Annotated in this window: 89 protein-coding genes and 3 pseudogenes (1 of these 92 running past the window's edge); 34 read left to right on the top strand and 58 right to left on the bottom strand. The window is 62.6% G+C overall.

Annotated features, from left to right (window positions below; translation table 11 throughout):
• Window positions 1–228 precede the first annotated feature (228 nt).
• The 8 genes from FQ668_RS10910 to FQ668_RS10875 form a co-directional block, all read right to left on the bottom strand.
• Complete coding sequence (locus tag FQ668_RS10910; protein ID WP_014591720.1) at window positions 229–1,002, bottom strand: enoyl-CoA hydratase; 774 nt, start codon at window positions 1,000–1,002, stop codon at window positions 229–231.
• Between the two features lie 13 nt (window positions 1,003–1,015).
• The gene (locus tag FQ668_RS10905; protein ID WP_110159746.1) at window positions 1,016–2,143 is read right to left on the bottom strand and encodes an acyl-CoA dehydrogenase; all 1,128 of its coding nucleotides are present in this window, start codon (window positions 2,141–2,143) and stop codon (window positions 1,016–1,018) included.
• 8 nt (window positions 2,144–2,151) lie between these two features.
• Complete coding sequence (locus FQ668_RS10900; RefSeq protein ID WP_019437598.1) at window positions 2,152–3,345, bottom strand: acetyl-CoA C-acyltransferase; 1,194 nt, start codon at window positions 3,343–3,345, stop codon at window positions 2,152–2,154.
• An 11-nt stretch (window positions 3,346–3,356) separates the two neighbouring features.
• Window positions 3,357–4,124: an SDR family NAD(P)-dependent oxidoreductase gene (locus tag FQ668_RS10895; protein ID WP_144180102.1), complete on the bottom strand. Its 768-nt coding sequence runs from the start codon at window positions 4,122–4,124 to the stop codon at window positions 3,357–3,359.
• 13 nt (window positions 4,125–4,137) lie between these two features.
• Window positions 4,138–5,784, bottom strand: a complete 1,647-nt coding sequence (locus FQ668_RS10890) for an acyl-CoA synthetase (protein ID WP_144180099.1) — start codon at window positions 5,782–5,784, stop codon at window positions 4,138–4,140.
• Window positions 5,785–5,906: 122 nt separating this feature from the next.
• Complete coding sequence (locus FQ668_RS10885) at window positions 5,907–10,352, bottom strand: NEL-type E3 ubiquitin ligase domain-containing protein (RefSeq protein ID WP_144180096.1); 4,446 nt, start codon at window positions 10,350–10,352, stop codon at window positions 5,907–5,909.
• A 145-nt stretch (window positions 10,353–10,497) separates the two neighbouring features.
• The gene (locus FQ668_RS10880) at window positions 10,498–11,520 is read right to left on the bottom strand and encodes an AraC family transcriptional regulator (protein ID WP_076403381.1); all 1,023 of its coding nucleotides are present in this window, start codon (window positions 11,518–11,520) and stop codon (window positions 10,498–10,500) included.
• A 57-nt stretch (window positions 11,521–11,577) separates the two neighbouring features.
• Window positions 11,578–12,441 carry a LysR substrate-binding domain-containing protein gene (locus tag FQ668_RS10875; protein WP_110159742.1) on the bottom strand — a complete coding sequence of 288 codons (864 nt, stop codon included), beginning with the start codon at window positions 12,439–12,441 and terminating at the stop codon, window positions 11,578–11,580.
• A gap of 112 nt (window positions 12,442–12,553) precedes the next feature.
• On the opposite strand from FQ668_RS10875, the gene FQ668_RS10870 reads away from it, so the two are divergent.
• A complete protein-coding gene (locus tag FQ668_RS10870) occupies window positions 12,554–13,660 on the top strand; it encodes a 2-aminoethylphosphonate--pyruvate transaminase (protein ID WP_014591727.1) in 1,107 nt (368 codons plus the stop codon).
• Window positions 13,661–13,694: 34 nt separating this feature from the next.
• Window positions 13,695–14,522, top strand: a complete 828-nt coding sequence (phnX, locus tag FQ668_RS10865; RefSeq protein ID WP_003250077.1) for a phosphonoacetaldehyde hydrolase — start codon at window positions 13,695–13,697, stop codon at window positions 14,520–14,522.
• Between the two features lie 805 nt (window positions 14,523–15,327).
• Here phnX and FQ668_RS10850 read toward each other — a convergent pair.
• Window positions 15,328–15,911: pseudogene (locus tag FQ668_RS10850) on the bottom strand (AI-2E family transporter).
• Window positions 15,912–16,044: 133 nt separating this feature from the next.
• Here FQ668_RS10850 and yegQ point away from each other — a divergent pair.
• From yegQ to FQ668_RS10820, 6 genes are all read left to right on the top strand, one after another.
• The gene (yegQ, locus tag FQ668_RS10845) at window positions 16,045–17,379 is read left to right on the top strand and encodes a tRNA 5-hydroxyuridine modification protein YegQ (RefSeq protein ID WP_144180090.1); all 1,335 of its coding nucleotides are present in this window, start codon (window positions 16,045–16,047) and stop codon (window positions 17,377–17,379) included.
• 78 nt (window positions 17,380–17,457) lie between these two features.
• Window positions 17,458–19,182, top strand: a complete 1,725-nt coding sequence (locus FQ668_RS10840) for a copper resistance system multicopper oxidase (protein WP_144180087.1) — start codon at window positions 17,458–17,460, stop codon at window positions 19,180–19,182.
• Window positions 19,175–20,059, top strand: a complete 885-nt coding sequence (locus FQ668_RS10835) for a copper resistance protein B (RefSeq protein WP_134697965.1) — start codon at window positions 19,175–19,177, stop codon at window positions 20,057–20,059. The genes FQ668_RS10840 and FQ668_RS10835 overlap by 8 nt, the downstream gene beginning before the upstream one ends.
• A gap of 14 nt (window positions 20,060–20,073) precedes the next feature.
• On the top strand, window positions 20,074–20,502 hold the full coding sequence (locus FQ668_RS10830; protein WP_014591733.1) for a DUF411 domain-containing protein: 429 nt from the start codon (window positions 20,074–20,076) through the stop codon (window positions 20,500–20,502).
• The gene (locus FQ668_RS10825; protein WP_010953185.1) at window positions 20,502–20,939 is read left to right on the top strand and encodes a YqaA family protein; all 438 of its coding nucleotides are present in this window, start codon (window positions 20,502–20,504) and stop codon (window positions 20,937–20,939) included. Before FQ668_RS10830 ends, FQ668_RS10825 begins: the two co-directional genes overlap by 1 nt.
• Before the next feature lie 75 nt (window positions 20,940–21,014).
• Window positions 21,015–22,013, top strand: coding sequence for an alpha/beta fold hydrolase (locus FQ668_RS10820; protein ID WP_014591734.1), 999 nt, complete (start codon window positions 21,015–21,017; stop codon window positions 22,011–22,013).
• A 74-nt stretch (window positions 22,014–22,087) separates the two neighbouring features.
• On the opposite strand, the gene FQ668_RS10815 is transcribed toward FQ668_RS10820, so the two are convergent.
• From FQ668_RS10815 to FQ668_RS10790, 6 genes are all read right to left on the bottom strand, one after another.
• On the bottom strand, window positions 22,088–22,669 hold the full coding sequence (locus tag FQ668_RS10815) for a DinB family protein (RefSeq protein WP_014591735.1): 582 nt from the start codon (window positions 22,667–22,669) through the stop codon (window positions 22,088–22,090).
• Window positions 22,670–22,682: 13 nt separating this feature from the next.
• Complete coding sequence (zapE, locus tag FQ668_RS10810) at window positions 22,683–23,789, bottom strand: cell division protein ZapE (protein ID WP_144180084.1); 1,107 nt, start codon at window positions 23,787–23,789, stop codon at window positions 22,683–22,685.
• Window positions 23,790–23,830: 41 nt separating this feature from the next.
• On the bottom strand, window positions 23,831–24,976 hold the full coding sequence (locus tag FQ668_RS10805; protein ID WP_076403404.1) for a PQQ-dependent sugar dehydrogenase: 1,146 nt from the start codon (window positions 24,974–24,976) through the stop codon (window positions 23,831–23,833).
• Between the two features lie 22 nt (window positions 24,977–24,998).
• Complete coding sequence (locus FQ668_RS10800) at window positions 24,999–25,316, bottom strand: hypothetical protein (RefSeq protein WP_010953180.1); 318 nt, start codon at window positions 25,314–25,316, stop codon at window positions 24,999–25,001.
• 155 nt (window positions 25,317–25,471) lie between these two features.
• Complete coding sequence (gene speB / locus FQ668_RS10795; protein WP_004576768.1) at window positions 25,472–26,437, bottom strand: agmatinase; 966 nt, start codon at window positions 26,435–26,437, stop codon at window positions 25,472–25,474.
• 25 nt (window positions 26,438–26,462) lie between these two features.
• The gene (locus FQ668_RS10790) at window positions 26,463–27,542 is read right to left on the bottom strand and encodes an extracellular solute-binding protein (protein WP_014591738.1); all 1,080 of its coding nucleotides are present in this window, start codon (window positions 27,540–27,542) and stop codon (window positions 26,463–26,465) included.
• 102 nt (window positions 27,543–27,644) lie between these two features.
• Between FQ668_RS10790 and FQ668_RS10785 the strand changes: the two genes are divergently transcribed.
• Complete coding sequence (locus tag FQ668_RS10785) at window positions 27,645–28,535, top strand: LysR family transcriptional regulator (protein WP_014591739.1); 891 nt, start codon at window positions 27,645–27,647, stop codon at window positions 28,533–28,535.
• Between the two features lie 484 nt (window positions 28,536–29,019).
• Here FQ668_RS10785 and FQ668_RS10770 read toward each other — a convergent pair whose 3' ends face one another.
• Together FQ668_RS10770 and FQ668_RS10765 are read right to left on the bottom strand one after the other, a co-directional pair.
• Complete coding sequence (locus FQ668_RS10770; protein WP_144180105.1) at window positions 29,020–31,446, bottom strand: TonB-dependent receptor; 2,427 nt, start codon at window positions 31,444–31,446, stop codon at window positions 29,020–29,022.
• 228 nt (window positions 31,447–31,674) lie between these two features.
• Window positions 31,675–32,799 carry a sigma-70 family RNA polymerase sigma factor gene (locus tag FQ668_RS10765; protein ID WP_144180075.1) on the bottom strand — a complete coding sequence of 375 codons (1,125 nt, stop codon included), beginning with the start codon at window positions 32,797–32,799 and terminating at the stop codon, window positions 31,675–31,677.
• A gap of 130 nt (window positions 32,800–32,929) precedes the next feature.
• Here FQ668_RS10765 and FQ668_RS10760 point away from each other — a divergent pair, with 130 nt between their 5' ends.
• The gene (locus FQ668_RS10760; protein WP_019437206.1) at window positions 32,930–33,409 is read left to right on the top strand and encodes an LEA type 2 family protein; all 480 of its coding nucleotides are present in this window, start codon (window positions 32,930–32,932) and stop codon (window positions 33,407–33,409) included.
• 20 nt (window positions 33,410–33,429) lie between these two features.
• Here the strand turns inward: FQ668_RS10760 and FQ668_RS10755 are convergent, their stop codons facing one another.
• The gene (locus FQ668_RS10755) at window positions 33,430–33,693 is read right to left on the bottom strand and encodes a hypothetical protein (RefSeq protein ID WP_003248880.1); all 264 of its coding nucleotides are present in this window, start codon (window positions 33,691–33,693) and stop codon (window positions 33,430–33,432) included.
• 22 nt (window positions 33,694–33,715) lie between these two features.
• Between FQ668_RS10755 and FQ668_RS10750 the strand changes: the two genes are divergently transcribed.
• On the top strand, window positions 33,716–34,141 hold the full coding sequence (locus FQ668_RS10750) for a YqjD family protein (RefSeq protein WP_230678068.1): 426 nt from the start codon (window positions 33,716–33,718) through the stop codon (window positions 34,139–34,141).
• Window positions 34,142–34,163: 22 nt separating this feature from the next.
• Here the strand turns inward: FQ668_RS10750 and FQ668_RS10745 are convergent, their stop codons facing one another.
• Entirely contained in the window at window positions 34,164–34,781 is a 618-nt protein-coding gene (locus FQ668_RS10745) for a tRNA-(ms[2]io[6]A)-hydroxylase (protein WP_019437208.1), read from the bottom strand.
• Between the two features lie 154 nt (window positions 34,782–34,935).
• Between FQ668_RS10745 and FQ668_RS10740 the strand changes: the two genes are divergently transcribed.
• Window positions 34,936–35,799, top strand: coding sequence for a universal stress protein (locus FQ668_RS10740; protein WP_014591745.1), 864 nt, complete (start codon window positions 34,936–34,938; stop codon window positions 35,797–35,799).
• Between the two features lie 114 nt (window positions 35,800–35,913).
• On the opposite strand, the gene FQ668_RS10735 is transcribed toward FQ668_RS10740, so the two are convergent.
• The 10 genes from FQ668_RS10735 to FQ668_RS10690 form a co-directional block, all read right to left on the bottom strand.
• Window positions 35,914–36,117 (bottom strand): formate dehydrogenase subunit delta, encoded by a 204-nt coding sequence (locus tag FQ668_RS10735; RefSeq protein WP_014591746.1) that lies wholly within the window; start codon window positions 36,115–36,117, stop codon window positions 35,914–35,916.
• Complete coding sequence (gene fdhF, locus FQ668_RS10730; protein WP_019437209.1) at window positions 36,114–38,996, bottom strand: formate dehydrogenase subunit alpha; 2,883 nt, start codon at window positions 38,994–38,996, stop codon at window positions 36,114–36,116. The genes FQ668_RS10735 and fdhF overlap by 4 nt, the downstream gene beginning before the upstream one ends.
• Entirely contained in the window at window positions 38,993–40,552 is a 1,560-nt protein-coding gene (locus FQ668_RS10725) for an NADH-quinone oxidoreductase subunit NuoF (protein ID WP_019437210.1), read from the bottom strand. The genes fdhF and FQ668_RS10725 overlap by 4 nt, the downstream gene beginning before the upstream one ends.
• On the bottom strand, window positions 40,546–41,028 hold the full coding sequence (locus tag FQ668_RS10720) for a formate dehydrogenase subunit gamma (protein ID WP_010953168.1): 483 nt from the start codon (window positions 41,026–41,028) through the stop codon (window positions 40,546–40,548). The genes FQ668_RS10725 and FQ668_RS10720 overlap by 7 nt, the downstream gene beginning before the upstream one ends.
• A 399-nt stretch (window positions 41,029–41,427) precedes the next feature.
• Window positions 41,428–41,937 (bottom strand): ProQ/FinO family protein, encoded by a 510-nt coding sequence (locus FQ668_RS10715; RefSeq protein WP_019437212.1) that lies wholly within the window; start codon window positions 41,935–41,937, stop codon window positions 41,428–41,430.
• 123 nt (window positions 41,938–42,060) lie between these two features.
• On the bottom strand, window positions 42,061–42,615 hold the full coding sequence (locus FQ668_RS10710) for a helix-turn-helix domain-containing protein (RefSeq protein ID WP_010953167.1): 555 nt from the start codon (window positions 42,613–42,615) through the stop codon (window positions 42,061–42,063).
• A 183-nt stretch (window positions 42,616–42,798) separates the two neighbouring features.
• Window positions 42,799–44,157: an aspartate aminotransferase family protein gene (locus tag FQ668_RS10705; RefSeq protein ID WP_014591751.1), complete on the bottom strand. Its 1,359-nt coding sequence runs from the start codon at window positions 44,155–44,157 to the stop codon at window positions 42,799–42,801.
• 69 nt (window positions 44,158–44,226) lie between these two features.
• Window positions 44,227–45,000 (bottom strand): gamma-glutamyl-gamma-aminobutyrate hydrolase family protein, encoded by a 774-nt coding sequence (locus FQ668_RS10700; RefSeq protein ID WP_019437213.1) that lies wholly within the window; start codon window positions 44,998–45,000, stop codon window positions 44,227–44,229.
• 84 nt (window positions 45,001–45,084) lie between these two features.
• Window positions 45,085–46,431 carry a glutamine synthetase family protein gene (locus tag FQ668_RS10695; RefSeq protein WP_003248849.1) on the bottom strand — a complete coding sequence of 449 codons (1,347 nt, stop codon included), beginning with the start codon at window positions 46,429–46,431 and terminating at the stop codon, window positions 45,085–45,087.
• A 27-nt stretch (window positions 46,432–46,458) separates the two neighbouring features.
• On the bottom strand, window positions 46,459–47,013 hold the full coding sequence (locus FQ668_RS10690; protein WP_014591753.1) for a helix-turn-helix domain-containing protein: 555 nt from the start codon (window positions 47,011–47,013) through the stop codon (window positions 46,459–46,461).
• Window positions 47,014–47,226: 213 nt separating this feature from the next.
• Between FQ668_RS10690 and FQ668_RS10685 the strand changes: the two genes are divergently transcribed.
• Window positions 47,227–48,120, top strand: a complete 894-nt coding sequence (locus tag FQ668_RS10685; protein WP_050548024.1) for a LysR substrate-binding domain-containing protein — start codon at window positions 47,227–47,229, stop codon at window positions 48,118–48,120.
• Window positions 48,121–48,219: 99 nt separating this feature from the next.
• A complete protein-coding gene (locus FQ668_RS10680; RefSeq protein ID WP_014591755.1) occupies window positions 48,220–48,924 on the top strand; it encodes an SDR family oxidoreductase in 705 nt (234 codons plus the stop codon).
• 102 nt (window positions 48,925–49,026) lie between these two features.
• On the opposite strand, the gene FQ668_RS10675 is transcribed toward FQ668_RS10680, so the two are convergent.
• Window positions 49,027–49,635 (bottom strand): alpha/beta fold hydrolase, encoded by a 609-nt coding sequence (locus FQ668_RS10675; protein WP_014591756.1) that lies wholly within the window; start codon window positions 49,633–49,635, stop codon window positions 49,027–49,029.
• Between the two features lie 189 nt (window positions 49,636–49,824).
• Here FQ668_RS10675 and FQ668_RS10670 point away from each other — a divergent pair, with 189 nt between their 5' ends.
• Together FQ668_RS10670 and FQ668_RS10665 are read left to right on the top strand one after the other, a co-directional pair.
• A complete protein-coding gene (locus FQ668_RS10670) occupies window positions 49,825–50,217 on the top strand; it encodes a GFA family protein (protein WP_080590207.1) in 393 nt (130 codons plus the stop codon).
• A gap of 136 nt (window positions 50,218–50,353) precedes the next feature.
• Complete coding sequence (locus tag FQ668_RS10665; protein ID WP_014591757.1) at window positions 50,354–51,193, top strand: GyrI-like domain-containing protein; 840 nt, start codon at window positions 50,354–50,356, stop codon at window positions 51,191–51,193.
• 71 nt (window positions 51,194–51,264) lie between these two features.
• Here the strand turns inward: FQ668_RS10665 and FQ668_RS10660 are convergent, their stop codons facing one another.
• The 4 genes and pseudogenes from FQ668_RS10660 to FQ668_RS10640 all read right to left on the bottom strand — a co-directional run.
• A complete protein-coding gene (locus FQ668_RS10660; protein WP_019437216.1) occupies window positions 51,265–52,239 on the bottom strand; it encodes a DMT family transporter in 975 nt (324 codons plus the stop codon).
• Complete coding sequence (locus FQ668_RS10655) at window positions 52,236–52,799, bottom strand: TetR/AcrR family transcriptional regulator (protein ID WP_019437217.1); 564 nt, start codon at window positions 52,797–52,799, stop codon at window positions 52,236–52,238. Before FQ668_RS10655 ends, FQ668_RS10660 begins: the two co-directional genes overlap by 4 nt.
• A 437-nt stretch (window positions 52,800–53,236) precedes the next feature.
• Window positions 53,237–53,692 carry a hypothetical protein gene (locus tag FQ668_RS10645; RefSeq protein WP_140400476.1) on the bottom strand — a complete coding sequence of 152 codons (456 nt, stop codon included), beginning with the start codon at window positions 53,690–53,692 and terminating at the stop codon, window positions 53,237–53,239.
• A 184-nt stretch (window positions 53,693–53,876) separates the two neighbouring features.
• Window positions 53,877–53,993, bottom strand: a pseudogene (locus FQ668_RS10640) (IS5/IS1182 family transposase); the annotation flags it as partial.
• 165 nt (window positions 53,994–54,158) lie between these two features.
• Between FQ668_RS10640 and FQ668_RS10635 the strand changes: the two are divergent.
• Entirely contained in the window at window positions 54,159–54,785 is a 627-nt protein-coding gene (locus FQ668_RS10635; RefSeq protein WP_026031841.1) for a LysE family translocator, read from the top strand.
• A gap of 45 nt (window positions 54,786–54,830) precedes the next feature.
• Here the strand turns inward: FQ668_RS10635 and FQ668_RS10630 are convergent, their stop codons facing one another.
• Together FQ668_RS10630 and FQ668_RS28965 are read right to left on the bottom strand one after the other, a co-directional pair.
• Window positions 54,831–55,139 carry a chorismate mutase gene (locus tag FQ668_RS10630; protein WP_019437221.1) on the bottom strand — a complete coding sequence of 103 codons (309 nt, stop codon included), beginning with the start codon at window positions 55,137–55,139 and terminating at the stop codon, window positions 54,831–54,833.
• Window positions 55,140–55,357: 218 nt separating this feature from the next.
• Window positions 55,358–55,489, bottom strand: a pseudogene (locus FQ668_RS28965) (site-specific integrase); the annotation flags it as partial.
• Between the two features lie 97 nt (window positions 55,490–55,586).
• Here FQ668_RS28965 and dusA point away from each other — a divergent pair.
• From dusA to FQ668_RS10610, 3 genes are all read left to right on the top strand, one after another.
• Entirely contained in the window at window positions 55,587–56,597 is a 1,011-nt protein-coding gene (gene dusA, locus FQ668_RS10620; protein ID WP_019437222.1) for a tRNA dihydrouridine(20/20a) synthase DusA, read from the top strand.
• A 156-nt stretch (window positions 56,598–56,753) separates the two neighbouring features.
• On the top strand, window positions 56,754–57,680 hold the full coding sequence (tal, locus tag FQ668_RS10615; protein WP_014591763.1) for a transaldolase: 927 nt from the start codon (window positions 56,754–56,756) through the stop codon (window positions 57,678–57,680).
• A gap of 179 nt (window positions 57,681–57,859) precedes the next feature.
• Window positions 57,860–59,713, top strand: coding sequence for an alkaline phosphatase D family protein (locus FQ668_RS10610; protein ID WP_019437223.1), 1,854 nt, complete (start codon window positions 57,860–57,862; stop codon window positions 59,711–59,713).
• A 117-nt stretch (window positions 59,714–59,830) separates the two neighbouring features.
• On the opposite strand, the gene rssC is transcribed toward FQ668_RS10610, so the two are convergent.
• Window positions 59,831–60,313 carry an anti-sigma factor antagonist RssC gene (gene rssC / locus FQ668_RS10605; RefSeq protein ID WP_010953152.1) on the bottom strand — a complete coding sequence of 161 codons (483 nt, stop codon included), beginning with the start codon at window positions 60,311–60,313 and terminating at the stop codon, window positions 59,831–59,833.
• On the bottom strand, window positions 60,310–61,491 hold the full coding sequence (gene rssB, locus FQ668_RS10600) for a two-component system response regulator RssB (RefSeq protein ID WP_010953151.1): 1,182 nt from the start codon (window positions 61,489–61,491) through the stop codon (window positions 60,310–60,312). Before rssB ends, rssC begins: the two co-directional genes overlap by 4 nt.
• A gap of 270 nt (window positions 61,492–61,761) precedes the next feature.
• Here rssB and FQ668_RS10595 point away from each other — a divergent pair, with 270 nt between their 5' ends.
• Entirely contained in the window at window positions 61,762–62,061 is a 300-nt protein-coding gene (locus FQ668_RS10595) for a PilZ domain-containing protein (protein ID WP_003248821.1), read from the top strand.
• 34 nt (window positions 62,062–62,095) lie between these two features.
• Here the strand turns inward: FQ668_RS10595 and FQ668_RS10590 are convergent, their stop codons facing one another.
• Window positions 62,096–62,803, bottom strand: coding sequence for a VacJ family lipoprotein (locus tag FQ668_RS10590; RefSeq protein ID WP_014591765.1), 708 nt, complete (start codon window positions 62,801–62,803; stop codon window positions 62,096–62,098).
• A 201-nt stretch (window positions 62,804–63,004) separates the two neighbouring features.
• Between FQ668_RS10590 and FQ668_RS10585 the strand changes: the two genes are divergently transcribed.
• Window positions 63,005–63,568 carry a hypothetical protein gene (locus tag FQ668_RS10585; RefSeq protein WP_014591766.1) on the top strand — a complete coding sequence of 188 codons (564 nt, stop codon included), beginning with the start codon at window positions 63,005–63,007 and terminating at the stop codon, window positions 63,566–63,568.
• 122 nt (window positions 63,569–63,690) lie between these two features.
• Window positions 63,691–63,954, top strand: a complete 264-nt coding sequence (locus FQ668_RS10580; RefSeq protein ID WP_003248815.1) for a DUF4404 family protein — start codon at window positions 63,691–63,693, stop codon at window positions 63,952–63,954.
• A gap of 34 nt (window positions 63,955–63,988) precedes the next feature.
• On the opposite strand, the gene queF is transcribed toward FQ668_RS10580, so the two are convergent.
• Complete coding sequence (queF, locus tag FQ668_RS10575) at window positions 63,989–64,819, bottom strand: NADPH-dependent 7-cyano-7-deazaguanine reductase QueF (protein ID WP_014591767.1); 831 nt, start codon at window positions 64,817–64,819, stop codon at window positions 63,989–63,991.
• A gap of 68 nt (window positions 64,820–64,887) precedes the next feature.
• Window positions 64,888–65,415: a plastocyanin/azurin family copper-binding protein gene (locus tag FQ668_RS10570; protein WP_019436879.1), complete on the bottom strand. Its 528-nt coding sequence runs from the start codon at window positions 65,413–65,415 to the stop codon at window positions 64,888–64,890.
• 200 nt (window positions 65,416–65,615) lie between these two features.
• Between FQ668_RS10570 and cinR the strand changes: the two genes are divergently transcribed.
• Both cinR and cinS read left to right on the top strand, forming a co-directional pair.
• Window positions 65,616–66,296: a two-component system response regulator CinR gene (gene cinR, locus FQ668_RS10565; protein ID WP_014591769.1), complete on the top strand. Its 681-nt coding sequence runs from the start codon at window positions 65,616–65,618 to the stop codon at window positions 66,294–66,296.
• Window positions 66,293–67,645, top strand: a complete 1,353-nt coding sequence (gene cinS / locus FQ668_RS10560) for a two-component system sensor histidine kinase CinS (protein ID WP_019436880.1) — start codon at window positions 66,293–66,295, stop codon at window positions 67,643–67,645. The genes cinR and cinS overlap by 4 nt, the downstream gene beginning before the upstream one ends.
• Window positions 67,646–67,684: 39 nt before the next feature.
• On the opposite strand, the gene FQ668_RS10555 is transcribed toward cinS, so the two are convergent.
• From FQ668_RS10555 to FQ668_RS10545, 3 genes are read right to left on the bottom strand one after another with little or no spacing between them, the layout of a single operon-like run.
• Window positions 67,685–68,926 (bottom strand): lipoprotein-releasing ABC transporter permease subunit, encoded by a 1,242-nt coding sequence (locus FQ668_RS10555; protein WP_026031816.1) that lies wholly within the window; start codon window positions 68,924–68,926, stop codon window positions 67,685–67,687.
• Window positions 68,927–68,986: 60 nt separating this feature from the next.
• Window positions 68,987–69,670, bottom strand: a complete 684-nt coding sequence (gene lolD / locus FQ668_RS10550; protein WP_172830932.1) for a lipoprotein-releasing ABC transporter ATP-binding protein LolD — start codon at window positions 69,668–69,670, stop codon at window positions 68,987–68,989.
• A gap of 7 nt (window positions 69,671–69,677) precedes the next feature.
• Window positions 69,678–70,928 (bottom strand): lipoprotein-releasing ABC transporter permease subunit, encoded by a 1,251-nt coding sequence (locus FQ668_RS10545; protein ID WP_010953141.1) that lies wholly within the window; start codon window positions 70,926–70,928, stop codon window positions 69,678–69,680.
• Between the two features lie 93 nt (window positions 70,929–71,021).
• Here FQ668_RS10545 and FQ668_RS10540 point away from each other — a divergent pair, with 93 nt between their 5' ends.
• Window positions 71,022–71,606, top strand: a complete 585-nt coding sequence (locus tag FQ668_RS10540; RefSeq protein WP_019436882.1) for a PilZ domain-containing protein — start codon at window positions 71,022–71,024, stop codon at window positions 71,604–71,606.
• 31 nt (window positions 71,607–71,637) lie between these two features.
• Window positions 71,638–72,354, top strand: a complete 717-nt coding sequence (locus FQ668_RS10535; RefSeq protein WP_003248799.1) for a glycerophosphodiester phosphodiesterase family protein — start codon at window positions 71,638–71,640, stop codon at window positions 72,352–72,354.
• A gap of 48 nt (window positions 72,355–72,402) precedes the next feature.
• Here FQ668_RS10535 and sthA read toward each other — a convergent pair whose 3' ends face one another.
• From sthA to FQ668_RS10520, 3 genes are all read right to left on the bottom strand, one after another.
• Window positions 72,403–73,797 carry a Si-specific NAD(P)(+) transhydrogenase gene (gene sthA / locus FQ668_RS10530; RefSeq protein WP_003248797.1) on the bottom strand — a complete coding sequence of 465 codons (1,395 nt, stop codon included), beginning with the start codon at window positions 73,795–73,797 and terminating at the stop codon, window positions 72,403–72,405.
• Window positions 73,798–74,001: 204 nt separating this feature from the next.
• The gene (locus FQ668_RS10525) at window positions 74,002–75,000 is read right to left on the bottom strand and encodes an FAD:protein FMN transferase (RefSeq protein WP_023390382.1); all 999 of its coding nucleotides are present in this window, start codon (window positions 74,998–75,000) and stop codon (window positions 74,002–74,004) included.
• 179 nt (window positions 75,001–75,179) lie between these two features.
• Window positions 75,180–76,643 (bottom strand): glyceraldehyde-3-phosphate dehydrogenase, encoded by a 1,464-nt coding sequence (locus tag FQ668_RS10520; RefSeq protein ID WP_010953137.1) that lies wholly within the window; start codon window positions 76,641–76,643, stop codon window positions 75,180–75,182.
• A gap of 167 nt (window positions 76,644–76,810) precedes the next feature.
• Between FQ668_RS10520 and mfd the strand changes: the two genes are divergently transcribed.
• Genes mfd through FQ668_RS10505 form a run of 3 tightly spaced genes read left to right on the top strand, consistent with a single transcriptional unit; the run spans window position 76,811 to window position 84,179 of the window.
• Entirely contained in the window at window positions 76,811–80,260 is a 3,450-nt protein-coding gene (gene mfd, locus FQ668_RS10515) for a transcription-repair coupling factor (RefSeq protein WP_010953136.1), read from the top strand.
• Window positions 80,261–80,269: 9 nt separating this feature from the next.
• Window positions 80,270–80,842, top strand: a complete 573-nt coding sequence (locus FQ668_RS10510) for a CsiV family protein (protein WP_014591776.1) — start codon at window positions 80,270–80,272, stop codon at window positions 80,840–80,842.
• Between the two features lie 4 nt (window positions 80,843–80,846).
• Window positions 80,847–84,179 (top strand): DEAD/DEAH box helicase, encoded by a 3,333-nt coding sequence (locus tag FQ668_RS10505; RefSeq protein WP_019436900.1) that lies wholly within the window; start codon window positions 80,847–80,849, stop codon window positions 84,177–84,179.
• A gap of 126 nt (window positions 84,180–84,305) precedes the next feature.
• Here the strand turns inward: FQ668_RS10505 and nagZ are convergent, their stop codons facing one another.
• Together nagZ and FQ668_RS10495 are read right to left on the bottom strand one after the other, a co-directional pair.
• A complete protein-coding gene (gene nagZ / locus FQ668_RS10500) occupies window positions 84,306–85,304 on the bottom strand; it encodes a beta-N-acetylhexosaminidase (RefSeq protein WP_172830957.1) in 999 nt (332 codons plus the stop codon).
• Window positions 85,305–85,493: 189 nt separating this feature from the next.
• Window positions 85,494–86,201, bottom strand: coding sequence for a TetR/AcrR family transcriptional regulator (locus FQ668_RS10495; RefSeq protein WP_010953132.1), 708 nt, complete (start codon window positions 86,199–86,201; stop codon window positions 85,494–85,496).
• 215 nt (window positions 86,202–86,416) lie between these two features.
• Between FQ668_RS10495 and lexA the strand changes: the two genes are divergently transcribed.
• Together lexA and sulA are read left to right on the top strand one after the other, a co-directional pair.
• Entirely contained in the window at window positions 86,417–87,025 is a 609-nt protein-coding gene (lexA, locus tag FQ668_RS10490; protein ID WP_010953131.1) for a transcriptional repressor LexA, read from the top strand.
• Window positions 87,026–87,038: 13 nt separating this feature from the next.
• A complete protein-coding gene (gene sulA, locus FQ668_RS10485) occupies window positions 87,039–87,515 on the top strand; it encodes an SOS-induced cell division inhibitor SulA (RefSeq protein WP_014591779.1) in 477 nt (158 codons plus the stop codon).
• Between the two features lie 50 nt (window positions 87,516–87,565).
• On the opposite strand, the gene FQ668_RS10480 is transcribed toward sulA, so the two are convergent.
• The 7 genes from FQ668_RS10480 to FQ668_RS10445 form a co-directional block, all read right to left on the bottom strand.
• Entirely contained in the window at window positions 87,566–87,799 is a 234-nt protein-coding gene (locus tag FQ668_RS10480) for a hypothetical protein (protein ID WP_003248777.1), read from the bottom strand.
• Window positions 87,800–87,849: 50 nt separating this feature from the next.
• Window positions 87,850–88,365, bottom strand: a complete 516-nt coding sequence (locus FQ668_RS10475) for a DUF6586 family protein (RefSeq protein ID WP_003248773.1) — start codon at window positions 88,363–88,365, stop codon at window positions 87,850–87,852.
• Between the two features lie 90 nt (window positions 88,366–88,455).
• Window positions 88,456–91,065 carry a type I DNA topoisomerase gene (gene topA / locus FQ668_RS10470; RefSeq protein WP_014591780.1) on the bottom strand — a complete coding sequence of 870 codons (2,610 nt, stop codon included), beginning with the start codon at window positions 91,063–91,065 and terminating at the stop codon, window positions 88,456–88,458.
• A 100-nt stretch (window positions 91,066–91,165) separates the two neighbouring features.
• Complete coding sequence (locus FQ668_RS10465; protein WP_003248769.1) at window positions 91,166–91,417, bottom strand: DUF1653 domain-containing protein; 252 nt, start codon at window positions 91,415–91,417, stop codon at window positions 91,166–91,168.
• A 75-nt stretch (window positions 91,418–91,492) separates the two neighbouring features.
• Complete coding sequence (gene fadA, locus FQ668_RS10460; RefSeq protein WP_010953128.1) at window positions 91,493–92,668, bottom strand: acetyl-CoA C-acyltransferase FadA; 1,176 nt, start codon at window positions 92,666–92,668, stop codon at window positions 91,493–91,495.
• Between the two features lie 31 nt (window positions 92,669–92,699).
• Window positions 92,700–94,847, bottom strand: a complete 2,148-nt coding sequence (gene fadB / locus FQ668_RS10455; RefSeq protein WP_014591781.1) for a fatty acid oxidation complex subunit alpha FadB — start codon at window positions 94,845–94,847, stop codon at window positions 92,700–92,702.
• Window positions 94,848–95,461: 614 nt separating this feature from the next.
• A complete protein-coding gene (locus FQ668_RS10445; RefSeq protein ID WP_019436902.1) occupies window positions 95,462–95,899 on the bottom strand; it encodes a hypothetical protein in 438 nt (145 codons plus the stop codon).
• Window positions 95,900–96,009: 110 nt separating this feature from the next.
• Here FQ668_RS10445 and FQ668_RS10440 point away from each other — a divergent pair, with 110 nt between their 5' ends.
• A complete protein-coding gene (locus FQ668_RS10440) occupies window positions 96,010–96,450 on the top strand; it encodes a universal stress protein (RefSeq protein ID WP_019436903.1) in 441 nt (146 codons plus the stop codon).
• A gap of 107 nt (window positions 96,451–96,557) precedes the next feature.
• Here the strand turns inward: FQ668_RS10440 and FQ668_RS10435 are convergent, their stop codons facing one another.
• The gene (locus FQ668_RS10435) at window positions 96,558–98,486 is read right to left on the bottom strand and encodes an ATP-binding cassette domain-containing protein (RefSeq protein WP_014591783.1); all 1,929 of its coding nucleotides are present in this window, start codon (window positions 98,484–98,486) and stop codon (window positions 96,558–96,560) included.
• 220 nt (window positions 98,487–98,706) lie between these two features.
• Between FQ668_RS10435 and FQ668_RS10430 the strand changes: the two genes are divergently transcribed.
• Window positions 98,707–100,632, top strand: a complete 1,926-nt coding sequence (locus FQ668_RS10430; RefSeq protein ID WP_019436904.1) for a transglycosylase SLT domain-containing protein — start codon at window positions 98,707–98,709, stop codon at window positions 100,630–100,632.
• 111 nt (window positions 100,633–100,743) lie between these two features.
• Here the strand turns inward: FQ668_RS10430 and FQ668_RS10420 are convergent, their stop codons facing one another.
• Window positions 100,744–101,073: the 3' portion of an MOSC domain-containing protein gene (locus tag FQ668_RS10420; protein WP_014591785.1), read on the bottom strand. Its footprint extends 474 nt past the window's final position; the window shows 330 of its 804 coding nt (coding positions 475–804); the start codon falls outside the window, past its right edge — the gene reads right to left on this strand; its stop codon occupies window positions 100,744–100,746.

Raw genomic sequence — 101,073 nt, 5'->3', positions numbered from 1 at the left:
CCTCCCGGGAGTACGCGCTGCAGGCCCCATCCATGGGGCCTCAGCGCTTGACGGGCATCCATGCCCGTCACCTCCCTCCGCAAGCCCTGCGCTCGGCCTCCTGAAGTCGCAATCTGCGTCGCCTGAACTATCGCGCACTTAGAAGCAAAAGCCACGGCAACGGCAACGGCAACGGCAACGGCAACGGCAACGGCAACGGCAACGGCAACGGCAACGAACCGAGTCTGATCAACGGTCCTTGAACTGTGCCTCACGCTTGGCGATGAATGCGGCCATGCCTTCTTTCTGGTCTTCGGTGGCGAAAGCCGCATGGAAGACCCGACGCTCAAAGCGAACCCCCTCGCTGAGGGTGACTTCAAATGCTCGGTTGACGCTCTCCTTGACCATCATGCTCACCGGAATCGACTTGCTGGCAATGGCCGCGGCCACCTTCAGCGCCTCTTCCACCAGCTCTGCTTGCGGCACGATCCGCGCCACCAGGCCTGCACGCTCGGCTTCTTCCGCCCCCATCAGGCGGCCGGTCAGGCAAAGCTCCATGGCCTTGGCCTTGCCCACCGCACGCGTCAGGCGCTGGGTGCCGCCCATGCCCGGCAGAACGCCCAGGTTGATTTCCGGTTGACCAAATTTGGCATTGTCCGCAGCGAGGATAAAGTCGCACATCATCGCCAGCTCACAGCCGCCGCCCAGGGCAAATCCAGACACGGCAGCAATGATCGGCTTACGGCGATTGGCAATGCGGTCGGCGTCGCTGAACAAGTCGTCGACGTAAATCTGCGGGTATTGCAGCTCGGCCATTTCCTTGATGTCGGCGCCAGCGGCAAAGGCTTTGGCCGAGCCTGTCAGCACCACGCAGCCGATGTTCGGGTCGCGCTCGAGCTGGTCCAGAGCCTGGTTGATCTCGCCGACAATCTGCGCGTTCAGCGCATTGAGCGCCTGCGGCCGGTTGAGGGTGATCAGGCCGACCTTGCCGTGGATGTCCAACAGGATGGTTTCGAATGCCATGCAGTCTGCTCCTTCAAAGATTGCGCGCAATGACCATGCGCTGAATGTCGCTGGTGCCTTCGTAGATCTGGCAAACCCGAACGTCGCGGTAGATCCGCTCCAGCGGGAAGTCACTCAGATAGCCATAACCGCCCAGGGTCTGCAAGGCATCCGAACAGACCTTTTCGGCCATTTCCGAGGCAAACAGCTTGGCCATCGACGCTTCCACCAGCGCCGGGCGCCCCGCATCACGAAGGGCGGCGGCGTGCAATACCATCTGCCGGGCAACGGAAATTTTCGTTGCCATGTCGGCCAGGCGAAACGCCACGGCCTGGTGCTCGATCAGCGCTTTGCCAAAGCTCTGGCGCTCGTTGGCATAGTCCCGCGCCACTTCGAACGCCGCGCGGGCCATACCCACCGCTTGCGAGGCGATGCCGATACGGCCGCCTTCAAGGTTGGCCAGGGCGATCTTGTAGCCTTCACCCTCCGCGCCCAGCCGGTTGGCCACTGGCACGCGCACATTGTCGAAAACGATCTGGCAGGTGTCGGAGGCGTGCTGGCCGAGTTTGTCCTCCACCCTCGCTACCTGGTAGCCCGGCGAATCGGTCGGCACGATGAAGGCGCTGATGCCTCGCTTGCCAGCCTCCGGGTCGGTGACTGCAAACACGATCACGACGCCGGCGTTCTGCCCCGAGGTAATGAACTGCTTGCTGCCATTGAGCACGTAGTGGTCGCCTTCCAGGCGGGCGCGGGTCTTCAGGCTGCTTGCATCGGAGCCAGCCTGCGGCTCGGTCAGGGCGAAAGCTCCGAGCATCGCACCTGTGGCCAGCGGGGTGAGGAACTGCTCTTTCTGCTGCTCGTTGCCGAAGCGCAGGATCGGCACGCAACCCACCGAGTTGTGCACGCTCATGATGGTCGAGCAGGCGCCATCGCCCGCGGCGATTTCCTCCAAGGCCATGGCATAGGCCACATAACCGGTGTCGCTACCGCCCCACTGCTCCGGCACCAGCATGCCGAACAGGCCCAGTTCGGCCATTTCGTCGATGGCCACTTTCGGGAAGCGATGTTCCTTGTCCCATTGCTCGGCAAACGGCTTCAGGCGTTCCTGGGCGAAAGCACGTACCGCGTCGGCAATCTGTTGTTGCTCGTCATTTACCAGCATGGTTCACCTCAGTACAGGCATTCAACAGCCATGGCCGTGGCCTCGCCACCGCCGATGCAGATGGCCGCCACACCCCGACGCAGATTGTTCTGGCGCAAGGCCGACAACAGGGTGACCAGAATACGTGCGCCAGAAGCGCCGATCGGGTGGCCGAGGGCGCAAGCGCCGCCGTGGATATTGACCTTGTCGTGTGGCAGATCGAGGTGTTTCATGGCCGCCAGGGTGACCACGGCGAAGGCCTCGTTGATTTCGAACAGGTCGACTTCGGCCAGGTTCCAGCCGGTGCGCTTCATCAGTTTGTCGATCGCGCCGATCGGGGCGGTCGGGAACAACGCCGGGGTGTCGGCAAAGGCGGCGTGACCGTGGATGACGGCCAATGGCTTGAGGCCACGTTTGTCGGCCTCGGAGCGGCGCATCAGTACCAGCGCCGCAGCGCCGTCGGAAATCGAACTGGCGTTGGCCGCCGTCACGGTGCCGCCTTCACGAAACGCCGGTTTGAGCTGCGCAATCTTGTCCAGGCGCGCCTTGGGCGGCTGCTCGTCATCCTTGATGACGCGCTTTTCCTTGCCCTCGGTGACTTCCACCGGCACGATCTCGGCGGCAAAACGACCGCTGCTGATGGCATCCTGCGCTCGGGTCAGCGAGGCGATGGCGAACTGGTCCTGGGCTTCGCGGCTGAAGGCATTGGCCTGGGCACAGTCCTCGGCAAAGGTGCCCATCAGGCGGCCTTTGTCGTAGGCGTCTTCGAGGCCGTCCATGAACATGTGGTCGATGATCTTGCCGTGGCCCATGCGGTAGCCGCCACGGGCTTTGTCCAGCAGGTACGGCGCGTTGGTCATGCTTTCCATGCCACCCGCCACTACCACGTCTGCGGTGCCGGCCAGCAGCAGGTCATGGGCCATGATCGCGGCTTGCATACCCGAGCCGCACATCTTGTTCAAGGTGGTGCAGGTGGTGTGTTTGTCCAGCCCGGCGCCCAGCGCGGCCTGGCGTGCCGGCGCCTGGCCCTGGCCGGCCGGCAGCACGCAGCCGAACAGTACCTGCTCGACACAGGCGGCATCGATGCTGGCACGTTCCACGGCAGCACGAATGGCGGCGCTGCCCAGTTGCGGCGCAGTCAGGCTCTTGAGGTCGCCCTGCAACCCGCCCATGGGCGTGCGCACGGCGCTGACGATAACGATGGGGTCATTGGCGAGGGTCATGTTCGCTCTCCTTACTTGGCAGCCATGCGCAGCGCACCGTCGAAGCGGATGACCTCACCGTTGAGCATGCTGTTCTCGATGATATGGCGGGCCAGCGCGGCGTATTCCTGCGGGCGGCCCAAGCGGGGCGGGAACGGTACGCCGGCAGCCAGCGAAGCACGTACCTCTTCGCTCATGCCGGCCATCATAGGGGTTTCAAAGATACCCGGAGCGATGGTCATCACGCGGATGCCGAAGCGTGCCAGTTCGCGCGCGGCCGGCAAGGTCAGGCTGGCAATGGCCCCCTTGGAGGCAGCGTAGGCGGCCTGGCCAATCTGGCCGTCATAGGCGGCAATGGAGGCCGTGTTGATGATGACCCCACGCTCGCCGCTCTCATCGGCAGCCCCTTCGGCCATGGCCGCCGCAGCCAGACGCAACAGGTTGAAGCTGCCGATCAGGTTGACGTTGATGACCTTGGCGAAGCTGGCCAGGCCATGCGGGCCCTGCTTGCCCAGCACCTTCTCGGCACCGACGATGCCGGCACAATTGACCAACCCATGCAAGCTGCCAAAGGCGCTGACAGCTGCATCGACAGCCGACTGGGCCGCCTGCTCGTCACTGATATCAGCCACGGTGAAACGGGCATTGTCGCCCAGTTCGCGGGCCTTGGCTTCGACAGCCTGGGCATTGAGGTCGACCAGCATGACCTTGGCGCCAGCCTCGACCAGCATCTGTGCAGTCGCAGCACCCAGCCCGGAAGCGGCGCCGCTGACGATGAAATGTTTATTGGCTATGTGCATGAGTACTTTCCTTTCAGACGCTGGCAGGGGTGGCCTGTTGCGCTTGTTGTTTGGCGACTTCCTGGTTGCGCAGGATGAAGCGTTGCAGCTTGCCGCTCGGGGTCTTGGGCAGCTCGCTGACGAATTCGATTTCCCTGGGGTAGGCATGCGCGTAGAGGCGCTGGCGCACATGCTGGCGCAAGGTTTCTTCCAGCTCGACGCTGCCGGCGTAGCCGCTGGCCAATACCACGAACGCCTTGATCAGCTCGGTACGCTCCGGGTCGGGCTTGCCGATCACCGCTGCCTCGATCACCGCCGGGTGCTCGATCAACGCGCTTTCCACATCGAACGGCCCCACCCGGTAACCGGAGGTGGTGATCACGTCGTCGCTACGGCCAACGAAGCTGATGCTGCCATCCGGGTTCAGCTCGACAGTGTCGCCGCTGAGGTAGTACTTGCCGACGAAGGCTTTGGTCGGCAGGCCGTGGTAACCGCCGAACCAGCACAGCGGCGACTGCTCACGGTCAACGGCGAGGATGCCTGGCTGGCCGGCTGGCAGTTCGTTGCCCTGCTCGTCCACCACCACGATGCGGTGGCCGGGGATGGCATAGCCGGCAGAACCCAGGTGCACCGGATGCTGCAGGCCATGGTGGTTGCACAGCACCATGCCCAGTTCGGTCTGGCCGTAGTGATCGTGAATGGTCACGCCCAGCTCGTCGGCGAACCAGCGGATCACCTCGGGGTTAAGCGGTTCGCCGGCACTGCTGACCACCCGCAGGCGGCCCTTGATCGGTGCCGAGAAATCTTTGCCCGCCGCAATCAGCAAGCGATACGCGGTCGGCGAACCGGCCAGGTTGGTGATACCCAGCTTGTCGATCACCCGGGCGCAGCTCTCGACACTGAACGGGCCATCGTAGAACGTGGTGGCGTGCCCCAGCGACAACGGACCGGTAACGGCGTAATACAAGCCGTAAGCCCAACCCGGGTCGGCCAGGTTCCAGAAGTTGTCCTCGGGCAGCAGCTCGATGGCATCACGCATGTAGCCCTGAAACGCGACGATCGCACGCAGTGGCACTTCCAGGGGTTTTGCCGGGCCAGTGGTTCCGGAAGTGAACATCAGCAGGAATGGATCGTTGCCTGAGCGCATCACCGGCTCACATACGTCCGCTGCGCGTTCCAGGCATTGCTGGAAGTCCAGCTCACCACTGCGGGCCTTGACAGTGATGATGGTCGGGCAGGCATGCACGTCGTCCAGCTTGGCGCGGTTGTGGCTATCGGTGACCACCACTCGGGCATGGGATTGCTCAAGCCGGTGCTCGATGGCCTTGGGGCCGAACGCGGTGAACAAGGGCTGGTAAACCGCCCCGAGGCGCCAGGTAGCGAGGATGGTCACCAGCAGTTCAGGGGTACGCGGCATCAAGCCGGCAACCCGGTCTCCGGCGCCTACCCCCTGCGCCTTTAACACATTGGCGAACCGGGCAGCCTGCACCTGAAGCTGATCGAAGCTATAGCGCGCGCTGTTACCATCGCGGTCCTCATGAATCAGTGCCAGCCTGCCGTCACCGGCATGCCGGTCACAGCATTCGACACAGGCATTAAGGGCTTCAAGGTTGCCGTGCAATGCCGTCACAACGGCCTGGTCATGGTCGAACGTACGAGCGGCCTCGGCGTAATCGCGCATCATCGGACTCCTGGTTTCTTGTTTTTGGAGTTGAAGCATCGGTCCGACGATGTTCGCGCCGCTCATGCGCGGCGGCAATGGCCAAAGCTGTCAATCTGGATGACTGGTTTGGCCGCCGCTAATCACCCCTCTGCGCGCTCGGCTGCACGCAGGTAGGACTGGGTGAGCCCTGCGACCAGGCGCTCGATATCGAGGACCTGCTGTTCCTGCAGCCGGCGTAGTTGCTGCTCGAAGGCCGCGGGCGCCAAGACAGGACGTTGAGCCTGCAGCTCAAGCGTGCGCCGAGTGTAATCCGCACTGAGGGCATCGAACATTTGGTCATGTTGCTGGCGCAGGTAACGGCGCCAGAACGCGCGCTGGCTCAGGCTATCGGTCAGGCCCTCGATGGTCTGCGCGCGCGTAACCCGCAGGAACGCATCCTCTACCTGGGCCTGTGTCAGCGCGACAGACTCGGGATAGCGCATGGCATACGGCTGGTTGGGCAACCGCAAACGGCTACGAAGTTGCACCCTGTAAGCCAGCCCCAATGCCAACTGGTCAACATGTTCACTGGCAGCCAGACGCTGCCGGCCATCCTGGTAGGCAATCCCTTCCAGTTGATCCAGCCGGAACAGTTGCCTGCCCAGTTCAAGCAACTCGCCCCTGCGTTCAGGGTTGACTGCGGCGGCTTCGGCCTGCGCCTGCCTCACCAATACCTGCAATGCACTGAAATGGCTGGCAACGGCGTCCGAACATGACAGCGGCAGGCCGGCCCGCTCAAAAATCCGCCGGCACAGCACCGGGTCGCCGTCCAGCGTAGCCAGCAGTGTCCATACCCCGTCAACCAGCGCATCCCGCCCTTCACCCGCTTGGCTGTAGTCCGCAGTCATCTCCAGGCGAGCCAACAACCTGAACAACCCGCTGCTACCTGCTTGCGCCAGCAACCGCAGCCACACGGCCTCACGCTCGGCCTGAACCGTCGCATCCGTATGGCCTACCCAACGCGTACGGGCCCTGGCCAGGTCAACTGACCCCAACTGCTCAGGTGAGTGCCGGTGTTCTTCGATCACATCGAGGGCATACAACCTTCGTTGCTGCATGACCGACAAGGGGTTGTCCTCCATCAGAATGGCCTGTCGAAATGCATAAGGCATCAGCTGGATCTCGGTGGGCACTTCGCGGAGTTGGTTGTTGCGCAAGTCAGCACGTTCAAGTAGACCACAGAGCTCCAGGCGACGCGGCCAGCTGCCCAGCCGACAATGACGCAGGTTCAGGCTTGTCAGCCGAGAAAGTTGGTGGAAGCTCATGTCGAGCGCTTCCAGCCGGTTATGACTGAGATCAAGATGCACAAGGTTGGACAAACCATGCAGAACGCTGATCGCCTGGGCGTCGAGGCGTATCTCGTTATGCGCCAACCGAAGCGATTGAAGATTCGGTAAATGGGCAATGCCTGTTGGTAGACGCATCAACGCGTTGTTGTTGAGGTTCAGGTGCGTCAAGGCAGTAAACGGGCGAAGGAAGTCGGCCGGAATGTCAGTAATCAGGGTGTCGTTCACGCTCAGCAGGGTAATGCGATGGAAATCGATGTGCGGCGGTAGTGCCGGCAGTGTGCGCAAACTCAAACCGCTCATCGACAAGCGCTGCCCCTGTGTTTGCCCCTCGCCGGCCGAAACAGGCTCGCCCTGCAGTCGCCAGGCTCGCAGGATGCTGTCGGCCGTCAACCTGCGGTCGGCGCGTCGACCCTCCTGCAACTCGGCACCGACCCAGCGGTTGAGGTACAGCACTAGCTGGTCATGTGCTTCCTGCAGTTCTACCAGGCGCTCGAAGACTGGCTGCGGGCCTTGTTGCACACGCGCCAGCTCCACATCGAGCGCGGCCTCGTCCAGGCCAGGATAAAGCGATCGTAGCTGATCGCGAATGATCGCTCGCTCATCCCTGGGAGCAGCGCCAGGGCGACCACTGAGCGGGTATCCCACGCGCCCATCGTCCATGCGACGCCCTGGATTGAGCCAGGCCTGCTCCTCTGGCCAGCCGAGCATGCGCGCGATATCCCAATGGGTAGCGGGTAACCGCGCCAGAAGCTTCTCACGCAGTTGGCTCGCCGCCGCACTGCCCACCAGTTGCATCGCTGCCCGCTGCTCTGATGTCAGTGCGGCAAAAAGCGCCTCGAAGATACATCCCGGCTCGTCAGCGATAAGCACGTGTGGCACACCTGACCCGTTGTAGATCAGAAACCTGCCTTCATGCCGGACCACTATTCTTCTTGCCTCGGTTCGCCCGCCGCTACCGAGGCGCCTGATAGACCGCCCATCCAGCCCGCGGTCGCGCAAGTCGAGGTCAAGTTGCTCGAGTTCGAAGCTATCCAGCAACGCAAGGGCCAACTCGCCGGTGACATCACTGTACGCCGTGCTCAGATACAACCCCGCCAGCCCCCGGCTCAGGCGAGCCAGACGCAAGAGCGAACGGGCGTTCTTCGCGCACGGCAATGGCAGCCGCCGCTCGACCCGCGCCATTTGGTGCTCAAGCTCATGCGCCTGGCCGGTTACTTCATTTATGTAGGCCGAAGGCAAACCCGGGAAGTCGCGTTTTACCAACATGCTGAGCGGGTCTGCTGCCAGTGACTGTTCTGTCAGGTGAGCAAACAATTGCGGCCGCAACCCGGCCTCATGCACCTGCATCTGCTCCAGTCCGGCGCCCACGCCTGGCCTTGCTTCACACCAGGCCAGCAGCTCCCTGTCCGATGGCATCAACGCCTTCAGCCGAACACGCTGGAAAAACCTTTGAATGCGTGCATGCGCCTGGAAGGCGCGCAACGTTTGGCCAAGGCTCACCGGCGCCGGGCGATTCTCCACGAGAACGCCGCGCAACAAGTCTGCATCGATACCTGCCACCCGCATTATCTGCTCGGCCTGATGCGCGTCGACAGGGGAAAGCTGTGGCCATAATGCATCCGGCATGCGGGCAGGCGCCTGCCAGCTTAAGGGTTGTTCACGCATCAGCTGCCAGCCACGCTCACCGTTGTGCAACACGACCGGCCCGTAGCCCCCCTCACTCGCTGCATGGCGCAGGCGATAGGGGCCATCGGCGACGGGCTGGTGCACTTCGAGGGAACGTCCATCGATACGGACCCAGCGGCAGCCCGCCTCGCCACCGCGCTCCTCCTCGAGCAGATCGACAGGGCCCGGCAATGATCGATAATTCCTGGCGTTGAACTGCCACAGCCGACCGCGCCCATTCCCAACGCTTACCGGCTCCAGGCCCGCGACAAACGCACTGCGCACAAAACTGACACCCGCCACCGTCGCCGCGGTAGCCGCCAAGGTTTCGGCGACCCCCAGCAGATGCTGCAGCGCTTCGTGTTGGTGCCCCTTCGACCAATCCCTCATCCCTTCGAACACTTCGGCGCACGTCTGGGCAACCACCTGCCCCAGCAGCACGCCCCCCACAGCCGGGATGAAAAGGCCGGCGAGGTTTACCAGGTCCAGACCTGCCGCCTTCCACTCAGCGTGTCTGGCGCTAATCGCCCGGCTATCAGCGTCAGCGGTTGGTACCAGCAGCAACCGGGCATCTTCCTTGACCCGTTGCACTTGCCGAGTCGCCAGTTGCGTGAAAACCCCTCCTCCAGGTGTTTCACCCTCAAGCTCCAGGTCCGGCAGCTTGTCTTTCAGGCGCTTGCCGAGGGTACTGACAAAACCTGCACGGTGCTCAAGGCTGATGAGCTGTGTGAAGTACTGCCAGTAACCGGGATCTTGCAACAACCTCGCCACGGTACTGTTCATGGAGGCGGCATTGTCGAAGAACCGCAATGCCTGCCGGGGATCACCAGGCAGGTAAAGTACGATGCCCCGTTCATTTCCCGCCTTGTCATGCAGGTGAATCAGCAAGCCATCGACCACAGGTTTCCCTATTGCCCTCAACAGCATGGCTTTGCCTTCGAGCCCTTGTTGTCGCCGCTCCTGAGCGGGGTCCAGCACTTCACGCAAGGCAAGCTGCACATCGACGCTTATGCTTCCCTGCAAAGCCGCAAGCTCGGTCGCCAGCTTCAACCCCGAACGTTTGTCTTCAGCCAGCACCGCCTGGGTAGCTGGCGGGAAGATCCTTTGCAACGCGTCCTGATAACGCTGACCTACGTCCAGATTGCGACAGGCCGTAATCAATGCTTCCAGCGATGCATTCAATGGTTTGTCGCTGCCTGGCAAAACCAGCCCCGTGCCCTCGTAGTAGCGGGTATTCGCAGCAAAGTTGCGCATCAGCCGCAGTAACCCGTTCTCACGCGTCTGGCTGTACCCGTATGTCTGTTGCAAGGTACCGGGCAGTGTGCCGAAGTGTGGCGCCACCCGCAGCCACTCGAGCTGGGTAAATACCTGCCCGTCCGGCAACGGTGCATCCAGCAAAGCCGCCAGGTGCTTCTCGGCAAACTGCTGGAGCGGCAGTAACTCAAGTGTCAGGCCACTCAAGCGTGCCTGGCTGGCGTGGTGCGCGTTCAGGCTGGTGCGCAGAGTGTTGATCTGGCCCCTTGACGCGCGTTTGAGCCATTCAGGTAATCGGGCACCGATGAATGGGTCATGGCCCGTCGCGTTGATGATCATGGTGGGTTCCCTAGCTATTTGACGAAGCCAACCATGTTGTTCAAATGCCGGACCAGGATGCAGAGGGAACGGGTTCGATCGGCGCCTGCTCGGAAAGCCTTCTGGGCCCGCGCGGTAACGCACTACGGCGGGAAGCGTTCGCCCTTCAGTGCCCTGCCCCTCGCGCCTGGATCAATGCCCGATAATGCCCCGGGTTGCAGCCGAACCACTTGCGAAATGCCTTATAGAACGAGCTGCTGTCGGCGAACCCCAAACGCTCGGCAAGCTCGCCCATGGCCACGTCTTCCTGGCTGAGCCAGGCGATCGCCAGCTCCCGTCGTACGCTGTCCTTCAAGCCCTGGTAGTTCTGCCCCTCTTCTGCCAGGCGCCGCCGCAGGGTCGATGGCGACAGGCACAACTGTCGAGCCAGGCGGTCAGCATCGGGCCATTGCGCAGGGGCCAGGCGCAACAGGTCGGTGCGGATACGCCGCCCGAGACTGGCCGGGTCACGGTACTTGACCAGGATATTGCCCGGCGCTTCGGCAAGAAAACGCTGCAGTTCCTCCTCGCTGCGCCGAAGAGGCAAGTCGAGGCATTGCGAAGCAATGATCATGCGTGTGCGTGGACGCTCAAAATGCAGGTTTTCCGAAAACATGACCCGGTAGTCGTCGCAAAAGGGGGGTTCGGCACAACGCAGATCAATGCTCAGAATCGGGATACGCCGCCCGGCCAGCCAGCAGGTCACGCCATGCACGATCATCCAGAAGGTGAAATAGGTGAACGCGCGGCGCGGTTCGTCACGCGGCTCATTGATGACAATTTCGGCCAGCCCTTGCTGGCGCACCAGGCTGGGCTGCATGTCTTGAAGCATCAGCGACAGAAAGGCCAGCGAGGTTTCCAGGCCTGCACCCAGAGTCGGTTGGCCCATGCTGGCACGGCACATGAACGCCAGGCTGCCACTGCACAGACCGCGCGGGTCCATCGCGAAAAACTCGTCGTTGCAGCGCCGGGCCAGCAAGCGCCACAGGCGGGCATAGGACTCGGCACTGACCCTTGCCTCTGGCAGGTGCAGTTGTTCAACGGCGATGCCCGCCCTGGCCAGCAAGCCACTGTCAGGCTCACCGGAAGGGCAGGTCTGCAACAGCGCTTCGCGCACCAGTTGCATGGAAATGGTGTCTTTGTCGCTCATCGACGGTCCTGTCGGCTGATTGCCGGCCATATTAGGGTGCCCCGCTGCAAACAGCCATCACAGCCCCGCTGCCAGGCTCAGGAATGCCTGAATCAGGCGCAGTTCCCGACGGCGCTCCAGGCAGCCGATCACGTGTTGGTTGACAAGCCCCTCGCCGGCCAAGGATCGTGCCACCACACGGGGATCATTGGCCACTTCAGTGGAAGAAACAACGCCAATCCCCAGCTGCGAGGCCACTGCCTCGGTTACCGCCTCCCGGCTGTCCAGCTCCAGCAAAACACGCGGTTGCACACCCGCCTTGATGCAGGCCTTGTCGAAGGTGCGCCGGGTGGTGGAGCCAGGCTCGCGCAGCACCATGATCTGCTGGTGCAGCTCGGCCAACGGCAAGTCCTCCCGCGCGCCGGCCCAGGCGTGCCCCACGGGTAACAACGCACACAGGCGCGACTCACATAGATTTTGCAGATGCAGCCCTTTGCGCGGCTCGATTTCAGTCAGCACCGCCACGTCGGCATGCTCGCCGAGCAGCGCAGCCAACGTCTCCTGTGCGTTGCCCAGACGCAAGTTGACGGTGACGCCTGGGTATCGTTCACGCAGCAGCGCCAGCATCGGCATGACCCGGTGCGGTCCGTCGGCAGCTACCTCCAGGCGCCCGGTCAGCAACTGACGGTTGGCCTCGAGCATGGCCTGCGCTTCTTCGGCCAGGCCGAACATGGCGCGCGTGATGGCCGCCAGGCGCGTGCCCTCTTCGGTCAGCTCCACGCGCCGTGCAGTACGCCGCAACAAGGTGATCTGGTAGTGCTCCTCCAGGGCCTTGACGTGCCCGGTCACCGCCGGCTGGCTGATGAACAGGCGCTCGGCAGCACGGGTAAAACTGCCCTCACGGGCCACGGCGTCGAAGGCGCGTAGCTGGAACAGATTCATATTCATCGGCCTGACTTATAGCTGGGATAACAACAAACAATTTGATTGATGGCAGCGCGAATTGCAACCTAGGCCCCGTAGTTTCAGCCCACCGCTTGTGAGGAATAACGGAATGAGCAACGCCCCGATTCTGCTGACCCCAGGTCCCCTGACCACATCAATCCGCACCCGCCAAGCCATGCTGGTGGACTGGGGCTCCTGGGACCGTGACTTCAACCAATTGACTGCCAGCGTCTGCGAACAACTGTTGGCCATCATCGACGGCGCCAGCAGCCACCACTGCGTTCCCCTGCAAGGCAGCGGTACCTTCGCCGTGGAAGCGGCCATCGGCACCTTGGTGCCACGCGATGGCAAGGTTCTGGTACTGATCAACGGCGCGTACGGCCAACGCCTGGCGAAGATCTGCAAAGTGCTGGGCCGCACCTACAGCACCTTCGAAACGGCCGAAGACCAGCCGACCACCGCCGCCGACGTCGATCGGCTGCTGGCCGAAGACCCGGCCATCACCCATGTGGCGCTGATCCACTGCGAAACCAGCACCGGCATCCTCAACCCGCTGCCCGAGATCGCCCAGGTGATCAAACGCCATGGCAAGCGCCTGATCATCGATGCCATGAGCTCGTTCGGAGCATTGCCGATCGATGCCCGCGAAATCCCCTTCGAAGCGCTGATCGCGGCCTCCGGAAAGTGCCTGGAAGGCGTACCCGGCATGGGCTTCGTCTTCGCCGAAAAAAACGCCCTGGCGGCCGCCGAAGGCAATGCCCACTCGCTGGCCATGGACCTGCACGACCAGCACGCCTACATGGCCAAGACCGGGCAATGGCGCTTCACTCCGCCTACCCACGTGGTCGCGGCACTGCACGAAGCACTGCAGCAATACAACGAGGAAGGTGGCCTTCCGGCCCGCCACCAGCGCTACGCAGACAACTGCAAGACGCTGCTCGACGGCATGGCAGCCATCGGCCTGCGCAGTTTCCTGCCCGCCGAGATCCAGGCGCCGATCATCGTCACCTTCCACGCCCCCACCGATGCCCGCTACCAGTTCAAGGACTTCTACGAGCGGGTCAAGGCCAAGGGTTTCATTCTCTACCCGGGCAAGTTGACCCAGGTCGAAACCTTCCGCGTCGGCTGTATCGGTGTGGTCGGGGCGGACGGCATGCAGGCCGCCGTGAATGCCGTGGCCGACGTGCTGCGGGAAATGGAAGTGCTGGACATCTGACGCTTTGCCCACCCGAACTCAGGAATTTGCGCACATGAACTACAACAACCCCACCCAATTGCAAGCCGCCATCCTCGACTGGGCTGGCACCGTGGTAGATTTCGGCTCATTCGCTCCCACCCAGATCTTTGTCGAGGCCTTTGCCGAGTTCGACGTGCAGGTGTCGATCGAGGAAGCCCGAGGCCCGATGGGCATGGGCAAATGGGACCATATCCGCACCCTGTGCGACGTACCGGAAATTGCCGAGCGCTACCGCAAGGTGTTCGGCCGTACCCCGACCGATGATGACGTCACCGCCATCTACAACCGCTTCATGCCGCTGCAGATCGAGAAGATCGCCGTGCACTCGGCACTGATCCCCGGTGCGCTGGACACCCTCACCGGTCTACGCCAGGACGGCCTGAAGATCGGCTCGTGCTCGGGCTACCCGAAAGTGGTGATGGACAAGGTGGTGGAACTGGCGGCGCAGAACGGCTACGTAGCCGACCATGTAGTGGCCACCGATGAAACCCCGAACGGCCGCCCATGGCCGGCCCAGGCCTTGGCCAACGTGATTGCGCTGGGGATTGACGATGTAGCGGCCTGCGTGAAGGTGGACGACACCGTGCCTGGCATTCTTGAAGGCCGCCGTGCCGGCATGTGGACCGTGGCGCTGGTCTGCTCGGGTAATGCCTTGGGCCTGACCTGGGAAGGCTTCCGGGCGTTGAGTGCCGAGAAACTGGAAAGCGAGCGCCAGCGCATCCATGCACTGTTTGCCGGCTCCCGCCCGCACTACCTGATCGACACCATCAACGACCTGCCCGAAGTAATTGCCGACATCAACCGGCGCCTGGCCAAGGGCGAGATGCCTCAAGCCTTCTGACCCCTGCGGTTTCGCTGTGGAAGCGGCCCTTGTGCCACACAAGGCCGCTCCTACCGCGGCCTGCGCCCAATCACCGACCTGGGTCCATCACCGATCCTACACGACGGCCTGTACCCAACCACCGACCTGTGTCCACCCCCGATCCGGCGTAGGAGCGGGTTTACCCGCGAATACGGTAGCAGCGGCAACGGTAAACGGCGGGTGGAGATTGGCCAGCAGGGCCGGCCTCTTCGCGGGTGAACCCGCTCCTACACGACGGCCTGCGCCCAATCACCGACCTGTGTCCCCCCCGATCCGGCGTAGGAGCGGGTTTACCCGCGAATACGGTAGCAGCGGCAACGGTGAACGGCGGGTGGAAATTGGNCCCCCGATCCGGCGTAGGAGCGGGTTTACCCGCGAATACGGTAGCAGCGGCAACGGTGAACGGCGGGTGGAAATTGGCCAACCGGCCCGGCCTCTTCGCGGGTAAACCCGCTCCTACACGACGGCCTGCGCCCAATCACCGACCTGTGTCCACCCCCGATCCGGCGTAGGAGCGGGTTTACCCGCGAATACGGTAGCAGCGGCAACGGTGAACGGCGGGTGGNTGGCCAACCGGCCCGGCCTCTTCGCGGGTAAACCCGCTCCTACACGACGGCCTGCGCCCAATCACCGACCTGTGTCCCCCCCGATCCGGCGTAGGAGCGGGTTTACCCGCGAATACGGTAGCAGCGGCAACGGTGAACGGCGGGTGGAAATTGGCCAACCGGCCCGGCCCTTTCGCGGGTGAACCCGCTCCTACGGCCGACAAACCTGAGCTAGAACGCTATTGCGGCAATTGCACCTGCGGCTTGGTCGCGGCAAAGATCGCCCAGCTGGAGACGAACAGCGCCGCAATCAATGGCCCGATCACGAAACCGTTGAGGCCGAACACCGCCAGCCTTGGCCAAAGCTGAACGCCTGGCTGGCCAATACCTGGCTACCCTGGGTTGCCCACTTGGTGATCTTGTCACGCAAACCGTCAAGGTTACCCATGCCCATGTTGTCCAGCCCACGCTGGACGAATGCCGGGAGCATGTCCTTGCCGCGCTCGACGTAACCGGCAATGTCCAGCTGCCCGCTTTCGATGCGCTGGTACAGCGTGGCGCCCTCTTGCACCAGCAGGGCGCTGATGATGATCACCGGCAGGATCGCCACAAGCAGGCACACCAGCGTGGACGTGGCCGCGGCAAGGTTACGCCGCCGCCCGCAGCGGATCAGCAAATGACGCTGCAGCGGGGCGAACAGGATGCCGAGGATCACTGCCCAGAAGATTGCACCGTAATACGGCAGAAGAATCCAGAAGAAGGCAATGGTCACCAGCGCCAGGAGTACTGCCAGGGCTTTGTTCTGTAGCGCGGTTTCGTTCATTGCAGTTCCTCAAATGGCTTATGAGTGATTAGTGCACCGCACCTGGACAAAAGTGCCGCGCTCACTTGACGCAAATCAATACGCGCCTTGTCCATCGACCCTAGCATCTCGGCCTTTTTGCCCCGGTGCGCACATGAACCCTACTGCCAAGCCCGAACTGCTGGCCCCCGCCGGCACCCTCAAGACCATGCGCTACGCGTTTGCCTACGGCGCCGATGCGGTCTACGCCGGCCAGCCGCGTTACAGCTTGCGGGTGCGCAACAACGAGTTCGATCACGCCAACCTGGCACTGGGGATCAAGGAGGCGCACGCCTTGGGCAAGCGCTTCTACGTGGTGGTCAACATCGCGCCGCACAATGCCAAGCTCAAGACCTTCCTCAAGGACCTGGCACCCGTGATCGAGATGGCGCCGGACGCGCTGATCATGTCCGACCCCGGCCTGATCATGCTGGTGCGCCAACACTTCCCACAGATGCCAGTGCACCTGTCGGTGCAGGCCAACACCGTCAACTGGGCCAGCGTACAGTTCTGGCAGCAACTTGGCCTGAGCCGGGTGATCCTGTCGCGGGAGCTGTCGCTGGACGAAATCGAGGAAATCCGCCAGCAGGTGCCGGGCATGGAGCTGGAAGTGTTCGTGCACGGCGCCCTGTGCATGGCCTATTCCGGCCGTTGCCTGCTGTCGGGCTACCTCAACAAGCGTGACGCCAACCAGGGCACCTGCACCAATGCCTGCCGCTGGAAGTACGACGCCACGCCGGCCACCGAAAACGCCACCGGTGACATCGTGCGCCAAGTGCAGCCCACCCTGGGCCTGGGTGCACCCACCGACCAGGTGTTCCTGCTGCAGGAAAGCGACCGCCCCGGCACTGAAATGCCGGCGTTCGAGGATGAACACGGCACCTACATCATGAATGCCAAGGACCTGCGCGCCATCCAGCACGTCGAGCGCCTGGCCTTGATGGGCGTGCATTCGCTGAAGATCGAGGGCCGCACCAAATCGCACTTCTACTGTGCCCGCGCGGTACAGTCGTATCGCCAGGCGATCGACGACGCGGTGGCCGGGCGACCATTCGACCGCGCCCTGATGGGCAACCTCGAATCCCTGGCGCAACGCGGTTACACCGAGGGTTTCCTGCGCCGCCACGTGCACGACGAGTACCAGAACTACCAGCGCGGCAACTCGGTATCCGAGCGCCAGCAGTTCGTAGGCGAACTGACCGGCGTGCGCATCGACGGCCTGGCCGAGGTCAAGGTGAAGAACCGCTTCGCCGTGGGCGACCATCTGGAGCTGATGACCCCGCGCGGTAACTACCACTTCGACCTGCACCGCCTGTGCAACCGCCAGCAGCACGCCATCGAGGTAGCACCGGGCGATGGCCACGTGGTGTATCTGCCGATCCCGGAACAGGTTGCCCTCGACTACGGCCTGCTGATGCGCGACCTGCGCATCGACGAAGCAGCAAGCTGACAACACTGTAATGTGCACCTCAGCTACCTGACAGCCGGCGGCAGCGAACATCGTGGCTCTTCCGCATGAGGCCACGCCATGTTGCGCAACCCCTCCCGCCGTACGTTTGTCAAAGGCCTGGGCGCCGCCAGCACGCTGGCGGGCCTGGGGCTGTGGCGCCCGCTGGCCCAGGCCGCCGAAGGCCGAGACCTGGCCGGCCAGCATTTCGAACTGTTCATTGGCCAGACCCCGGTCAACATCACGGGCCGGCCGCGAACCGCACTGACCGTCAACAACAGCCTGCCCGGCCCACTGCTGCGCTGGCGCGAAGGGGACACCGTGACGTTGCGGGTGCGCAACCGACTGGCGCAGGACACCTCGATCCACTGGCACGGCATCATCCTGCCGGCCAACATGGACGGCGTGCCTGGCCTGAGCTTCGCTGGCATCGAGCCCGGCGGCGACTACCTGTACCAGTTCACACTGCGCCAGAGCGGCACCTACTGGTACCACAGCCATTCGGGCCTGCAGGAGCAAGCCGGGGTATACGGGGCAATCGTGATCGAGCCACGCGAGCCCGAAACGCACCGCTACCAGCGCGATCACGTGTTGCTATTGAGCGACTGGTCAGACCAGGCGCCGGAACACCTGATGGCGACGCTGAAGAAGCAGTCCGACGCGTACAACTTCCACAAGCGCACGGTTGGCGACTTCATTGATGACGTGGCCGAAAACGGCTGGAGCCCCACCGTCGCCGAACGCACGGCCTGGGCGCGCATGCGCATGAGTCCAACCGACCTCGCCGATGTCAGCGCCGCCACCTACACTTACCTGCTCAACGGCCAACCACCACAAGGCAACTTCACCTGCCTGTTCCAGCCAGGCGAAACCGTGCGCCTGCGGCTGATCAATGCCTCAGCCATGACCTACTTCGACTTCCGCATCCCCGGGCTGAAGCTGACGGTGATCGCCGCCGACGGCTTGCCGGTGACCCCTGTGAGCGTGGATGAACTGCGCATTGCCGTAGCAGAGACCTACGACGTGCTGGTGACCGTGGGTGACCAACCCGCCTACACCCTGTACGCCCAGAGCATGGACCGCACCGGCTTTGCCCGCGGCACCTTGGCCCGTGCGGCCGGGCTGCAGGCACCGGTGCCTGCCCCCGACCCGCGCCCGGTGCTGAGCATGGAGGACATGGGCCACGGCGGTATGGATGCCATGGCGGGCATGGACCACAGCAACCCGCAGGGCATGAACCACGGCAGCATGGCCGGCATGGGCCACGCCGCGATGTCAGCCATGCAGCAACACCCGGTCAGTGAAACCGACAACCCGCTGGTGGACATGCAGACCATGGCACCGCGCCCCAACCTGGCCGATCCTGGCATAGGCCTGCGTGACAATGGTCGCCGCGTGCTGACCTACGCCGACCTGCGCAGCCCCTACCCCGACCCGGACGGCCGCCCGCCATCGCGAGACATCGAACTGCACCTGACCGGCCATATGGAGCGCTTCGCCTGGTCGTTCGACGGCATCAAGTTCAGCGACGCCGAACCGCTGCGGCTGATCTACGGTGAGCGCGTGCGCATCATCCTGGTCAACGACACCATGATGACTCACCCCATCCACCTGCACGGCATGTGGAGCGACCTGGAAGACGAGCATGGCCAGTTCCTGGTGCGCAAGCACACCGTCGATATCCCGCCCGGCAGCCGACGCGCCTACCGGGTAACCGCCGACGCGCTGGGCCGCTGGGCCTACCACTGCCACTTGCTCTACCACATGGAGACCGGCATGCTCCGCGAGGTACGCGTCGATGAATGACACCCGCAACCGCAGCCTCGTGGCAGGCGTGGCGCTGCTGACCTTGCTCGCCAGTGAACGGGCGATGGCCGCTGGTTCCGAACACACGAACCACGGGCAGGTGGGCCATCAGGCCATGCCCATGCCCCATGAAAGCATGGGCCATGACCAGCCTTCCCTCAGCCAACCTCGCACGCCCCTGCCTGTCATCACCGACGCCGACCGCCGCGCCGCCTTCCCGCCATTGCCAGGGCACCAGGCGCATGACCGGGCGCTGAACTGGGCAGTGATCGTGGACAAGCTCGAATACCAGAACTTCGAGAGCAGCAGTGCCCTGAACTGGAACGCCACCGCCTGGGTCGGTGGCGATATCGACCGCTTGTGGCTGCGCACCGAAGGCGAACGCGAACAGGGCAAGACCCACAAGGCCGAGCTACAGGCGCTGTGGGGCCATGCCGTGAGCCCGTGGTGGGAACTGGTGGCCGGTGCACGCCAGGACTTCAAGCCTGCCAGTGGCCAAACCTGGGCCGCCTTCGGCATCCAGGGCACACCGTTGTACGGCCTGGAACTGCAAGCCACCGCCTATGCAGGCGAGCGGCAACAGACCGCGCTGCGCCTGGAAGCCGCTTACGCTATGCTGCTGACCAACCGCTGGATACTGGAGCCGACCCTGGAGGCCAACCTCTACGGGCGCAACGACGCCGGGCGCGAACAAGGCGCGGGGCTGGCCGACAGCGAGGTGGGCCTGCGCCTGCGCTACGAAATCACGCGCGGCTTCGCCCCCTACGTCGGGCTCAGTTTCAACCGCCTGCACGGCTCGCGTGCCAACCAAGCCCGAGAAGACGGTCAAGATCTGGGCCAGACCCGCCTGGTCGCCGGTATCCGCCTGCGTTTTTAGAGGAGTGCTTCACCATGCTGCGCAAACACCTGCTGACCCTGAGCCTGCTGGCCGTCACCGGCCTGGCCCAGGCCGCCGAGACCATCGACGTCTACCGCGACCCCAACTGCGGCTGCTGCAAGGCCTGGATCAGCCACCTGCGTGACAACGGTTTTACCGTCAACGACCACGTCGAGCCAAACATGAGCACCGTCAAGCAACGCCTCGGCGTGGCGCCACGCCTCGCGTCGTGCCACACCGGGGTGATCGACGGCAAGTTCGTCGAAGGCCACGTGCCGGCCGAGCAGGTGCGCCTGCTGGTCAAGCGCAACGACCTCAGGGGCCTGGCGGTGCCGGGCATGCCCATGGGCTCGCCCGGCATGGAGATGGGTGACCACAAGGATGCCTACCAGGTCATCGGGGTGACCCAGGATGGCCAGGACACCGTGGTCGCCAACTACTGATGCTCAGCCTGGGGGCGCTGTTTCTCAGCGCCTTTGGTGCCGCTACCCTGCTGCCGCTGCAATCAGAGGCCGTGCTGGTCGGTCTGTTGCTGCGCCAGCCCGAGGCCTGGGCGACCCTGCTGCTGGTAGCCACCCTGGGCAACGTGCTCGGCTCGGTGGTCAACTGGCTGCTGGGCCGGGCCATCGAGCACCTGCGCGACAAACGCTGGTTCCCTTTCAGCGCAGCCCAACTGGCGCGTGCGCAGCAGCGCTACCAACGCTGGGGGCAATGGTCGCTGCTGCTCAGCTGGATGCCGGTGATCGGCGACCCGCTTACGCTGATCGCCGGGATCATGCGTGAGCCATTCTGGCGCTTCCTGTTGCTGGTGACCCTGGCCAAGGCTGGCCGCTATGCGGTGCTTGCGATGATTACCCTGGGCTGGTTTCACGCCTGGTAACACCTTTCAGGTTTCGCGTGGTCCACTGCCTGTTACAGTCGCCCCATTCAACCTGGCCCTACACGGAGTGCCCCCATGTTGCGCGCAACCGCCCTTGCCCTGGCCTGCCTTGCCAGCAGTTCGGCCATCGCTGCCGAGTCGCCTACCTACGGCCCACAGCTCGAAGGCTTCAGCTACCCGCACCCCCTCAAGCATTTCGACTTCAAGTCCCAGGGCCAGGCCCTGCAGATGGGCTACATGGACGTACCCGCCCAGGGCCAGGCCAACGGCCACAACGTGGTGCTGATGCACGGCAAGAACTTCTGCGCCGCCACCTGGGAAACCACCATCGACGCCCTGAGCAAGGCCGGCTACCGGGTCATCGCGCCCGACCAGGTTGGCTTCTGTACGTCGAGCAAACCGGCGCATTACCAGTACAGCTTTCAGCAACTGGCCGACAACACCCATGCCCTGCTCGAACAGCTGGGTGTGAAGCAAACCATTGTGCTCGGCCACTCCACCGGCGGCATGCTCGCCACCCGCTATGCGCTGATGTACCCCCAGCAGGTGGAACGCCTGGCAATGGTCAACCCGATCGGTCTGGAAGACTGGAAAGCCCTGGGGGTGCCCTACCGCACCGTGGACCAGTGGTATGCCCGCGAACTCAAGCTGGATGCCGAAGGCGTACGTGCCTATGAGCGCAAGACCTATTACGCCGGGCGCTGGAAGCCTGAATATGAACGCTGGGTGCAGATGCTGGTGGGCTTGAACAAAGGGCCGGGGCATGAAGCGGTGGCGTGGAACTCGGCACTGATCTACGACATGATCTATACCCAGCCGGTGTACCACGAGTTCAAGCACCTGCAGATGCCGACCCTGTTGCTGATCGGCGACAAGGACACCACGGCCATCGGCAGCGATATCGCGCCGCCGGAGGTAAAGGCCAGGCTGGGCAACTATGCAGAGTTGGGGCCGCAGGTGGCCAAGCTGATACCCAAAGGTGAACTGATCACGTTCGAAGGCATGGGGCATGCGCCGCAAATCGAGGAACCGGTGCGGTTCAATCGCACCCTGGTCGAATGGCTGGGCAAATGAGCCAATGATTGGCCCCTGTGGGAGCACGCAGGCTTTGAGATTTTGCGCACGCCCGCTGCTGCCACAGGGTTCCTCTACACGTTCCAGACCAGTGCTTCTGTCCAGCCCAGCTCGGCAAAGTCGCCCGCCCGCAGCTCGGCCTCTTCCTCGCAGAAAAACTCATCCAGCTGTGGTGGCCTGACCGCAGTATCACTGAGCATTGCGTGCACCTGCCCACGGTGATGCACCTGATGTTCGAACAGATGCGCCAGCAAACGCAGCCGCTGCTCGCGCTGCACCCGATCAGGCCTCACGACGCTCACATAGCGGCCCAGGTCGCCATCACTCAGCCCCCGGCAGTAGGCGATCAAACGGTGGTCAGCCTGGGCCTGCTCGGCATGCAGATCGGTGCAGGTGGCAAACGGCTGTTCCGGGTCGAAAAAGCGTTCGCCGTCGGCATCGGGCTGCTCGCCGCGCTGCTCGCACTCGAGCATATGCAGGTAGAACCAATCCACCGTCAGCAAATGGTTGAGGGTGGCCTTGATCGACGGGAAGAAGCTGCAACGCGGGGCGACGAACTCGTCCTGGGTCAGTTGCAGGCAGGCCTTGTACAGGCGGTGATTGGCCCAGCCATTGTTATAGGCCTGGGTCAGCAGATAATGCGATAACGGCTGCATGGTCGGCTCCTTTTCAGGCGAAGCGTTGCAGTTGCATCTCCCGTAGCCGGCTCAGGGTGCGCTGGTACGGGAACGCCAGATACCCTTGAGTGTAGAGGGCATCGAGCGGCACCTGTGCCTCCAGGTACAACGCCACCCGGCGGTCATAGCATTCGTCGACCAGGGCAATGAAGCGGCGAACCGCATCGTCCTTGGGCGAAAGCGCAGGCAGTTCACGGTCGCCCGCCACTACCCTCGCCGCGCCATCTTCGGTGCCACGGGCAATACGCCCCGCCCGCAGCTCCCCGCCCAGCGCCGGAATGCCGGATACCAGAATCGAGGGAAAACGGTCGCACAAGGCCATGAACTCCATGGCCGCCAAGGGTTGATCGCACAGATCGGTGAAACGACACCAGATAGCCTGCTCACTGCGCCGCACGACGTGAATGTGCCTTGAGCCAATACCCAAGGGCTGATCAGTGCCGGCATCTTCCGGGCTGAGCTGGAGAAACACCTCGCCCAGCTGGCTGGCCTGCCCCGCCTCGGCTACCCAATAGCGCTGCCGCGCTTCACCGGGGTGCAGACGGTGATCCTGCTCGCCCGCTACCGGCAGGACCTGCATGTGACGACCGATGGCGGCGATGGCAGGCAGGAACCGCTCGCGGTTGAAACCATCGCGGTAGAGCTGCTCGGGTGGCTGGTTGGAGGTGGCGACGATCACCACGCCCTGATCGAACAATACCTGAAACAGGCGGCCGAGGATGATCGCATCCCCAATGTCGCTGACGAACAATTCATCGAAGCACAGCACGCGGATCTGCCGCGCCAGCTCCGCCGCCAGGGCCAACAGCGGGTCGGCGGTGCCGTTGAGCTGAAACAGGCGTTGATGCACCCAGGCCATGAAGTGATGAAAGTGCTGGCGCCGGCTCGGTATGCGCAGACACTGGTGGAACTGGTCCATCAGCCAGGTCTTGCCGCGCCCGACCGGGCCCCAGAGGTAGAGGCCCTGGGTAGGGCGGCCCTGCTCAAGGGACTGGAAGCAGGCTTGCAAGGCCTCGACGACGCGGGCCTGGGCAGGGTCAGCAACGTAGCCCCGAGTGCTCAGGGCTTGCTGGTAGAGGGTTTGGGGGTCGAGGGCCATGCCGCATTCTACCCGACTGTCACCCTCGGTGCAGGCGCGCGTCAGTCGGCCAGGCCGACCTTGAGTAGCGCACCGTCCTTGTCATCGGTCAGTACATACAGGTAACCATCCGGCCCTACCCGCACGTCACGGATACGCGCCTTCAGGTCACCGAGCAACCGCTCCTCGTGCACCACCTTGTCGCCATCCAGTTGCAAGCGGATCAATTCCTGCGTGGCCAGCGCCCCTATGAACAGATTGTGGTCCCAGGCCTTGAACGTTGGGCTGTCGTAGAACGCCATACCGCTGATACCCGGTGACTTTTCCCATACATGGTGCGGGTCGACCATGCCGTCCACACGCTCGCCCTTGGCCTCGGGGATTGGCAGCAGCGAGTAGTTGATGCCGTGGGTCGCAATCGGCCAACCATAGTTCTTGCCAGGCTTTGGGATGTTGATTTCATCACCACCGCGCGGGCCGTGTTCGTGGGTCCACAGTTGGCCGGTCCAGGGGTTGAGCGCGGCGCCTTGCTGATTACGGTGGCCGTACGACCAGATCTCCGGGCGCACGTTGTCCTTGCCGACGAAGGGGTTGTCTTTGGGCACTTCGCCGTCCGGCAGAATACGCACGACCTTGCCTTGCAACTTGTCCAGGTCCTGGGCAGTGGGGCGTTGGTTGTTCTCGCCCAAGGCGATGAACAGGTAGCCGTCGCGGTCGAACACCAGCCGCGAGCCGAAGTGGTTACCCACCGACAGCTTGGGCTGCTGGCGGAAGATCACGGTGAAATTCTCCAGCCGGGCGCGGTCTTCGGACAGCTGCCCGCGGCCGACCGCAGTACCGGCCTTGCCGTCGCTGCCCTCCTCGGCGTAGGACAGGTAGACGGTGCGGTCCTTGCCGAACTCCGGCGACAGCGCCACATCCAGCAAGCCGCCCTGGCCTTCGGCCCAGACCTTGGGTACACCGCTGATCGACGGGCCAACCTTGCCTTCGGCATTGACCAGCCGCAGGTTGCCGGCGCGCTCGGTCACCAGCATGTCCTTGCCACCGGGCAGGAAGGCCAGGGCCCAGGGGTTGCGCAGGCCATCGGCAAGCGTGTCGACGATCAAGGTACCTTCTTCGCTGGGGAACCGCTGTTCGGCCGCCGCATGCGCCCACAGTGGCAGTAGCGCAGCGGCGGTCAGGGTGACTAGCCAGGGTGCTCGAAGCATGCCGGATTCCTTTCAAGTAGGCTTAAGGCGCACGAGGGTTGTCGCGCGGTGGCCGGGTGGGTTCCAGGTTCGGGGTTTGCTGCTGACGGCGCAGGTTGTCGCCATTGCCGATGCCGCGGTTGTCCAGGGTGGGTGGGCGCTGGTAGGGGTCGGTGGACGGGCCACGTACCGGTGGCGCAGCCGGCATGCTGCCTTGACGGCTGTTGGGGTTGGCCCGCTGGATCGGGCTGTTGTAAGGGTTGTTGTTGCCGGCAGCACGTTGCACGGGCTGCTGCGCAGCCGCGTGCGCGGGCAGGCACAAGGCCAGGCCGAGGGCCAGGATGGGCAATGTCGGGGTCATGCTTCACCTCCTGTACGAAAATGCCGCGCCTGGTGGGTTTGATAGCCTAAGGCGCGAGGGGTTCGCGGCAAAAGTGTGAATGCGGGTGGAGTTGATTCCTGATGTTTCAGTATGGGCCGCGGAGGGCTGCTTCGCCCTCCAATGGCCGCAACCTTCTACTGGCCGTTATCCACCTTGTGCCGCGCCGCATACAGGCACAGCATCTCCATGGCCAGGGTTGCCCCGGCCAACGCGGTGATATCGGCATGGTCATAGGCTGGCGCCACTTCCACCAAGTCCATGCCTACCAGGTTGATGCCACGCAGCCCACCCAGAATCTCCAGCGCCTGCACCGTGCTTAGCCCGCCACACACTGGCGTTCCGGTACCGGGCGCGTAGGCCGGGTCGAGGCAGTCGATGTCGAAGGTCAGATACACCGGCCGCTCGCCCACCCGCTGGCGAATCGCTGCAATTACCGCCTCTGTGCCCTGGCGGTGCACTTGCCTGGCATCGAGAATGGCAAAGCCCTGGCTGTCGTCATTGGTCGTGCGCAGGCCAATCTGCACCGAGTGGGCCGGGTCAACCAGGCCTTCGCGGGCGGCATGCCAGAACATGGTGCCGTGGTCGATGCGCTTGCCCGCCTCGTCCGGCCAGGTGTCACTGTGCGCATCGAAATGGATCAGCGCCAGCGGGCCATGGCGGCGGGCGTGAGCCTTGAGCAGCGGGTAGCTGATGAAATGGTCGCCACCAAGGGTCAGCATGGCGCAACCCGCCTGCAGAATGTGCTCGGCATGGGCCTCGATGCTGTCCGGTACCGACTGCGGCGTGCCGCTGTCGAAGGGGCAGTCGCCATAGTCGATCACCGCCAGGTGGTCGAACGGGTCGAATGCCCACGGCCAGTGGCGGGCCCAGGCCTGCTGGACCGAGGCCGCACGGATCGCCCGCGGGCCGAAGCGCGCGCCGGGGCGGTTACTGGTGGCCGTGTCGAACGGCACACCGCTGACCACCACATCCACACCGCGCAAGTCGCGGCTGTAGCGACGGCGGGAAAAACTGACAACACCGGCGTAGGTGCTTTCTGCGGCGGTACCATACAGGCTATCGCGGGTCATGGCCTGGTCATTGCTTGCGGCTTGGTCCACGGTCGGGCTCCTTGATTGTCATGGGCTACTGCCGGCTGCGGAAGGCAGTCCACAGACGGTTGCGTTGGCGCAGGTCGGCCAAGGCCATGCTGCGGTCGGCATACAGGCGTTGACGCACCTCGGCCGACGGATAGATATCCGGGTCGTTGCGCACCGCTTCGTCCACCAGCGGCGTGGCAGCCTGGTTGGCATTGGCGAAGAACAGCGTGTTGGTCAGCGCTGCCACCGACTCTGGCTTGAGCATGAAGGCGATGAACGCCCGTGCGGCCTCGGGGTGCGGGGCGTCCTTGGGGATGACCAGGTTGTCCTGCCATACCAGCGTGCCTTCGCGGGGGATGCGGTAGATCACCTCGAAAGGCTTGCCGGCACGACGGGCCTGGTCGGCGGCCATCGCTGCGTCACCGTTGTAGGTCAGCGCCAGGCACACGCTGCCATTGGCCAGGTCGTTGATCTGCCGGCCGTTGGCAACGTAGCTGATCGACGGCTGCAACTGGCTGAGCAGGTTCTGCGCGGCAGCCAGGTCATCCTTGTTCTGGCTGTAAGGGTCCTTGCCCAGGTAATTCAGGGCTACGCCGATCACCTCCTGGGGCGAGTCAGGCAAAGCGATGCCGCAACCCTTCAGGCGGGTGGCGTACTCGGGCTTGAACAACAGGTCGAGGCTGTCCAGCGGTACATCGCCAAGGCGCTGGCGTACTGCCTCCACATTTACCCCCAGGCCCAGCGTACCCCAGGTGTACGGCACGGCATGGCGGTTGCCGGGGTCAACCTCGGCCAGTTTGCCCAGCAGGTCCTTGTCGAGGTTGCCATAGCCAGGCATGGTCTGAGCGTCCAGCGCTTGCAGGGCATTGGCCTTGAGCGCCCGGGCCAGCACGGTGGATGACGGCACCACCACGTCGTAGCCGCTACCACCGGTCAACAGCTTGGTTTCCAGCACCTCGGGGGTGTCAAAGGTGTCGTAACGCACCTTGTAGCCCGTTTCCTGTTCGAAGCGCTGCAGGGTTTGCGGGGCGACGTAATCGGCCCAGCTGTAGAGGTTGACGACCTTTTCTTCGGCCTGCAGCGGCAGGGCTAGAACAAGAGATAAAAGGCACAACGATCGACGCATGGCGGACACCTCGGTAAATGGGTGGATGCCGCGAGCATGCCAGCCGGGTTACATTGCACCAATGGCAAGTTTGCAAAGCTGACATTCATCAGGAGCAATGTAATGCTCGGACAAGTGCACGATCCCGACCTGCACCTGCTGCGGCTGTTCGTCACTGTAGTCGAGGCGGGTGGCTTCAGCGCCGCTCAAGGCGTGCTGGGCCTGAGCCAGCCCACTATCAGCCAGCGCATGGCGCAACTGGAGGCACGTTTGGGTTACCGCCTGTGCAGCCGCGGCAAGGGTGGGTTTCGCCTGACGGAAAAAGGTGAGTTGCTACTGGACGCGGCGCGTGGGCTGCTGCTGAACATCGAACAGTTTCGCCAGCAGGCCAACGGCGTTGCCGGGCGACTGCTGGGAACTGTGCGCATTGGCATGGCGGAAAATCAGGACAAGGCGGTGAGCCTGAAACTGGCGGCGGCCATTGCGGCATTTCGCAGGCGAGAGGAATCGGTGCAACTGGAGCTTGTCAGTGCACCGCCGGCGGAGCTGGAACGGCTGTTGCTGGAGCAGCGTCTGGACTATGCCATAAGCTACTTTTCCGGCAACCAGGCGGCCTTTGATTACCAGCCCTTGTTCGCGGAACGACAGCGGCTGTATTGCGGCAAGGGGCATGTGCTGTATGGCGAAACGGATATTGGGCTTGAGCGGTTGCTGGACATGGACCAGGTGCGCCATCCGTACCGTTTTCTCAAAGGGGGCGAACCGTTCCAGAGCAGACGCAGCACGGCAGTGGCGGAGCAGATCGAAAGCGTGCTGACGTTCATTCTGTCTGGGCGGCATATTGGCTACTTGCCATGCCATTGCGCACAGGCCTGGGAGGCCGATGGGCTGATATGGGCGCTGGACCCTGAGCTTGATTTTGGGGTGCCGTTCACCCTGGCCCGGCACCGGGCACAGGGGGTTGGCGAGGCAGCCCATGTATTTGCGCAGGATTTGCTGGCGGCGTTTGCCTGAATCGGCCCCTTCGCGGGTAAACCCGCTCCTACGCCTGATCGAGGGTGGACACGCACCGATGGTTGGGCACAGGCCGTCGTGTAGGAGCGGGTTCACCCGCGAAGAGGCCGGCCCTACTGGCCAATCTCCACCCGCCGTTCACCGCTGCCGCTGCTACCGTATTCGCGGGTAAACCCGCTCCTACGCCGGATCGGGGGTGGACACGCATCGATGGTTGGGCACAGGCCGTCGTGTAGGAGCGGGTTTACCCGCGAAAGGGCCGGCCCTGCTGGCCAATCTCCACCCCCCGTTCACCGCTGCCGCCGCTACCGTATTCGCGGGTAAACCCGCTCCTACGCCTGATCGAGGGTGGACACGCATCGATGGCTGGGCGCAGGCCGTCGTGTAGGAGCGGGTTTACCCGCGAAGAGGCCGGCCCTGCTGGCCAATCTCCACCCGCCGTTCACCGTTGCCGCCGCGAACAGGCCCGTTCAGGCCACCACAATCAGTAAGCCATGCTCCAGCTCAGCGTGTAGGTCCGCCCACGCCCCTGGTAGTCATACAGATACGCCGGCCCGTAGGTCGGCGAATAGAACAACGTCGCACGCTGCCCCCATACCGTGCTGTACTGCTTGTCCAGCAGGTTCTGGATACCGGCACTGAAGGTGCCGAAACCGGTATCCTGGCTACCCAGCAGGTCGAAGGTGGTGTAGCCGTCAATCTCGTGATCGGCATCATCTTTCAGGCTGAAGGCATGGTTGGCCTGCAAGCGTGCACTGCGGCCATCGCCCTTCCAGCCGACAAATGCGGTGGCCTTGGACAACGAGGCATAACGGGCATCGCGCTTGATCCAGCCGCCATCCTCGGCCTCTTCCTCGGAGCGTGTCATGTGCAATGTGCCGCCAGCTTCCCAGCCGGTCTGGAAGTGCCGGGTCAGTGCACCTTCAAAGCCGAAGTCGCGGCTTTTCTGCTCTTTCACGTCGATGGTCAGCGTTTGCGAATCGACGTTGATGATCTTGTCCGACCAGATGTAATACAGCGCGGCCTGCGCATCCCAATCCAGGTCGGCATAGCGCCAGCCCAATTCCACCTGGCGGCTCTTGATACCGGCCAACGGGTTATCGGCCACGCTCAGGCCTGGCTTGCCGTAGTACTTGGCCGGGTCAGGCAGGTCGAAGCCTTCGCCATAGTTGCTCCACACCTGGTGGCCGTTCTTGAAGTCGTAGATGGCACCGATGTTGAACAGGTTGACCTGATAGTCGTTACTGCCACCTGGCACGCCCTTGAAATCGCTGACATCCACGTCCATCTGCTGCCGCCGGGCACCACCGGACAATGTCAGGTTGTCAGTGGCATGCCAGTCCAGCTGGGCATACACCGACACACCATCCACCCGGTAGCTGGGGTAGCGTGCGGCCTTGCTGTCTTTTTCCAGCTCCAGGCCACCCGACTCGGACGAGGTCTGGGCGTTGAAGGTGGTCTGCTCGGCGTTGAAGCGCTCGCGATCCAGGTCAACGCCGTAGGTCAGCTTCAGCGTATCCCACTGTTTGGCAAACAGGCCCTTGAGGCTGGTGACCTCGAAATTCTGCTGCGAGGCGGCAAAGTACACCCCGCGCGAGCCGGTGGGCGTGGCACGGTTGTAGTACGGGAACGGGTAGAAGTTGTCATCTTCCTTGCGGTACGAGGCCTGCAGGTAGAAGTCCTGCCCCAGCACGTCGGTGTGGTGGTAATTGGCGTTGAGCAGCAAGCGCCGCGTACGCGGCTCCAGGTCCGATGAATAACCGCTGCGCAGTTCGGCGTCTTCCAGGTCGGATGGCGCGTTGTAGTTCAGGTTGGGGAAGTAGATACCCGTGCTGCCATGGTTGCCCGAGTCGTAGTACTGGGCCAACAGGTCGAGGCTCTGCTGGTCGTTCAGCTGCAGGCCCAAGGTGCCGAGTACGTCGATGGTGCGGTTGTACTGCAGGTCGGTCTGGGTGTTGTCGATGAAGATCTGGTCGCCAGCACCATCGTAGAAGGCTTCGTTCTGCTCACCGGAAACGCCCAACCGGGCATTGACCCGCTCGTTGCCGCCGCTGACCGACTGGGCGAAGCGGGTGGCCAGGTCGTCGCTGTTGTTGAAACCGCTGCTGGCCCCCAACTGGGTCTCGAAGCGCGCCGGGCCAGGCTCGCCCTTCTTGGTCACGATGTTGATGATGCCGCCGGTGGCGCCACCGCCGTAGATGGCGCTGGCGCCAGACAGCACTTCGACGCGCTCGACGTTGAAAGGCGAAATGCTGTCGAACTGGCGCGACAGGCCGCGGGAGCTGTTCTGGCTGACCCCGTCGATCATCACCAGCACGTTGCGCCCACGCATGTTCTGGCCGTAATTGGTGCGCCCTTCCGGCGCCAGGTCAAGGCCCGGCACCAGCTTGCCGATGGCTTCCTTCAGGCTGACGCCGCTGTCGATCTGCTCGCGCAATTGCTGCTGGTCGACCACCCAGACGGTCCCGGGGATTTCGCTGATGGCGGTGCTGGTGCGCGAGGCTACGCTGACTTCGATCGGCTTGAGGTTGACCGCCTGCGGCACGGCCTCGGCCTTGCGCAAGGTGACGGTGCGAGCCTCGCTGAACTGCCAGCTCATGCCGCTGCCAGCCAGCAACTGCTGCAGGGCCTGCTCGACACTGAAGTTGCCCTGCAACGCCGGGCTGACCTGGCCGGCGACATCGCCTGTGGTGTACAGCAGGTGCAGGCCGGCCTGGTCGGCGAAAGTGGTCAGCGCCTGGTCCAGCGGTTGGGCTGGCAGGTCGAGCTGGACCTGGCGAGCTTGCATCTGGGTCTGTTCGGCAGTCGTCGCGGCCCCTGCGTGCAGGGGGCCGAGCAACAGGGCCAAGGCACTGCAAGACATCAAGGCATGGTGAAAAGAACCGCGACGGCGGTGCAAGGGCTTGAGCATCAGAGGCACGAATGAGCTTCCTGACAAGTCGTAAATGAGAATGGGTTGCTGATCAGTCTCACTACGACGATCTGGCTTGCAGGAACTTGCAGTGCCAAATGAAAAATATTTTTGTTTCTGCCCGGCCTCTTCGCGGGCAAGCCCGCTCCTACAACGACTGCGCCCGCCTGAAGATTGTGCGATCTGTGCAGGAACGGGCTTGCCCGCTAAGAGGCCGACACAGGCTGATCAATGCACCACGGCCAACCACGGCAGGTAGGTCACCTTCAGGCCATACCGTTGCTCCAACGTCCGCAACAGGGCCTCAGGTTCATCCAGGTCAAACACCCCGCTCACTTCCATCGCAGCCAGCTTGCTGTCGGACAACACAATGCGCCCATGCCGGTATCGCTCAAGCTCGGTCAGCACCTGCCCCAGCGGCTTGCCGTTGAAGATCAGCTTGCCACGCTGCCAGGCCATCTGCGTGCCGGCATCGGCCGCCACTGCCAGTTCATGTTCACCCACCTTTGCTTCACCGCGAGCCAACACGACGTGGCCATCGCGCTGCACGCTGAAGGTGGCAGCATTGCCCTGCACCTGCGCACCGGCCGTTTCGACCACAAACGGACGTGAATCATCGGCGGTCTCGAACAGCGCCTCACCCGCATCGAGTACCACACGCCGCTCATGCTCGCTGAACGCCACGCTCAAGGCACTGGCGCTGTTCAGCGTCACCCGTGTTCCATCTGTCAGGGTAATGACCTGCCGCTCGCCCACGGCGGTGTGGTAATCGGCCAACAGCATCGGGGCTTGCTGCCAACCCGCCACGGCGGCGACCAGCAACACCACCGAAGCCGCCACACCCGCCTGTTTCAACCGGCCGCGGCAATGGCGCAGGGCCTGGCCGATATACTTTGCCACCATGCTCTCGGAAACCCCCAGGCGTTGAGCGACCTGCTTCTGGGTCAGGCCCTCGACACGGTTGAGCAACAGCGCCTGGCGGGCATTGTCGGGCAACTGCAACAGCGCCTGGTCAAGAATCTGCAAGCGCTCGCGGGCCAGCAACGCCGCCTCGGGTGCCGGCGCCGGGCAGGCCACCTCACAGGCTCCGTCGCTGTCGTCGTGGCAGGCGGCGATGCGTTGCTCACGGCGCAAGGCGTCAATCGCCAGGTTGCCGGCCACGCGAAAGATGAAACTGCGCGCGTGCAACACCGGCACCGCCTGCTCGTCGATGTTCACCAGCTTCAGGTAGGTTTCCTGCGCCACATCGGCCGCCCGCTGGCGGTCGCTCATGCGCCGTGTCAGAAACTGCAGCAGGTCGTCGTAGTGCTCCTGGAAACTTGCCAGCAGGCCCGACATGGGTGAAGTCAGCATGATTGGGAACAGCCACTAAGAGAGGTTATCGGGCGTTAATGAGAAACAGTATCTTTCATATGAACCGATACTTTCAACGCCGACGCGCATTTGCCACACTGCCAGCTCCACTCCGGCAAGGTCACAGCCCATGACTGCCCGTCTTTACCGCTACACCCGCCTGTTCCTGATCCTGCTGCTGGCCTGTGGCCTGGGGGCCTGTGCGCTGTTCCAGCCACGCGACCCGGTAAACATCAGCGTAATCGGCATCGAACCGCTGCCCGGTCAGGAGCTGGAACTGCGCATGGCGGTGAAAATGCGAGTGCAAAACCCCAATGAGGCGCCGATCGATTACAACGGCATCGCCTTGAACCTGGAAGTAAACGGCCAGCCGCTGGCCGCTGGGGTCAGTGATCAGCAGGGGCACATTGGCCGCTACGACGAAGCGGTGATCGTGGTGCCGGTAAGCATCACGGCGTTTTCCTTCCTGCGCCAGGCCTATGGGCTGGGCAAGCTGGACTCGCTGCAGGGTCTACCCTACAAGCTGCACGGCAAACTGGCCGGCGGGCCGCTGGGGACCGTGCGCTTTACCGATGAAGGCAAGCTGGACTTGCCCAAGGGCACCTACTGATAAGCGCCGGGCGGGTGTGCTCAGCGGTTGGCGCTGGCTGCGGCCATCAGCTTGTTGACTTCGCTGCGCACCATGCTGGCGTATTCAGGCGGCGTCATGCCGTCCAGTTCGGCGCGCACCCACTCGGCCCATTTGCCCTTGCGCCGTGGCTTTTCGGCAATCAGCCGGGCGGCTTCGCCCTTGGCTTTGCCCAGGTTGTTCTGCCACATCTCGAACAACCGGGCCTTCTCTGCCTCGATCTGCGCCCGTTCCTCGAAGCTCATGTTGGCCAGATTGAAACTCATGAAGGTACCTGCAGGTTTGAAAATGGCCGCTATCTTACACCCAGGCAACCCATCATCGGAAAGCCGCCGCAACTTTCCCGACGTGGCGGCATCCATTGTTCACAACCCCATTGACGAGGACGAGTTCATGGCCCGGAAAAACGCCACGCTGGCTGACAGCGATCAGATCAAGGACCAGGTATTCAGCGAACTGCAATCGCTGATAGAAGAATCGGAAAAACTGCTGAACGACAGTGCCGCACTGGTCGGCGAAGAAGCAGAGACGTTGCGCGCCCAGGTGAGCCTGAAGCTGCGCCAGGCACGCCAGGCTGCGAGCAACGTGCGCAGCAAGGCGCAACCGGTGGTGGACGCCACTCAGGACTACATCGGCGGCCACCCCTGGCAGACCGTGGCCATTTCCGCCGGCCTCGGGCTGGTGGTAGGCCTGCTACTGGGTCGGCGCAGTTAAGGCCTGCGCCGCCTGGTGCCCATCAGGCGGCCAAAGCCTGCGGGATGCCGCTGTGGAAGCGCAGCTCCTGGTCGGGCGACTGGATCAGCTCCATTTCCGCAGCGCGTACCAGCTCGACACGGCGGGCGATGTCCGCCTCCTCACCGTAGTTGTGCGCCAGTTTCAGGTAGCCCTGGTAGTGGCGCGCTTCGCTTTTCAGCAACCCGTGGTAGAAGCGGCCCAGCTCTTCATCCAGATGTGGCACCAGTGCGGCAAAACGTTCGCAACTGCGCGCCTCGATGAACGCCCCCACCACCAGTGTATCCACTAGCTTGACCGGCTCGTGGGCGCGTACCAGTCGGCGCAAGCCCGACGCGTAACGCCCCGCCGACACCGGGCGTAGCGGCACACCGCGGCGTTTCATGAGGCGTAACACCTGTTCGTGATGCACCAGCTCCTCGCGGGCCAGGCGCGACATCATGTTGATCAGATCAAGGTGAGTGTTGTACTTGGCGATCAGGCTCAAGGCCGTGCTGGCGGCCTTGAACTCGCAGTTCTTGTGGTCGATCAGCAGGGTTTCCTGGTCGGCGAGCGCCGCTTCGATCCAGGCGTCTGGCGTCGGGCAGCCAAGAAAGGCTTCGATTTCGGGGATCAGGGACATAAGCGTGCAACCACACAGAACAGGCAGGGTCGGCGATTATACCGGCGGCGGCTGGCGACGCCAGTGACTATGCTTGATGTACATCAAGCGCTGGAGGGCGAAGCGCCGACTATAGTCAGGCACTGGTCGCCATCATCGAAGGGAGTTAACGCCCATGCAAGCCGTCCGCAGCATCCTCGTCGTCCTCGACCCCGCGCACGCCCACAGCCGGGCGCTTACACGGGCCAAGCTGATTGCCGGCATCACCGGCGCGCGCCTGCACTTGCTGATGTGCGACAAACGGCATGATCACAGTGCGCTGCTGAGCCTGCTGAGCAGCCAGTTGCATGATGACGGCTTCGACAATGTCACCCATGAAGAGGGCTGGCGCGACAACCTGCACGACACCATCATCCATGTACAACAGGCCGAAGGCTGCGAACTGGTGATCAAGGACCATCGCCCGGACAACCCGCTGAAAAAGGCCCTGCTCACCCCCAGCGACTGGAAACTGCTGCGCCAATGCCCGTGTGCCGTGTTGATGGTCAAGAGCGAGCGGCCATGGACCGGCGGCAAGATCCTGGCGGCGGTGGACGTGGGCAACCAGGACGAAGACCACCGCCGCCTGCATGCCAGCATCATCGACCACGGCTTCGAGATTGCCAAACTGGCCAAGGGAGAACTGCATGTCATCAGTGCCCACCCGTCGCCGATGCTGTCAGCGTCGGACCCGGCGTACCAGCTGAGCGATACGATCGAAAAGCGCTACCGTGAAGCGTGCAGCGCGTTCCAGGCTGAATACGGCATCAGGGAAGAATGCCTGCATGTGGCTGAAGGGCCGGCGGATGTGTTGATTCCCCATACCGAACAGAAGCTCGATGCCGTGGTGACGGTGATGGGCACGGTGTGCCGCACGGGCATTTCCGGGGCGTTGATTGGTAATACCTCGGAAGTGGTGCTGGATGCGCTGCAGGGTGATGTGCTGGTGCTCAAGAGCGAAGAAGCAATCGCCCACCTGGCGGAGCTGGCCCGCGGCTGAGTAGGCAATATGCAGGCCCCTTGGAGGAGCAGGTTCACCCGCGAATGCGTCATTGATTTCAACGCCACATTCGCAGGCAAACCCGCCCCCAAGGTTCCGTTGCCGCCCGGGGATCTAGACCAACGCCTCCCGCACCTTCGGGTCAAGCCCCTCCCCCACATGGGCCTCGCTCCATTCCGCCAGCTGCCGGCGCATGGCCGGCGTCCAGAAGCTCTGCAAATGCTGCCGCACCCCTTGCACCGCCAGCGCCCGGTCGGGCTCGCTGTCGAAGTAATGGGCAATCTGGTTGGCCATCTTGACCAGGTTTTCGCTGCTCATCGGCGAACCTCGGCTTTCTCCGCAGTGCGGCGCTCTTTCAGCAGCCGCTGCTGTTCATCACTGAAGTCCTGATAGCGCTTTTGCCATTGCGATGGCTGGAACACTTTCACCACTTCCACTGCCGTCACCTTGTACTCGGGGCAGTTGGTGGCCCAGTCGGAGTTGTCGGTGGTGATCACGTTGGCCCCCGACTCGGGGAAGTGGAAGGTGGTGTACACCACTCCCGGCGCCACTCGCGTACTGACCTTGGCACGCAGCACAGTCTGCCCGGCGCGGCTGCCGATGCCGACCCAGTCACCGTCGTGGATGCCACGGCTTTCCGCGTCGGTCGGGTGGATCTCCAGGCGGTCGGCGTCATGCCAGGCGACGTTGCCGGTACGCCGGGTCTGGGCGCCGACGTTGTACTGGCTGAGAATGCGCCCGGTGGTCAGCAGCAACGGGTAGCGGTTGTTGACCTTTTCGTCGGTGGGCACGTAGCCGGTGAGCATGAAGCGGCCCTTGCCACGCACGAACTGGTCGATGTGCATGGTCGGCGTGCCGTCTGGGGCAGCGTCGTTGCACGGCCACTGCAGGCTGCCATGGCGGTCGAGTTCAGCGTAGCTGACACGACGGAAGGTCGGCGTCAGGCGGGCGATCTCATCCATGATCTCGGAAGGATGGCGGTAGTTCATCGGGTAGCCCAGGGCGTTGGCCAGGGCCACGGTAGCTTCCCAGTCGGCCTTGCCAGCCAGCGGTTCCATGACCTTGCGCACCCGCGAAATACGCCGCTCGGCGTTGGTGAAGGTGCCGTCCTTTTCCAGGAAGGAACTGCCCGGCAGGAACACATGGGCGAACTTGGCAGTTTCGTTAAGGAAGATGTCCTGCACCACCACGCACTCCATGGCCAGCAAGGCCGCGGTGACGTGCTGGGTGTTGGGGTCGCTCTGGGCGATGTCCTCACCCTGGCAGTACAGCGCCTTGAAGCTGCCATCCAGCGCCGCCTCGAACATGTTGGGAATGCGCAGACCCGGGTCGGGCTGCAAGGTCACGCCCCACGCCTGTTCGAACTCGGCGCGCACGCCCTCGTTGGAGACATGCCGGTAGCCGGGCAACTCGTGGGGGAACGAGCCCATGTCGCACGAGCCCTGCACGTTGTTCTGCCCGCGCAGCGGGTTCACCCCTACCCCTTCACGGCCGATGTTGCCAGTGGCCATGGCCAGGTTGGCGATGCCCATCACTGCAGTACTGCCTTGGCTGTGCTCGGTCACACCCAGGCCGTAGTAGATGGCCGCGTTACCGCCGGTGGCATACAGCCGGGCCGCAGCGCGGATCTGCTCAGCGGGCACACCACAAACCGGGCCGAGCACCTCGGGGGCGTTGTCTGGCAGGCTGACGAAGTCGCGCCAACGGGCGAAGTCTTCGGTTTCGCAGCGGGCATCGATGAAGCGCTGGGCCAGCAGGCCCTCGGTGACGATCACGTGGGCCAGGGCGTTGAGCATGGCCACGTTGGTGCCCGGGCGCAGTTGCAGGTGCAGGTCGGCGCGGGCGTGCGGCGAGTCGACCAGGTCGATGCGCCGTGGGTCGATCACGATCAGCCGCGCCCCTTGGCGCAGGCGGCGCTTGAGTTGCGAGCCGAACACCGGGTGCGCATCGGTGGGGTTGGCGCCGATCACCAGCACAACGTCGGCCTGCATCACCGAGTCGAAGCTTTGCGTGCCGGCCGACTCACCCAGGGTTTGCTTCAGGCCATAACCGGTGGGCGAATGGCACACCCGTGCACAGGTATCGACGTTGTTGTTACCAAACGCCGTGCGCACCAGTTTCTGCACCAGGTAGGCTTCTTCGTTGGTACAACGGCTGGAGGTGATACCGCCGATGGAGTCGCGCCCGTATTTGAGCTGGATGCGGCGGAACTCGCTGGCAGCATAGGTCACGGCCTCGTCCCAGCTGACTTCCTGCCACGGGTCTTCCAGGCGCTTGCGGATCATCGGTTTGGTGATGCGGTCCGGGTGGGTGGCGTAGCCCCAGGCAAAGCGGCCCTTGACGCAGGCGTGGCCGTGGTTGGCGCCACCGTTCTTGTCCGGGACCATGCGCACCAGCTGGTCACCCTTGATTTCGGCGCGGAACGAGCAGCCAACGCCGCAGTAGGCGCAGGTGGTAATGACCGAACGCTCAGGCTGGCCAAGCTGCACCAAGCTCTTTTCCGTCAGGGTCGCGGTCGGACAGGCCTGCACGCAGGCGCCGCACGAAACGCATTCGGAAGCAAGGAAGTTTTCGCCACCCGCTGCCGCCACCCGCGATTCGAAACCACGCCCGGTAATGGTCAGAGCGAACGTACCCTGGATGTCCTCGCAGGCGCGCACACAGCGGCTGCAGACGATGCACTTGCTCGGCTCATAGTCGAAATACGGGTTGGAAACGTCTTTTTTCTCGTCCAGGTGGTTGGCGCCGTCATAGCCGTAGCGCACCTCACGCAGGCCCACCTGGCCGGCCACGGTCTGCAGCTCGCAGTTGCCGTTGGCCGAACAGGTCAGGCAGTCCAGGGGGTGGTCGGAAATGTACAGCTCCATCACGTTGCGACGCAGCCCGGCCAGGCGCGGGGTTTCGGTGCGCACCACCATGCCTTCACTGACTGGCGTGGTGCAGGATGCCGGGTAACCGCGCATGCCTTCGATTTCCACCATGCACATGCGGCAGGAGCCGAAGGCTTCGAGGCTGTCGGTGGCGCACAGTTTGGGGATGCTGGTGCCCAGCATGGCGGCGGCGCGCATGACCGAGGTGCCAGCAGGCACGCTGATGGCGCGGCCGTCGATGCTCAGGCTGACCTGCACGTCGCTTTCGCGGGCCGGTGTGCCGAGGTCGCTGCTTTTATCAGAAGCGGGGTCGAAGAAATTGATCACTGTGCGGCCTCCGTGGTGGTCAGCCCAAAATCGGCAGGGAAGTACTTGAGCGCGCTGGCCACCGGATAGGCAGTCATACCGCCCATGGCGCACAGCGAACCGTACTGCAGGGTGTCGCACAGGTCGCGCAGCAACAGCGCCTGGTCATGGCGTTCGGTGATGTCGCTGCTGGCGATCAACCGGTCGACCACTTCCATGCCCCGGGTGGAACCGATACGGCACGGGGTGCACTTGCCGCAGGACTCCTCGGCACAGAACTGCAGGGCGAAACGCGCCATGCTGGCCATGTTCAACGTATCGTCGGCCACCACCACACCGCCGTGGCCGAGCATCGCGCCCACGGCAGCAAACGCTTCATAGTCCAGTGGGGTGTCGAAATGGCTGGGGGGTACCCAGGCACCAAGCGGGCCACCGACCTGCGCGGCCTTCAGCGGCCGGCCACTGGCCGTGCCACCGCCATAGCCTTCCACCAGCTCGCGCAGGGTCAGGCCGAACGCGCGCTCGACCAGGCCACCCTGGCGAATGTTGCCGGCCAGCTGGAACGGCATGGTGCCCAGCGAGCGGCCCATGCCGAAATCGCGATAGAACGCTGCACCCTTGGCCAGAATGATGGGCACCGAAGCCAGGGTAAGCACGTTGTGCACCAGCGTCGGCAGGCCGAACAGCCCTTGCAGCGCAGGCAGCGGTGGCTTGGCGCGGACGATGCCACGCTTGCCTTCGATGGATTCGAGCAGCGCGGTTTCTTCGCCGCAAATATAGGCGCCGGCGCCCACCCGCACCTCCAGGTCGAACGCCTGGCCGCTGCCGGCTACGTCAGCACCCAGATAGCCAGCGTCACGCGCGATGGCGAAGGCCTGGTCGAGTACCCGGATGGCATCGGGATACTCCGAGCGCACATAGATATAGCCCTTGTCGGCACCCACGGCGAGGCCGGCAATGATCATGCCCTCGATCAGCAGGAAGGGGTCGCCTTCCATCAGCATGCGATCAGCGAACGTGCCCGAGTCACCCTCGTCAGCGTTGCACACCACGTACTTCTGCCCGGCGCCAGCATCACGCACGGTGCGCCACTTGATGCCGGCCGGGAACGCCGCACCACCACGGCCACGCAGGCCGGAGTCGAGTACTGCGGCAACCACTTCGGCACCGTCCAGCGCCACAGCGGCCTCCAGGCCTGCGAAACCGCCGTTGGCACGATAGTCGTCCAGCGACAATGGGCGGGTGATGCCAGCGCGAGCGAACAGCAAGCGTTGCTGGGTCTTGAGATAGGGTATTTCTTCGACCGGCCCCAGTGCCAGCGAGTGGCCACCGGGTTCGCCCGCCAGGGCATCAAGCAGTGACGGCACATCGTGTGGCGTAATCGGGCCGAAACCCAGGCGCCCTTGCGCACTGTCGCACTCGATCAGCGGCTCCAGCCAGTAAAGCCCGCGCGAGCTGGTGCGCTGGATGTCCAGCGGCAACTGGCGGCGCTCGGCCTCGCGTAGCAGGGCCTCGGCGACCTGGTCGGCACCCACGGCACGGGCTACGGAATCACAGGGAATGTACAGCTTCAGCATGCTGAGTCCTCCCGGCAACCATTGACCAAGTCTCGCAGGCGCTCAGGGGTGAGTCGCGCGTGCACCTGGCCGTCCAGCTCCAGCGCTGGCGAGCAGGCACAGGCACCCAGGCAGTAAACAGGGCGCAGGCTGATGGACCCGTCGGCGCTGGTGCCGTGGTCGTCCAGTGCCAACTGTTCACGCAATTGCGCGGCCAGGGCTTCGGCGCCACGGCTCTGGCACGACTCGGCACGGCACAGGCGCAGGGTGTGGCGCGCGGGCGGCGCGGTGCGGAAGTCGTGATAAAAGCTGATTACCCCACGTACTTCAGCCAGGCTGAGGTTCAGGGCATGGGCAATTTCGGGGACCGAGGCATCGGGGATGTAACCTATCTCGTGCTGGACGGCATGCAGGATCGGCAACAGGGCACCGGGGGTGTCCTTGTCGCGGGCCAGAATGCGCTGGATTACAGGCAGGTGGAGCAATTCATCAGGCATACAGCGGACCTCGGCATCACGGACCCTGCCTGATTGTTTTAAGGGGCAGGTTTCCGGCGTGTTCTGCTGCGGCGCACCGTCCACGTCACAGTTGCGTGGTACGGGTGGCCTCCTCGCCCACGGCCGCACGTCTGCGCGCACTGACCCTTGGGCATCCTGCTAGCATGGCACTTGTAGCGCCGAGGGGTTGTATACGAGCGACCAGGCGCATTCTGAAACCGACGCACGTGATTACGCCCCGGCATCAGCTGCCACGGCTTGCATATCAGGTGGGTCTTGAAACCATCGTTACATGCACCAGGCCTCGAAACCGAACCTGGTCCATTACCGGGCCTGCCAGACGGCAGCCCCGCAATGGGCTGCCATCCAGCATGGCTACACGGCAGAACGCGACTGAGTTCAGTCGGTGGACTGCACCGTTACGGTGTCGGCGGCGGGGGCCGGAGCCTGGGCCTTTGACTTCGCACGATTGCGTCGGTCCTGGCTGCGTTGCCGCGCAGCTTGCTGCTTGGCATGCAGCGCCTGAGCGGCGGTCACAGAACCTGCGGCCTGACCATTCAGGTCAAGGCGAGGAGCATTCTCCACCATGCTTGCCCAGTATCGAGCGCCCCGGCACCACGTGGAAATGCCCAGCTTGAGCTGTTCGCGGGTCAACCCAAGCAGCTCCAGGTGTTGCTCGGCATCCTTGAAAATGCCCTCCTTGAGCGGCACCTTGGGGGCCGGGTTGACCGGGAAAGCCAAGGGAAAATGCTTCTGCAGTGGCCAGATCGCTGCCACCGCCGGGTCCATCTCACGCGGCTTCGCCTGCGGGGGCGACTTGCGCTTGGGCGGTTTCGCGCTATCGGCCTTTACCTGCCCTTTTTCCGCCCGCAGGCGGTCTCGTAGCTCAGCTAGTTGTTCAAAACCCATTGTTCATTCACTGCTTCGAAGTTGATTGCGTGGTGCAAGGATACCCCATGCAGCCTGCACATTGCTTGCAGGCCAACTTTCCCGGCTAGCCGAAGCACAATGCGCATGCCTTTGCGACGGCCCTCAGCTGAACACCCAAAGCACGCGTGTGGGCTTGTCGGTCAGGTTGGCGTAACGAAAACGGGCGTGGGGTTGCAATTGAAAACTGTCATTGGCGTGTAGCGTGACCGGTTCAGCATCGCCCAACCACACCGTCAGTTCGCCTTCGAGCACGAAGCAACCCTGCTCCGAGCTGTCGTCCAGGTACTCCTCGCCACTGCTGGCCCCCGGCTGCAAATGGCTATCGAGCATGGAAAACGCGCCCGTTATCGAGGGCGATGCCAGCACATCGGTAATGCCACCCGCCAGGTGCAGCGTGCGACGCTCGTGCGGGCGGGTCACCCAGTCGAGCTCGCGGGGTTTGTCCAGCTTGTAGAAGTAGGCTGTGGATACACCGAGCTCTTCGCTGATGGCAGTGAGATCGGCCACGGTCGGGCGTGATACGCCGCGTTCGACCTGGGACAGAAAGCCCACCGAACGGCCGATGCGCTGTGCCAGTTCGCCCAGTGTCAGGCCCTTGAACTTGCGCAGGTCGCGAATCAGTACTGCCAGGCCTTCGATTTCTTCGTGCACTTTCATGGTTGAATCGCGACTTTCAGACGGGAAATGGATGCCCAGAAAAGTACAGGATTCATTTCACAAAGCAAAATGCTTTGCGGGTGGTGCCTGACGTGAAATGTACGATTGCGGCTCCGATCGAGCACCGCGCGGGCGGCGCTCGATCTCACAGGTGCTGAGAACAGCTAACCAGGCCCTCTGCCGTTACCGAACAGCCTCATAGGTCAGGTCCAGGCACTTGCGGGCTTTCTCTACCAATTCGTCGATCTCTTCGATACTGATCACCAGCGGTGGCGCGATGATCATGGTGTCGCCTACAGCGCGCATGATCAGGCCGTTGTCGAAGCAGTGCTGGCGACAGATCATGCCGACACCTTTGCCTTCATGACGGGCACGGGTGGCCTTGTCTTTCACCAACTCGATCGCACCGAGCATGCCCAGGCCGCGCACTTCGCCTACCAGCGGGTGGTCGGCCAGTTCGCGCAGGCGTTGTTGCAGATACGGCGCGGTTTTATCGTGCACCTGCTGGATGATCTGCTCGTCACGCAGGATCCGCAGGTTCTCCAGGCCCACCGCTGCCGCCACAGGGTGGCCGGAATAGGTGAAGCCGTGGTTGAAGTCGCCGCCTTCACTGATGACCTTGGCCACCTCGTCACGCACAATCACCCCGCCCATGGGGATGTAACCGGAGGTCAGGCCCTTGGCGATGGTCATCAGGTCAGGCTTGAGGTCGTAGTAATCGGTGCCGAACCACTCACCGGTACGGCCGAACCCGCAGATCACTTCGTCGGCGACGAAGAGGATGTCGTACCTGGCCAGGATTTCCTTGATCTTCGGCCAATAGGTCTGCGGTGGAATGATCACGCCACCGGCGCCCTGGATCGGCTCGGCGATGAAGGCAGCAACGTTGTCCACGCCAACTTCGAGGATCTTCTTCTCCAATTGCTCGGCCGCCCACACGCCGAAGTCGGCCTCGGTCATGTCGCCGCCTTCGCCGAACCAGTATGGCTGCGGGATGTGCACGACATCCGGGATCACCCCGCCCTGCTGGTGCATGCCACTCATGCCGCCCAAGGCCGCGCCCGCCACGGTAGAGCCGTGGTAGCCGTTGATGCGGCCAATGATGACCTTCTTGTTCTTCTGGCCCTTCAGTGCCCAGTAATGGCGGACCATGCGCAGCACGGTGTCGTTGCCTTCGGAGCCGGAGCCGGTGAAGAACACGTGGTTCATGCCTTGCGGGGCCACCTCGGCGATCGCCTTGGCCAGCTCCAGCGCGGGCGGGTGCGCGGTCTGGAAGAACAGGTTGTAGTAAGGCAACTGCTTCATCTGCTGGCTGGCGACCTCGGCCAGCTCATCGCGACCATAGCCGACCGCCACGCACCACAAGCCGGCCATGCCATCGAGAATCTTGTTGCCCTCGCTGTCCCACAGGTACACGCCCTTGGCCGAGGTGATGATGCGTGGGCCTTTCTCAGCCAGTTGCCTGACATCGCTGAACGGGGCCAGGTGATGGTCGCGGCTCATGGTTTGCCAGGCAAGGGTCTGCGAATTCTGTTCACTCATTGACTTCACTCCATCAAGTTGCGCAGCCGCGCTGCGAGGGTATTTTTTTCAGGTGGGAAAGTTGGCTGCTCAGGCAGACAGCAACAGCCTCTGGCGCAGCACCGAGCGGTGCCGGCAGGCCTTGCCAAAGGACTGGAAGATGGCCAGGTAATGGGGGTTATCCATGACCTGGAACTCGGGGTGCCATTGCACGCCCAGGGCAAAGCCCTTGCTGCTCTCGACCGAAATCGCTTCCACCAGGCCATCGGGTGCCAGCGCCTCCACCCTCAGCCCGGGGGCCAGTACGTCGATGCCTTGGCCGTGGATGGAATTGACGTCGAATATCGCCGGCAAGCCCATGCGGTCGAGCATGCCGCCAGGCTCTACATGCAGGGTGTGGCGCGGCCCGTATTGCTTGTCGAGGGGCTCATCCTTGCCTTCGCGGTGGTCCATGAACATGCCGGTCTCGTGGACCTTCTGGTGCAGGGTGCCACCCAACGCCACGTTCATTTCCTGGAAGCCGCGGCAAATGCCGAGTACCGGTACGCCGGCGGCAATGGCGGCGCGCATCAGCGGCAACGTGGTGGCATCGCGCAGAGGGTCGTGATGGGTGCCCGCGGCACTGGCCGGGCCGTTGTAGTGGTACGGCTCGATGTTGGACGGCGAACCGGTGAAGATCAGCCCATCCACCACGTCGAGAATATCGGCGCTGTCCATCAACTCACCGAGGCTGGGAATGACGATGGGCAGCCCACACGCCGCCTTGGCTGCCGCGCGCGCGTACTTCTCGCTGATGGTCTGGGTTGCATGCAGCTCAATCATGCTGGTGCATGCGGTAATGCCGATCACGGGCACACGTGGCATATCTTCCTCCGGCAAATCCATATTGCGCGTTGTATTGAAACGGTAGAAAGGGAGGGTGCAGCGTCGCTGTTCCAACCTCGGCACCTACAGGAACCAGCGGTATTCGCGGGCATCGATGTGGTGCATGAAGTCCAGTTGCTCCTGGTATTTGTTTTCGCAATAGACCATCACGAACTCGCTGCCCAGGCCTTCGTTGACCACCGGGTGGTGACGCATGGCGGCCAAGGCGCTGAGGGCATCCTTGGGGAAGTCGATGCCGCTCTGGCGGTTGTCGTTCAGCGGGGCGATGGGCTCCACGCCGCGATCCAGACCATGCTCCATCCCGGTCAAAATGGCCGCCAGCACCAGATACGGGTTGGCGTCGGCGCCAGCGAGGCGGTGCTCGATGCGCAGGTTGCGCGGGTCGGACTCAGGGATGCGGATGCACGCGTCACGGTCTTCGAACCCCCAGCTGGCCTTGCTCGCCGCGTTGACCATGGCGCCATAACGTCGGTAGGCATTGTGGTTGGGGGCAAAGATCGGCATGCAGTGCGGCAGCAGTTCCAGGCAGCCTGCCACCGCATGGCGCAGCTTGCGCTGTTCGCTTCCCGCCAGGATGTTATTGCCGGCAGCGTCGTACAGGCTGACGTGCACATGCATGCCGCTGCCTGGCGCGTCCAGGTAGGGTTTGCTCATGAAGCTGGCACGGTAGCCGTGCTTCATCGCGATACCGCGGGTACTGCGGCAGAACAGTGCCGACCAGTCCGCCGCACTGAGGGCATCGTCGCTGTGCGAGAAGTTGATCTCGAACTGGCCTGGGCCCAGCTCTGCGGTGATGACGTTCGCCGGCACGCCCTGCTCGTTGGCGCCATCGACCATCTCGTGCAGGACCGACGAGAAGCGTGACAACCGCTCGATGTGCATGTTCGGCTGATCGTCTTCATCCTCGGTCGCCGTGTCACGTGGATACTGTGGCAGGCCGTTATCAAGCTTGCGGTCGAACAGGTAGAACTCCAGTTCGAACGCCACCACCGGGCGGATGCCACGCTTGGCCAGACGCTGAAGCACACGCGCCAGCACTTCACGAGGCTCGAATTCGATCGGCTTTGCAGTGCCGTCGGACGTGATCAGCATCTGGGCGATCACTTCCTTTTCCCAGCGCACCGGCTTCAGCGTACCCGGCACCAGGCGCCGGGCGGCATCCGGGTCGCCGTCGGCGAAGCAATAGTCACCAATCGGGTAAAGGCCGCCCTGGGTACCCAGCAGCACGCAGTTCTGTGGCAGCTTAAGTGGCGCACCGGCTGCGACTTTTTCCAGCATGTCCATGGGGTAGCGCTTGCCGTAGAAGTGCCCGGGGATGTCCAGCGCAATCAGGTCGACATAGCGAATTGCCGGGTGTTCTGCTCGGAACGAGCGCACTTCAGCCAGCAGATCCGGAAAGATGACACTCATCTTCTTATCCTTGTGAGGTGAACGAATTCAATTGAAGACCCAGAGCACACGGGTGGTTTTATCCGTCAGGTTGGCGTAACGGAACGGCGCATGGGGTTGCAGCTGGAAGCAGTCGTTGGCTTGCAGGGTCACGGCATCGCCCTGGTCCAGCCACACCGTGAGTTCGCCCTCGAGCACGAAACAGCCCTGCTCGGAACGGTCGCTCAAGTACGCCTCCCCACTGGTGGCGCCCGGCTCGAGAAGGCTGTCGAGCATGGAGAAGGCGCCTGCGATGGTCGGCGAGGCCAGCACGTCGGTGATGCCCGACTCCAGGTACAGCGTGCGCCGCTCGTGGGGGCGCGTGACCCAGCCAATGCTGCGGGGCTTGCTCAGGTTGTAGAAATACGCTGTTGATACGCCGAGCGCTTCGCTGATAGCGGTGAGGTCTGCCACGGTCGGGCGCGAAACGCCCCGCTCGACCTGGGAGAGGAAACCCACCGAACGGTTGATGCGCTCGGCCAGTTCACCCAAGGTCAGGTTCTTGAATTTGCGCAGGTCGTGAATAAGGATCGCGAGGGCTTCAACCTCTTCGTGCATCTTCATCGTTTCGGACTGCCGTGAAATTTTTAGACTTATTTTTCATGAAAATTTACACGAAAAATTTCACGCGTCAAGCCGAACGATGGAATTGGCCAGCCGCCAACAGAGGGCTTGCTGCGCAGCGAGGTGGATTGGCTGCGGTGGCGCGGGTTTCTTTACAGGCGCTCGACGAGTAGCCTCGTGGCTGAATCCTCCAGCCCGACCCTGTCCATCCCCATGCCAAACGGTTTCCCTGATTTGCCCTCACTCAATGCGCTACGTGTGTTCGAAGTGGTTGCCCGCCACCTGAACTTCCGCCTGGCCGCCGAAGAGCTGGGGGTGACCCAGGCGGCAGTGGCACAACAGATACGCGGGCTGGAAGCGAGCCTGAACCTTCGTTTGTTCGAGCGCCTGCCCCGGGGCCTGGCACTGACCGATGCGGGGCTGGGCTACAGCGGCAGCATTCGCAACGCTTTGGCGATGATCGATGAGGCAACCCGCCTGCTGCGGCCACAAGCGTCTCACCTGACGGTCAGCGTGACACCAACCTTTGCCTCCAAATGGCTCATTCCCCGGTTGGGCAGCTTTGCGCACAGCCATCCGGACATCGATTTACGTGTACTGGCCACAGATCGGCTGTCCCACTTCAATACCGACGGCGTGGATCTCGCAGTCCGCTATGGCAAGCCCGACATCGGCACGGGCTTGAACAGCGAACTGTTGATGGAACAGCGTATCGTCGCCGTGGCCAGCCCAACGTTGTTCGAAGCCAGCAAAACCCCCACCAGCTTCGAGCAGCTTCAAGCGCTCACCCTGCTCCACGATGCCCATGATTTCTGGCCTCGGTTCCTGGCACAAGTGTTCCCGCAACACGGGCAAGCGACTGCCAGAAACCTGCGGTTCAACCAGACTTCATTGGCCATTGATGCCGCCATCAGTGGTCAGGGTATTGCGTTGGCAAGCCTGGCGTTCGTCAGTGATGACATCGTCGCGGGCAGGCTGACCCAGGTCTTCGCTCAGCAACTCAGGCTCGATAAGTCGTTCTACCTGGTGTGGCCACGAAAGTTGCAGCAGCCGGAGTCTCTAGGCATCGTCCAGCGCTGGCTCAAGCAACAAGCAGGCAATAGTTAATCTACTGCCTTGCTGAAGTTTAGCTGTCTCCCTCGCTGCTAGGACTGCTGCTAATTTTAGTGCGCCTAAGCATTCAGCCATTAACGTTCCGGAGGCAGCATGTCAGTAGAAAAAGTTGCGATCATCACAGCAGGTGGCAGTGGTATGGGCGCGGCAGCGGCACGGCGCCTGGCCGCTGACGGGTTCAAGGTTGGCATCCTGTCCTCCTCGGGCAAGGGCGAAGCCCTGGCTGCCGAGCTTGGTGGTATTGGCGTAACAGGTAGCAACCAGTCGGTTGAGGACCTGAAACGCCTGGTCGATGCCGTGGTGGAAAAGTGGGGGCGCATCGACGTGCTGGTCAATAGCGCCGGCCATGGTCCGCGCGCGCCAATCCTGGAAATCAGCGACGAAGACTGGCACAAGGGCATGGACACCTATCTGCTCAATGTCATTCGCCCGACTCGCCTGGTGACGCCCTACATGCAGCGCCAGAAAGGGGGCGTGATCATCAACATTTCCACCGCCTGGGCGTTCGAGCCGAGTGAGCTGTTCCCGACGTCTGCAGTGTTCCGCTCGGGCCTGGCCGCATTCACCAAAATCTTCGCCGACCAATTTGCCGGGGACAACGTGAGGATCAACAACGTCCTCCCCGGCTGGATCGACAGCCTGCCAGCCACCGAACAGCGCCGCGACAGCGTGCCGCTCAGACGCTATGGCACCTGCGAGGAAATCGCCGCCACCATTGCGTTTCTTGCCAGCGAAGGCGCTGCCTACATCACCGGGCAGAACATCAAGGTCGATGGCGGCTTGACACGTAGCGTTTGATTGCCTATCGGCCCGCAGGCGCTGCTGTTGCCGTCGCTTCCTGCGAGGATGACGGAGCAGGCCTGGAAGACGGGAACAACCAGCCCTTCACCAACGCTGCCTTCAGCCAAGGTGCTTGTCGATCAGTCGCGCGACAGCCTTGGCATGCGTATGGCCGAGATCATGGCCGGCCTCGGGGAACACCTCCAGCGTGGCATCGGGTATCAATTGCACTAGCCGCTGACCAACCGTGATCGGACTGATCGCATCCTCTGCGCCCCAAAGCAGCAGTACCGGGAGTTGCAGTTCGTGCAATTGGCTGGACAGGTCGGTGCGATCATCCAGGAACCAGCGTGGCAGGGTTGGGTAATCTGCTTCGAACGCCTCGCGCCAGTCCGTAGCACCCAAAGCAGGGAGGTTCAAGCCGCCCGAGGTGGCGGCTAGAACCAAGTGAGTGACCAAGTCGGGGCGCTCAAGTGCGATAAGCACTGCGACAACCCCGCCCATTGATTGCGCCACCAAGGCCGTGGGCCTGTCGATTTCTGCGATCGCCATCTCGGCGAGATGCTTCAAACCGGTGATGTTCGGCTTGGCTGGTGTACTGCCAAATCCAGGCCAGCCCATGTGTTGCGCGGCAATTGACGTTTCGAGGGCTTCGGCGACCGGGCACCAGAATTGTGTGTTGCCGGAGGCGCCGGGAAGAAACAGTATCTTTTCGGGGGTATTAGTCATGGCTCGGTCCTTGAGTCAGGGATAAAGAAACTTACGGCCATTCAGCACTATTCGCAAATGATGTCCGCTCAGGGCCGTTAGCGCCTCTGGATCGGGCTGAACAGCTTTGCTCGCCCGTGATCGCAGGCCAGTCGACTGATCGAACCAAGGCGTTTACGCTGGCGCTTTCCCACCTGCACGGAAGCGCCAATGACAGAGGCATACCAAGGAAGCTGCTTGTGTGCAGCAGTCTCTTACCTGCTACTCACCCCACCCAAGGCAGTGACCCACTGCCACTGCAGCCAGTGCCGCAAAAGTCACGGCGCCGCATTCGCTTCGTACGGCAGTATTCCGCGCAGCATGCTGCGAATATTGCGCGGCGCTACCAGCATCAAGGCCTTTTCTTCATCACCGACGGTTACGCGCGAGTTCTGCACGGAGTGCGGCTCGACCTTGTTCTGGTCACGCGCCCAAGGTGAGTTTGCCGACTGGATTTCGATAGCGCTGGGAACGCTTGATACTCCGTTCCTGCCCAGGAAGCAGAAACATGTTCACGTCGACGCTGCTGCCCCTTGGTACTCACCCTGTAACCCTGACTCATAACTCTTGGCAGCACATCAAGCCACCCGATAGAGCAATCACGGCTAGGCACCCCGGTGCCTGAACAACGGATGCTAGCGCTTACCGCACCTTCCAGAGATTCCGTTCGTTGACTGACTCACAGCACAACCCTAGCTACATGAAACGGTTCGAAACCGTGCTTGCCTACATCGACAGCCACCTCGAAGGTGACCTGTCGGTGAATGCCTTGAGCCGCATCGCTAACTTCTCGGTGTTTCACTTCCATCGGCAGTTCACGGCCTACATGGGCGTTCCGGTTTCACGGTATGTGCAACTGATGAGGCTTCGACGCGCAGCGCATCAACTGGTCGCCTCGCCCGCGACGCCCATACTGGAGGCCGCATTCGGCGCCGGTTTCGAAAGCCCCGAAGCCTTTGCCAGAGCGTTCAAGCGCGCCTTCGGCATGGCGCCGAGCACGTTCGCCAAGGCGCCGAACTGGCAGGCCTGGAGTGCGGTATTCAATGTTCCTCACCGATCCAGGAGTATCACCATGCAGATCCGTATCGTGAATTTCGCCGAAACCCGCGTGGCCGCGCTCGAACACCAAGGGCCGCCCGGCCTGGTCAGCGAAAGCGTCGCGCGTTTTCGCCAATGGCGCATGCAAAGTGGCCAGTCGCCTGTGGCCAGCAGCCGTACCTTCGGTATCCCCTACGACAACCCCGACACCACCCCGGCCCACGCCTTTCGCTTTGCCGTGTGCGGCGAGATAGACGAGGCAGTGCACCCCAACGATTTCGGCGTGCATGAACGGGTTATACCGGCAGGGCGTTGTGCCGTGATTCGACATACCGGCTCGCCTGACTATATTGGCGAAACCATCTACCCGCTTTATCGTGACTGGCTGCCATCGAGCAACGAAGAACTGCGTGATCATCCGTTGTTCTTTCATTACCTGAGCGTCTATCCGGAAACACCACTGGAGCAATGGCAGACGGACATCTACGTGCCGCTGAAATAGGCTGAGCCATGCACAGCGGGCGTAGCCAACTTGGCCGGCCCAGACGCATGGCCGGGCAACCGAGCCGGGGATCAGATACGTACCCTGGATGCCTCGCCATGCGTCTGGAGGCGTGTTTGCTTGCGATAAAAGGCGTGAATGGCCCACACCACCCCTACGAACAACAAGGCTGTTCCAAGCGCTTCCATAGGAGACGGCCAGCGTTGGTTGATGAGCAGGCCCATCGTAGTTGCATAAATGGTCCCGCTGGCGATCAATTGCCCGCTCAGCGCCAGCGGAAGACGCCGCGTTGCGATTGACCATGCCCAGGCACCTGCAAGGGTGGCCCCTAACCCCTGAATCAGCCCACAGACGATCAGCGCCTGAGTACCTGCCAATCCGCTCGGATGGCTAGCGAAATGAGACAGTTTCAAGTACAGCCCAACCGGGATGAACGCCAGCATTTCGACGCTGCACATGAAGATCAACATGGCTGACCACAACATGGGAGACATGCTTGGGCGTCGAGCCAAAGCACTTTCATTCAACAGACCAAAACCGGTCCAGAATGCGATTGCCAACAACGATGCAAGCAACCCAAGCAGTAACGACGCGGTCGGGAGCACTACCGCCGCACGGCTAGCATCAAACACGCTCAGATTGACCAGGCTGATGCCCAGGGCCGCCACCAGCAGTGGCCCGACAATGGCGCGCCAGGGCACGCTGGCACTGCGCAGGTTGCCGGCAATCGCAAGCACGATCGGTACTGACCCCATCATCACCGGAGGGATCACCGGCCCGGCTGCCAAGACCGCAGTGGTGATCAGGAAGAAGTAGCCAATGTATCCCAAGAAGCCCAGCAGTGCGGCACAGGCCCAGTCAATCAGTCGCAATTGCCGCACTTGGCTACGGTAAACGAATAGCACCAGCAGGCTACCTAACCCGGCAAAGGCATAGCTCACCACCGCCAGGTCAAAAAGGCTGTAGTCACCGACCAGCCCCGGAAAGATGTAGAGCAGTGACCAGGAAAAGGTGGCGGCAATGGCCGCTAACAAGCCCAGGGTCATACGCCCTGCTCCTGCCTCTGGATCCAGCAATGAGCTATCTGTCGGGCAGTGTCGAATACCCGCATGTCCTGGCCCATCGCGCCGCTGACAAAACTGCCTTCCAACAAGATAAACAACCCTTGGGCAACTGCGTCGGGGTCGTTTATACCGGCGCTTATGGCCAAGGCAGCAAGGTTTTCGCGTATCCCTTGCTTATGCCTGCTCACTGCCAAATGCACGGGGTGGCTAAACTGGGGGAATTCAGCCGCACTGTTAACGAACAGGCACCCGCGCTCGCTATCTTTTAAAAGAAAACGTTCATACAAATCGAAAAAAGCAAGCATGCCACTGACCGGCTCAGGATGCCTGTCCAGGGTGCGCGCTACCTCTTCACGCCAGCGTCGGTCACGCTCCTCAAGGCAAGCCACTATCAGCGCATCCTTGGAGGGGAAATGGCTGTAGAGCGTCATCTTGGTAACACCCGCCATCGCGGCAATGGCCGTTACCCCCGTCACATATAAACCTTGCGACAGAAACAGCTTCAGCGCGGCATCAATCAAACGCTCACGGGTATTGTCCAATTCAAGGCACTCCGGCAAAGGGACGGAGCTGACTATACTGACCGGTAAGATTAAGGCCGCATCCAGATGCGACCTGGAGCATGGCCGCTACGACACAGAGCGCAGCAGCAAAATGCAGGCCTGGCCAATCAGAAACTTGCTACGCCAGCTAAGCGCCCCTGCACTTGGGATGCGAATCTGGGCTGTGTGGCTGATCGTGCTGTCTAACTTCTTGCGATACACCGCTTGGCCCAACGTGTCTTGGCCATGCAGGTGGCAACTGTGGTTACCGAGATCGATCCCGCCCCGTGCTGACTCGCTCGTGATGATGGCCTCCAAAACAAAACACCCTGCGAAAGCTCAGCCCTCGCAGGGTGTGGGGGTGACCCGTTCATTTAGCCGGGCCTACGCTGAGCTTTCGTGCACGCTAAAGCCGGTACTGCATGGATGCGGTCAAATCATCGATCATTTTTTGAAGAAGACCCGACAGCGTTGCTGAGGCCTTTCGAATTATGATCGCCTGGCGTCGTTCGAGAGATGGCCGTGGACTTGGCCAAACCGCGAGTGTCCTTGGAGTGAGCGACACCCGAGGTGGTGGTGCCATGACCGTTGTCGCTGTTGCGCGAGCTTCCGTAATGATTGCCGCTTACCCCATGATCGCGTGTCGCCTTTCCAGCGTGATCACTTCCAAGGCCCTTCCCGCTTCCACTATGCCCTCCCATGCCACCGCCATGTCCGGCGCCGTTTCCACCGCCATGTCCGCCGCCACCGCCATGACCACCGCCACCACCGCCGCCGCCACCACCGCCGCCCTTGGCATAGGCGGAACTGATAGGGGAGATATCGGCAGGCAAGAATGCCGTCATCCCAAGTGCCAATGCACAAGCAAAGACAGCAACCAAAGGTTTTTTCATTTTTTGTTCGGCTCCGGAGGCGCGAGTGGGTGGCTAAGTGCGGGTTGGACCTGACACAGACACCAAAGTTCTCGCATGCCGACAGACTGCCAGGTAAACGCCGATCACGTTTTCCCGAGCGCGTAATGAGCAACATCTCGACCGCGCCAGCCCATTTTTCGGCCGATAGCGCAGCGTTCAATAACTACCGGCGCCCCATCCACAGGTTCGACAGCGCAAACAACGTGGTCCGTTGTGCAGTGTTCTTGGCCAAGCCACGAAAGCGAGGCTTCACATAACCGAACTGGCGCTTGAGCGGACGACTGTGTCAGCACAGGTAGTCTGCCCCGTCCTGACGTGTTCGGAAAATCCTCAGCCAACCAAGCAGGGCCGAGCCCGCCAGTGCTAACAGCCCTTGAGGTTCCGCCTTGCTATTGGCGTCTCCCACCGTCAGGATGGATGCTTCATCAGGCTTAAGGAGAGAGCCGTGTTTCCCATGAACGTGTGGTTCGCCTATACCGCCGCCTGCGTACTGTTGGTGCTGGCACCGGGCCCTGACAACTTGTTGGCCATTGGCCGCGGTCTCAGCCAGGGTAAAGTCGCAGCGGCTGTATCCGGCATGGCGTCAGGCGCAGGCATTCTGTTTCACGTTGCAGCTGCTTCGTTAGGCTTGACCCTACTGATGCAAACCTCGGTGCTCGCATTTTGGGTGATCAAGCTCATTGGTGCCGGCTATCTGCTCTGGCTAGGGATCAAGGTTCTGCGCGCTCGTAGCCTGATAAGCTTTCAGCCGGCGTCCAGGCAATCTCTGCCCAGCATTTTTCTGACCGGTCTGCTTTCGGCTGCGCTCAACCCCAAGCCAGGTTTGTTCGTGCTGGCGTTCATTCCCCAGTTCGTCGACCCCGCACTCGGGTCGGTCAGTGTGCAGATGATGGTTTACGGCGTGTGGTTCGCTGTACTCACGGCATTGGGGTTTGCCTTGATGGGCATTTTCGCCACGGGACTGTCTCGCTACCTGTACCGGCGGCCACGGCTGGTGAATGGGCTGAACGTGGGCGCAGGCCTCACCTTCGTTGCCTCCGGCGTCTCGATTGCGGCGTTGAGCCAGAGATAGCAAGCAGGAGAAAGCGGCGGGGCTGCATATGAGCCCCGCGTTTCATCACGATGCTGAAGCCTCGTCGGCCAACTTCGCATGGGTGTTCAGCTCCTCAGCGATGAAGGCCGATATCATCGCCCGATAGACCTGCTCCACCACCTCAGCCGAGGCACCGGTTTCGTCAGCCATCTCACGAACCTTCCTGATCACTTGCTCGAACCGGGCAGGCGCACGCACATCATCGGTGGTTTTCTTGAAGCCCGCTGCTTGCGTCACGAGTTTTCCACGTTTGGCGAGAAGCGAAACGAGGCTGCGGTCGATTTCATCGATCCGTTGACGGACTTCGTCCAGAGAGGTGCAAGGTACATCCATTTGCTTGACTTCCTTTTCATGAACCTGCGATGGATTGGAGCAGGCTGTCGTGGGTGATCGGGGCGTGCAGTGTAGCTTCTATGCTAGGTTCGCTTCACGCTCCTCAGAGGGGGTGTAACGCCGCAGGGATATCCCAATCCATTTTCGAATAACCAGCTCACGCTGCGTGGCGCAGATCGTGATAATGCAGATCTTCCACGCCAACCATCTTTCGCCCCGGCTTGAGCAGCCTGCTTGCGGGCGAATGTCTGGGACTCTTGGTAGACTAGGACACCCTTTTTCTTGAGGCGGACCTGGACGGTATAGCTAACCGTCGAATCGGCCTTTTTCCTTGCTCTGATCGTTGCCATGATTTCCGGTGGTACGAGTGTGATTGGCGGCGGTAGCCCGCACCACTGTCAAACCCAACACGCCCCCAGAAAATGGTACATAACTGCGTAGCCCAGAATGCTCCTAGAAAACGCTTCAAAGCCACAAACCACGCGCCCTGAGCCGTCACGCCGCTTCAGCGTTGCACCCATGATGGACTGGACCGACAGGCATTGCAGGTTCTTCCTGCGCCTGCTCTCCAGGCAAACCCTGCTCTACACCGAAATGGTCACCACCGGCGCCCTGCTGCACAACGACGCCCACCGTTTCCTGCGCCACGATGCTTCTGAGCACCCGCTGGCCCTGCAACTGGGTGGCAGTGTGCCGGCCGACCTGGCCGCTTGTGCGCGGCTGGCTGAAGAAGCGGGCTACGATGAGGTCAACCTCAACGTTGGCTGCCCGAGCGACCGGGTGCAGAACAACATGATCGGCGCGTGCCTGATGGCTCACCCGGCGCTGGTGGCCGACTGCGTGAAGGCCATGCGTGATGCCGTATCGACGCCTGTCACGGTGAAGCACCGCATTGGTATCAACGGCCGTGACAGCTACGCCGAACTGAGCGACTTCGTCGGCCAGGTGCGTGAGGCCGGCTGCCGGAGTTTTACCGTGCATGCACGCATCGCGATTCTGGAAGGGCTGTCGCCGAAAGAGAACCGCGAGATTCCGCCGCTGCGCTATGACATCGCAGCGCAGTTGAAAAGAGACTTCCCGGACCTGGAGATCGTGCTCAACGGCGGGATCAAGTCCTTGGACGAATGCCAGGCACACCTTGAAACCTTCGATGGCGTGATGCTGGGGCGCGAGGCGTATCACAACCCTTATCTGCTGGCCGAGGTGGACCAGCAGCTGTTTGGCAGCGATGCGCCGGTGGTCAGCCGTAGCGAGGCATTGGCGCAACTGCGGCCTTACATCGTGGCGCATATGGAAAGTGGCGGCGCGATGCACCACGTTACCCGGCATATTCTGGGGCTGGCCCAAGGATTCAAAGGGGCGCGGCGCTTCCGTCAGCTGCTGTCGGCAGACATTCACAAGGCGGCCGAACCCTTGGCAGTGTTTGACCAGGCCGTGGAGTTGTTGCAGGGGCGGTAACCTCAGAGGGAGGGAACCTCGGGCTTGCTTGCGACTCGAATCTTCACCTTTCGTACAGCCCTGTGCGGGCCAGCGGGTCCGCAGGGTTTCGGCGGCCCTTGAGCGGCTGCCGGGGCTCGGGTAATGTCGAGTAAATGCACAGGACAGAGCACGCCCATGACCTCCAAGCTGGAACAACTCAAGCAGTTCACCACCGTGGTCGCCGACACCGGGGACCTGGACGCCATCACCCGCCTGAAGCCGGTCGATGCCACCACCAACCCGTCGCTGCTGCTCAAGGCTGCTGCCATCCCGGGCTACGCCGACCTGCTGAAACAGGTGAAGGCCGACGCCAAGGGTGATGTCGACCTGGCCTGCGACAAGTTTGCGGTGGCGGTAGGCTCGGGCATTCTCAAGGTCATCCCGGGGCGCATCTCCACCGAGGTGGATGCACGCCTGTCGTTCGATGAGCCAGCCCTGCTGAACAAGGCCCGTCAGCTGATCACCCTGTACGAGGCGGCCGGAGTGGCAAAAGAGCGTGTGCTGATCAAGCTGGCCTCCACCTGGGAAGGCATTCGCGCCGCCGAAAAGCTGGAGAAGGAAGGCATCCAGACCAACCTGACCCTGCTGTTCTCCTTCGCCCAGGCCCAGGCTTGCGCCGATGCCGGGGTGTTTTTGATTTCGCCGTTCGTGGGCCGCATCTACGACTGGTACAAGAAGAGCACCGGTCAGGAATACGTGGGCGCCGAGGACCCAGGCGTGCAGTCGGTCACGCGCATCTACAACTACTACAAGGCCAATGGTTACAACACCGTGGTCATGGGCGCCAGCTTCCGCAATATCGGCCAGATCGAACAACTGGCAGGCTGTGACCGCCTGACCATCAGCCCCGAGCTGCTGCAGCAGCTGAGTGATGATCAGGGTGAGTTGCCGCAGGTGCTGAAACCGGGCAAAGCCGGTGAAGCCAAGCAGCACCTGAACGAAAGCCAGTTCCGCTGGGCGATGAACGAAGACGCCATGGGCACCGAGAAGCTGGCCGAAGGTATTCGCCAATTTGCGCGGGACCAGGAAAAGCTGGAGAAGTTGATGGCTGAAAAGGCCTGATACAGTTCGTGTTTGCCTGACGGGCGGGAAGTGTTCAGTATTTTCCGCCCGTTTTGTTTGCCACGCCTTAGTTGTGTATTGAATTCTCGGGCCTGTTCGCGGGCAAGCCCGCTCCTACACCGATCGATGTAAGGGCGGGCTTGCCCGCGAACAGGCCGCCATAGCCACCCGAGCTGTCGATGACCTCCCCTAACCCGTTGCCCCTCGTTCTCGCCGGCCCGGTACTGCGCCGCCTGGAACCCCAGCGTCTGGCCGTCTGGCTGGTCACTACCCAACCACTGCAGCCCGAGTTCGTCTGCCTGGCAAGCGAGGCCCAAGTCGATTGCCAAGTGGTGCCTATTGGCCGGCATGCCTACGTTCACCTGCTGGACATCCAATTCGCCAGCCCCCTGCCCTGCAACCAGCTGCTCGACTACGACCTGCTGATCAACGGCCAGGGTATCGCCGACTGGGCCCCACACCTGCTCTACCCCGGCAACCCACGCCCGAGCCTGGTGCTGCGTGAGCGCCTCGACCATTTGCTGCACGGCTCCTGCCGCAAGCCGCACCACCCTGCTGCCGACGGCCTGCTGTGCGCCGACCGGCTGCTGCAGGGGTGCAAGAAGCCCGAAGACCGCCCCGCCGTGCTAGTGATGACGGGCGACCAGGTTTACGCCGACGATGTCGCTGGCCCCATGCTGCGCGCCATCCATAGCCTGATCTCGCGCCTGGGCTTGTTCGACGAGCAACTGGAGGGTGCGGTGGTAGCCGACAGCCAGGCGCTGTACCAGCACCCGGCCAGCTACTACCACCGTGCCGACCTGCTGCCGGCGCTGGAGCGCAACGACACCCTGCGCGAGCGTTTCTTCGGCGGCAAGCGCAAGCCGATCTTCTCGTCCAGCAACGCCGACAACCACCTGGTGACGTTCGCCGAAGTCATGGCCATGTACCTGTTGGTGTGGTCGCCGCTGCCCTGGCAACTGGTGGACCTGGGCATCCCCAGCGGGCTCAGCGACGAGCATCAAGCCCGATACCGGCAAGAGCTGCCGCTGATCCAGGGGTTTGCCGACAATCTCGGTCAGGTGGCGCGAGTGATGGCCCACCTACCCTGCCTGATGATCTTCGACGACCACGACATCACCGACGACTGGAACCTCTCGGCGCAGTGGGAGGAAACTGCCTACGGCCACCCATTCTCGCGAAGGATCATTGGCAACGCCTTGCTCGGCTACCTGCTCTGCCAGGCCTGGGGCAACAACCCGGACGATTGCAATCCGCTGATCGAACAGTGCCAGGTGCTGACCCGCCAGAACCAGGATGAGCTGATCGGCGAGCTGCTGCGCTTCCAGGGTTGGCAGTTCAGCCTGCCTACAGAACCACCGCTGCTGGTACTGGACACCCGTACGCGGCGCTGGCGCAGCGAAAGTAACCTGGCCAAGCCGTCCGGCCTGCTGGACTGGGAAGCGCTGAGTGAATTGCAGCAAGCACTGCTCGATCACCCCTCGGCGGTCATCGTGTCGCCTGCTCCGATTTTCGGGGTGAAGCTGATCGAGACGGTGCAGAAGGTGTTCAGCTGGCTGGGCTACCCGCTGCTGGTGGATGCCGAGAACTGGATGGCCCACCGCGGTGCAGCGCAGGTCATCCTCAATATCTTCCGCCACTCGCGCACGCCGGGGCACTACGTGGTGCTGTCGGGGGATGTGCATTACTCGTTCGTGTATGAGGTGCTGATTCGCCACCGCCAGCGCAGCCCGCACTTGTGGCAGGTGACCAGCAGCGGAATCAAGAACGAGTTCCCCCGCCGTTTGCTGGATGTGCTCGACCGGCTCAACCGCTGGCTGTATGCGCCGCGTTCACCCCTGAACTGGTTTACCAAGCGGCGGGAGATGGAAGTGGTGCCGCGCACGCCGAACCATAGCAAGGCGGGGGAACGGTTGTGGAATGGTGCCGGGCTGGGACAGGTGTTTTTTGATGAACAGGGGCGGCCAGCGCGCGTGTATCAGCTGGATGCGAGCGGGGGTGAGGCTACAGAGTTTAAAAACCGGGAGCAGTGAGATTCAGAATTTTTACAGCCTGTGCCGGCCTCTTCGCGGGTAAACCCGCGCCTACGGAGGGTTAAGATCCCTGTGTAGGAGCGGGTTTACCCGCGAAGAGGCCGGCACAGGTATAGATCAGCTACGCTCCAGCGCATTGACCAGATCATGGAAGGCTTCGCGGTTGGAGTCATTCAGGCCCATGAGGATCTTGTGCGCCTCCAGCACCTTGGAGCGCACCACATCTTCATTCTGGTCCTGCGACGGCAAGTCGGTCAGGCAATCGGTGCAGGGTATCGGCCGATCGACGATGTTGAACACCTGATCGAAGCCCATCGACTGCAATAACCGTGAAATGTCCGGATTGGTAGTCACCACCGTCGGCAGCAGGCCCACCTTCTGCCGTGACAGGATCGACAGCTTCGCCAGCAGGCCCAGCGTGGTGCTGTCGATACTCTCGGTTTCAGTCAGGTCGATGACAATCGCCGAGAAGTTCAGCGCAGTGAAAATCTTCTCGATCGTCGCATCCAGCGCCGAACACAGGGTCAGGCGCACTTCACCAACGAATTTCAGTACGAAGGTACCGCTCTGCTCGGCGAACTGAATTCTACCGGTACTCATTGAAGGTTCCTGCTCAACACCAATAGGGCGATATCATCCGGCATCTCCCCAAGCGTAGCCAATCCAAATCGTTGACGCAGCCCATCCAGACTGCCACCTGCTGCCTTGACGATCTCCGGCAAGGCGGCTTCTTTATCTTTGAGCGTATCACCCGGCAAAAGGTCCAGAATGCCATCGGACATCAGGCTGAGGCTGAACTGCGGAGGCAGCTCCACCACCAGGTCCTGGTAGGTGGCCTCATCGAACAACCCCACCGGCAGGCCGCGGCCTTCCAGGTAGCGGCAATGCTCGGGGGTGTACAGTACCGGCAACGGCAAATGGCCGCCGACAGCGTAGGTCAGCAGGCCGGACTCTTCGTCGATTACCCCGCCGACCATGGTGACGTGCTTGCCCAGCTTGCTGTTGATCAGGCCGCGGTTGATGTGGCTGAGCACTTCAGACGGCTTGAACTCACGCATTCTGCTGCGCTTGAGCTCGAACATGAGGCGCGTGGTCATGAATTTCAACAGCACGGTGACAAAGGCCGACGACGCCCCATGCCCGGATACATCGGCGAGGTAGAAAGCAATGCGCCGCTCGTCCACGCGGAAATAATCGACAAAATCACCCGAAAGGTACAACGACGGGATGATCTGGTGCTCGAAGGCGAACTCGCCGGCCACCCAGGGGCTTTCCGGCAACATGTTCATCTGCACCTGGCGACCGGCGGTCTGGTCCTCCTGCAACAGGTGCAGGCTGGCCTCCAGTTCGCGGTTGGCGGCTTCGAGCTTGTCGCGGTAGCGCTGGTTTTCCAGCACAAGGCGCGAGCGGTCGAGGGCGCGGCGCACCGAATGCTCGAGTACGGCCAGGTCTTCCAGCGGCTTGATGAGGTAGTCGGCGGCGCCCAGGCGCAACGCTTCCACCGCATCACTCATGACGCCGGCACCGGACACCACGATCACCGGCAACTGCGGCGCGCGCTCGCTCACTTGACGGATCAGTTCGAGGCCGCCCATCTGCGGCATGCGCAGATCGCAGATCACGAGGTCGGGCTGGTGTTCTTCGAAGACCTGAAGCCCCTGCTGGCCATTACCGGCCTGGAGGACGCTGAAACCACTGTCTTCAAGATAGGCGGCGAGGCTGGCACGGACCACGTCGTCGTCATCGATGATCAGCAGCGTTGCACTGGTTTTCTGCATGTGGGCGAACGGCGCCGATTTAGGTTGGTGCAGCGGTGTCGGCAAGGCAGACGGCCAGCTACGGGAATTCTTTATGGTCACACTCTACTTGAGTTGTAGGACAAGAACACCTGCCCGGCAACTGTCAGAGGTACCTTGTAAGGCGCAGACGGTACTCCCATCCGGCAGGGGTTTCAAGCATGCTGGGGTCGACCTCGCCGCTCTTTACAGGGCAAATCACCGGGAGTTATAAGAAAGTCGACCAGCGCAACCCGACGGGAAGGATGCAGCATGCCCCACACGCCCTCCAGCCATAGCGAGAAACGCGACTTCATTCGCATGCGCATCGACACCGAGGTCAGCCTTTTGCACGAAGGCCAGGTGATTGCGGCGGTGTGCCTGGACCTGTCCAGCGGTGGCATGCAGGTGCAGGCGCCGCAGCGCTTTCTGGTGGGTGATCTGATCGAGGTACGGATCGATTCCGACCATCCGGCGCTGAAGGGGCTGCATGCCAGCACCGAAGTGGTATGGATTGCCGACCAGCCGGGCGGGCAGCAGAAGTTCGGGCTGCGGATCCTGGCCATGCATTGATCCTGAGGCCGCTTTGCGGCCCCAGGTTCACAGATCAGAAGTCGTCTTCGACCTCGCCATCCTTCACCTTGAACTCGCGGTTTTGCAGGTAGGCGTTGCGAATGAAGATGTACTTGTCACCCTGAATCAGCTTTTCGGCCGAGAGCAGGCTGGCACGGGTGTCGATCAGGTCCAGCGCGAAGATCGAATTGCGCGTAGGCACGTGGTCGATGTAGCGATAAGGTTTGGTGTAGGTGTCCGGGTACCTGGCCACACCATCACGCACAGTGCTTGGGCCCAGCAGCGGGATGACCACATACGGCCCGCTCGGCACACCCCAGTAGCCCAGGGTCTGGCCAAAGTCCTCGTCGTTGCGCTGCAGGCCCATCTTGGTACCCACATCGAAGAAGCCACCCAGGCCGAAGGTGGTGTTGACGATCAACCGCGCCGTATCAACGCCCGCCGCATGCGGCTTGAGCTGCAACACGTTGTTGGCCAGGTTGGTCACGTCCCCCAGGTTGCGAAAGATGTTGTGGATGCCATCTTCGAGGAACTGTGGAGTGACCGCTTGGTAGCCCTTGGCCAAGGGTTTGAGGGCATAGGTGTCGAGGGTATCGTTGAAGCGGAAGATCGGGCGGTTGACCGCTTCCCAGGGATCTTCCTCGGTGGCCGCCTGGGTGGCTGCCACGGGCGCCAGCAGCATGCTGGCACAGACACAGGCCTGGGTGACTCGTTCGATCACACTGGCACCGATCCTACGCATAGATGTTTCTCCATCGAATTTCTCGGCCGCAAGCGCAACAGGTCGCGCTGCTGTTAAGGCGGCAGTATAGAGACTTGCGGGCTGATAAACAGCCTTACACATTTTTGCTCCATATTTTGTGAACAACTGTTGCTCGGCGACCGATGTCACAGGACGGTAACAATCAACGCATAGCCTTCGAACCATTTGAGGGAAGTTGCCATGGACACTGCGCCCGCCTTCACCGCTGTACTGTTCGGCTTGCGCGGCTGCCTGGTGCAGGCCACCCATGGCGCGCCATCACCCGCCCCCGGCGCCCTCGCCACCCTTGCCAGCCTGCGTCAGCGCCAAGTGCCGTGCATCTGGCTGGATGACCTCAATACCGCACAAAGCGAGCGCCTGGCCCATGTGCTGCCCGACTGGCTTCCAGGGCATGCGGTCAATGGCGTGCACTGGCCAGCGCCGAACGCTTGCTGGCAGGCACTGATGGCGCTGGACAGCGAGCGCCTGGATGGCTGCGTATTGGTCAGCGGCGACCCGCGCCTGCTGCAGTCTGGCCTTAACGCCGGCTTGTGGACGGTAGGCCTGGCCGCCTGCAGCCCGTTATGCGACCGCACTTCTGCGCAATGGCAAGCCATGAGCCCGCAAGAGCAGGATCTGGCGCGTAGCAAGGCGACGCTGGCGCTATTCAGCCTGGGCGTGCACTCGGTGATCGACCATCTGGAAGCGCTGGACACCTGCCTGGTGGACATCGCCCAGCGCCGGCGCAAGGGTGAAAAACCCTGATACAGCAGCCTTGACGCGGATCATGCAAATCGCCAGCAGGTAGATTACCCTGAAGACAGGCCAGAACCTTTGCCACGTCGCCGAGGTCCATGGCTTGCCAAGCCATTGATGGAGAATAGCCAATGCCTGCCCGCGAATTGCAAGAGCGCCTGAACAGCTTGCGCGAGCAACTGGACCGCAACGTACCGCTTTCGGAAGAAGAGCTGGCCGCCCTGCACGAAGAGGCGCGCCAGATCGAGGCGCAACTGAAACTTGAGGAAGCCACGCCAGACAACAACCTGGTGGACGGCGTAAACCTGGCGATCGAACGCTTCGAGGCCGACCACCCCGACCTCACAGCCACCCTGCGCAGCATTGCCAACTCGCTGCACAGCATGGGGATCTGAAATAGCGGGGGCCGCTAAGCGGCCCCCCCTGTAATTACTGCCGAACCAGGCGCTTGTTGTCCGGGCTGATCGCCCCGGTGCTGCGATACGGGTTGATGTCCAGCCCACCCCGGCGCACATAGCGCGCATAGACCGTCAGGTGCTCCGGCTGCAGCAGTTTCTTCAGGTCCAGGTAAATCCGTTCCACACACTGCTCATGGAAGTCTGCATGCTGGCGGAAGCTGATCAGATAGGTCAGCAGGCTGGCGTGGTCCAGCGCCCTGCCCTTGTACTCGACCACTACGCTGCCCCAATCCGGCTGGCCGGTGACCGGGCAGTTGGACTTCAGCAGATGGCTGTGCAGGGTTTCTTCCACCATGCGCGCCGGGTCGCAGCGCAACAGCTCTGGCTGCGGCTGCTCGTAATTGCTGATGGCCACATCCAGTGCATCGATACACTGCCCCGGCAACGCCACCACACCCTGGGCTTCAACCTCGGCCAAAGTGCGCACCTTCACCCCCACCGGCTTGCCGGCAGCGGCGGTAAGGTCTTTTTCCAGGCATGCCTGCAACGCGCCCAGCGAGGTGAACACCGTCTGGTTCAGCGAGTTGAGGTACAGCTTGAATGACTTGGACTCGATGATGTTTGGCGAATCAGCCGGGATGGCGAACTCGCCGATCGCCACCACCGGCTTGCCCGAAGGCAGCAGCCAGCTCAGCTCGAAGCAGTTCCAGTAATCCACCCCCTGCCAGGGCAAGGTCTGTGCAGTAACGCCCAGCTCGGCCCACTTGGCAGTACGCGGGATCGGGAACAATTGCTCCGGGGAGTAGGTGGCGATGTATTCGCTGGACTTGCCCAGCGGGGAATGTTCGGCAGCGGGATGCATGGAAACTGACCTAGAGGTTCGAAAATGCCCCTAGTCTACCGGTTTTGCACCCCGCCTTGCAGGGCCAGTCACTCAATGGTCAATGTCCCGACCATACCCGCCTGGTAATGACCCGGCACGTTGCAGGCAAACTCGATGGGTGCCGATTGGCGGAAGGTCCAGGTCAGCTCGGCGCGCTGGCCGGGCATAACCATCACAGTGTTGCCACCCCCGTGACCATGGCCGTCACCGTGGTCCATCATTTGGCCGTGGCTCATCATCTTGCCGTGATCCATACCTTCGTGGTTCATGGCCTCGGTGAACATCTTGCCTTGCATGGCAACCATTTCCTTCTGGTGTTCGGCATGCATGGCCTTGTCGCCCAGGTTGAATTCGTGCGGCAGCTTGCCCTCGTTGACCAGTACGAAGCGCACCGTCTCACCGGCTTTTACCTGCAGGCTTTTGGGCTCGAAGGCGATGTCCTTGAGCACCACGTTGACCGTACGGGTGGCCTTGGCCGCCGGGGCAGGTTCACCAAAGGCGAAGGTCTGGGCCTGGCCAGCGAAAGCCGGCAGGCTACCCAGGGCAAGTGTGGCGGCAATGAACAGGTGTTTCATGATGACTCCGGAAATACACAGCAGGATGAAGCCACATTAGCCGGGGGCGACTGGCAGCTACCTGACAGGCACATTACAACTTCGTCAGCTTGGGCGAGCGGGCACATCGTCACGTATCATTTCACCCACCCCATTACCCCTGTGCTAGCGGTAAAGCGACGCCATAGGCTACGCACAATCTTTCAGAATATGGACAGTGCATGAAACTGCTGATCGTCGAAGACCAGGCCCGCACCGGCCAGTACCTGAGCCAAGGCCTGAGCGAGGCCGGCTTTGCCACCGAGTTGGCTACCGATGGCGAGACCGGCCAGTTCCTGGCCCTGACCGGCGACCACGACCTGCTGATCCTCGACGTGATGCTGCCTGGCCGCGACGGCTGGCAGATTCTTCAGGCCGTGCGCCAGGCTGGCCTGGATACGCCAGTGCTGTTCCTGACCGCCCGCGACGCCGTCGAGGATCGCGTGCATGGCCTGGAACTGGGCGCCGACGACTACCTGGTCAAGCCGTTCGCCTTTTCCGAACTGCTGGCCCGGGTACGCAGCCTGCTGCGCCGTGGCACCAGCCCGAGCCAGGACACGATCCTGAGCCTGGCCGACCTGCGCCTGGACCTGATCCGCCGCCGCGCCGAGCGCGCCGGGCTGCGCATCGACCTGACCGCCAAGGAATTCTCACTCCTTGAGCTGCTGCTGCGCCGCCAGGGTGAGGTGCTGCCAAAATCGCTGATCGCCTCGCAGGTGTGGGACATGAACTTCGATAGCGACACCAATGTGATCGAAGTGGCCATCCGCCGCCTGCGCCTGAAGATCGACGACCCGCACCCCAACAAGCTGATCCACACCGTACGCGGCATGGGTTACGTACTCGAAGAGCGCAACGAGTGATGCGCCGGGTTTCCCTCGGCAGCCGCCTGGCCCTGCTGTTCGCCGCCTGCACCGCCACCGTCTCGCTGGGCGCCGGCCTGCTGTTCAGCCGGGCCAGCGAGCAGCACTTCGTCGAACTTGACCAACAACTGCTGGACTCGCGCCTGTCATTGTTTCGCACGCAACTGGCTGGTGTCAGCACGGCTGATGAGCTCCAGGCCCGCCTGCCTGCCCTGCGCGATGAACTGAGTCACCAGGCCGACCTGGCCCTGCGCATCAGTGCCAGCAATGGCGCCACCTGGTTCGAAAGCCGCAGCGGGCTGCCGCAAGCAGCGCTGGCCACCGGGCTGGCCACCCTGCATGCGCCAGGCATCGACTACCGTAGTCTGTCCGTCCCCCTGAAACAGGGCACCATGCAGTCGCCGCGACTGACCCTGTACCTCGACATCACCCACCACCAGCACTTCCTGCAGGGCATGCAACGGCTGATCTGGCTGACTGTCGGCCTGTCGGCGCTAACCACCGCACTACTGGGTGCCTGGGCCGCCCGCAGCGGCCTGCGCCCATTGCGGCAGATGGGCCAGGTAGCCGCCAGCGTGTCAGCGCGTTCGCTCACCACCCGTTTGCCGGTGGCGCAGATGCCCGAAGAGCTGGCCGAGCTGGCCAGCAGCATGAACGCGATGCTGCAGCGCCTGGACGATGCCTTCCAGCGCCTCTCAGCGTTCTCTGCCGATATCGCCCACGAGTTGCGTACGCCGCTGTCCAACCTGCTGACGCACACCCAGGTCACCCTCACCCGCCCACGCAGCCTCGAAGAATACCGAGAGGCGCTGCATGGCAACCTGGAAGAACTGCAATGGATGGCGCAGATGATCAACGACATGCTGTTTCTGGCCAAGGCCGACCACGGCCTGCTGGTACCGGGGGACGCGCCTTTGGCGCTGCATGACGAGGTGGATGCGCTGCTGGAGTACTACGCGCCCCTGGCAGAAGACAGGGACGTGCAGATGCTGCGCGAGGGTGAAGCCGTAGTGCACGGTGACCGGCATATGCTGCGCCGGGCACTGTCCAACCTGCTGGACAACGCCATGCGCTTTACCCCGGCAGGCGGACAGATCAAGGTAACCCTGGGGCCGGGGCCGACGATCAACGTGGCCAATTCCGGGCTGGCTATCGACCCGGCCGCGCTACCGCGACTTTTCGACCGCTTCTACCGGGTGGACCCGGCTCGACGGGAAGGCAGCAGCGAGCATGCGGGGCTGGGCCTGGCGATTACCCGGTCGATCGTGCAGGCCCATGGCGGACGTATACGGGCAGAATGCGAGGATGGGTGGACCCGATTCTTGATCGAGTTCACTCAAGATCGGTAACCCTGGGGCGCTTTACGCCCCCAGGATCTCAGGCAAACATCAAACCGCCAGGCCAATCGCCGGCTGCACCTGCGATGCCCGGTAGGCCGGGTAAATGGTCGCCAGGAAACTCATCACCAGGCCGGCGGTGCAGATGATCGCCACATCCCCCCACTGCAACTGCGACGGCAAGCTGCTGACGAAGTACACATCCGACGTAAAGATGTGCTGCCCGCTCACCCGCTCCAGCCAGCCGACGATCTGGCTGACATTGAACGCCGCAATCACGCCCAGTACGCCACCAATCAGTGTGCCGACAATGCCGATCAGGCTGCCCTGGACCATGAAAGTGCCCATGATCTGCGCCGGTGTGGCGCCCAAGGTACGCAGGATGGCAATGTCCGGGCCCTTGTCGTTCACCACCATTACCAGGGTGGCGATGATATTGAACGCCGCGACCGCGATGATCATCATCAGCAACAGGCCGATCATGGTCTTTTCCATCTTCATGGCGCTGAACAGGCTGCCCTGGGTATGCGACCAGTCATCGGCCCGGTAGGCGTCACCAAGCCCGGCAGCAATCGCCTTGGACACCTGCGGAGCGGCATACAGGTCGTGCAGCTTAAGCCGCACACCTTGCACCTGGCCTGGCGCCCAGCGTTGCATCTCGGCTGCATCAGCAACATGGATATAGGCCTGCGACCCATCCAGTTCGGCGCCGACCTTGAAGATGCCAACCACGGTGAGGCGCTGCATGCGCGGGGTGATGCCACCCGGTTCCTTGCTGATTTCCGGCACGATCAAGGTCAGCTTGTCGCCGGTGTTCAGGCGAAAGCGGCGTGCGGTCAGTTCACCGATGACCACGCCAAACTCACCTGGCTGCAAGCCCTGCAGGCGGCCCTGGACGATGTGTTGGCCAACGATGGAAACCTTGCCCTCCTCGGCCGGGTCGATACCACCCACCTGGATCGGCTGCATGGCGCCCTTGTACGACAGCATGCCTTCCATCTCGGTAATCGGCGCCACAGCCATCACCGCCGGATTTTTCATGGCTGCGTCGGCCACCTTGTGCCAGTCGTCCAGCGGCTGCACGCCGAGGATGGCGGCATGCGGCACCAGGCCGAGAATGCGCGAGCTCATTTCGCGCTGGAAGCCATTCATCACCGACAGCACCACGATCATTGCCAGCACGCCCAGCGACAGGCCGATCATCGAAGTCATCGAAATGAACGAGATGAAGTGGTTGCGACGCTTGGCTCGGGTGTAGCGCGCGCCGATAAAGATGGGCAAGGGTCTGAACATGTACGAAATCACCCAATGGAAACAGGAAAACGGGGCAGCACCTGCCACCCCGGCAGTCGATCAGATGGCCACCAGGTGGCCATCGTCGAGCTTCAGCACACGGTCCATCTGCCGCGCCAGGTTGAGGTCGTGGGTGACCACCAGGAATGCCGTGCGCGAAGCGCTGGACAGCTCCTGCATCAGCTCCTGGATGCCTTGGGCGGTATGGTGGTCGAGGTTACCGGTCGGCTCGTCGAGCATCACCAGGCCGGGGCGGTTGACCAGCGCCCGGGCAATCGCCACACGCTGGCGCTCGCCGCCGGAAAGCTCGGCCGGCTTGTGGTTCAAGCGGTGGCCCAGGCCTACCCGCTTGAGCAGCGCCTCGGCACGCTCCCGGGCCTCGGGGATGGGCGTCCGGCCGATCAGCAGCGGCATGCACACGTTCTCGATAGCGGTGAATTCCGGCAGCAGGTGGTGGAACTGGTAGACGAAGCCCAACTCGCGGTTGCGTAGCAGGCCACGGGCACGCTCGCCCAGTGCCGACAGCTCTTCGCCTGCCAGCCACACGCTGCCCTGGGTCGGCCGGTCGAGGCCGCCCAGCAGGTTGAGCAAGGTACTCTTGCCCGAGCCGGAACTGCCAACGATGGCCACCCGCTCACCGGCCCGCAGTTCCAGGTTGAGCCCGGACAGCACCTGCACCGACTCCGGGCCCTCGTCGTAGGACTTGCCCAGGTTGCGGCAACTCAGAACGGCTTTATCACTCATGCGCGACTCACTCATAACGTAGCGCCTCTGCAGGCTGGGTGCGGGCCGCACGCCAGGCCGGATACAGGGTGGCGAAGAAACTCAGGACCAGTGCCGCTCCACAGACCATGTACACGTCCTGGGCCAGGATCTGCGACGGCAGGTAATCGATGAAGTACACGTCGGCGTTGAGGAACTTGTGGCCGATCAGTGTCTCGATGCCGGCGATCGCCGCGCTCACGTTCAGTGCCGCGAAGATCCCGACCACGGCGCCGATCAGGGTACCGATCACCCCGATCACCGTGCCCTGGACCATGAAGATGAGCATGATCTGCCCGGGCGTGGCGCCCAGGGTGCGCAGGATGGCGATGTCACCGCGCTTGTCGTTGACCACCATCACCAGGGTGGAAATGATGTTGAACGCCGCTACCGCCACGATCAGCAGCAACAGCAGGCCGATCATGGCCTTCTCCATACGGATCGCCTGGTACAGGTTGCCGTGGGTACGGGTCCAGTCACGGCTATAGAATTCCTGGTCGCCCAGCTGCTGGGCGATGCTCCAGGCTACGCGCGGCGCCTGGAACAGGTCGTCGAACTTCAGGCGCAGGCCCTGGACCTGGTCGGGCTTCCAGCGGTGCAGGCGGGACAGGTCACTGATGTTGGTCAGGCCCAGGTAGCCGTCGATCTCGCCCGCGCCAACGTGGAAGGTGCCAACCACAGTGAAGCGCTTCATGCGCGGGAACATGCCGGCGGGGGTCACGCTGACCTCGGGGGCGACAAAGGTGAGCTTGTCGCCGATGGCAACGCCCAGCTTGGCCGCCGCCTTGTCGCCGATCATGATGCCCCACTCGCCCGGCGCCAACTGGTCCAGGCGGCCTTGCAAGACGAAGTTGTCGATGATCGACACCTCGCGCTCGCGAGCGGGGTCAATGCCATTGAGCAGCACCTTCTGCACCTTGCCATCATGGGTCAGCAGGCCCTGCATCTGGGTGAACGGCGCAACCGCTACCACCTGCGGATTCTGCTTTACTTGTTGGGCAAGGGCCTGCCAGTCGGCAATGGGCTGGCCGCTCTCCAGCGTGGCATGGGGAATCATCCCCAACACGCGGGTGCGCATCTCGTGGTCGAAACCGTTCATCACCGACAGCACCACGATCATTACCACCACGCCCAGGGCGAGGCCGATCATCGAGGTCAGGGAAATGAACGAGACGAAGTGATTGCGACGTTTGGCACGGGTATAACGCGTGCCGATGAATGCGAAAAGAGGTCTGAACATGTCGGGGCTTGTTCGGATGAAAGGGAACGTCCTTGTGGCGAGGCGCCTACGGCGGCTTTACACTCGGACCACCGCCGCTACCTTGGGTTCGCCATGACGACATTAGACGAAGAAGATCGCCGCGAATACTACCGCATCGAAGATCGGATCGCACTTCAAATAAGCCCCCTTAGCGCGGCCGAAGCCCTTGACCCAGATGTGTTGCAAGATGATTCGCCGCTATTCAACCTGCTCAGCGAGCTGCACCTGGCCGACTTCGAGTCGCAACACCTGTTGCGCCAGCTAAGCGACAAGGACCGTACGCTCGCCGCGTTCCTGCGGGCACAGAACAAGCGCCTCGACTTGCTCAGCGCGGTGGTTGGGCAAACCCTGCTTGGCGAGGTCGGCGAGCCGCTGCCGGTGGTCATCTCCGAAGGCGGCATCGAATTCGCCCAAGCCACACAGATTGCCCCCGGTACCCGAGTGAAAGTAAAAATGGTGCTGATGCCGCGCGCCCATGGCCTGCTGCTGCGCGGCAAGGTCACCCATTGCGACCCTCGCCCTGAGGGCGGCTTCGAGGTCGGCACCGAGTTCATCGACATGACCGACGCCCAACGGCAACTGCTGGCCCGTTACATCCTGCAGCGCCAGCAACAGCAACGGCGCCAGCAGCTGGAACTGAACGACTCCGCCTCCTGAGCCAATTTCTCCCTGATTTGAAGGAACGAACGTGACCCTGATCTACGGCCATCGCGGCGCCAAGGGCGAAGCACCCGAGAACACCCTGAAGAGCTTTCAGCAATGCCTGTCCCATGGCGTGACCCGCTGCGAGCTGGACCTGCACTTGTCATCCGACAACGAACTGATGGTCATCCACGACCCCACCCTCAAGCGCACCACGGGCCGGCGCGGCAAAGTGGTCGAGCACCCGGCCGCCGAACTGGTCAAGATCGATGCCCGCAAAGGCGGCCCGGGCCATGTGCAGCCCTGCCCGATCCCGAAACTGGAAGAGCTGTTCGAAAAATGCCCGTTCGAGCACTGGCAACTGGAGGTGAAAAGCGCCTCGCGCACCCGCGCAGCCACCACCGTCCTGGCAATCCGTGAACTGGCCCAGCAATATGGCCTGCTGGACAAGGTGACCATCACCTCCAGTTCACGCGAAGTACTGGGCGCCGCCCTGGAACTGGTGCCAGACGTGAAGCGTGGGCTGGTGGCCGAATACGCCTGGCTCGACCCGCTGAAGGTGGCACAGAACTACGGCTGCGAACTGCTGGCATTGAACTGGACGCTGTGCACCCCCGAGCGCCTGCTCAAAGCACAGGGCCAGGGTTTGCATGTGTCGGTATGGACGGTCAACGAGCCGGCACTGATGCGCCGGCTTGCTGACTTTGGTGTGGACAGCCTGATTACAGACTTTCCCGGTTTGGCCAAGACCACCCTCGGGTAGGGTTGAAATCGGTCTCTCCGACCGGCTCAGGCCACCGGTCGGAGCCGCTCAAAAAAGCCGGTTCAGGCCGTCATAGGCAGCTACCCGATAGGCTTCGGCCATGGTCGGGTAGTTGAATGTGGTGTTGACGAAGTACTTCAGGTTGTTCTGCTCACCCGGCTGGTTCATGATCGCCTGGCCAATGTGGACGATTTCCGAAGCCTGGTAGCCGAAGCAATGCACGCCGAGGATTTCCAGGGTTTCGCGGTGGAACAGGATCTTCAGCATGCCCTGCGGCTCGCCGGCGATCTGCGCACGCGCCATGCTCTTGAAGAAGGCCTTGCCCACTTCGTACGGCACCTTGGCCTGGGTCAGCTCCTGCTCGTTCTTGCCGATCGAGCTGATCTCGGGAATGGTGTAGATACCCGTCGGCACGTCGTTGACGAAGCGCCAGCTGCCGTTATCGACAATGCTGCCAGCGGCCGACCGGCCCTGGTCATGAGCGGCACTGGCCAGGCTTGGCCAGCCGATCACGTCGCCGGCACCGTAGATGTTCGGCACGGTGGTACGGTAGGCCTCGTCGACCTCGATCTGGCCGCGGCTGTTCACCTTGATGCCGATGTTTTCCAGGCCCAGCTTGTCAGTATTGCCGGTACGGCCGTTGCACCACAGCAAGGCGTCGGCCTTGATCTTCTTGCCCGACTTGAGGTGCAGGATCACCCCGTTGTCCAGGCCTTCGACGCGCTCATACTCTTCGTTGTGGCGCACGGTGATGTTGTTGTTGCTGAAGTGGTAGCTCAGCGCTTGGGAAATTTCCGAGTCGAGGAAGCTCAGCAGCTGGCCACGGTTGTCGACCAGCTCGACCAATACGCCCAGGCCACTGAAGATCGAAGCGTACTCGCAACCGATCACGCCGGCACCGTACACGATCAGCTTGCGCGGGGTATGACTGAGGCTGAGGATGGTGTCGCTGTCGTACACGCGCGGGTGGTGGAAGTCGATGTCGGCCGGGCGGTAGGGGCGCGAGCCGGTCGCGATGATGATGTGCTTGGCGTTGAGCTTCTCGACCACGCCGTTCGGGCACACCACTTCCACGGTTTGCTCGTCGGCAAAGCTGCCAGTGCCGAAGAACACGTCGACGCGATTACGGGCATAGTAGCCGGTGCGCGATGCCACCTGCTTGGCGATGACCTTCTCGGCGCTTTTCAGCACGTCCGGGAACGAGAACCAGCGCGGCTCGCCGATGGCACGAAACATCGGGTTGGTGTTGAACTGCATGATCTGCCGCACCGAGTGACGCAGTGCCTTGGACGGAATGGTACCCAAGTGGGTGCAGTTGCCACCGACCTGGCGACGGTCATCGACCATCGCTACCTTGCGCCCTGCTTTGGCGGCGTTCATTGCCGCGCCTTCACCGGCCGGGCCGGAACCCAGCACCACTACGTCGTAGTTGTAGACAGCCATGCGTACTCCTTCAGAACTGGCCCGCAAGCCACGGTCGCTCGCGGGGCACGATCATGCCGCCGGGGCGCCATGAGAAAATTCGGGTGCAGTCTAATCAACCCTGAACGCCGCGCACATTAACCCTTGGTCGCGTCGTAGGCCAATTTTGCCCGCACTACATATGCTTCACCCATTCCCTGGCGGCAATCATCCCTGCTTGTGCTTTCACTGGCCTTTCACTGCCCGTTCGAACGCGGGCGTAGCTCGGGAGACGAAGCCTCCCTCTGCTCGAGTCACCAAAACCGCAGCCAGATCATGCGCCACGGCAAAATCCCAGCCTCGCTGTGGGCCCAGGATGAGCAGCAGCGTCGAATAGCCATCGGCCAGCAGTGCTGAGGTGTCCAGCACCGTAACGGCAGCCAGGTCATGTTCGACCGGGCGTCCGAGGCGGGCATCGAAGGTGTGCGAATAGCGCCGGCCATTCTGCTCGAAATAGTGCCGATAGTCACCCGAGGTTGATACTGAAAGGCTATTGACCGGGATGATCTGGCGGGCGACCTGACGGTCTTCGCGGGGCAGTTCCAGGGCAATACGCCAAGGGCTGCCGTCAGGCTTGCGGCCAACCGCCTTCAGCTCCCCAGTGGCCTCGGCGACAAAATTGCTGATACCCATGGCCTGCAGGCGCGCAGCGATCAAGTCGACAGCATGGCCGGCGACGATGCTGTTGAAGTCGAGTTGCACCGGGGCATCCTTGCACAGGGCTCGACCTTTGACGCGCAAGTGCTGGTAACCCACGCGCTGGCGTACCTGGGCCAGTGCCTGTGGTTCGGGCACTTGCTCGTGACGGGCCTGAGGGCCGAAGCCCCACAAGTCGAGCAATGGCTCTACCGTGAGATCGAAAGCGCCATCGCTCTGCTCGGCAAGGTGCTGGCCCAGGCTGACCAACTCGAGCATATCAGGCGGCAAGGCTAGGCACTGGCCCGCAGGTAAGCGGTTGAACTGGCTTACGATGGAGTCGCCGCGGTAGGTCGAGTAGTGGTGATCGATGTCGTGCAGGATGGTTTCCACCGCCATCTGCACCTGGGCCGGCAGCGGGCCACCAGGCTCGCGGACGTACTGGATGCTGTAGCTGCTGCCCATGGTCGGGCCACCCAGGCGTTCCAGGGTGGGGCCCTGGTTGCAGGCGGTGAGTAGCAGCAGAATGAACAGTAGGGCTGTGCGCAAGGTTTGGTTTCTCGGTTGCCGGGGCTGGCCTCTTCGCGGGTAAACCCGCTCCTACAGGGGCAGCGATAGTCCTGTAGGAGCGGGTTTACCCGCGAAAGGGCCGGCTCTGACAACACACATTCAGAATAAAAAAAACGGGAACCCGAAGGTTCCCGTTTTTTCATTTCCTTACAAGCGAATCAGCGTGGAAACGCTGGCGGGTTCACACCGGCCATGTCTTCCATCACACGAACCACCTGGCAGCTATAACCGAATTCGTTGTCGTACCAGACGTACAGAACAACGCGGTTGTCGTTGGCGATGGTCGCCTCTGCGTCAACCACACCGGCGTGGCGCGAGCCGACGAAGTCGGTCGAAACCACTTCCTGCGAAGCCACGTAGTCGATCTGCTTGTGCAGCTCCGAGTGCATGGCGGTCTGGCGCAGGTACTCGTTGATCTCGTCGCGGGTGGTGGCCTTTTCCAGGTTCAGGTTCAGGATGGCCATCGAAACGTTCGGCGTCGGGACACGAATGGCGTTGCCGGTCAGCTTGCCCTTCAGCACTGGCAGTGCCTTGGCAGCAGCGGTGGCGGCGCCGGTTTCGGTGATTACCATGTTCAGCGGCGCGGCACGGCCACGGCGGCTGCCCTTGTGGAAGTTGTCGATCAGGTTCTGGTCGTTGGTGAACGAGTGAACGGTTTCGACGTGGCCGTTGACGATGCCGTACTGGTCGTTGATGGCCTTGAGCACCGGCACGATGGCGTTGGTGGTGCAGGAGGCCGCCGAGATGATCTTGTCATCGGCAGTGATATCACCGTGGTTGATACCGTGCACGATGTTCTTCAGCGCGCCCTTGCCAGGTGCGGTGAGGATCACGCGAGCAGCACCCGGGCAGGCCAGGTGCTGGCCCAGGCCGTCGGCGTCACGCCATACGCCGGTGTTGTCGACGATGAGCGCATTGTCGATGCCGTACTGGGTGTAGTCGACTTCGCTCGGGCTCTTGGCGTAGATAACCTGGATCAGGTTGCCGTTGGCAGTGATGGTGTTGTTGGCTTCGTCGATGGTGATGGTGCCATCGAACGGGCCGTGCACCGAGTCACGGCGCAGCAGGCTGGCACGCTTGACCAGGTCGTTTTCGGCGCCTTTGCGCACGACGATGGCACGCAGACGCAGGCCGTCACCACCACCGGTCTTCTCGATCAGGATGCGCGCCAGCAGGCGGCCGATGCGACCGAAGCCGTACAGGACAACGTCGGTGCCTTTGCGCGCCGAAGCGTTCTGCTGACCGACCACGTCGGCCAACTCTTCACGGACGAACTGCTCGGCAGTGCGGCCATTGCCTTCCTGCTTGAACTTGTTGGCCAGCTTGCCCAGGTCGACCGATGCGGCGCCCAGTTTCAGCTCGCTCATGGCCTTGAGCAGGGGGAATGTCTCGTGGACGGACAGTTCGGTTTCGTCGGTTTGGCGGTGGCGCGCAAAGCGGTGCGCCTTGAGAATCGAGATAACCGAACGGTTGATCAGGCTGCGGCCATAAATCGAGCTCACCACATTGTTATTGCGGTAGAGCTGACCGATAAGCGGGATCATCGCTTCAGCCAGGGCTTCACGATCAATCCACTCACCAAGACACTGGTCGGGCTTCTGAGTCACGGGAACCTTCCACATGTAGGGACAGAAAAAAGGGGCTACATTATGACGCCCCAACGCGGAACCGGCAATGAGTGCCTGACGCAGTGACGCAAGCCAGCGTTCATGCCCTTTCGAGCCTGACAGCCGGCACCGTCACCGGTACAATCGGTCTCTTTGCCGCAACGCTTGGAGTGCAATCTCCCGTGTCAGTTCTGCGCCTACCGCAAATGTCGGCCACGGCCGGCAAACAAACCTGGGGCAACCTGCCCGGTGCCGCCCTCAGCCTTGCCATCGCCGAAGCCGCCAGCAGCGCTGGCCGCTTCACCCTGCTGCTGACGGCCGACAGCCAGGCCGCCGACCGTCTGGAGCAGGAGCTGCGCTTCTTTGCCCCGGACCTGCCCGTGCTGCCGTTCCCCGATTGGGAAACCCTGCCCTACGACCTGTTCTCGCCACACCAGGACATCATCTCCCAGCGCATCGCCAGCCTGTACCGCCTGCCGGAGCTGAGCCACGGCATCCTCGTGGTACCGATCACCACCGCCCTGCACCGCCTGGCGCCCACGCGTTTTCTGCTGGGCAGCAGCCTGGTGCTGGATGTGGGCCAGACCATCGACGTGGAACAGATGCGCCTGCGCCTGGAGGCCAGCGGTTATCGTTGTGTCGACACCGTCTACGAGCATGGCGAGTTCGCCGTGCGCGGCGCGCTGATCGACCTGTTCCCGATGGGCAGCAAACTGCCCTACCGCATCGACCTGTTCGATAACGAGATCGAGACGCTGCGCACCTTCGACCCCGAGACCCAGCGCTCGATCGACAAGGTGGATTCGGTGCGCCTGCTGCCAGCACGCGAATTCCCGATGCAGAAGGAAGAAGTGACCCGCTTCAAGGCACGCTTTCGCGAGCGCTTCGACGTCGACTTCCGCCGCAGTGCAATCTTCCAGGACCTGGCCAGCGGCATCATCCCCGCCGGTATCGAGTACTACCTGCCACTGTTCTTCGAAGAAACCTCGACCCTGTTCGACTACCTGCCGACCGACACCCAGGTGTTCTCGCTACCCGGGGTGGAACAGGCCGCCGAGCACTTCTGGAACGACGTGCGCGGGCGTTATGAAGACCGCCGCGGCGACCTCAGCCGGCCGCTGTTGCCGCCGGCCGAGCTGTTCCTGCCGGTGGAAGATTGCTTCGCCCGGCTCAAGCAATGGCCCCGGGTGGTGGTCAGCAGCGAAGAGCTGGAGCCTGGCGTGGGCCGCGAGCGCTTCCCGGCGCGCGCCCTGCCCAACCTGGCCATCGAGGCCAAGGCCAACCAGCCGCTGGCCGAGCTGGCCAACTTCCTCGACCAGTTCCCCGGCCGCGTACTCTTCACCGCCGAATCAGCAGGCCGCCGGGAAGTGCTGCTGGAGCTGCTCGAACGTCTGAAGCTGCGCCCGCATACCGTCGAAGGCTGGGACGACTTCATTACCGGTGCCGAGCGCCTGGCGATCACCATCGCCCCGCTGGACGACGGCCTGCTGCTGGACGATCCAGGGCTGGCCCTGATTGCCGAAAGCCCACTGTTCGGCCAGCGGGTGATGCAGCGCCGGCGCCGTGACAAGCGCGGCGAAACCGCCAACGACGCGGTCATCAAGAACCTCACCGAGCTGCGCGAAGGTGCGCCGGTGGTGCACATCGACCATGGCGTCGGCCGCTACCTGGGCCTGGCCACCCTGGAAATCGATGGCCAGGCCGCCGAATTCCTGACGCTGGAATACGCCGAGAACGCCAAGCTGTATGTGCCGGTGGCCAACCTGCACCTGATCGCCCGCTACACCGGCAGCGACGACGCCCTGGCACCGTTGCACCGGCTGGGTTCGGAGGCCTGGCAGAAGGCCAAGCGCAAGGCCGCTGAACAGGTCCGCGACGTGGCCGCCGAACTGCTCGATATCTATGCTCGCCGCGCCGCGCGCAAGGGCTACGCGTTTGCCGACCCGTCGGCCGACTACGCCACCTTCAGCGCCGGCTTCCCGTTCGAGGAAACTCCGGACCAGCAGGCCGCCATCGAGGCCGTGCGCGCCGACATGCTGGCCCCCAAGCCAATGGACCGCCTGGTCTGCGGCGACGTGGGCTTCGGCAAGACCGAAGTGGCCATGCGCGCGGCGTTCATCGCCGTGCACAGTGGCCGCCAGGTGGCCGTACTGGTGCCCACCACCCTGCTCGCCCAGCAGCATTACAACAGCTTCCGCGACCGCTTTGCCGACTGGCCCGTGACCGTGGAAGTGATGAGCCGCTTCAAGTCGGCCAAGGAAGTGGCCGCCGCCGCTGCGGACCTTGCCGAAGGCAAGATCGACATCCTCATCGGCACCCACAAGCTGCTGCAGGACGACGTGCGCTTCAAAGACCTGGGCCTGGCCATCATCGATGAAGAGCACCGCTTTGGCGTGCGCCAGAAAGAACAGCTGAAGGCGCTGCGCAGCGAGGTCGATATCCTCACCCTGACCGCCACGCCGATTCCGCGCACGCTGAACATGGCGGTGGCGGGCATGCGCGACCTGTCGATCATCGCCACGCCGCCAGCACGCCGCCTGTCGGTGCGCACCTTCGTCATGGAACAGAACAAGAGCACGGTCAAGGAGGCGCTGCTGCGCGAACTGTTGCGCGGTGGCCAGGTGTACTACCTGCACAACGATGTGAAAACCATCGAAAAATGCGCCGCCGACCTTGCCGAGCTGGTGCCCGAGGCACGCATCGGCATCGGCCACGGGCAAATGCGCGAACGCGAGCTGGAACAGGTGATGAGCGATTTCTACCACAAGCGTTTCAACGTGCTGGTGGCCTCGACCATTATCGAAACCGGTATCGACGTGCCCAGCGCCAACACCATTGTCATCGAGCGCGCCGACAAGTTCGGCCTGGCCCAGTTGCACCAGCTGCGTGGCCGGGTTGGCCGTAGCCACCACCAGGCCTACGCCTACCTGCTCACACCTACCCGTCAGAAGGTGAGCGCCGACGCCGAAAAACGCCTGGAGGCGATCGCCAACACGCAAGACCTTGGCGCAGGCTTTGTGCTGGCAACCAACGACCTGGAAATCCGCGGTGCCGGCGAGCTACTGGGCGAAGGCCAGAGCGGGCAGATCCAGGCGGTGGGCTTCACCCTGTACATGGAAATGCTCGAACGTGCGGTCAAGGCAATCCGTAAAGGCACCCAGCCGAACCTTGAGCAACCACTGGGCGGCGGCCCGGAGATCAACCTGCGCCTGCCGGCACTGATCCCCGAGGACTACCTGCCTGACGTGCATGCGCGCCTGATCCTGTACAAACGCATCGCCTCGGCTGCCGACGAAGAAGGCCTCAAGGACTTGCAGGTCGAGATGATCGACCGCTTCGGCTTGCTGCCAGAGCCGACCAAGAACCTGATGCGCCTGACGTCACTCAAGCTGCACGCGGAAAAGCTCGGCATCAAGAAAGTCGATGCGGGGCCCAACGGTGGCAAGCTCGAGTTCGAAGCCGAAACACCGGTCGACCCACTGACCCTGATCAAGCTGATCCAGGGTCAGCCCAAACGTTACAAGTTCGAAGGCGCCACCCAGTTCCGCTTCCTGGTACCGATGGAACGCCCCGACGAACGTTTCAATACCCTGGAGGCGCTGTTCGAGCGCCTGACCCCACAGCCTGCCTAAGGAAGACTCATGCGTGCCATCCGTTGCCTGACCCTGCTGCTGGCGCTGTTCGCCCCAGCTGCCTTCGCCGAAGGCCTGTATCAGGTAGAAATGATTCTGGTGCGGCAGAACAGCGTGCCCGCCTTCACCAGCCCGTTCGCCCCCGAAGACTGGAGCGCTGGCGCCCCACGCCTGGCGAAAGACGCCGAGCGCCGCCCCGCACTGGAAGATGAAGCCACCCGCCTGGAAGCCACCGCCGACTACACGGTGCTGATGCACAAGGCCTGGCAACAGCAGGTGGGCAGCGAACCCAGCCGCATCGCCCTGGGCGAAGGCACCGAACAGTTCGGGCACTTCCCTATCGAAGGCAACCTGAGCATCGCTGAAGGCCGCTTCATTACCGTCGAGGCCAACTTCTGGGTCAACCAGCTGGATGGCAACGGCAGCGTGCTGCAAAGCGAGCAGTTCAGGCAGAGCAACAGCAACGTCAAGGGCGGCCAGCTGACCTTTCTCGACGGCGGGCACCTGGCGGTGCTGCTGAAGGTGACCCCACCAGGCACGCCGAAAATGCCGGTGATGGACCCGGAGATGATGGAGCAGTAAGCCCATGAAGGACGATGCCGCCGAAATGGTGAACGCCTATCCGAACTGGATTCAATCGTTCAGCAAAGCTGCCCTGCAGCGCGGTGAGCGCTATGCCGAGGAAGGCAGGGCCGAACCGGAAGGCATTCATGGGCCAATCATAACGGCCAGTTGCCAAGGGAGCGGCAACAACCACTACCGGCAACGCATCGAGTTGCACGTAGCGGGCGGCCGCTGCCATGTGCGCGGTGACTGCGATTGCCCGGTACGTCACAATTGCAAGCATTGCGCCGCTGTCCTTTTCTGTGTGAGCGACCGCTTTTCCCGTAGCGAGGTCACGCAAGCCACCCCAGGCGCCTTGTCTGCCGAATTGCAGCACTGGTTGAGCGGCCTGGAGCAGGCCCCGCCCAAAGCCGACGCTACCGAAGACAAGCGTGGGCGCATGGTGTGCTATCAGCTGCAGCTTACCGACGATGCCGGCTGCGCCCTGCTTGTGCGCAAGGGCACGCGGACGGAGGACGGCATCCGCTTCAGCCGCGTCCAGTCCCTTTACGATTTTCTCTACGAGCCACCGCGCTTCGTAACAGACGAAGACATCCGCATTCTGCGCCTGCTCTCGGCCCTGAATCAGGGCGGAGGCCAGGATCGCGGCTACAAACTGAAGGGCCATGAGGGTGGCGAGCTGTTCCAGCGCGCCCTCGAAACCGGCCGAATGTTCTTCGATACCGACCTTCCCCTGCTTCATGAAGGCCCGGTGCGCCACGCCGAGTTTCGCTGGGTACGCCTGGACAACGGAAATTACCGGGGGCGGTGGTACAGCGGAGAAGCGATGCTGCGCTGCGTCATCCCGCTGCTGCCGCTTTACTACCTGGACCTGCCGACCCGTGAAGTGGGCAAGGTCGAGCACAGCCTGGATCCGCACGTCGCCGTGCAGCTGACTATCGCACCCGATGTACCGGAACACCTGGTCGTACCCCTGAGCCACAAGCTCAATGCCCTCAGCCACAAGGTGCCGACCCCGACGCAAGTGCAGGAGCAGTTGCTCGATAACATCCAGCCAAAGCCCCTTCTTGCTCTCGGCAGCCTTGAATACACCGCCTACATGCCGAAAACCGGTCGCATGCAACGGCAGATGCAACACCGCGCCGCATTGGCGTTCGATTATGACGGCTTGCAGGCCAGCGGCACCGACGAGAAGCCGCTGACCCGCCTGGCAGGCAGCACCAGCCAGCGCATTCGCCGCCAGGCTCAAGCCGAGCAGGCGCTGCGCAAGGTGCTGCGCGATTTCGGCTTCAAACCCGCCACACGGCAGAGCAAGGCCCTACCCGACAGCGCCGGCGAAATGCACCAGTTGCCTGACGACGAAGCCTGGCTGCGCTTTGCCCGCGAAGGCCTGCCGCGCCTGCGCGAAGCCGGCTGGGACATCGATATTCACCGCGACTTCGCCTTCAACCTGCAGGAGGTGGACGACTGGTATGCAACCATCGACGAAGCGCCTGGCCATGAATGGTTCGACCTGGAACTAGGCATCGTGGTCGATGGCCAGCGCCACAGCCTGCTGCCGATCGTGTTGCACCTGCTGCGCAGCAGCCCGGAGCTGCTACGCCCTAGCGAACTGGCCCGGCGCAGTGATGACGAACATCTGCTGATCGACCTCAATCGCGGCCGTCTCGATGCCCCGGCTTTGCGCGTCGCCCTGCCCTACGGCCGCATCAAGGCAGTCATGGGTACCCTGGGCGAGCTCTACCTGCACGAGGACACGGCAGGCCCGTCCCTGCGCATGGAGCGTGCCGACGCCGCGCGCCTGAACGAAATCGAAGGCCTGCCCCTGCACTGGGAAGGTGGCGAGCACGTACGCGATCTGGGCCGGCGTCTGCGCGATGCCCGGGACCTGCAGGTAGAACCGCCCACCGGGCTGCAGGCCAGCTTGCGCCCTTATCAGCAGCAAGGCCTGAACTGGCTGCAGGCCCTGCGCGAGATGGGTACCGGCGGCATCCTCGGCGACGACATGGGCCTGGGCAAGACCCTGCAGGCCTTGGCCCATCTGCTGCTGGAGAAACAGTCCGGGCGCCTGAGTGCACCGGCCCTGGCAGTCATGCCGACCAGCCTCATACCCAACTGGCTGGACGAAGCCCAGCGCTTCGCCCCCGACCTGCGCGTCCTGGCACTGCATGGACCGGGGCGCAGCAAGCACTTCACCAAGCTGCATGAGTACGATCTGGTCCTGACCACTTACGCCCTGATGCCACGCGACCTCGAACAGCTGCGCCCCCAGGCCTGGCACGTGCTGATACTGGACGAGGCGCAAAACATCAAGAGCAGCAGCAGCAAGGCTGCCCTCGCCGTCTGCGAGCTACAGGCCGGGCAGCGTTTGTGCCTGACCGGCACGCCGATGGAAAACAACCTGGGCGAACTGTGGTCGATCTTCCACTTCCTGATGCCCGGCTGGCTGGGCGACCTGAAGCGCTTCAACCAGGATTACCGCAACCCGATCGAACGCCACGGTGACAGCGAGCGCATGACCCACCTGGCCAGCCGCATCCGGCCGTTCCTGCTGCGCCGCACCAAGGAGCAGGTGGCCACAGAACTGCCGGCCAAGACCGAGATGGTGCACTGGGTCGAGCTCAGTGATGCCCAGCGCGATACCTACGAGGCCGTGCGAGTGGCCATGGACCAGAAGGTCCGCGACGAAATCGCCCGCAATGGCGCCGCACGCAGCCAGATCGTGATCCTCGACGCGTTGCTCAAGCTGCGCCAGGTGTGCTGTGACCTGCGCCTGGTCAAGGGGGTAGAAAGCAAAGGCAACCAGGCCGACAAGGGCAAGCTGGGTGCGCTGCTGGAAATGCTCGAAGAACTGCTCAGCGAAGGGCGCAGGGTGTTGTTGTTCTCACAGTTCACTTCGATGCTGGCGCTGATCGAGCAGGAGCTCGAGAAGCGCAAGATCCGCTACAGCCTGCTGACCGGCGACACTCGCGACCGTCGCACGCCCGTGCAGCAGTTCCAGCAAGGTGAAAGCGAAGTGTTCCTGATCAGCCTCAAGGCGGGGGGCGTAGGCTTGAACCTGACGGCGGCGGACACCGTGATCCACTTCGACCCCTGGTGGAACCCGGCCAGCGAAAACCAGGCTACCGACCGTGCCTACCGCATCGGCCAGGACAAGCCGGTGTTCGTGTTCAAACTGATTACCCGGGGAACGGTGGAAGAGAAGATTCAGTTGTTGCAGCAGGAAAAGGCAGCACTGGCAGCCAGCCTGCTGGACGGCGGGCAGGCTGGGCAGTGGCGGCTTGGCGATGAAGAAATCGAGGCCCTGTTTGCGCCATTGCCCGGAAAGCGCGGACGGCAGGCCAAAGGGGGATAGAGCGTAGGAGCGGGTTCACCCGCGAATGGGCCGGGCCTGCTGGCCAATTCCCCCCTCGCCGTTCACCGTTGCCGCCACCGTATTCGCGGACAAACCCGACTTGCGGGAACGGACAGGCCCGCGCAGTCAATCGACCAGCTGAGCTTCCTTCAACGCCCCCAACGCCTCCAGCCAGCGCGGCTGTTGGCGATAATCGGTTCGCGCAAACCCTTGCCCACGCATCCGCGCAATCCGCGGCGACGGCTTGACCTTCATGCGCTGCGCTGCACTCAGTGCCAGCTCCGCCGCCGCCCGGTCATTGCACACCAGGCCCATATCACAACCGGCGCTCAGCGCCGCTTCGATACGGCTGGCTGCATCGCCAACCACATGCGCACCGGCCATCGACAGGTCATCACTGAAGATCACACCGTCAAAGCCCAGCTCGCCACGCAGGATGTCCTGCAACCAACGCCGCGAGAAGCCAGCGGGCTGGTTGTCAACCTGCGGGTAGATGACATGCGCCGGCATCACTGCCGCCAGCTGCCCACTCAGGCGGGTAAACGGCACCAGGTCGGCCTGGCGCAGTTGTTCCAGGCTGCGCTCATCGGTGGGGATGGCCACGTGCGAATCGGCTTCGGCCCAGCCATGCCCCGGGAAATGCTTGCCACACGCGGCCATACCCGCCGCATTCATGCCACGGATGAACGCGCCGGCCAGGCGCGTTGCCCGCAGCGGGTCCCCCTCGAAGGCGCGGCTGCCCACCACGGCGCTGCGCTGGTGGTCCAGGTCGAGCACCGGAGCGAAGCTGAGGTCCAGGCCAACCGCCAGTACCTCGGTCGCCATCAGCCAGCCGCACTGCTCAGCCAGGTACTCGGCATTGTCGTTATCGGCCAGCGCACGCATGGCCGGCAGGCGCACAAAGCCCTGGCGCAGACGCTGTACGCGCCCGCCTTCCTGGTCCACTGCCAGGATCAGATCGGGGCGAATGGCGCGGATGGACGCGCACAGTTCGCGCACCTGGCGCGGGTTGTCGATATTGCGGGCGAAGATGATCAGGCCAGCCACTTCCGGCTGGCGAAGCAGTTGACGGTCTTCGGCGGTCAGCCATTTACCGGCGATATCCACCATCAGGGAGCCTTGCAGGCTGACAGTCATGGGTAATCCTTCATTGAAGACAGAGAGAGGCCCACCGGGGGGCAGCAGACACCGGCAGACACGCGCCGTTGGCCACAGGCGGAGCCATACAGGCACTGGTCAGCAAGGGTGATGCGAAGTAGATCGAAATCGGGCATGGGCGCTAGCTTATCGGAAGCGCCCCGCCACGCCCAGCCTTCAGGCCTTGGCGGTAGCCGAACCGGTCTTTGTTCGCGGGCGCAGCTGCGCAGTGGCCATCGCCTCGTCGGTCACACCGCTGTCAGCGCGCATGCCTGCCGCCAGGAACGGCACCATCAGGCGCATCACCTGCTCGATCGAGGTGTTGATGCCGAAGTCGGTCTCGGCAATCGCCCGCAGGGCCTTGATACCGGACATGCTGAAGGCCGCGGCACCCAGCATGAAGTGCACACGCCAGAACAGTTCCAGTGGCGGAATGCGCGGCGCAGCCTCGTTCACCAGCAGCATGTAGCGGCGGAACACCTTGCCGTACATGTCTTCCAGATAGCGCCGCAAGTGACCCTGGCTCTGGCTGAACGCCAGGCCCAGCAGGCGCATGAAGATCGACAGGTCGTTGTTGCTGCGCGGCTGCACGGCCAGCGCCTGCTCTACGAGCATTTCCAGCAGTTCTTCGAGGCTGGGCTTGTGTTCCGGCTTGGCCTGGCGGCGCTCCAGTTCACGCTCGAGACTGGCGCAGAATGGGCCAAGGAAACGCGAGAAAACAGCCTGGATCAGCGCCTTCTTGGAGCCGAAATGATAGTTGACTGCCGCCAGGTTGACCCCGGCCTTGCTGGTAATCAGCCGCAACGAGGTTTCGGCGAACCCCCTTTCCGCGAACAGCTGCTCGGCAGCGTCGAGAATGCGTTCAACGGTTTCCGATTGGGCCATGACTACTCCGACTACTCCGTCAGACAAACAGGTGTTTGAAACATACGTTTCAGCCCTGCTTCTGTCAAGGCTCCGTGACTGGGCGGTCGCCATTTAAAAGCGCCAGCCGGCCCACTGCAAGCGCCACCTCTTCTGTTTATTGCGCCTTTTGGCTTGCAGCGCACCCAGTACTGTATATAATCCCAGTCACTGTACAAAAAGACAGAGCGCTTACCATGTTGAAACTGACGCCACGCCAAGCCGAAATTCTCGCGTTCATCAAGCGCTGCCTGGAAGACAACGGCTTCCCGCCTACTCGCGCCGAGATTGCTCAGGAGCTGGGCTTCAAGTCGCCCAATGCCGCCGAGGAGCACCTCAAGGCCCTTGCCCGCAAGGGCGCGATCGAAATGACGCCGGGCGCTTCCCGCGGCATCCGCATCCCTGGCCTGGAAGCCAAGGCCGAAGAAGCCGGCTTGCCGATCATCGGCCGGGTCGCCGCCGGTGCGCCGATTCTTGCCGAACAGCACATCGAGCAATCCTGCAACATCAACCCTGCCTTCTTCCACCCCCAAGCCGACTATTTGCTGCGTGTACACGGCATGAGCATGAAGGACGTCGGCATCTTCGACGGTGACCTGCTGGCTGTGCACACCTGCCGTGAAGCCCGCAACGGCCAGATCGTGGTAGCGCGTATCGGTGACGAAGTCACCGTCAAGCGCTTCAAGCGCGAAGGCAGCAAAGTCTGGCTGCTTGCCGAAAACCCCGAATTCGCCCCCATCGAAGTCGACCTGAAAGAACAGGAGCTGGTGATTGAGGGCTTGAGCGTCGGCGTTATTCGCCGCTGATCCAGGAGGCGTCATGCAGCAGTTCATTCACGCACCCGAACAAGCCCAGTTGCCCCTGTTCGAAGCATTCCTCGCCCAGCCTGTGCTGCCTGGCCTGAAAGCCAGGGAACCGGCGCGCAAGAGCAGTCAGCCCGAGCTGTTCAGCGAACTGTCGCTGCGCGGTGCCCCTGGCCACTGCCAAAGCCTGCTGGCACCCGTGCTGCGCGAACTGAGCGAAGAGGACGAGACCCGCTGGCTGACCCTGATCGCCCCACCGCCAAGCCTGACCCATGCCTGGCTGCGCGATGCCGGGCTCAACCGTGAACGTATTCTGCTGCTGCAACCCCGCAGCAATCAAAGCGCGCTGCAACTGGCCTGTGAGGCTTTGCACCTGGGCCTCAGCCACACCGTGGTGAGCTGGCTGGGCAACGTCAATGCCACTGCACGCCAGCAACTGCTACGTGCAGCCAGTGCCGGAAACGCACAAAGCCTGAACATCCGCCTCGGCTGATGTTCAGGCTTTGCCTGTCACTTCAAATAGCCTGATACGCTGCTGCACACTCAGTGCAGCACACGCGGCCCTTCATCACGCTCGAGTTCGCCATCCATCAGGCGACCGGCCATCTGCACACCCACACTGAGCATGGCCTTGGCCACTTCCACATGCTGACCCTGCAGGAACACCTTGGCGTCTTCCGAGAAATCCAGGGTTACCAGAGAGCCCTCATCCTCGGCGCGACGAAGTTCGATGCGGCCGTCAGGCAACTCGACAATTTCCAGAAAAGACGTAGACATAAATGGCAGTTCTCCGCGAAAGGCGATTATTGTACCAGCCGTTGCGGCTATCAGCACTCACTCAACGCGTCACGGAAACGTCTCACCAAACTTTTAAGGTCATTGCGCCAGCTTTCCAGCTCGGCACGCGACAGCGCTGGATGCTCAGGCTCATCAAGATTGACAGCTTGAATCAGGGGCTGGGTAACGTCGGTTTTCGGCGCTTTTCTGGCGACCGGCGGTCGGAACAAATCGGCATAAGCACCGAGCATTTGCGCCAGCCAGGTTTCCCGCTGACGGGCCAGCTCCAGCAACTCGGCCACCTCCGGGATGGCGATACCGTTCAGGGCATCGTCAGCCAGGGCTTGCTCCACCGTTGCGACAACCGGCAGGCGGTAAAAGCCCCCGATCTCATGGCACAGCCCCAACAGAGCACCATACAGGTGGAACAGCGCCGACTCGCGCTCAGCCTGAACCAGGCCTTGGGCATTCATGGCCTGGCTTTGTTCCGCCTTGGCCATGGACTCAAGGGCGAGGCCGGCGAAGAACAGTTTCTGGTTGGTACGGGTGTAGAGTTCCTGGGCCATTTCAGTGCCCTCCCATAAGGCTACAAGGCGGATATCTGCATCATAAATGATTGGGGCCGCAAAGCGGCCCCACATTACAGCACCGATGGATCAGCGCTTGTCTTCAACCTTCCAGGCGTTACCGTCGTAGAACGCCTTCCAGCCGGTCGGCTTGCCATCGACCTCGGACTGCACGTACTGCTCCTTGGTCTTGCGGCTGTAGCGAATCACCGCCGGGCGGCCATCCGGGTCTTTCTGCGGCGCATCGCACAGGAAGTGGTACTTCGGGTCGATCTCATGCTTGTGCGGCACAATTTCCATCACCAGCGGCGCACGGGTTTCGCGGTTCTTGGGGAACTGGCTGGCAGCCAGGAACAACCCGGAAGCACCGTCGCGCAGCACGTAGGTATCGTCGACTTTCTCGCACTTGAGCTCCGGCATGTCCACCTTGTCCATCTTCGGTGGCGCCGCCTCGCCGCTCTTGAGCAGCTTGCGGGTGTTCTTGCACGTCGGGTTGGTGCAGCCGAAGAACTTGCCGAAACGGCCGGTCTTCAATTGCATCTCGCTACCGCACTTGTCGCACTCCAGGCTCGGCCCTTCGTAACCCTTGATGCGGTAGTTGCCTTCTTCGATCTCGTAACCGGCGCAATCCGGGTTGTTGCCGCAGATGTGCAGTTTGTGTTTCTCGTCCAGCAGGTAGGCGTCCATCGCCGTGGCGCAGATCGGGCAACGGTGCTTGCCCAGCAACACGCGCGATTCCGACTCGCCCTCGTCGTCAGCGGCAATCTCGTCGCCCGGCACCAGGTTGACGGTAGCCTTGCAGCGCTCTTTCGGCGGCAGGCTATAGCCAGAGCAACCCAGGAACACACCTGTAGAGGCCGTGCGAATCATCATCGGCCGACCACATTCCTTGCACGGAATGTTGGTCATGGTCGGCTGGTTGGCACGCATGCCGTCTTCGCTGGACTCGGCAGTCTGCAGCTTTTTGCTGAAATCGCCGTAGAACTCGTCGAGCACGTTCTTCCAGTCACGCTCGCCCTGGGCCACGTCGTCGAGGTTCTCTTCCATGTCGGCAGTAAAGCCGTAGTCCATCAGGTTGGAGAAACTCTCCGACAAACGCTCGGTGACGATGTCGCCCATCTTCTCGGAGTAGAAGCGGCGGTTGTGCAGCGTCACATAGCCACGGTCCTGGATGGTGGAAATGATCGCCGCGTAGGTCGATGGGCGGCCAATACCGCGCTTTTCCATTTCCTTGACCAGGCTGGCTTCGGTAAAGCGTGCAGGTGGCTTGGTGAAATGCTGGCTCGGGTCGATCTGGATCAGTTTGAGTGCTTCACCCTGCACCATCTCTGGCAGCACATCGTCTTCGCCCGGTTTGCTCTGCTGTGGCAGCACACGGGTGTAACCGTCGAACTTGAGGATGCGGCCCTTGGCGCGCAGCTCGAAATCGCCGGCAGCGACGGTAACGCTGGTGGACAGGTACTGCGCTGGCGGCATCTGGCACGCCAGGAACTGGCGCCAGATCAGTTCGTACAGGCGCTCGGCGTCACGCTCCATGCCGCTGAGCTTGGTCGGGTGGGTATTCACGTCAGAAGGCCGAATCGCTTCGTGCGCCTCCTGGGCGCCCTCCTTGCTGCCGTAAACCAGTGGCGCCTCCGGCAGGTACTGCTTGCCGAACTCCCGTTCGATGTAGCTGCGTGCCATATCCAGGGCGTCAGCCGACAGGTTGGTCGAGTCGGTACGCATGTAGGTGATGTAACCCGCTTCGTACAAGCGCTGCGCCATCATCATGGTTTTCTTCACACCGAAGCCCAGGCGGTTACTGGCCGCTTGCTGCAAGGTAGAAGTAATGAACGGTGCCGATGGCTTGCTGCTGGTCGGGCGGTCTTCACGCTTGACCACGCTGTAGCTGGAAGCCTTGAGCTTTTCCAGCGCAGCCATGGCCTGAGCTTCATTCAGCGGCTTGAAGGCCTCGCCCTTCTCGCGCGCCACCTCGAAACGCACCTTGGCGTTCTTGGCGGTGCCGAGGTCGGCGTGGATCTCCCAGTACTCTTCCGGGATGAACGCGCGGATTTCACGCTCGCGCTCTACCACAAGCTTCACCGCTACCGACTGCACACGGCCAGCGGACAGACCACGGGCAATCTTTGCCCACAGCAGCGGCGAAACCATGTAACCGACCACGCGGTCGAGGAAACGCCGCGCCTGCTGGGCGTTGACCCGGTCGATGTCCAGCTCGCCTGGCTGAGAGAAGGCCTCCTGAATGGCCTTCTTGGTAATTTCGTTGAACACCACGCGCTTGTAGCGGGTGTCGTCACCCCCAATGGCCTCGCGCAGGTGCCAGGCAATGGCTTCCCCTTCGCGGTCCAAGTCGGTTGCGAGATAGATGGTGTCGGCATCCTTGGCCAGGCGGCGCAGCTCTTCGATCACCTTTTCCTTGCCAGGCAGGATCTCGTACTTGGCCTTCCAGCCATGGTCGGGGTCGACGCCCATGCGTGCCACCAGCTGACGGCGGGCCTTCTCTTTCGGCGAAAGCGCCGGCGCCTCACCCGCAGCCTTGCCACGCTTGGCGGCCGGCTCTTTGCTCGCGCTGGCCGAACCGCTGGTGGGGAGGTCTCGGATATGGCCGATACTCGACTTCACCACGTACTGGTTGCCCAGGTACTTGTTGATGGTCTTGGCCTTGGCCGGGGATTCCACAATGACCAGCGATTTGCCCATGGATCGGAGTATTCCTGAATCTGAAGATAAAAAACGCGCCAAGTGCCAGACGCGGCACCGCTATATATAGTGGCAAAAGTGTGAGGTCAAGCTCGGACGATCACGCGTGCGACTTGCCCAGCAACCCGGGCAGCCCCTCTTCGGCCTTGACCAAAGCAAAGCGTGGCACCTGCTCGCCGTCAAATTCGACGGACTCCTGGAACATCGACAGGGGACGTACCCAGAAGCTGTAATCACCATACAGGCATTGGTAGAACACCATCCACTCTTCGGTTTCGGAGTGCCGCGCAACACTGAAGACACGGTACTCAGGCCCTTTGTAATGCCGGTATACGCCTGGTTGTATCTGCATGTTGCACACCTCCTGAATAAAACCTGAAAAAACAAAACCGGGGCACTAGGCCCCGGCTGCTGTCCCGCTACGCGATCAGACGCGTTCGAAGACAGTGGTGATACCTTGGCCCAGGCCGACGCACATGGTCGCAACACCCAACGTACCGCCATTTTGCTTCATGACGTTAAGCAGGGTGCCGGAAATCCGCGCCCCGGAGCAACCGAACGGGTGGCCCAAAGCAATGGCGCCGCCGTGCAGGTTAACCTTCTCATCCATCTTGTCGAGCACTTTCAAGTCTTTCAGCACGGGCAGGGCCTGTGCAGCGAAGGCTTCGTTGAGCTCGATGAAGTCGATATCGGCCATCGTCAAGCCCGCACGCTTGAGGGCTTTCTGGGTCGATGGCACCGGGCCGTAACCCATGATTGCCGGGTCGACACCGGCCACTGCCATCGAACGGATCACCGCCAATGGCTGGATACCCAGGTCCATGGCACGCTGACCGGACATGACGATCATGCACGAGGCGCCGTCGGTGATCTGCGACGAGGTACCGGCCGTGACCGTACCGCCTTTCGGGTTGAACGCAGGCTTGAGCGACGCCAGACCTTCGAGGGTGGTTTCCGGGCGAATGGTTTCGTCGAAATCGAACACCTTCAGGAAGCCGTTCTCGTCGTAGCCCTGCATCGGGATGATCTCGTCCTTGAACTTGCCTTCGACCGTGGCCTTGTGGGCCAGCTGGTGCGAGCGCAAGCCGAACAGGTCCTGCTGCTCACGGGTGATGCCGTGCATCTTGCCGAGCATCTCTGCAGTCAGGCCCATCATCCCGGAAGCCTTGGCGGCATGCAAGGACAGGTGCGGGTTGGGGTCGACGCCGTGCATCATGCTGACGTGGCCCATGTGCTCCACGCCACCCACCACGAACACATCACCGTTACCGGTCATGATCGCCTGGGCAGCAGTGTGCAGGGCGCTCATGGACGAGCCGCACAGGCGGCTGACGGTCTGCGCCGCAGAGGTGTGCGGGATCGGGGTCATCAGCGAAGCCATGCGGGCGATGTTCCAGCCCTGCTCCAGGGTCTGGTTGACGCAGCCCCAGATCACGTCCTCGACTTCTTTCGGGTCGACCTTGCCGTTGCGTTCCAGCAGTTTGCTGATCAGGTGCGCCGACATGTCTTCGGCGCGGGTATTGCGGTGCATGCCACCCTTGGAGCGGCCCATTGGCGTGCGACCGAAGTCGACAATCACCACGTCTCTTGGATTCAGGCTCATATCAAATCTCTCGCTCTAGCTCGTTGACCGCTCAGTTGAAGAAGCGCTGGCCGTTCTTGGCCATTTCACGCAGCTTGGCGGTCGGGTGGTACAGCGGCCCCAGGTCGGCATACTGATCGGCCAGGGCGACGAATTCGGCCACACCGATCGAGTCGATGTAACGCAGCGCACCACCGCGGAAGGGAGGGAAACCAATGCCGTAGACCAGGCCCATGTCAGCTTCGGCGGCGGTTTCGACAATGCCGTCTTCCAGGCAACGCACGGTCTCCAGGCACAGCGGGACCATCATCCAGTTGATGATGTCTTCGTCAGTGACTTCACGCTGCTCGAACACGATCGGTTTGAGCACGTCGAGCACGGTGGCATCGAAGACCTTCTTCGGTTTGCCGCGCTTGTCGGTTTCGTAGGCGTAGAAGCCCTTGCCGTTCTTCTGGCCCAGGCGGTTGGCCTCGTACAACGCGTCGACCGCCGAGCGGCGCTCGTCCTTCATGCGATCCGGGAAGCCTTCGGCCATGACGTCACGGCCATGGTGACCGGTGTCGATGCCGACCACGTCCATCAGGTAGGCCGGGCCCATCGGCCAGCCAAACTTTTCCATGACCTTGTCGATGCGCACGAAGTCGACACCGGCGCTGACCAGCTTGGCAAAACCACCGAAGTACGGGAACAGCACGCGGTTGACCAAAAAGCCCGGGCAGTCGTTGACCACGATCGGGTTCTTGCCCATCTTCTTGGCGTAGGCCACGGTGGTGGCGACCGCCACGTCACTGGACTTCTCGCCACGGATCACTTCAACCAGCGGCATCATGTGCACCGGGTTGAAGAAGTGCATGCCGACGAAGTTTTCCGGGCGCTTGAGCGCCTTGGCCAGCAGATTGATCGAGATGGTAGAGGTGTTGGAAGCGAGGATCGCATCGTCCTTCACCTGGCCTTCCACTTCCGCCAGTACCGCTTGCTTGACCTTCGGGTTCTCGACCACAGCCTCGACGACGATGTCGACATTGGCGAAATCGCCATAGGACAGCGTCGGGCGAATGGCGTTGAGGGCCTCGGCCATCTTGGCCGGGGTCAGGCGGCCCTTCTCGACGCGGTTGCCGAGCAGCTTGGAGGCCTCGTTCAGACCCAGCTGAATGGCTTCCTCGCGGATGTCTTTCATCAGGATCGGCGTACCTTTGACCGCCGACTGGTAGGCGATACCGCCGCCCATGATGCCGGCGCCGAGCACGGCGGCCTGCTTCACGTCGTGGGCGATCTCGTCATGCGCCTTGGCCTTGCGCTTGAGTTCCTGATCGTTCAGGAACAAGCCGATCAGGCTCTCGGCGACCGAGGTCTTGGCCAGCTTGGCAAAGCCTGCGGCTTCGACTTCCAGGGCCTTGTCGCGACCGAAGTTGGCGGCTTTCTGGATGCTCTTGATCGCTTCGACCGGGGCCGGGTAGTTCGGGCCGGCCTGGCCAGCGACGAAGCCCTTGGCAGTCTCGAAGGCCATCATCTGCTCAATGGCATTGAGCTTGAGCTTTTCCAGCTTCGGCTGGCGCTTGGCCTTGTAGTCCAGCTCGCCACTGATGGCACGCTTGATCAGGTCGAGGGCACCGGCCAGCAGCAGCTCAGGGGCGACCACGGCGTCGACGGCCCCCACTTTCAGGGCATCTTCGGCACGGTTTTCCTTACCGGCGGCGATCCACTCGATGGCGTTGTCCGAGCCGATCAGGCGCGGCAGGCGCACGGTACCGCCGAAGCCCGGGTAGATACCCAGCTTGACTTCCGGCAGGCCGATCCTGGCGCTGGTGGACATGACCCGGTAGTCGGCCGCCAGGCACATTTCCAGGCCGCCGCCCAGCGCGATGCCGTTGATGGCAGCCACGGTCGGCACTTCGAGGTCTTCGAAGGCGTTGAAGATGCGATTGGCTTCCAGGTTGCCAGCGACCAGTTCGGCCTCAGGCAGCTTGAAGTTGTCGACGAACTCGGTGATGTCGGCGCCGACGATGAACACGTCCTTGCCACTGCTGACGATCACGCCCTTGACCGAAGCATCGGCCCGGATGGCATCGACGGCCTGGCGCAGCTCGTTCAGGGTAAGGCGGTTGAACTTGTTGACGGACTCACCCTTGAGGTCGAACTTGAGCTCGACGATGCCACTTTCAAGAGCCTTAACCGTGATGGCTTTACCTTCGTAAATCATCAACTGATCTCCACGATATGGAAGCTGAACTGTACACGCCGATCGCTGCAGCAGAAGCAGGCCTAAGCTGCCTTGCCCCAGGCACACCCGTCAGCGCGCTAGTCGGACGTATGGCTTGGCGTCATGACATACAAACGCTCAATTCATACGCCCGTTTGATTTGGGTGTGCACACATTCTCCGAAAAGATGGGCGTTGTCAAATGCTCACGAGCATGGCGAAAACGCGACTTTCCAGTCATTTTCTATCGTGCGGGTACAAAACATGATGACAGTGATCGCCGGTCATTCATGTCAGCGATTGACCACAATCATTGGCTGATTGCTTTGCGCTTGCGCGACAAGCCAAGGCGACTACACTGGCACTTGCTTGAATGAATAACCCGGCCTGCCTGGCCTTTTCTGCGCAGCAGAACGCAAAGCGGCGACTTGGCACCCCACCCCTTCGGGGTTATGCCGAGCCGCCGCTTTGTCGTTACAGAACAGATTGACCAGCCTGGACGCCGCCCCCGTAGGAGCGCGTTTACCCGCGAAGCAGGCACCGCGCAGTTTGGCACCGGCTCTGCCGGTGTTCGCAGGCGAATCCGCGCCTACCGGGGGCGCGCATGGGCGGCGCTCAAGCCAAGGTTTCGAGGGCGTAGGCAACATCCTGCAACACAGCAGTATCGCCACGTTCGGTCCAGTACAGGGCAATCATCCGCGCATCGGCCTCGACCTTGTACACACTCGTCGGCAAGCGCGACAAGGCGCCCATGAAGCGCGGGTCTTCGCAGGGCTCACGCCACTGGTTCCACCACACCCCGGGGCTGACCTGCCAGAAGCTGAAGCTGTCCTCATGCCCACGGCGACGGGCTCGGTGATACTGCGGGCAAGGGCTTGGCGGCTCCTTTTCCAGCCAGTGCGGCCACTGCTGCGGCGCCAGTTGCATGGCCAAACCCATGCGCCGCGCCTCCAGGCGCAACTTCATCTGCTCGCTCTGCTTGCGCGAGCTGCGCAGCCAGGAAAGCGGACTGAGAATCAGCGCAAGGATTGACACCACCAGCAATACCGTCATATCAGTAGTTCCCATAAAGCGTTGCAAATGAGCTGGTTAGCCATTTTTCACGGTAGACCCGCCCTAAAGCGACCATACTTCTTCTATCGCGATTGTCAGGAGTACCGCTCATGCAATACGAACATTTGTTGGTCGCCGTCGACCTGACCGAAGAATGCGACCCGGTGATCAAGCGCGCCATGGCGCTGGCAGAGCCTTCGAATGCCAAGGTATCCCTGGTGCACATCGTCGAGCCGATGGCCATGGCCTTCGGCGGTGACGTACCGATGGACCTGTCGCAGCTGCAACAGCAGCAGTTCGACCAGGCCAAGGAGCGCATGGACCGCCTGTTCAACAAATACCCGGAAATCAACCGCGGCGACTCGCACCTGACCTACGGCCAGCCTCGCCAGGAAATCCACCAGTTGGCCAAGGACCAGAAGTGCGACCTGATCGTTGTCGGCAGCCATGGCCGTCACGGCCTGGCATTGTTGCTGGGCTCCACGGCCAACGATGTGCTGCACGGTGCGCCGTGTGACGTGCTGGCGGTACGCTTGCTGAAGAAGGATTGACTGGACCTGAACCAGCCTCTTCGCGGGCCAGCCCGCACCTGCGAGGGTATGACAATCCCTCCAGGTGCGGCTTTACCCGCGAAGAAGGCGGAACAGGCTAACGCCAATCAGCCTTCCAGCTCAGCCCAGCGCTCCACCAAGACATCCAGCTCACCCTGCAGCTTCTCGATCCGTGCCAGCACCGCCGAAGTTTCTGCAATCGGCCGCTGATAGAAGCCCGCCGCATTCACTTCTTCCTGGGCTTCAGCCATACGCTGCTCCAGCTCATCGATCTGCCCCGGCAGCATCTCCAGCTCACGCTGCAGCTTGTAGCTGAGCTTCTTCTTCGAAGCTTCTTCCACCACCGGCGCCGCAACAGGCTCAGGCTTGGCCTCGACCTTCTCCACCACCGCGCTGTTGAGTGCAGACTTACCACCCTTGCTCTCGGTCACACCCAGCAGCTTCGGCGAGCCGCCCTGGCGAATCCAGTCCTCGTAACCGCCCACATACTCACGCACCTTGCCCTCGCCTTCGAACACCAGGGTGCTGGTCACGACGTTGTCGAGGAAGGCCCGGTCGTGGCTGACCATCAGCACGGTGCCCTTGTAGTTGGACAGCACCTCTTCCAGAAGCTCGAGGGTTTCCACGTCCAGGTCGTTGGTCGGTTCGTCGAGCACCAGCAGGTTGGCCGGCTTGCTGAACAGCTTGGCCAGCAGCAACCGTGCACGCTCACCACCCGACAACGCCTTGACCGGCGTACGCGCGCGCTGGGGGCTGAACAGGAAGTCGCCCAGGTAGCTCAGCACGTGGCGGTTCTGGCCATCGATCTCGATGAAATCACGGCCTTCAGCCAGGTTGTCGATCACGGTCTTTTCCAGGTCGAGCTGGTGGCGCATCTGGTCGAAATAGGCCACCTCAAGCTTGGTGCCGCGCTCCACTTTGCCCGCAGTGGGCTCAAGGTCGCCCAGCATCATCTTGAGCAACGTCGTCTTGCCAGTGCCGTTTGCGCCCAGCAGACCGATGCGATCCTGGCGCTGCAGGACCATGGAAAAGTCCTTGACCAGCAGGGGCCCGTCCGCGTGATGGAAGCTGACATTCTCCAGCACCATCACCTGCTTGCCGGATTTATCCGCGGCTTCGATCTGGATGTTGGCCTTGCCCTGTCGTTCACGGCGCTCGCCACGCTCTACACGCAGGGCCTTCAGTGCACGCACGCGGCCTTCGTTGCGAGTACGGCGGGCCTTGATGCCCTGGCGAATCCACACTTCTTCCTGGGCCAGGCGCTTGTCGAACAGCGCGTTGGCGGTTTCTTCGGCGGCCAGTGCGGCCTCCTTGTGCACCAGGAAGCTGGCGTAGTCACCGTTCCAGTCGATCAGGCCGCCGCGGTCCAGTTCGAGGATACGGGTGGCCAGGTTCTGCAGGAACGAACGGTCGTGGGTGATGAACAATACCGCGCCGTTGAAGCCACGCAGGGCCTCTTCGAGCCAGGCGATGGCACCGATGTCCAGGTGGTTGGTCGGTTCGTCGAGCAGCAGCAGGTCGGGCTCGGACACCAGCGCCTGGGCCAGCAGTACGCGGCGGCGCCAGCCACCGGACAGCTCGGCCAGGGTCTTGTCGGCCGGCAGTTGCAGGCGACTGAGTGTGCTTTCCACCACCTGTTGCAGGCGCCAGCCGTCGCGGGCTTCCAGCTCGTGCTGGACGTGCATGAGTTTTTCCAGGTCTTCATCGCCCTGGATGTTCATGCTCAGGTGGTGGAACTGCGCCAGCAACTCGCCCACGCCGTCCAGACCAGCGGCTACCACGTCGAACACCGTGCGCTCGTCGGCCACCGGCAGTTCCTGTGGCAACTCACCGATCTTCAGGCCAGGCGCACGCCAGATTTCGCCGTCGTCGCCCTTCTGCTCGCCCTTGACCAGGCGCAGCATGCTCGACTTGCCGGTGCCGTTGCGGCCGATGATGCACACCCGCTCGCCACGAGCGATCTGCCAGGACACTTTGTCCAGCAGCGGCATGGCGCCGAATGCGAGGGACACATCGCTGAATTTGAGCAGGGTCATGTTCGTCTCCATAAATCGGGCGCGCATTCTACCTGACTTGGCCCCCGACGGCATCCGCCAGGCCAACCGGTGGGCACCTGGCGACATCTGGTCGAACTTAATATCCCGATACAAGCACAGTGCTTTCACCCACGGCCGGCAAACAGCTAAGCTAAGGCAATAGCTTTCAACAGTGCTGGCTCCGCCGACACTTCCCATGGTTCAACTGCCCGGACGTATCATGCGCAGCCGCCTGTTACATATCGCATCCTGCCTGCTGCTTACCGCTGCCACCAGCGCGGCGCAGGCCACCGACCTGACCCTGCAACGCCAGTACTATGACGAAGCCAAGCGAGCGCTGGCCAAAGGCGACAAAGGCCCGTACCTGCGCTATGCCCAGGCGTTGAGCGACTACCCGCTGACGCCCTACCTGGCCTACGACGAACTCACCGCCCGCCTGAAAAGCGCCAGCAACCAGGAAATCGAAGGTTTCCTGGCCAAGCATGGCGACCTGCCCCAGGCCAACTGGATGAAACTGCGCTGGTTGCGCTGGCTGGCCGAACGCGGCGAGTGGGATACCTTCGTCAAGTACTACGACCCCAAGCTCAACTTCACCGAACTGGACTGCCTCAACGGCCAATACCAGCTCAGCCACGGCTTGCGCGCCGAAGGTTACGCCACCGCCGACAAGCTGTGGAACGTCGGCAAATCGCAACCTGCCGCCTGCGACACGCTGTTCGGCATGTGGGCAGCCGAAGGCCAGCTGACCGAGGCCAAGCGCTGGGAACGCACCAAGCTGGCAGCCCAGGCACGCAACTACGGCCTGGCCAACACCTTGGTCAAGACCCTGACCACCCTCGGCCCGCAGGGGCGCCTGCTGGTCGACGTCGCGCAGAAGCCCGAGCTGCTCAACCAGCCGTCGCGCTTTACCCCGGTCAACGAGGCCATGTCCGACGTGGTCAGCCTCGGCCTTCGTCGCCTGGCCCGGCAGAACCCGGAGCGGGCCATGGCACTGCTCGACGATTACGCCCAGCGCATGCACTTCTCGCGTGACGAAAAGGTGGCCATCGCCCGCGAAATCGGCCTGACCCTCGCGCGCCGCTACGACCCACGCGCGCTCGACCTGATGACCCGCTATGACCCCGAGTTGCGTGACAACACTGTCAGCGAATGGCGCCTTCGCCTGCTGCTGCGCCTGGGCCGCTGGGAGGACGCTTACGAGCTGACCAAGCGCCTTCCCCAGGACCTGGCCAGCACCAGCCGCTGGAAGTACTGGCAGGCTCGCAGCCTGGAGCTGGCACAGCCCAACAACCCGCAGATCCCGCTGCTGTACAAGACCGCAGCGCGTGAGCGTGACTTCTATGGCTTCCTCGCCGCCGACCGGTCACAAACACCGTACCAGCTGAACAACAAGCCGCTGCTGCTGAGCCCCCAGCTGGTCAAGAAGGTTCGCAACACGCCCGGCATCCAGCGCGCACTGGAATTCCACGCCCGCGGTCAGATCGTCGACGGCCGTCGTGAGTGGTACCACGTCAGCCGCCACTTCACCCGTGACGAAATGGTTGCACAGGCACGCCTGGGCTATGAGCTGCGCTGGTACTTCCCGGCCATCCGCACCATCAGCCAGGCCCGGTACTGGGACGACCTGGACATCCGCTTCCCCATGGCCCACCGCGACACGCTGGTGCGTGAAGCCAAGGTTCGCGGCCTGCATTCGAGCTGGGTATTCGCCATCACTCGCCAGGAAAGCGCCTTCATGGAAGACGCACGCTCACCCGTGGGCGCCAGCGGCCTGATGCAACTGATGCCGGCCACCGCCAAGGAAACCGCACGCAAGTTCAACATCCCGCTGGCCTCACCGGCGCAAGTGCTGAACCCGGACAAGAACATCCAGCTGGGTGCGGCCTACCTGAGCCAGGTACACAGCCAGTTCAACGGCAACCGGGTGCTGGCTTCGGCAGCCTACAACGCCGGGCCCGGGCGCGTTCGACAGTGGCTCAAAGGGGCCAAGCACCTGAGCTTCGATGTGTGGGTGGAGTCGATCCCGTTCGACGAAACGCGCCAGTATGTACAGAACGTGCTGTCGTATTCAGTGATATACGGGCAGAAGCTGAATTCACCGCAGCCACTGGTGGATTGGCATGAACGGTATTTCGATGACATGTGATTGCTGTTGAGCCTGAACCGGCCTCTTCGCGGGTGAACCCGCTCCTGCAAGGGTTACGCGGTCGTTGTAGGAGCGGGTTCACCCGCGAAGAGGCCGGCACAGGCAACACACCTATTCCAGGATTTCTACTTCCATCCCCACCTCCAGCCACCCACTGCCATCCACAGCCAGGTTCTGGCCGAACAGCACGTCGCCTTCTTTTTCGCGGAAAGTCTTCAACGTAACCATCGGCTCACGGTCAGCGCTGCGCTCCCCGGTGGCTGGATCGATGGTCGTGAAGATGCACCGCACACTGGGCTTGAGCACGCGAAACACCAAGCTGCCGATGCGAATCCGCTTCCAGCCATCCTCGGCAAACGGCTCCGCGCCCTGCACCACCAGGTTGGGCCGAAAGCGCCGCATCGACATGGGGCGGCCAATACGCCGGTTAAGCTCATCCAG

It is taken from the genome of Pseudomonas sp. Kh14, assembly GCF_900291005.1.
Classification (GTDB): domain Bacteria; phylum Pseudomonadota; class Gammaproteobacteria; order Pseudomonadales; family Pseudomonadaceae; genus Aquipseudomonas; species Aquipseudomonas alloputida.
The sequence above is the reverse complement of the archived record's forward strand: the minus strand, read 5'-3'. Positions and strand labels throughout refer to the sequence as shown.

What these genes read in the sequence shown, in the direction of transcription:
- FQ668_RS10610 (WP_019437223.1), top strand. Translation starts at nt 57,860, where the DNA reads ATGACCTCCCCTAACCCGTTGCCCCTCGTTCTCGCCGGCCCGGTACTG.
- FQ668_RS10895 (WP_144180102.1), bottom strand. Translation starts at nt 4,124, where the DNA reads ATGCACATAGCCAATAAACATTTCATCGTCAGCGGCGCCGCTTCCGGG.
- FQ668_RS10790 (WP_014591738.1), bottom strand. Translation starts at nt 27,542, where the DNA reads ATGCGTCGATCGTTGTGCCTTTTATCTCTTGTTCTAGCCCTGCCGCTG.
- queF (WP_014591767.1), bottom strand. Translation starts at nt 64,819, where the DNA reads ATGCATCCCGCTGCCGAACATTCCCCGCTGGGCAAGTCCAGCGAATAC.
- topA (WP_014591780.1), bottom strand. Translation starts at nt 91,065, where the DNA reads ATGGGCAAATCGCTGGTCATTGTGGAATCCCCGGCCAAGGCCAAGACC.
- lolD (WP_172830932.1), bottom strand. Translation starts at nt 69,670, where the DNA reads ATGAGTGATAAAGCCGTTCTGAGTTGCCGCAACCTGGGCAAGTCCTAC.
- FQ668_RS10695 (WP_003248849.1), bottom strand. Translation starts at nt 46,431, where the DNA reads ATGAGTGTCATCTTTCCGGATCTGCTGGCTGAAGTGCGCTCGTTCCGA.
- tal (WP_014591763.1), top strand. Translation starts at nt 56,754, where the DNA reads ATGACCTCCAAGCTGGAACAACTCAAGCAGTTCACCACCGTGGTCGCC.
- FQ668_RS10835 (WP_134697965.1), top strand. Translation starts at nt 19,175, where the DNA reads ATGAATGACACCCGCAACCGCAGCCTCGTGGCAGGCGTGGCGCTGCTG.
- cinR (WP_014591769.1), top strand. Translation starts at nt 65,616, where the DNA reads ATGAAACTGCTGATCGTCGAAGACCAGGCCCGCACCGGCCAGTACCTG.
- FQ668_RS10540 (WP_019436882.1), top strand. Translation starts at nt 71,022, where the DNA reads ATGACGACATTAGACGAAGAAGATCGCCGCGAATACTACCGCATCGAA.
- FQ668_RS10705 (WP_014591751.1), bottom strand. Translation starts at nt 44,157, where the DNA reads ATGAGTGAACAGAATTCGCAGACCCTTGCCTGGCAAACCATGAGCCGC.
- FQ668_RS10870 (WP_014591727.1), top strand. Translation starts at nt 12,554, where the DNA reads ATGAGCAACGCCCCGATTCTGCTGACCCCAGGTCCCCTGACCACATCA.
- FQ668_RS10465 (WP_003248769.1), bottom strand. Translation starts at nt 91,417, where the DNA reads ATGCAGATACAACCAGGCGTATACCGGCATTACAAAGGGCCTGAGTAC.
- FQ668_RS10585 (WP_014591766.1), top strand. Translation starts at nt 63,005, where the DNA reads ATGGACACTGCGCCCGCCTTCACCGCTGTACTGTTCGGCTTGCGCGGC.
- FQ668_RS10890 (WP_144180099.1), bottom strand. Translation starts at nt 5,784, where the DNA reads ATGCGCGATTACGCCGAGGCCGCTCGTACGTTCGACCATGACCAGGCC.
- zapE (WP_144180084.1), bottom strand. Translation starts at nt 23,789, where the DNA reads ATGGCCCTCGACCCCCAAACCCTCTACCAGCAAGCCCTGAGCACTCGG.
- FQ668_RS10630 (WP_019437221.1), bottom strand. Translation starts at nt 55,139, where the DNA reads ATGGATGTACCTTGCACCTCTCTGGACGAAGTCCGTCAACGGATCGAT.
- FQ668_RS10570 (WP_019436879.1), bottom strand. Translation starts at nt 65,415, where the DNA reads ATGAAACACCTGTTCATTGCCGCCACACTTGCCCTGGGTAGCCTGCCG.
- rssC (WP_010953152.1), bottom strand. Translation starts at nt 60,313, where the DNA reads ATGAGTACCGGTAGAATTCAGTTCGCCGAGCAGAGCGGTACCTTCGTA.
- FQ668_RS10715 (WP_019437212.1), bottom strand. Translation starts at nt 41,937, where the DNA reads ATGGGTTTTGAACAACTAGCTGAGCTACGAGACCGCCTGCGGGCGGAA.
- FQ668_RS10680 (WP_014591755.1), top strand. Translation starts at nt 48,220, where the DNA reads ATGTCAGTAGAAAAAGTTGCGATCATCACAGCAGGTGGCAGTGGTATG.
- FQ668_RS10720 (WP_010953168.1), bottom strand. Translation starts at nt 41,028, where the DNA reads ATGCCTGATGAATTGCTCCACCTGCCTGTAATCCAGCGCATTCTGGCC.
- phnX (WP_003250077.1), top strand. Translation starts at nt 13,695, where the DNA reads ATGAACTACAACAACCCCACCCAATTGCAAGCCGCCATCCTCGACTGG.
- rssB (WP_010953151.1), bottom strand. Translation starts at nt 61,491, where the DNA reads ATGCAGAAAACCAGTGCAACGCTGCTGATCATCGATGACGACGACGTG.
- FQ668_RS10685 (WP_050548024.1), top strand. Translation starts at nt 47,227, where the DNA reads ATGCCAAACGGTTTCCCTGATTTGCCCTCACTCAATGCGCTACGTGTG.
- FQ668_RS10820 (WP_014591734.1), top strand. Translation starts at nt 21,015, where the DNA reads ATGTTGCGCGCAACCGCCCTTGCCCTGGCCTGCCTTGCCAGCAGTTCG.
- FQ668_RS10765 (WP_144180075.1), bottom strand. Translation starts at nt 32,799, where the DNA reads ATGCTGACTTCACCCATGTCGGGCCTGCTGGCAAGTTTCCAGGAGCAC.
- FQ668_RS10435 (WP_014591783.1), bottom strand. Translation starts at nt 98,486, where the DNA reads ATGACCCTGCTCAAATTCAGCGATGTGTCCCTCGCATTCGGCGCCATG.
- sulA (WP_014591779.1), top strand. Translation starts at nt 87,039, where the DNA reads ATGCAGCAGTTCATTCACGCACCCGAACAAGCCCAGTTGCCCCTGTTC.
- FQ668_RS10725 (WP_019437210.1), bottom strand. Translation starts at nt 40,552, where the DNA reads ATGCTGAAGCTGTACATTCCCTGTGATTCCGTAGCCCGTGCCGTGGGT.
- FQ668_RS10875 (WP_110159742.1), bottom strand. Translation starts at nt 12,441, where the DNA reads ATGAATCTGTTCCAGCTACGCGCCTTCGACGCCGTGGCCCGTGAGGGC.
- FQ668_RS10480 (WP_003248777.1), bottom strand. Translation starts at nt 87,799, where the DNA reads ATGTCTACGTCTTTTCTGGAAATTGTCGAGTTGCCTGACGGCCGCATC.
- FQ668_RS10545 (WP_010953141.1), bottom strand. Translation starts at nt 70,928, where the DNA reads ATGTTCAGACCTCTTTTCGCATTCATCGGCACGCGTTATACCCGTGCC.
- FQ668_RS10675 (WP_014591756.1), bottom strand. Translation starts at nt 49,635, where the DNA reads ATGACTAATACCCCCGAAAAGATACTGTTTCTTCCCGGCGCCTCCGGC.
- FQ668_RS10710 (WP_010953167.1), bottom strand. Translation starts at nt 42,615, where the DNA reads ATGAAAGTGCACGAAGAAATCGAAGGCCTGGCAGTACTGATTCGCGAC.
- FQ668_RS10745 (WP_019437208.1), bottom strand. Translation starts at nt 34,781, where the DNA reads ATGTCCCTGATCCCCGAAATCGAAGCCTTTCTTGGCTGCCCGACGCCA.
- FQ668_RS10815 (WP_014591735.1), bottom strand. Translation starts at nt 22,669, where the DNA reads ATGCAGCCGTTATCGCATTATCTGCTGACCCAGGCCTATAACAATGGC.
- FQ668_RS10690 (WP_014591753.1), bottom strand. Translation starts at nt 47,013, where the DNA reads ATGAAGATGCACGAAGAGGTTGAAGCCCTCGCGATCCTTATTCACGAC.
- FQ668_RS10900 (WP_019437598.1), bottom strand. Translation starts at nt 3,345, where the DNA reads ATGACCCTCGCCAATGACCCCATCGTTATCGTCAGCGCCGTGCGCACG.
- FQ668_RS10430 (WP_019436904.1), top strand. Translation starts at nt 98,707, where the DNA reads ATGCGCAGCCGCCTGTTACATATCGCATCCTGCCTGCTGCTTACCGCT.
- FQ668_RS10880 (WP_076403381.1), bottom strand. Translation starts at nt 11,520, where the DNA reads ATGAGCGACAAAGACACCATTTCCATGCAACTGGTGCGCGAAGCGCTG.
- FQ668_RS10475 (WP_003248773.1), bottom strand. Translation starts at nt 88,365, where the DNA reads ATGGCCCAGGAACTCTACACCCGTACCAACCAGAAACTGTTCTTCGCC.
- FQ668_RS10700 (WP_019437213.1), bottom strand. Translation starts at nt 45,000, where the DNA reads ATGCCACGTGTGCCCGTGATCGGCATTACCGCATGCACCAGCATGATT.
- lexA (WP_010953131.1), top strand. Translation starts at nt 86,417, where the DNA reads ATGTTGAAACTGACGCCACGCCAAGCCGAAATTCTCGCGTTCATCAAG.
- FQ668_RS10520 (WP_010953137.1), bottom strand. Translation starts at nt 76,643, where the DNA reads ATGTGGAAGGTTCCCGTGACTCAGAAGCCCGACCAGTGTCTTGGTGAG.
- FQ668_RS10760 (WP_019437206.1), top strand. Translation starts at nt 32,930, where the DNA reads ATGACTGCCCGTCTTTACCGCTACACCCGCCTGTTCCTGATCCTGCTG.
- FQ668_RS10555 (WP_026031816.1), bottom strand. Translation starts at nt 68,926, where the DNA reads ATGTTCAGACCCTTGCCCATCTTTATCGGCGCGCGCTACACCCGAGCC.
- fadA (WP_010953128.1), bottom strand. Translation starts at nt 92,668, where the DNA reads ATGAGCCTGAATCCAAGAGACGTGGTGATTGTCGACTTCGGTCGCACG.
- FQ668_RS10595 (WP_003248821.1), top strand. Translation starts at nt 61,762, where the DNA reads ATGCCCCACACGCCCTCCAGCCATAGCGAGAAACGCGACTTCATTCGC.
- FQ668_RS10495 (WP_010953132.1), bottom strand. Translation starts at nt 86,201, where the DNA reads ATGGCCCAATCGGAAACCGTTGAACGCATTCTCGACGCTGCCGAGCAG.
- FQ668_RS10505 (WP_019436900.1), top strand. Translation starts at nt 80,847, where the DNA reads ATGAAGGACGATGCCGCCGAAATGGTGAACGCCTATCCGAACTGGATT.
- FQ668_RS10590 (WP_014591765.1), bottom strand. Translation starts at nt 62,803, where the DNA reads ATGCGTAGGATCGGTGCCAGTGTGATCGAACGAGTCACCCAGGCCTGT.
- FQ668_RS10840 (WP_144180087.1), top strand. Translation starts at nt 17,458, where the DNA reads ATGTTGCGCAACCCCTCCCGCCGTACGTTTGTCAAAGGCCTGGGCGCC.
- FQ668_RS10670 (WP_080590207.1), top strand. Translation starts at nt 49,825, where the DNA reads ATGACAGAGGCATACCAAGGAAGCTGCTTGTGTGCAGCAGTCTCTTAC.
- FQ668_RS10830 (WP_014591733.1), top strand. Translation starts at nt 20,074, where the DNA reads ATGCTGCGCAAACACCTGCTGACCCTGAGCCTGCTGGCCGTCACCGGC.
- fadB (WP_014591781.1), bottom strand. Translation starts at nt 94,847, where the DNA reads ATGATTTACGAAGGTAAAGCCATCACGGTTAAGGCTCTTGAAAGTGGC.
- FQ668_RS10905 (WP_110159746.1), bottom strand. Translation starts at nt 2,143, where the DNA reads ATGCTGGTAAATGACGAGCAACAACAGATTGCCGACGCGGTACGTGCT.
- FQ668_RS10805 (WP_076403404.1), bottom strand. Translation starts at nt 24,976, where the DNA reads ATGCTTCGAGCACCCTGGCTAGTCACCCTGACCGCCGCTGCGCTACTG.
- FQ668_RS10440 (WP_019436903.1), top strand. Translation starts at nt 96,010, where the DNA reads ATGCAATACGAACATTTGTTGGTCGCCGTCGACCTGACCGAAGAATGC.
- FQ668_RS10660 (WP_019437216.1), bottom strand. Translation starts at nt 52,239, where the DNA reads ATGACCCTGGGCTTGTTAGCGGCCATTGCCGCCACCTTTTCCTGGTCA.
- FQ668_RS10770 (WP_144180105.1), bottom strand. Translation starts at nt 31,446, where the DNA reads ATGCTCAAGCCCTTGCACCGCCGTCGCGGTTCTTTTCACCATGCCTTG.
- FQ668_RS10645 (WP_140400476.1), bottom strand. Translation starts at nt 53,692, where the DNA reads ATGAAAAAACCTTTGGTTGCTGTCTTTGCTTGTGCATTGGCACTTGGG.
- FQ668_RS10735 (WP_014591746.1), bottom strand. Translation starts at nt 36,117, where the DNA reads ATGAGCAGCGAAAACCTGGTCAAGATGGCCAACCAGATTGCCCATTAC.
- FQ668_RS10445 (WP_019436902.1), bottom strand. Translation starts at nt 95,899, where the DNA reads ATGACGGTATTGCTGGTGGTGTCAATCCTTGCGCTGATTCTCAGTCCG.
- dusA (WP_019437222.1), top strand. Translation starts at nt 55,587, where the DNA reads ATGCTCCTAGAAAACGCTTCAAAGCCACAAACCACGCGCCCTGAGCCG.
- FQ668_RS10825 (WP_010953185.1), top strand. Translation starts at nt 20,502, where the DNA reads ATGCTCAGCCTGGGGGCGCTGTTTCTCAGCGCCTTTGGTGCCGCTACC.
- FQ668_RS10665 (WP_014591757.1), top strand. Translation starts at nt 50,354, where the DNA reads ATGAAACGGTTCGAAACCGTGCTTGCCTACATCGACAGCCACCTCGAA.
- FQ668_RS10750 (WP_230678068.1), top strand. Translation starts at nt 33,716, where the DNA reads ATGGCCGCTATCTTACACCCAGGCAACCCATCATCGGAAAGCCGCCGC.
- FQ668_RS10785 (WP_014591739.1), top strand. Translation starts at nt 27,645, where the DNA reads ATGCTCGGACAAGTGCACGATCCCGACCTGCACCTGCTGCGGCTGTTC.
- FQ668_RS10580 (WP_003248815.1), top strand. Translation starts at nt 63,691, where the DNA reads ATGCCTGCCCGCGAATTGCAAGAGCGCCTGAACAGCTTGCGCGAGCAA.
- FQ668_RS10740 (WP_014591745.1), top strand. Translation starts at nt 34,936, where the DNA reads ATGCAAGCCGTCCGCAGCATCCTCGTCGTCCTCGACCCCGCGCACGCC.
- FQ668_RS10800 (WP_010953180.1), bottom strand. Translation starts at nt 25,316, where the DNA reads ATGACCCCGACATTGCCCATCCTGGCCCTCGGCCTGGCCTTGTGCCTG.
- FQ668_RS10885 (WP_144180096.1), bottom strand. Translation starts at nt 10,352, where the DNA reads ATGATCATCAACGCGACGGGCCATGACCCATTCATCGGTGCCCGATTA.
- yegQ (WP_144180090.1), top strand. Translation starts at nt 16,045, where the DNA reads ATGAACCCTACTGCCAAGCCCGAACTGCTGGCCCCCGCCGGCACCCTC.
- FQ668_RS10910 (WP_014591720.1), bottom strand. Translation starts at nt 1,002, where the DNA reads ATGGCATTCGAAACCATCCTGTTGGACATCCACGGCAAGGTCGGCCTG.
- FQ668_RS10755 (WP_003248880.1), bottom strand. Translation starts at nt 33,693, where the DNA reads ATGAGTTTCAATCTGGCCAACATGAGCTTCGAGGAACGGGCGCAGATC.
- FQ668_RS10510 (WP_014591776.1), top strand. Translation starts at nt 80,270, where the DNA reads ATGCGTGCCATCCGTTGCCTGACCCTGCTGCTGGCGCTGTTCGCCCCA.
- sthA (WP_003248797.1), bottom strand. Translation starts at nt 73,797, where the DNA reads ATGGCTGTCTACAACTACGACGTAGTGGTGCTGGGTTCCGGCCCGGCC.